95 protein-coding genes and 2 pseudogenes are annotated in these 105,321 nt (G+C 66.3%); 54 read left to right on the forward strand and 43 right to left on the reverse strand.

What is annotated here, in order from left to right:
* The 4 genes and pseudogenes from WAQ08_RS17690 to WAQ08_RS17705 all read right to left on the reverse strand — a co-directional run.
* A pseudogene (locus WAQ08_RS17690) lies at window positions 1-161 on the reverse strand (transposase); the annotation flags it as partial.
* 46 nt (window positions 162-207) lie between these two features.
* Window positions 208-1,395 carry a GNAT family N-acetyltransferase gene (locus WAQ08_RS17695; RefSeq protein WP_422193396.1) on the reverse strand — a complete coding sequence of 396 codons (1,188 nt, stop codon included), beginning with the start codon at window positions 1,393-1,395 and terminating at the stop codon, window positions 208-210.
* Window positions 1,396-1,413: 18 nt separating this feature from the next.
* Complete coding sequence (locus WAQ08_RS17700) at window positions 1,414-1,881, reverse strand: MaoC family dehydratase (protein WP_422193398.1); 468 nt, start codon at window positions 1,879-1,881, stop codon at window positions 1,414-1,416.
* A gap of 10 nt (window positions 1,882-1,891) precedes the next feature.
* Window positions 1,892-2,773 carry a ComF family protein gene (locus WAQ08_RS17705; protein WP_422193400.1) on the reverse strand — a complete coding sequence of 294 codons (882 nt, stop codon included), beginning with the start codon at window positions 2,771-2,773 and terminating at the stop codon, window positions 1,892-1,894.
* Between the two features lie 82 nt (window positions 2,774-2,855).
* Between WAQ08_RS17705 and WAQ08_RS17710 the strand changes: the two genes are divergently transcribed.
* The 8 genes from WAQ08_RS17710 to WAQ08_RS17745 all read left to right on the forward strand — a co-directional run bounded on the left by WAQ08_RS17710 (window position 2,856) and on the right by WAQ08_RS17745 (window position 9,586).
* Window positions 2,856-3,794: a biotin synthase gene (locus WAQ08_RS17710; RefSeq protein ID WP_422193402.1), complete on the forward strand. Its 939-nt coding sequence runs from the start codon at window positions 2,856-2,858 to the stop codon at window positions 3,792-3,794.
* Window positions 3,795-4,082: 288 nt separating this feature from the next.
* Window positions 4,083-4,688 (forward strand): DUF2244 domain-containing protein, encoded by a 606-nt coding sequence (locus WAQ08_RS17715; RefSeq protein ID WP_422193403.1) that lies wholly within the window; start codon window positions 4,083-4,085, stop codon window positions 4,686-4,688.
* A gap of 101 nt (window positions 4,689-4,789) precedes the next feature.
* On the forward strand, window positions 4,790-5,923 hold the full coding sequence (coxB, locus tag WAQ08_RS17720) for a cytochrome c oxidase subunit II (RefSeq protein WP_422193542.1): 1,134 nt from the start codon (window positions 4,790-4,792) through the stop codon (window positions 5,921-5,923).
* A gap of 59 nt (window positions 5,924-5,982) precedes the next feature.
* Window positions 5,983-7,623 carry a cytochrome c oxidase subunit I gene (ctaD, locus tag WAQ08_RS17725; protein ID WP_422193404.1) on the forward strand — a complete coding sequence of 547 codons (1,641 nt, stop codon included), beginning with the start codon at window positions 5,983-5,985 and terminating at the stop codon, window positions 7,621-7,623.
* Window positions 7,624-7,640: 17 nt separating this feature from the next.
* Complete coding sequence (locus tag WAQ08_RS17730; RefSeq protein ID WP_422193406.1) at window positions 7,641-7,796, forward strand: cytochrome oxidase small assembly protein; 156 nt, start codon at window positions 7,641-7,643, stop codon at window positions 7,794-7,796.
* Window positions 7,793-8,392 carry a cytochrome c oxidase assembly protein gene (locus tag WAQ08_RS17735; RefSeq protein WP_422193408.1) on the forward strand — a complete coding sequence of 200 codons (600 nt, stop codon included), beginning with the start codon at window positions 7,793-7,795 and terminating at the stop codon, window positions 8,390-8,392. The genes WAQ08_RS17730 and WAQ08_RS17735 overlap by 4 nt, the downstream gene beginning before the upstream one ends.
* On the forward strand, window positions 8,389-8,640 hold the full coding sequence (locus WAQ08_RS17740; protein WP_422193410.1) for a DUF2970 domain-containing protein: 252 nt from the start codon (window positions 8,389-8,391) through the stop codon (window positions 8,638-8,640). The genes WAQ08_RS17735 and WAQ08_RS17740 overlap by 4 nt, the downstream gene beginning before the upstream one ends.
* Window positions 8,641-8,701: 61 nt before the next feature.
* The gene (locus WAQ08_RS17745) at window positions 8,702-9,586 is read left to right on the forward strand and encodes a cytochrome c oxidase subunit 3 (RefSeq protein ID WP_422193411.1); all 885 of its coding nucleotides are present in this window, start codon (window positions 8,702-8,704) and stop codon (window positions 9,584-9,586) included.
* Between the two features lie 98 nt (window positions 9,587-9,684).
* Here WAQ08_RS17745 and WAQ08_RS17750 read toward each other — a convergent pair whose 3' ends face one another.
* Entirely contained in the window at window positions 9,685-9,906 is a 222-nt protein-coding gene (locus WAQ08_RS17750; protein ID WP_422193413.1) for a twin transmembrane helix small protein, read from the reverse strand.
* Between the two features lie 72 nt (window positions 9,907-9,978).
* On the opposite strand from WAQ08_RS17750, the gene WAQ08_RS17755 reads away from it, so the two are divergent.
* The 5 genes from WAQ08_RS17755 to WAQ08_RS17775 all read left to right on the forward strand — a co-directional run bounded on the left by WAQ08_RS17755 (window position 9,979) and on the right by WAQ08_RS17775 (window position 14,258).
* Window positions 9,979-10,737 carry an SURF1 family protein gene (locus WAQ08_RS17755; protein ID WP_422193415.1) on the forward strand — a complete coding sequence of 253 codons (759 nt, stop codon included), beginning with the start codon at window positions 9,979-9,981 and terminating at the stop codon, window positions 10,735-10,737.
* Window positions 10,738-10,747: 10 nt separating this feature from the next.
* The gene (locus WAQ08_RS17760) at window positions 10,748-11,464 is read left to right on the forward strand and encodes an SCO family protein (protein WP_422193416.1); all 717 of its coding nucleotides are present in this window, start codon (window positions 10,748-10,750) and stop codon (window positions 11,462-11,464) included.
* Window positions 11,461-12,678, forward strand: coding sequence for a COX15/CtaA family protein (locus WAQ08_RS17765; protein WP_422193417.1), 1,218 nt, complete (start codon window positions 11,461-11,463; stop codon window positions 12,676-12,678). Before WAQ08_RS17760 ends, WAQ08_RS17765 begins: the two co-directional genes overlap by 4 nt.
* Complete coding sequence (gene cyoE / locus WAQ08_RS17770) at window positions 12,654-13,556, forward strand: heme o synthase (protein WP_422193419.1); 903 nt, start codon at window positions 12,654-12,656, stop codon at window positions 13,554-13,556. The genes WAQ08_RS17765 and cyoE overlap by 25 nt, the downstream gene beginning before the upstream one ends.
* 75 nt (window positions 13,557-13,631) lie before the next feature.
* A complete protein-coding gene (locus WAQ08_RS17775; RefSeq protein ID WP_422193544.1) occupies window positions 13,632-14,258 on the forward strand; it encodes an SCO family protein in 627 nt (208 codons plus the stop codon).
* An 18-nt stretch (window positions 14,259-14,276) separates the two neighbouring features.
* On the opposite strand, the gene WAQ08_RS17780 is transcribed toward WAQ08_RS17775, so the two are convergent.
* Genes WAQ08_RS17780 through folE form a run of 4 tightly spaced genes read right to left on the reverse strand, consistent with a single transcriptional unit; the run spans window position 14,277 to window position 17,251 of the window.
* A complete protein-coding gene (locus WAQ08_RS17780) occupies window positions 14,277-15,140 on the reverse strand; it encodes a D-hexose-6-phosphate mutarotase (protein ID WP_422193420.1) in 864 nt (287 codons plus the stop codon).
* The gene (locus WAQ08_RS17785; RefSeq protein WP_422193422.1) at window positions 15,137-16,057 is read right to left on the reverse strand and encodes a DUF429 domain-containing protein; all 921 of its coding nucleotides are present in this window, start codon (window positions 16,055-16,057) and stop codon (window positions 15,137-15,139) included. Before WAQ08_RS17785 ends, WAQ08_RS17780 begins: the two co-directional genes overlap by 4 nt.
* On the reverse strand, window positions 16,047-16,475 hold the full coding sequence (locus WAQ08_RS17790) for a BLUF domain-containing protein (protein ID WP_422193424.1): 429 nt from the start codon (window positions 16,473-16,475) through the stop codon (window positions 16,047-16,049). Before WAQ08_RS17790 ends, WAQ08_RS17785 begins: the two co-directional genes overlap by 11 nt.
* A gap of 5 nt (window positions 16,476-16,480) precedes the next feature.
* The gene (folE, locus tag WAQ08_RS17795) at window positions 16,481-17,251 is read right to left on the reverse strand and encodes a GTP cyclohydrolase I (RefSeq protein ID WP_422193426.1); all 771 of its coding nucleotides are present in this window, start codon (window positions 17,249-17,251) and stop codon (window positions 16,481-16,483) included.
* Window positions 17,252-17,458: 207 nt separating this feature from the next.
* Between folE and WAQ08_RS17800 the strand changes: the two genes are divergently transcribed.
* Genes WAQ08_RS17800 through WAQ08_RS17815 form a run of 4 tightly spaced genes read left to right on the forward strand, consistent with a single transcriptional unit; the run spans window position 17,459 to window position 20,698 of the window.
* Window positions 17,459-18,148: an energy transducer TonB gene (locus WAQ08_RS17800; RefSeq protein ID WP_422193427.1), complete on the forward strand. Its 690-nt coding sequence runs from the start codon at window positions 17,459-17,461 to the stop codon at window positions 18,146-18,148.
* 9 nt (window positions 18,149-18,157) lie between these two features.
* Window positions 18,158-18,988: a MotA/TolQ/ExbB proton channel family protein gene (locus tag WAQ08_RS17805; protein ID WP_422193429.1), complete on the forward strand. Its 831-nt coding sequence runs from the start codon at window positions 18,158-18,160 to the stop codon at window positions 18,986-18,988.
* A gap of 18 nt (window positions 18,989-19,006) precedes the next feature.
* The gene (locus WAQ08_RS17810; protein WP_422193431.1) at window positions 19,007-19,432 is read left to right on the forward strand and encodes an ExbD/TolR family protein; all 426 of its coding nucleotides are present in this window, start codon (window positions 19,007-19,009) and stop codon (window positions 19,430-19,432) included.
* Between the two features lie 57 nt (window positions 19,433-19,489).
* On the forward strand, window positions 19,490-20,698 hold the full coding sequence (locus WAQ08_RS17815; RefSeq protein WP_422193433.1) for a CaiB/BaiF CoA transferase family protein: 1,209 nt from the start codon (window positions 19,490-19,492) through the stop codon (window positions 20,696-20,698).
* Here WAQ08_RS17815 and WAQ08_RS17820 read toward each other — a convergent pair.
* A pseudogene (locus tag WAQ08_RS17820) lies at window positions 20,682-21,481 on the reverse strand (helix-turn-helix domain-containing protein). The gene WAQ08_RS17815 and the pseudogene WAQ08_RS17820 overlap by 17 nt on opposite strands.
* 184 nt (window positions 21,482-21,665) lie before the next feature.
* Between WAQ08_RS17820 and WAQ08_RS17825 the strand changes: the two are divergent.
* The 5 genes from WAQ08_RS17825 to WAQ08_RS17845 all read left to right on the forward strand — a co-directional run bounded on the left by WAQ08_RS17825 (window position 21,666) and on the right by WAQ08_RS17845 (window position 25,986).
* Entirely contained in the window at window positions 21,666-21,875 is a 210-nt protein-coding gene (locus WAQ08_RS17825) for a YiaA/YiaB family inner membrane protein (RefSeq protein ID WP_422193435.1), read from the forward strand.
* Window positions 21,876-21,901: 26 nt separating this feature from the next.
* On the forward strand, window positions 21,902-22,348 hold the full coding sequence (locus tag WAQ08_RS17830; RefSeq protein ID WP_422193437.1) for a hypothetical protein: 447 nt from the start codon (window positions 21,902-21,904) through the stop codon (window positions 22,346-22,348).
* A 10-nt stretch (window positions 22,349-22,358) separates the two neighbouring features.
* Window positions 22,359-23,165, forward strand: a complete 807-nt coding sequence (locus WAQ08_RS17835; RefSeq protein ID WP_422193439.1) for a DUF2145 domain-containing protein — start codon at window positions 22,359-22,361, stop codon at window positions 23,163-23,165.
* A gap of 72 nt (window positions 23,166-23,237) precedes the next feature.
* Window positions 23,238-25,196, forward strand: a complete 1,959-nt coding sequence (locus WAQ08_RS17840) for an MFS transporter (protein WP_422193441.1) — start codon at window positions 23,238-23,240, stop codon at window positions 25,194-25,196.
* A 106-nt stretch (window positions 25,197-25,302) separates the two neighbouring features.
* The gene (locus WAQ08_RS17845; RefSeq protein ID WP_422193443.1) at window positions 25,303-25,986 is read left to right on the forward strand and encodes a CAAX prenyl protease-related protein; all 684 of its coding nucleotides are present in this window, start codon (window positions 25,303-25,305) and stop codon (window positions 25,984-25,986) included.
* 35 nt (window positions 25,987-26,021) lie between these two features.
* Here the strand turns inward: WAQ08_RS17845 and tgt are convergent, their stop codons facing one another.
* On the reverse strand, window positions 26,022-27,161 hold the full coding sequence (gene tgt, locus WAQ08_RS17850; RefSeq protein WP_422193445.1) for a tRNA guanosine(34) transglycosylase Tgt: 1,140 nt from the start codon (window positions 27,159-27,161) through the stop codon (window positions 26,022-26,024).
* Window positions 27,162-27,232: 71 nt separating this feature from the next.
* A complete protein-coding gene (gene queA, locus WAQ08_RS17855; RefSeq protein WP_422193447.1) occupies window positions 27,233-28,303 on the reverse strand; it encodes a tRNA preQ1(34) S-adenosylmethionine ribosyltransferase-isomerase QueA in 1,071 nt (356 codons plus the stop codon).
* A 262-nt stretch (window positions 28,304-28,565) separates the two neighbouring features.
* Between queA and recG the strand changes: the two genes are divergently transcribed.
* Both recG and WAQ08_RS17865 read left to right on the forward strand, forming a co-directional pair.
* A complete protein-coding gene (recG, locus tag WAQ08_RS17860; RefSeq protein ID WP_422193546.1) occupies window positions 28,566-30,617 on the forward strand; it encodes an ATP-dependent DNA helicase RecG in 2,052 nt (683 codons plus the stop codon).
* A 29-nt stretch (window positions 30,618-30,646) separates the two neighbouring features.
* Complete coding sequence (locus WAQ08_RS17865; protein ID WP_422193448.1) at window positions 30,647-31,570, forward strand: hydrogen peroxide-inducible genes activator; 924 nt, start codon at window positions 30,647-30,649, stop codon at window positions 31,568-31,570.
* A gap of 33 nt (window positions 31,571-31,603) precedes the next feature.
* Here WAQ08_RS17865 and WAQ08_RS17870 read toward each other — a convergent pair whose 3' ends face one another.
* Together WAQ08_RS17870 and WAQ08_RS17875 are read right to left on the reverse strand one after the other, a co-directional pair.
* A complete protein-coding gene (locus WAQ08_RS17870) occupies window positions 31,604-32,443 on the reverse strand; it encodes a BPSS1780 family membrane protein (protein WP_422193450.1) in 840 nt (279 codons plus the stop codon).
* The gene (locus WAQ08_RS17875; RefSeq protein WP_422193452.1) at window positions 32,440-33,414 is read right to left on the reverse strand and encodes a homoserine kinase; all 975 of its coding nucleotides are present in this window, start codon (window positions 33,412-33,414) and stop codon (window positions 32,440-32,442) included. Before WAQ08_RS17875 ends, WAQ08_RS17870 begins: the two co-directional genes overlap by 4 nt.
* A gap of 135 nt (window positions 33,415-33,549) precedes the next feature.
* On the opposite strand from WAQ08_RS17875, the gene WAQ08_RS17880 reads away from it, so the two are divergent.
* The 4 genes from WAQ08_RS17880 to WAQ08_RS17895 all read left to right on the forward strand — a co-directional run bounded on the left by WAQ08_RS17880 (window position 33,550) and on the right by WAQ08_RS17895 (window position 40,024).
* On the forward strand, window positions 33,550-34,218 hold the full coding sequence (locus tag WAQ08_RS17880; protein ID WP_422193454.1) for a hypothetical protein: 669 nt from the start codon (window positions 33,550-33,552) through the stop codon (window positions 34,216-34,218).
* Between the two features lie 92 nt (window positions 34,219-34,310).
* Window positions 34,311-37,193: a DNA polymerase I gene (gene polA / locus WAQ08_RS17885; protein WP_422193456.1), complete on the forward strand. Its 2,883-nt coding sequence runs from the start codon at window positions 34,311-34,313 to the stop codon at window positions 37,191-37,193.
* A 243-nt stretch (window positions 37,194-37,436) separates the two neighbouring features.
* On the forward strand, window positions 37,437-39,515 hold the full coding sequence (gene ppk1 / locus WAQ08_RS17890) for a polyphosphate kinase 1 (protein WP_422193548.1): 2,079 nt from the start codon (window positions 37,437-37,439) through the stop codon (window positions 39,513-39,515).
* 38 nt (window positions 39,516-39,553) lie between these two features.
* Complete coding sequence (locus tag WAQ08_RS17895; RefSeq protein ID WP_422193457.1) at window positions 39,554-40,024, forward strand: SixA phosphatase family protein; 471 nt, start codon at window positions 39,554-39,556, stop codon at window positions 40,022-40,024.
* Window positions 40,025-40,996: 972 nt separating this feature from the next.
* Here WAQ08_RS17895 and WAQ08_RS17900 read toward each other — a convergent pair.
* The 3 genes from WAQ08_RS17900 to WAQ08_RS17910 form a co-directional block, all read right to left on the reverse strand.
* Window positions 40,997-41,683, reverse strand: a complete 687-nt coding sequence (locus WAQ08_RS17900; RefSeq protein WP_422193459.1) for an HAD family hydrolase — start codon at window positions 41,681-41,683, stop codon at window positions 40,997-40,999.
* 11 nt (window positions 41,684-41,694) lie between these two features.
* Window positions 41,695-42,408 carry a bifunctional 2-polyprenyl-6-hydroxyphenol methylase/3-demethylubiquinol 3-O-methyltransferase UbiG gene (ubiG, locus tag WAQ08_RS17905; RefSeq protein WP_422193461.1) on the reverse strand — a complete coding sequence of 238 codons (714 nt, stop codon included), beginning with the start codon at window positions 42,406-42,408 and terminating at the stop codon, window positions 41,695-41,697.
* 73 nt (window positions 42,409-42,481) lie between these two features.
* Window positions 42,482-44,506, reverse strand: a complete 2,025-nt coding sequence (locus WAQ08_RS17910; RefSeq protein ID WP_422193463.1) for a sigma-54-dependent Fis family transcriptional regulator — start codon at window positions 44,504-44,506, stop codon at window positions 42,482-42,484.
* 281 nt (window positions 44,507-44,787) lie between these two features.
* Here WAQ08_RS17910 and adh point away from each other — a divergent pair, with 281 nt between their 5' ends.
* The 3 genes from adh (at window position 44,788) to WAQ08_RS17925 (ending at window position 47,244) form a co-directional block, all read left to right on the forward strand.
* Complete coding sequence (gene adh, locus WAQ08_RS17915; protein ID WP_422193465.1) at window positions 44,788-46,308, forward strand: aldehyde dehydrogenase; 1,521 nt, start codon at window positions 44,788-44,790, stop codon at window positions 46,306-46,308.
* Between the two features lie 14 nt (window positions 46,309-46,322).
* Entirely contained in the window at window positions 46,323-46,742 is a 420-nt protein-coding gene (locus tag WAQ08_RS17920) for a DUF779 domain-containing protein (protein ID WP_422193467.1), read from the forward strand.
* Between the two features lie 139 nt (window positions 46,743-46,881).
* Window positions 46,882-47,244: an ArsC family reductase gene (locus WAQ08_RS17925; RefSeq protein WP_422193469.1), complete on the forward strand. Its 363-nt coding sequence runs from the start codon at window positions 46,882-46,884 to the stop codon at window positions 47,242-47,244.
* An 11-nt stretch (window positions 47,245-47,255) separates the two neighbouring features.
* Here the strand turns inward: WAQ08_RS17925 and WAQ08_RS17930 are convergent, their stop codons facing one another.
* The 3 genes from WAQ08_RS17930 to WAQ08_RS17940 form a co-directional block, all read right to left on the reverse strand.
* Entirely contained in the window at window positions 47,256-47,876 is a 621-nt protein-coding gene (locus tag WAQ08_RS17930) for a hypothetical protein (RefSeq protein WP_422193471.1), read from the reverse strand.
* A gap of 9 nt (window positions 47,877-47,885) precedes the next feature.
* Window positions 47,886-51,698: a DUF748 domain-containing protein gene (locus WAQ08_RS17935; RefSeq protein WP_422193472.1), complete on the reverse strand. Its 3,813-nt coding sequence runs from the start codon at window positions 51,696-51,698 to the stop codon at window positions 47,886-47,888.
* A 124-nt stretch (window positions 51,699-51,822) separates the two neighbouring features.
* The gene (locus tag WAQ08_RS17940; protein WP_422193474.1) at window positions 51,823-54,813 is read right to left on the reverse strand and encodes an aconitate hydratase; all 2,991 of its coding nucleotides are present in this window, start codon (window positions 54,811-54,813) and stop codon (window positions 51,823-51,825) included.
* Between the two features lie 133 nt (window positions 54,814-54,946).
* Between WAQ08_RS17940 and WAQ08_RS17945 the strand changes: the two genes are divergently transcribed.
* The gene (locus WAQ08_RS17945; RefSeq protein ID WP_422193476.1) at window positions 54,947-55,627 is read left to right on the forward strand and encodes an RluA family pseudouridine synthase; all 681 of its coding nucleotides are present in this window, start codon (window positions 54,947-54,949) and stop codon (window positions 55,625-55,627) included.
* On the opposite strand, the gene WAQ08_RS17950 is transcribed toward WAQ08_RS17945, so the two are convergent.
* A complete protein-coding gene (locus WAQ08_RS17950) occupies window positions 55,599-59,084 on the reverse strand; it encodes a response regulator (protein ID WP_422193477.1) in 3,486 nt (1,161 codons plus the stop codon). The two genes, WAQ08_RS17945 and WAQ08_RS17950, sit on opposite strands and share 29 nt — an antisense overlap.
* Before the next feature lie 332 nt (window positions 59,085-59,416).
* Between WAQ08_RS17950 and WAQ08_RS17955 the strand changes: the two genes are divergently transcribed.
* The 4 genes from WAQ08_RS17955 (at window position 59,417) to WAQ08_RS17970 (ending at window position 61,906) form a co-directional block, all read left to right on the forward strand.
* The gene (locus WAQ08_RS17955) at window positions 59,417-59,695 is read left to right on the forward strand and encodes a BON domain-containing protein (RefSeq protein WP_422193478.1); all 279 of its coding nucleotides are present in this window, start codon (window positions 59,417-59,419) and stop codon (window positions 59,693-59,695) included.
* A gap of 56 nt (window positions 59,696-59,751) precedes the next feature.
* The gene (locus tag WAQ08_RS17960) at window positions 59,752-60,051 is read left to right on the forward strand and encodes a DUF883 family protein (protein ID WP_422193480.1); all 300 of its coding nucleotides are present in this window, start codon (window positions 59,752-59,754) and stop codon (window positions 60,049-60,051) included.
* A gap of 49 nt (window positions 60,052-60,100) precedes the next feature.
* Window positions 60,101-60,265 carry a DUF1328 domain-containing protein gene (locus tag WAQ08_RS17965; protein ID WP_125245009.1) on the forward strand — a complete coding sequence of 55 codons (165 nt, stop codon included), beginning with the start codon at window positions 60,101-60,103 and terminating at the stop codon, window positions 60,263-60,265.
* 189 nt (window positions 60,266-60,454) lie between these two features.
* A complete protein-coding gene (locus WAQ08_RS17970; RefSeq protein ID WP_422193482.1) occupies window positions 60,455-61,906 on the forward strand; it encodes a CHASE3 domain-containing protein in 1,452 nt (483 codons plus the stop codon).
* A 58-nt stretch (window positions 61,907-61,964) separates the two neighbouring features.
* On the opposite strand, the gene WAQ08_RS17975 is transcribed toward WAQ08_RS17970, so the two are convergent.
* Window positions 61,965-62,555, reverse strand: coding sequence for a response regulator (locus WAQ08_RS17975; RefSeq protein WP_422193483.1), 591 nt, complete (start codon window positions 62,553-62,555; stop codon window positions 61,965-61,967).
* A 10-nt stretch (window positions 62,556-62,565) separates the two neighbouring features.
* Window positions 62,566-63,198, reverse strand: a complete 633-nt coding sequence (locus tag WAQ08_RS17980) for a response regulator (RefSeq protein ID WP_422193550.1) — start codon at window positions 63,196-63,198, stop codon at window positions 62,566-62,568.
* A 326-nt stretch (window positions 63,199-63,524) separates the two neighbouring features.
* On the opposite strand from WAQ08_RS17980, the gene WAQ08_RS17985 reads away from it, so the two are divergent.
* The 3 genes from WAQ08_RS17985 (at window position 63,525) to WAQ08_RS17995 (ending at window position 66,017) form a co-directional block, all read left to right on the forward strand.
* Window positions 63,525-64,277 carry an OmpA family protein gene (locus WAQ08_RS17985; protein ID WP_422193485.1) on the forward strand — a complete coding sequence of 251 codons (753 nt, stop codon included), beginning with the start codon at window positions 63,525-63,527 and terminating at the stop codon, window positions 64,275-64,277.
* A gap of 39 nt (window positions 64,278-64,316) precedes the next feature.
* Window positions 64,317-64,529: a glycine zipper 2TM domain-containing protein gene (locus WAQ08_RS17990; RefSeq protein WP_422193487.1), complete on the forward strand. Its 213-nt coding sequence runs from the start codon at window positions 64,317-64,319 to the stop codon at window positions 64,527-64,529.
* A gap of 366 nt (window positions 64,530-64,895) precedes the next feature.
* Window positions 64,896-66,017, forward strand: a complete 1,122-nt coding sequence (locus tag WAQ08_RS17995) for a beta-ketoacyl-ACP synthase III (RefSeq protein ID WP_422193488.1) — start codon at window positions 64,896-64,898, stop codon at window positions 66,015-66,017.
* Window positions 66,018-66,054: 37 nt separating this feature from the next.
* On the opposite strand, the gene WAQ08_RS18000 is transcribed toward WAQ08_RS17995, so the two are convergent.
* Entirely contained in the window at window positions 66,055-67,128 is a 1,074-nt protein-coding gene (locus WAQ08_RS18000) for a LysR substrate-binding domain-containing protein (protein ID WP_422193490.1), read from the reverse strand.
* 122 nt (window positions 67,129-67,250) lie between these two features.
* Between WAQ08_RS18000 and WAQ08_RS18005 the strand changes: the two genes are divergently transcribed.
* Window positions 67,251-67,526, forward strand: a complete 276-nt coding sequence (locus WAQ08_RS18005) for a DUF4148 domain-containing protein (RefSeq protein ID WP_422193491.1) — start codon at window positions 67,251-67,253, stop codon at window positions 67,524-67,526.
* A 147-nt stretch (window positions 67,527-67,673) separates the two neighbouring features.
* Here WAQ08_RS18005 and WAQ08_RS18010 read toward each other — a convergent pair whose 3' ends face one another.
* Window positions 67,674-68,987, reverse strand: coding sequence for an acyltransferase (locus WAQ08_RS18010; protein ID WP_422193492.1), 1,314 nt, complete (start codon window positions 68,985-68,987; stop codon window positions 67,674-67,676).
* Window positions 68,988-69,147: 160 nt separating this feature from the next.
* Here WAQ08_RS18010 and sbcB point away from each other — a divergent pair, with 160 nt between their 5' ends.
* On the forward strand, window positions 69,148-70,593 hold the full coding sequence (sbcB, locus tag WAQ08_RS18015) for an exodeoxyribonuclease I (protein WP_422193493.1): 1,446 nt from the start codon (window positions 69,148-69,150) through the stop codon (window positions 70,591-70,593).
* A gap of 20 nt (window positions 70,594-70,613) precedes the next feature.
* On the forward strand, window positions 70,614-71,120 hold the full coding sequence (locus WAQ08_RS18020) for a YgjP-like metallopeptidase domain-containing protein (protein ID WP_422193494.1): 507 nt from the start codon (window positions 70,614-70,616) through the stop codon (window positions 71,118-71,120).
* Window positions 71,121-71,135: 15 nt separating this feature from the next.
* Here the strand turns inward: WAQ08_RS18020 and WAQ08_RS18025 are convergent, their stop codons facing one another.
* On the reverse strand, window positions 71,136-71,879 hold the full coding sequence (locus tag WAQ08_RS18025; RefSeq protein WP_422193495.1) for a TetR/AcrR family transcriptional regulator: 744 nt from the start codon (window positions 71,877-71,879) through the stop codon (window positions 71,136-71,138).
* Window positions 71,880-72,171: 292 nt separating this feature from the next.
* Here WAQ08_RS18025 and WAQ08_RS18030 point away from each other — a divergent pair, with 292 nt between their 5' ends.
* A complete protein-coding gene (locus WAQ08_RS18030) occupies window positions 72,172-73,974 on the forward strand; it encodes a lipase family protein (protein ID WP_422193496.1) in 1,803 nt (600 codons plus the stop codon).
* A gap of 199 nt (window positions 73,975-74,173) precedes the next feature.
* Window positions 74,174-74,836, forward strand: a complete 663-nt coding sequence (locus WAQ08_RS18035; RefSeq protein ID WP_422193497.1) for a hypothetical protein — start codon at window positions 74,174-74,176, stop codon at window positions 74,834-74,836.
* Between the two features lie 18 nt (window positions 74,837-74,854).
* On the opposite strand, the gene WAQ08_RS18040 is transcribed toward WAQ08_RS18035, so the two are convergent.
* From WAQ08_RS18040 to prpB, 14 genes are all read right to left on the reverse strand, one after another.
* Window positions 74,855-75,334 carry a DUF2269 family protein gene (locus WAQ08_RS18040; protein ID WP_422193499.1) on the reverse strand — a complete coding sequence of 160 codons (480 nt, stop codon included), beginning with the start codon at window positions 75,332-75,334 and terminating at the stop codon, window positions 74,855-74,857.
* On the reverse strand, window positions 75,331-75,699 hold the full coding sequence (locus WAQ08_RS18045; protein WP_422193552.1) for a DoxX-like family protein: 369 nt from the start codon (window positions 75,697-75,699) through the stop codon (window positions 75,331-75,333). Before WAQ08_RS18045 ends, WAQ08_RS18040 begins: the two co-directional genes overlap by 4 nt.
* On the reverse strand, window positions 75,696-76,577 hold the full coding sequence (locus tag WAQ08_RS18050; RefSeq protein ID WP_422193500.1) for an NAD-dependent epimerase/dehydratase family protein: 882 nt from the start codon (window positions 76,575-76,577) through the stop codon (window positions 75,696-75,698). The genes WAQ08_RS18045 and WAQ08_RS18050 overlap by 4 nt, the downstream gene beginning before the upstream one ends.
* Window positions 76,574-76,966, reverse strand: coding sequence for a hypothetical protein (locus WAQ08_RS18055; RefSeq protein ID WP_422193501.1), 393 nt, complete (start codon window positions 76,964-76,966; stop codon window positions 76,574-76,576). Before WAQ08_RS18055 ends, WAQ08_RS18050 begins: the two co-directional genes overlap by 4 nt.
* 17 nt (window positions 76,967-76,983) lie before the next feature.
* Entirely contained in the window at window positions 76,984-77,442 is a 459-nt protein-coding gene (locus WAQ08_RS18060) for a thiol-disulfide oxidoreductase DCC family protein (protein WP_422193502.1), read from the reverse strand.
* Window positions 77,443-77,503: 61 nt separating this feature from the next.
* The gene (locus WAQ08_RS18065; RefSeq protein WP_422193503.1) at window positions 77,504-78,025 is read right to left on the reverse strand and encodes a GbsR/MarR family transcriptional regulator; all 522 of its coding nucleotides are present in this window, start codon (window positions 78,023-78,025) and stop codon (window positions 77,504-77,506) included.
* Between the two features lie 93 nt (window positions 78,026-78,118).
* Window positions 78,119-78,622, reverse strand: a complete 504-nt coding sequence (locus tag WAQ08_RS18070; RefSeq protein WP_422193504.1) for a hypothetical protein — start codon at window positions 78,620-78,622, stop codon at window positions 78,119-78,121.
* Window positions 78,623-78,830: 208 nt separating this feature from the next.
* On the reverse strand, window positions 78,831-81,437 hold the full coding sequence (gene acnB / locus WAQ08_RS18075; RefSeq protein WP_422193506.1) for a bifunctional aconitate hydratase 2/2-methylisocitrate dehydratase: 2,607 nt from the start codon (window positions 81,435-81,437) through the stop codon (window positions 78,831-78,833).
* Window positions 81,438-81,814: 377 nt separating this feature from the next.
* Window positions 81,815-82,492, reverse strand: a complete 678-nt coding sequence (locus WAQ08_RS18080; protein WP_422193507.1) for a hypothetical protein — start codon at window positions 82,490-82,492, stop codon at window positions 81,815-81,817.
* Between the two features lie 203 nt (window positions 82,493-82,695).
* Window positions 82,696-83,883, reverse strand: coding sequence for a 2-methylaconitate cis-trans isomerase PrpF (gene prpF / locus WAQ08_RS18085; RefSeq protein ID WP_422193509.1), 1,188 nt, complete (start codon window positions 83,881-83,883; stop codon window positions 82,696-82,698).
* Window positions 83,880-84,689, reverse strand: coding sequence for a hypothetical protein (locus WAQ08_RS18090; RefSeq protein WP_422193511.1), 810 nt, complete (start codon window positions 84,687-84,689; stop codon window positions 83,880-83,882). The genes prpF and WAQ08_RS18090 overlap by 4 nt, the downstream gene beginning before the upstream one ends.
* Window positions 84,690-84,720: 31 nt before the next feature.
* On the reverse strand, window positions 84,721-87,354 hold the full coding sequence (acnD, locus tag WAQ08_RS18095) for a Fe/S-dependent 2-methylisocitrate dehydratase AcnD (RefSeq protein ID WP_422193513.1): 2,634 nt from the start codon (window positions 87,352-87,354) through the stop codon (window positions 84,721-84,723).
* Between the two features lie 164 nt (window positions 87,355-87,518).
* Window positions 87,519-88,691, reverse strand: a complete 1,173-nt coding sequence (prpC, locus tag WAQ08_RS18100; protein ID WP_422193515.1) for a bifunctional 2-methylcitrate synthase/citrate synthase — start codon at window positions 88,689-88,691, stop codon at window positions 87,519-87,521.
* A 41-nt stretch (window positions 88,692-88,732) separates the two neighbouring features.
* Window positions 88,733-89,617: a methylisocitrate lyase gene (gene prpB, locus WAQ08_RS18105; RefSeq protein WP_422193517.1), complete on the reverse strand. Its 885-nt coding sequence runs from the start codon at window positions 89,615-89,617 to the stop codon at window positions 88,733-88,735.
* Window positions 89,618-89,862: 245 nt separating this feature from the next.
* Between prpB and prpR the strand changes: the two genes are divergently transcribed.
* On the forward strand, window positions 89,863-91,875 hold the full coding sequence (gene prpR, locus WAQ08_RS18110; protein ID WP_422193519.1) for a propionate catabolism operon regulatory protein PrpR: 2,013 nt from the start codon (window positions 89,863-89,865) through the stop codon (window positions 91,873-91,875).
* A gap of 51 nt (window positions 91,876-91,926) precedes the next feature.
* On the opposite strand, the gene WAQ08_RS18115 is transcribed toward prpR, so the two are convergent.
* On the reverse strand, window positions 91,927-92,328 hold the full coding sequence (locus tag WAQ08_RS18115) for a hypothetical protein (RefSeq protein WP_422193521.1): 402 nt from the start codon (window positions 92,326-92,328) through the stop codon (window positions 91,927-91,929).
* An 82-nt stretch (window positions 92,329-92,410) separates the two neighbouring features.
* Between WAQ08_RS18115 and WAQ08_RS18120 the strand changes: the two genes are divergently transcribed.
* Window positions 92,411-94,051, forward strand: coding sequence for a GMC family oxidoreductase (locus tag WAQ08_RS18120; RefSeq protein WP_422193523.1), 1,641 nt, complete (start codon window positions 92,411-92,413; stop codon window positions 94,049-94,051).
* 59 nt (window positions 94,052-94,110) lie between these two features.
* Here WAQ08_RS18120 and WAQ08_RS18125 read toward each other — a convergent pair whose 3' ends face one another.
* Window positions 94,111-95,130: an HpcH/HpaI aldolase/citrate lyase family protein gene (locus tag WAQ08_RS18125; protein WP_422193525.1), complete on the reverse strand. Its 1,020-nt coding sequence runs from the start codon at window positions 95,128-95,130 to the stop codon at window positions 94,111-94,113.
* 245 nt (window positions 95,131-95,375) lie between these two features.
* On the opposite strand from WAQ08_RS18125, the gene WAQ08_RS18130 reads away from it, so the two are divergent.
* Entirely contained in the window at window positions 95,376-96,920 is a 1,545-nt protein-coding gene (locus WAQ08_RS18130) for a methyl-accepting chemotaxis protein (protein ID WP_422193527.1), read from the forward strand.
* A 116-nt stretch (window positions 96,921-97,036) separates the two neighbouring features.
* Here WAQ08_RS18130 and WAQ08_RS18135 read toward each other — a convergent pair whose 3' ends face one another.
* Window positions 97,037-98,023, reverse strand: a complete 987-nt coding sequence (locus tag WAQ08_RS18135; RefSeq protein WP_422193529.1) for a malate dehydrogenase — start codon at window positions 98,021-98,023, stop codon at window positions 97,037-97,039.
* A 270-nt stretch (window positions 98,024-98,293) separates the two neighbouring features.
* On the opposite strand from WAQ08_RS18135, the gene WAQ08_RS18140 reads away from it, so the two are divergent.
* The 7 genes from WAQ08_RS18140 (at window position 98,294) to gltA (ending at window position 104,353) form a co-directional block, all read left to right on the forward strand.
* A complete protein-coding gene (locus WAQ08_RS18140; RefSeq protein WP_422193530.1) occupies window positions 98,294-99,094 on the forward strand; it encodes a GntR family transcriptional regulator in 801 nt (266 codons plus the stop codon).
* Between the two features lie 148 nt (window positions 99,095-99,242).
* Window positions 99,243-99,677 (forward strand): succinate dehydrogenase, cytochrome b556 subunit, encoded by a 435-nt coding sequence (gene sdhC, locus WAQ08_RS18145; RefSeq protein WP_422193532.1) that lies wholly within the window; start codon window positions 99,243-99,245, stop codon window positions 99,675-99,677.
* A gap of 23 nt (window positions 99,678-99,700) precedes the next feature.
* Window positions 99,701-100,063, forward strand: coding sequence for a succinate dehydrogenase, hydrophobic membrane anchor protein (gene sdhD, locus WAQ08_RS18150; protein ID WP_422193534.1), 363 nt, complete (start codon window positions 99,701-99,703; stop codon window positions 100,061-100,063).
* 3 nt (window positions 100,064-100,066) lie between these two features.
* Window positions 100,067-101,845 (forward strand): succinate dehydrogenase flavoprotein subunit, encoded by a 1,779-nt coding sequence (gene sdhA / locus WAQ08_RS18155; protein ID WP_422193536.1) that lies wholly within the window; start codon window positions 100,067-100,069, stop codon window positions 101,843-101,845.
* Between the two features lie 31 nt (window positions 101,846-101,876).
* A complete protein-coding gene (locus WAQ08_RS18160; RefSeq protein WP_422193537.1) occupies window positions 101,877-102,578 on the forward strand; it encodes a succinate dehydrogenase iron-sulfur subunit in 702 nt (233 codons plus the stop codon).
* A gap of 36 nt (window positions 102,579-102,614) precedes the next feature.
* Window positions 102,615-102,905 carry a succinate dehydrogenase assembly factor 2 gene (locus WAQ08_RS18165; RefSeq protein WP_422193538.1) on the forward strand — a complete coding sequence of 97 codons (291 nt, stop codon included), beginning with the start codon at window positions 102,615-102,617 and terminating at the stop codon, window positions 102,903-102,905.
* A 137-nt stretch (window positions 102,906-103,042) separates the two neighbouring features.
* Entirely contained in the window at window positions 103,043-104,353 is a 1,311-nt protein-coding gene (gene gltA, locus WAQ08_RS18170; RefSeq protein ID WP_422193540.1) for a citrate synthase, read from the forward strand.
* Window positions 104,354-105,321 lie beyond the last annotated feature (968 nt).

Here is a 105,321-nt window from a genome sequence, read left to right on the forward strand (position 1 = left end):
ATACACAATTGCTTCAAACACCTGCCGCGCTGGCTTGGGTGGGCGGCCTGACGGATATATGCCTTGTCACTGGGTCGTTCACGCACGGGTATCAATGGCTCTACGCGCTGCCAGAAATCATCTGTGAGCACCCAGGAATCCACACGCTTTTTTGTCGCCACGGCTTCGCCCTTGGCCGCGTCTGCTGCGGCTCAGGGCGATAGTTTACTATTTGCGGATAAATTCTAAGGCGCTTCGCTTGAATGGCGCCCGGTCATTCAGTTCATCCACATAGGCATCAATGCCAGCGCTTTCCCGCGCCAGATAACGCTCCACCGCATCGGCAAAGCGGGCATCGCGCAGCCAGTGCGCTGACCACGTGGGCACGGGCATCAGGCCGCGCGCCATCTTGTGCTCGCCTTGCGCGCCGCCTTCGAAACGCTGCAGATCCTGCTCGATGCACCAGGCCAGGGGCGCGTAGTAGCACAACTCGAAGTGCAGGCAGGGGATGTGCTGCAACGCCCCCCAGTAGCGGCCATAGGCCACGCCCTGTGCGCGGTCCAGCCCGATCAGTGAGGTAGCCACGGGCTCGCCGTCGTGCACGGCGGTGAACATCAGCCAGTGCGCGCTCATCGTCTGCCCTACCTGCTGGAAGAAGGCGCGGCTCAGGTACGGCGGGTTGCCGTGGGCCAGGTAGGTGCGTTCGTAGCAGTTGTAAAAGAAGTCCCAGTCCGCCAGGGTGATCTGCGTGCCTTCGCGCACCTGCACGATCACGCCCGCATCGCGCACACGGCGGCGCTCCTGCTGGATCTTCTTGCGCTTGTCGCGGTGCAACGCGGCGGTGAAATCCTCGAAGCTGGCGTAGGGCAGGGCGCCTGGCTGATCCGCATGTTGGTTGGTCCAGTGGAATTGCACACCCTGGCGCATCAGCCAACCAGCAGCCCGTGCGGCGGCGGCATCTGGCTCGTTAGGAAACAGCATGTGGGCGGATGAACTGCCCGTTTCCTGCCCCCATTGCACGATGGCGGCCAGCAGGGCCTGGCGTGCCTCGTCGTTCAGGGCCAGCAGCCGGGCCCCGGGCACCGGCGTGAAGGGCGATGCGCACAGCAGCTTGGGGTAGTAGCGCAGGCCGGCGCGCTCATGGGCATCGGCCCAGGCCCAGTCGAACACGTACTCGCCGTACGAATGGGACTTGAGATACAGCGCGCACACGCCTTCCACACCCTGGCCACGGTCCACCGCCAGGAACAGCGGTGCCCAGCCGGTGTCGGGTGTGGCGCAGCCTTGTTCGTGCAGTGCGGCCAGCCACTCATGCCGCATGAAGGGGGTGGGCTGGGGGCTGGCGGCCAGCAGTGCGTTCCAGGTGGCGGCGTCGATCTCACGTGGATCGGTGTGCGCTCGCGCCTGCCAGGTCATTGCGTGGTGGGAGGGGGCTCAGAAGTACCAGCGTGACAGCAACTCGGCCACGCAGCCGGGCTTGTCGCCGCCTTCGATCTCGATGGTGGCGCCCCAGGTCATCTGCACGGCCTTGTCCGGCAAAGGCTCCACGGCCTTGAGCTCGACATGGCAGCGCACGCGGTCACCCGAGCGCACGGGCGCCGGAAAGCGCACCTTGTTGAGTCCGTAGTTCACGCCCATGCGCGTGCCCTTGCAGTCGATGCTGGATTGCAGGAACTCGGCCAGCAGCGACAGCGTGAGAAAGCCGTGGGCCACGGTGGTGCCGAAGGGCGATTCGGCCTTGGCGCGTACCGGGTCGGTGTGGATCCATTGCTGGTCGCCCGTGGCATCGGCGAACAGCTGGATGCGGGCCTGGTCCACCACCCACCAGTCGGTGGTGGTGATGTGCTGGCCGACGTGGCCTTGCAGGTCGTCCAGGGATTGGAAGATGACTTTGTGGCTCATGCAGGCCACTCTAGCCCAGATCGCAAGCCCCACGCTGGCGCTTGTCTTGCGTGTCTGAATTCACGGCGTCATCTTGCGGGGCTGGGGTGCGCGCAGCCACCCACACCGACACTTCCCGTGCACCGGCCTGCCACAGGGTGTGAGCCACCTCATTGAGCGTGGCGCCGGTGGTCAGCACATCGTCGACCACGGCCACATGCCGGCCTTGCAGCAAGGGCATGTGCCGGGCTGAAACGGCAAAGGCCTGGCGGATGTGCTCCAGACGCGCGTCTGCATCCAGGGTCATCAGCCGGGGCGTGTCCTTGCGGCGGATCAGTGCGTCGTGCCACACGGGCAGGTGCAGGTGCCGCCCCAGGTGCCCGGCCAGCAAGCCTGCCTGGTTGTAGCCACGCTCGCGCAGGCGGCTGGCCGAGAGCGGGACGGGCACGATGGCGGAGGGCGCGCCGCGTTTCCAGCGGGGTTTGTCGATGCGTGATGGGCTGCTGCGGCCGGGAGATCGCCGGCCTGTCTGCGCGGCGGCCAGCACGGGGGGCGGCAAGTGCCAGCGCCGTGCCAGGGCCGGCAGCATCAGCCGTGCCAGCACACCGGCCATGGCTGTGTCCTCGCGGAACTTGAGCGAGGCGATCAGGCCGGACCACGGCTCGCAGTAATCCAGTACCGCGGTGGCGTGGTCGAAGCCGGGCGGGGCGTCGCGGCAGGCTTGGCACAGGCCGTCGTCATCGTCGCCTGGGCGCACTTGCCCTGGCAGGCGCAAGGCGCAGCGCGTGCACCGGAGGGCACTCAGGCCTACGTTGTTCAGGCAACTGGCGCATAGCACGCCCCATTGCCAGCGGCGGCAGACCCGGCACGAGGTCGGCCACCACGCTGTCCCCATGGCCCCTGTTGAATTCATCGGCTCACTATACTCAGGCGCCCCGGCCCGCTCCATCGCCCTGATGGGGGCCTGCCGGGTTGCCTGGATGTCCCCTTTGCCCATGTCTCCCCAAGCCCCCCGCCCCGAGCCCGTGGCGCCTCAGCCCGCTGCGCTGGCGCGCCAGACCGCCCGACTCGCCCAGTTGCCGCAAGCAGCCTGGTTGCATGAAGAGGTGGCACGTCGCCTCTCCGACAAGCTGGAGGCGATCCGCCTGACGCCCACGGACTGGGTGGACTGGGGGGCCTTCCTGGGCACGGGTGCCGATCTGGTCGCGCAGCGCTACCCGCAGGCCCGCCGCTGGGTGCTTGAGCCCACCGAGGCGCTGGCAGAACGGTCACGCCAGGCCTGGGCGGCCCAGCAGACCCGTCCCTGGTGGAGCGCCTGGAGAAAGTCCACCCCGCTGGTGGTGCGGCAAGGCCAGCCATGGCCCGGCGGCTGGCCCGCGGATGGCGCTGGCCTGCTGTGGGCCAACATGGCGCTGCACGCTCAGGCCAATCTGGATGGCACGCTCAAGGCCTGGCACGGGGCTCTGGCGGTGGATGGCTTCCTGATGTGTTCCGGCCTTGGCCCGGACACGGCCCGCGAACTGCGCGGCCTGTACCAGCAGTTGGGCTGGCCCCTGCCCACCATCCAGTTCATCGACATGCACGATCTGGGCGACGCCCTGGTCAAAGCCGGTTTTTCGGACCCGGTGATGGACATGGAGCGCCTGACGCTGACCTGGCCCGACGCGCCCGCCATGCTGGCCGAACTGCGCACCTGGGGCGGCAATGTGGCCTGGGGGCGTTTCGCTGGGCTGCGCACCCCGCGCTGGCGCGATCGCCTGGTGCACGCCCTTGAGGATCATCTGCGCGGCCCCGACGGCCGTCTGCGCCTGACGGTGGAACTGGTCTATGGCCACGCCATCAAGCCGCTGCCCAAGGTGCCGCTCTCCAGCGAGACCAAGGTGTCCCTGGGCGATATGAAGCGCCTGATCAAATCCGGCGGAAAACCCACCTGAAACCCCATGAAATTTCTCGGGCATATCGGCCGGGATATTGGTTTTCCGGGCAATTTCCCTCGGTCGCGGGGCTGATGGGAATACGCATCACCCGAGGGTAAGCCATAGGCTTGCCTACAATATTGGGACTTGAGGCATCACAAGCCCGTGCCTAGAATGATTTGAGGAAGTGGTCGTGCGTGGCTATTTCGCCGCGCTGATCTCGTTTGATTGCAACACCCGGTGTTCCGTGGGTTGCGCCGGCAGGCGCGCCAGGACAGTCCCCCCGGGAGACGGAGTTTCGGCTTCATGCCTGCCGCCTTGTCCCAAGGGTCACTCTTGCCCTCTCAAACCCTGCGGTTGGGGGTCTGGAAATCGCCGCGCGATTCTGCTCTCCCGGCATTTGCCACCGGAGAGTGCGCCCGCGACGGCGCGCAAGCCGCTGCCGATGACTGGCAGGCCGAATGGCTGCTCAAGCGCAACTGTTCGCTGGCGCCTCGCCAACTGTTCCTCGCCTACCTGGCCATCTGCCTGCTTTCGCTGAGTGTGGCGAGTGGCTTCTGGCTGATCGGCGCCGCCTACGTGATGCCTTTTGCGTTCATCGAACTCACGGCCTTGGGCGCTGCGCTGCTGTTGTACGCGTGCCATGCCACGGACCGGGATTTCATCGGCCTGCGCGCCGACCTGGTGCGGGTGGAATGTCACAATGGCGGCCGCCTGCATTGCGTGGATTTCAACCCCCGGTGGGTGAGGGTGGAGCCCCAGCGCCACGACGGTTCCCTCATCCGCCTGTCCGGACATGGACGCACGGTCGACATCGGCCGCCACGTGCAGCCCGGATTGCGTCGTCAACTGGCCGAGGAAGTCCGCTGGGCACTGCGCCAGTTGGATGCCCGAGAGCCCCAGCCGTCCTGACGCACCACAGCCGCCCCGCCCGAACAACAGAGCAAAGACACGAAACCATGAATCACTTCCGTTCGCTGCCGCTTGCCCACCGTCTACGGCAACTGGGGGCCATGCTCTCGATGGCCGCCTTGTCGCTGGGCGTGCAGGCCGAACAGGTGGTGCGCGATCTGCCGGGCGGTCCGGCGGTGCGCCAGTTCGATCTGCACCCGCCCGCCACCAAGATCGCGACAGAGCAGCAAAATCTGCACGTGATGATGCTGTGGATCTGCGGCGTCATCTTCGTCGGCGTGTTCGGCGTGATGTTCTATTCGATCTTCGCGCACCGCAAATCCAAGGGGTTCAAGCCGGCCAGCTTCCATGAATCGACCACGGTCGAGATCGTCTGGACGATCATCCCCTTCCTGATCGTGATCGGCATGGCGCTGCCTGCCACCAAGGCGGTCGTGGCCCAGAAGGACACCACCAACGCCGACCTGACCATCAAGGCCACCGGCTACCAGTGGAAGTGGGGCTACGACTATCTCAAGGGTGAGGGCGAAGGCATCCAGATCATCTCCACGCTCGATGCCTCGCAGCGTGCGCTGTCTGACGCCGGCACGCCCCAGGGCGACAACTACCTGCTCAAGGTCGACGAGCCGCTGGTGGTGCCCGTGAACAAGAAGGTGCGCATCATCACCACCGCCAACGATGTGATCCACTCCTTCATGGTGCCGGCCTTCGGCATCAAGCAGGATGCCATCCCCGGCTTCGTGCGCGACACCTGGTTCCGCGCCGAGAAGACGGGCGACTTCTACGGCCAGTGCGCCGAACTGTGCGGCAAGGAGCACGCCTACATGCCCATCCACGTGAAGGTGGTGAGCGAGGACGAGTACGCCAAATGGGCCGAGGCCCGCCTCAAGGCCCAGGCCGCCAAGGCGGATGACCCGAGCAAGGTCTGGGTGCTGGAGGACCTGATCGCCCGTGGCCAGAAGGTCTATGCCGCCAACTGCGCGGTCTGCCACCACGACAACGGCAAGGGCGGCGGCGCCATCAAGCCGCTGGATGCGGCTGCCGTGGTGCTCGATGCCGACAAGAGCAAGCAGATCCATGTGGTGCTCAATGGCCAGAACGTGGCCATGCCCGCCTGGCGCCAGCTGTCCGACACGGAGATCGCCGCGGTGATCACCTTCACCAAGAACCACTGGTCCAACAAAACGGGCCAGATCGTGCAGCCGGCCGAAGTGCTGGCGCAACGCAACAAGTGATCCAGACCCGTGCGCAGCGACAAGGCGCCACGGCCCCAAGATTCTGAAAGGATTCCAAGATGAGTGCGGTGATGGATCACGGCGGTCACGCCCACGGACACGACGACCACGCGCATGACCACCCCCATGGGTGGCGCCGCTGGGTCTTCGCGACCAACCACAAGGACATCGGCACCCTGTACCTGCTGTTCTCGTTCACGATGCTGATGATCGGGGGCGCGCTGGCACTGGGCATTCGGGCCGAGTTGTTCAAGCCAGGCCTGCAGCTGGTCAACCCCGAGCTGTTCAACCAGCTCACCACCATGCACGGCATCATCATGGTGTTCGGCGCGATCATGCCGGCCTTCGTGGGCATGGCCAACTGGATGATCCCGCTGCAGATCGGCGCGTCCGACATGGCCTTCGCGCGCATGAACAACTTCAGCTTCTGGCTGATGATCCCGGCCGCGATCCTGCTGGTGGCCTCGTTCTTCATGCCCGGTGGCGCACCCGCTGCCGGCTGGACGCTCTATGCCCCGCTCACGCTGCAGATGGGCCCTTCGATGGACGCCGGCATCTTCGCGATGCACATCCTGGGCGCCAGCTCCATCATGGGTTCGATCAACATCATCGTGACCATCCTCAACATGCGCGCCCCCGGCATGGCGCTGATGAAGATGCCGATGTTCGTGTGGACCTGGCTGATCACGGCCTACCTGCTGATCGCGGTGATGCCCGTGCTGGCCGGTGCCATCACGATGACGCTGACCGACCGCCACTTCGGCACCAGCTTCTTCAACCCCGCTGGCGGCGGTGACCCGGTGATGTACCAGCACATCTTCTGGTTCTTCGGCCACCCCGAGGTCTACATCATGATCCTGCCGGCCTTCGGCATCGTGAGCCAGATCGTGCCGGCCTTCGCGCGCAAGCCGCTGTTCGGCTACACCTCGATGGTGTACGCCACGGCCTCCATCGCCATCCTGAGCTTCATCGTGTGGGCGCACCACATGTTCGCCACGGGCATGCCGGTCACGGGCCAGCTGTTCTTCATGTACGCGACCATGCTGATCTCGGTGCCCACGGGCGTGAAGGTCTTCAACTGGATTGCGACCATGTGGCGCGGCTCCATGACCTTCGAGACCCCGATGCTGTGGGCCGTGGGCTTCATCTTCGTGTTCACGATGGGCGGCTTCACGGGCCTGATCCTGTCGGTGGCGCCGATCGACATCCAGTTGCAGGACACCTACTACGTGGTGGCGCACTTCCACTACGTGCTGGTGGCCGGTTCGCTGTTTGCGCTGTACGGCGCCGTGTACTACTGGGGCCCCAAGTGGACGGGCGTAATCATCCCCGAGTGGAAGGGCAAGCTGCACTTCTGGCTGTCGATCATCAGCTTCAACGTCACTTTCTTCCCGATGCACTTCCTTGGGCTGGCGGGCATGCCACGCCGCTATGCCGACTACCCCATGCAGTTCGCCGATTTCAACGAGATCGCCTCCATTGGCGCCTTCGTGTTCGGCATCACGCAGTTCCTGTTCTTCTTCGTGGTGATGCTGCCGGCCATGCTGGGCAAGGGCGAGAAGGCCCCGCAACGCCCCTGGGAAGGCGCCGAAGGCCTGGAGTGGGAAGTGCCGTCGCCGGCCCCGTTCCACACCTTCGAGAACCCGCCCAAGCTGGACGCCACCGCCACCCGCATCATCCCTGACGGGCAGGTGCACTGATTGACCGGATGCCCACGATGAACCAGCCCGCCAAAGCCTCTGCCAACGGCGCTGCCCAGCGCGTCGAGGCGCTGCGCCGCAAGAACCTGCGGCTGGCGCTGGTGCTGGTGTCCATCGTGGCCACCTTCCTGGTGGGCTTTGTGGCCAAGATCGTTCTGCTGTCGCACCCATGAGCAACGCGATCAACCCCCAGGCCCGCAGTGACCACAAACAGATGGTCTTCAAGCTGGTGGTGATCGTGGCCGTGATGTTCGGTTTCGGCTATGCGATGGTGCCCATGTACCGGGCCATCTGTGCGGCCCTGGGCATCAATGTGCTCTCGCTGGCCGAGCGAGAAGTGCCGGGCACGGCCTCGCGCGCTAAGCCCAACACGCAGGTGGACCTGTCGCGCACCATCACGATCGAGTTCGATGCCAATGCGCGCGGCCCCTGGAGCTTCAAGCCCGAGATCCGCTCGCTGGAGGTGCACCCCGGCCAGCTCAACACGGTGATCTACGAGTTCCGCAATGACCAGCCGCGGGCCATGTCGGCCCAGGCCATCCCCAGCTACGCGCCCAAGCAGTCCACGGCACATTTCAACAAGCTGGAGTGCTTCTGCTTCAATGAGTACACCCTGCAGCCCGGTGAATCCAAGCGCTGGCCCGTGGTGTTCGTGATCGACCCCAAGCTGCCGCGTGACGTGAAGACGATCACTTTGTCCTACACCTTCTTCGAGGTGGGGGGCAAGGTGCCGGCGGCGCCGGCCGGGCAGCTCGGAGGGCGCACATGACACGCCAGGGCCCCGCCTCCGATGGCAGCCTGCGCGAGGCCACGGCCCGCAAGGGCTCCTTCGTGGGCACGCTCAAGGCGGTGGCGTGGTCGTTCTTCGGCGTGCGCAAGTCGAAGGACCATGCGGACGATCTGGCCCGTCTCAACCCCGTCCACCTGATCGTGGCCGGGTTGCTGGCGGGGGTGGCTTTCGTCGTCGCGCTGGTGTTTTTGGTGCGCTGGGTGGTCCACAGCGGGGTGGCGGCATGATCAGCCGGGGGTTGACGATCAGCGGTGCCACAAGGTGCCAGCGGGATAACAAGGAGAGCGTATGTCCGTAGCGATTCCCAAGGGGCAGACCCCTTACTACTTCGTGCCGGGGCCCTCGCGGCATCCCGTCATGGCCGCCTTCGCACTGTTCTTCGTAGTGCTGGGGGCCGGGCAGTGGGTCAATGGCGCCAGTTGGGCGCCCTGGTCCGTGGCTGCTGGCCTCTTTGGCTGGCTGGTCGTGCTCTTCCAGTGGTTCTCCGATGCGATTCACGAGAGCGAAACCGGCCTGTACGGTGAACGCATCGACGTGTCCTTCCGCTGGAGCATGGCCTGGTTCATCTTCTCGGAGGTGATGTTCTTCGGGGCCTTCTTCGGTGCGCTGTTCTGGTCGCGCTTCTACACCATCCCCGAACTGGGCAGCATCGACAACGCGCTGCTGTGGCCTGACTTCAAGGCGGTGTGGCCCTCGGTGGTCGCCGGTGCCACGGCCTCGCCGGCCGGCGTGGTCGAGCCCTTCCGCACGATGGGCCCCTGGCCGCTGCCGACGATCAACACGGCGCTGCTGCTCACCTCGGGCGTGACGCTCACCATCGCCCACCATGCGCTGCGCGAGAACCACCGCGGCAAGACCATCACCTTCATGTGGGCCACGGTGCTGCTGGGCATCGCCTTCCTGATCTGCCAGGGCTATGAGTACTACGAGGCCTACGCGCACCTCAACCTGAAGCTCAACTCCGGCATCTACGGCTCCACTTTCTTCATGCTGACGGGCTTCCACGGTTTCCATGTGTTCGTCGGCATGCTGATGCTGCTGTTCATCACGATCCGCCTGCACAGGGGGCACTTCACGGCCGAGAAGCACTTCGGCTTCGAAGGCGCCGCCTGGTACTGGCACTTCGTGGACGTGGTGTGGCTGGGGCTGTACGTGATCGTCTACTGGACCTGAGCCCCGGGTTCTGCCATCAAGGCCCCGGTGACCTGATCAGGCGCCGGGGCTTTTTGCTGGGCCGTCGTGCCGCGTGTGGCGGTGCGGGGGTTCAGTGCTCAGCGCCCCACGGCGATGCCAGTGGGCTGGATCCAGCCCAGGTTGTAGGCCAGCAGGATGAACAGGAACAAGGCCACTGACAGCCCCACCCGCCAGGCCAGGGCGCGCACCATGCGGTTGCTCTTAGGGGCGCCATTGCGGCCATCCTGCAGCATGGCGCGACCGGCCAGGCCCAGGGCAGCGACGACGGCGATCAGCGCGACAATGATGACGATCTTCATGTTTCCGGATTATCCGGCCCGCTCGGGCCGGCCGTCTTGCGTTCTTTCCCGCCCATGCCTGTGTCCCGGCCTTTGATCGTCCTTGTCGCCACCCTGGTGGGCGTGGGCGTGACCGCATCGCTGGGGCAGTGGCAATTGAACCGTGCGGCCACCAAGCAGGCGCTGCATGACACCATCGAGGCGCGTGATCGCCTGCCAGCCCTGGACAACGCCGCTTTGCCCTGCGCGCCCGAGGCCTGGTCCGCGCAGGAGCAGCGGCCCGTGGCCCTGCGCGGGCACTGGCTCAACGAGCGCACCGTGTGGCTGGACAACCGGGCCATGGGCGGCCGGGCCGGCCTGTTCATGCTCACCCCTTTGCGCCTGAGCCTGCCCACGGGGCAGGGTGCGGATTGCGCGGCCACCGTGCTGGTGCAGCGTGGCTGGGTGCCCCGTGATCCCTACGACCGCCTGCGCGTGGCTCCACCGACGAAGGCCGAGGGCGAGGTGCTGCTCCAGGGGCGGCTGGTGCCGGCCCCCTCCAAGTTGATGGAGCTGGGAACCCCCGAATCGGCACCGGTAGGCGCAGTGCGTCAGAATGTCGATATGGCCGCGCTGGCCCAGGCTTGGGGTGAACCTCTGCGGCCGGGCAGCATCCAGCAGGTTGGTGACGAACAGCCGCCGCCGTCTGGTGGCCCCAAGCTGCTGCGTGACTGGTGGCGGCCGGCCCTGGATGTGGGGCGTCACCAGGCCTATGCCACGCAATGGTTCGCCATGGCCGGGGTCATGGTGGTGTTGTATATGTGGTTCCAGTGGATCAGGCCTTGGCGGCGTCGCCAGGCTCCATCTGCCTGAAATGTCCTAGATGAGCTCAACCCTGTCGTCACGACCGCCCGAGCCCGAGGCGGCTCCCCCAGCCCCGCCGGAGAGCGAACTGGTGCAACTGAGCGTGCACAGCCTGCCCGATCCGGCGGCGCTGCAGCGCACGCGCCAAGGCCGTCTCAAGATGCTGCTGGTGCTGGCCGTGTGCGCCGCGCCGGTCATCGCGTCCTACATCACCTACTACGTGATCCGTCCGCAAGCCCGTACCAACCACGGCGAGCTGATCTCGCCTACGCGCCCCATGCCCGCGTCGGATGCCTTGCCGCTGACGGATCTGCAGAGCCATGCCGTGTCCACCTCGGCGCTCAAGGGCCAGTGGCTGCTGCTGACGGTGGCTGGCGGTGATTGCGACGCCCGCTGCGAAAAGCACCTGTACTGGCAGCGCCAGGTGCGCGAGGTGCTGGGCAAGGAAAAGGACAAGGTCGATCGTGTCTGGCTGATCAACGATGCCCAGCCCATGCGCCCGGCCCTGGCACCCGGGATGAAGGACGCCACCGTGCTGCGCGTCAAGCCCTTCGATCTGGCGCAATGGCTGTCGCCAGCCGCTGGCCATGCTTTGGAAGACCATTGGTACCTGGTCGATCCGCGCGGCGACTGGATGATGCGTTTCCCGGCGGATGCCGAGCCGCGCAAGGTGCAGAAGGATCTGGAGCGGCTGCTGAAGGCCGCCAGTTCCTGGGACCAGGAGGGGCGGCCATGAGCCTGGCGGCGTCTTCGGCCCTGGTCGACTGGGCCCCGGCCATCGAGGTCGGCCTGGTGGGCGCGGCGGTGGCCGTGCTGCCGGTGCTGTGGGTGGCCCTGCGCTTGCGCCGCCAGGGGCAGGTGGGGGCTTTGGCCTGGCAGCGGGCGCTCACGCTGGCCACCTTGTTCCTCACGATCGATCTGGTGGTGTTCGGGGCGTTCACACGGCTCACGGATTCTGGCCTGGGTTGCCCGGATTGGCCGGGTTGCTACGGCAGTGCAAGCCCCGTTGGCGCACATGCCGACATCGCCGAGGCCCAGGCCATCGCGCCCACAGGCCCGGTCACGCATGGCAAGGCCTGGATCGAGATGATCCATCGCTACCTGGCCACCGGCGTCGGTGCGCTGATCGTCCTGCTGATGGGGCTGGCATGGTGGCGCCATCTCAAGGCGAAGGACACGGCAACGCCGCCCGCGCACGCCAGCCCCCTCTCGCCCTGGTGGCCCACCTGGACCTTCATCTGGGTGTGCGCCCAGGGGGCTTTCGGCGCCTTTACCGTCACGCTCAAGCTGTACCCCATGGTCGTGACGGGGCACCTGCTCGGTGGCCTGATTGGCGTGGTCCTGCTCACCGCCCAGGCCCGGGCGATGGCGTTGCCCGCTGCGGGCCTCAGCGACGCCCAGGCCCTGCCCGCGGTGCTTCGTCGCGCAGCCTGGTGGGTACTGGGTGTGTGGTTCGTGCAGGCGGCGCTGGGTGCCTGGGTCAGCACCAATGGTGCTGTGCTGGCCTGCGCCAGCTTTCCGCTTTGTCAGGGACAATGGTGGCCCGCGATGGATTGGGCCCAGGGTTTCACATTGTGGCGTGGCCTGGGGCATGACGGGCAGGGTGGTTTCATCACCCTGCCGGCCCTGACCGCCATCCACATGGGCCACCGCCTGGGGGCTGTGGTCGCCACCGCCGCTGTGCTGTGGCTGGCTGCGCGCCTGTGGCCTGTGGCCAGGCGCGAGGCCTGGGGCCTGCTGGCCTTGCTGCTGCTGCAGATCCTGTCCGGGCTCAGCAATGTGGTGCTTGGCTGGCCCTTGCTGGCCGCGCTGGGCCACACCCTGGGCGCGGCCCTCATGGCCGGGTGGCTCACCCGCATGGCCGTGACCGCGCCTGTCGTTCTTTCCGTGTCTTCCGGTTCTGTTCAGTCCCCATGTCCTCCTCCATGGTCTCCTCTCAAGCGGACGTGAGCCTGCCCTCGCGGGCACGCCAGTTCTACGTGCTGACCAAGCCCCGCGTGGTGCAGCTCATTGTGTTCTGTGCCGTGATCGGCATGCTGCTGGCCGTGCCCGGCGTGCCCACCGCCGAAGAAAGCGTGCGGGCCGTGGCGGCCTGCGTGGGCATCTGGCTGGTGGCCGGTGCGGCTGCCGCCTTCAACTGCCTGATCGAGCAGGAGATCGATGCGCGCATGAAGCGCACCGCCTGGCGCCCCACGGCCAACGGCGAGCTTACGCGCACCCAGGCGCTGATCTTCAGCGTGGTGCTGTGCACGCTGGGAGGCATCATCCTGGCGGTGTTCGTCAATGCGCTCACCCTGTGGCTCACGCTGAGCACCTTCGTGGGTTACGCCATCATCTACACAGTGATCCTCAAGCCGCTCACGCCGCAGAACATCGTGATCGGCGGGGCCTCGGGCGCCATGCCACCGGTGCTGGGCTGGGCGGCGATGCGCGGTGCCGTCGAGCCCGAGGCGCTGATGCTGTGCCTGATCATCTTTCTGTGGACACCGCCGCACTTCTGGGCGCTGGCGCTGTACCGCGTGGAGGACTACGCCCGCGCTGGCCTGCCGATGCTGCCCGTCACCCACGGCAACGAGTTCACGCGGCTGCATGTGTTTCTCTACACCTGGGTGCTGCTGGCGGCCACCTTGCTGCCCTACATCTACGGCATGAGCCGGCACATCTACCTGGTCAGCGCCGTGGTGCTGGGCGTGTGGTTCATGGTCTATGCCTTCCGTCTGTGGCGCAACTACAGTGACGAGCTGGCCCGCAAGACCTTCCGCTTCTCCATCCTCCACCTGATGCTGCTGTTCGCGGCCCTGCTGGTGGATCACTACGTCTGGTATTAAGCCATGGCTGAACAACGCATCGATACAACCGTGTTACCCGTGTCCCATGCCCGTCGCCGGGGGCTGAAGGCCGCCATGGCAGCTACCTCAGGGCTGTTGGGCCTGCCGCTGCTGGTGGCGGGCCTGGCCGGCTGCGACGGCAAGAACTTGAACCCGCTCGCGCCTTCTGCGGCCAAGTTCAATGGCGTGGACATCACCGGTGCCGATTACGCCAAGGCCCTGTCCCTGACGGACCCCGAGGGCAAGCGGCGCAGCCTGGCCGAGTTCAAGGGCAAGGTGGTGGTGGTGTTCTTCGGCTTCACGCAATGCCCGGATGTGTGCCCGACCACCATGGCCGAACTGGCCGAAGTGCGCCGCCGCCTGGGGCCGGATGGCGATCGGGTGCAGGGCGTGTTCGTGACCGTGGACCCGGAGCGTGATTCGGCCGTCGTGCTGGGCGAGTACGTCAAGGCGCTGGATCCGAGCTTCGTGGGCCTTCGCGGCTCGGTGGACGAAGTGACGCAGGCCGCGCGCGACTTCAAGGTCTTCTTCCAGAAGGTGCCCAGCAAGGATGGGCAAAGCTACACGATGGACCACACCGCGGGCTCCTACGTGTTCGATCCGGACGGCAAGGTGCGCCTGTTCCTGCGCTATGGCCTGGGCGTGGACGCCTGGGTGGCCGACCTCAAGCAATTGCTGCAGGGGCCTGCGGCCAAGGCTTGATACGGGGCCCGACTGCTCTCAGTCGGGCAGCACCAGGCTCTGGCGGGCTGTCCAGCTCTCGCCCGGCTGCAGCGTGGGCGGGTTCAGGATCTGCGCGGCTTCGACGCACAGCATCTGGCGCCACTCATCCGCCGGCATGTCGCTCAAGGCGGCGCACTTGTCGGGGCCGGGGTTCCACAGCACCGCATCCTCGAAGGTCTCGGCCTCGATGGTCAGGCGGCGGGGGCCATCGCGCAGCAGCAGCGAGCGTGGCACTTTTTCGTAGATGCGGTCGATCTCGCCGGCGAAGCGCTTCTCGGGGTGGTCCTCGACGTACTCGCCGTTGGTGACGGCATCGATGAAGCGCCGTCCCTCCAGTCCCTGCAGGCGCAACTGGCCCAGGTCACTGGCGGCCAGGTAGGTGTGCAGCGCGGCCGAGAACGGCCAGGCCGTGTCGCCCGGGTTGTGCACGTGCAGTTCCAGGTCCAGCCGGTTCGGCCCCAGGCTCACGGTGTATTCCAGTTGGAAGGCGTGCGGCCACAGCGCACGGGTTTCGGGCGTATCGCTCAGGGTGAAGCTGGCCAGGGCGTGGTCGCGGCCGGCGCGGTGGGCGTCCAGCGTCCAGGCGCGCGTGCGCACCAGGCCATGGCGGGGCAGGCTGCGATCGGGGCCGCGCTGCTCGAACTGCGGGAAGATCACCGGGATGCCGCCGCGCACGGCCTTGCCTTCAGCCGCCACGGCCTTGGGCGACAGGTAGAGCTGCTCTCCCCAGCCTGCGGCCTGCCAGGACAGCACATGCGCGCCATGCAGCAGCATGACGGCGGCGGAACCGTCGGGCAAGGTCAGTTCGATGGCGGGCAGGCCCTGGTAGGTGGCTTCTCGGGTGGCGGCGGTCTTGGTCATGCCGAGAGTATCCACCCTTCGAGCTTGTCCATGTCCTGCGGCTGGCCGGCCAAGGCATCCCCTTCGGCCAGGCGCATGTGGGCCCAACTGGCCTGCAGCAGGCACAACACCGCGTCCAGGCGGTCGCCCTGCGGGTCGCTGGCCAGGTGGTCGCGCTGGGCCGGCGTGAGCTTCAGGCGCAGGCCCAGGCGCGTGCGGCCCTGCTCGAGCGCATCGATCAGGCTCAAGCGCTGCACCAGGCGGCGTGCGGCATCGGCGGGCTCGCGGGCATCCGTCTTGTAGCTCTGGCGGCCCAGGATCTCGTGGGCCAGCAGGCCTGGGTAGGCCTCGAAGGCCAGGCGGGGCGGCTGGGTACCTTGTTCAGACGGCTGATGCAGCTCGGGTAGAGCCACGCCGGCCTGAATCAGTCGCCACAAGCCTTCGAAGTACATCTTGCCCACGGGCACGTAGCGTGTCTGCAGCGGGCTGGTGCTGGACACCCCGTCCATGGCCGTGTCGCAACGGCGATGGGGCAGGGTGGCGGGCCGTGTGCCCGGGCCCCAGGCGGATCCCCATCCATCCACCAGGCGCTGAAAGCCTTGCCGATCAGTGCAGCGCGTGCGCAGGTGGCTGATCAGAGCCTGGGTGTCGGCCAAAGGCAGGCCGGTGTCGGCACGCAGCGCGTCCACAAAGACGCGAGGCAGGCCGAAGGGGAAATCAAAGCCCCCGACCCAGCCTTGCGCCGCGCGCGGATGCGTGGTCGAGAGCAAGGCCTCGAAACCATCCAGGGTAGTGATGGACTCCAGCGCCTCGAGCTTCACTACCGCGCCATACCGGCGCCCCCACGCCGCTACGATGGGCTTGCGTGCGGAGGGTGCACAGCTGAAATCCAGCCCCAGCAGCGCGGCTGGCGGCTCGCCGGGCGCCTCAGGCGCCACGGGTCACGATGCTGGCGGTGGCGATCAGCTCCTGCAGCAAGGCCATCGAGGCCTGGCCGGAGGCGGCATAGGGATCGAGCACGGGCTTCTCGGAGTATTTCAGCAGGATCGACGGGTTCACGCGCTGCAGGTTGACCTGGCCCATGGTCCAGCCGGCGAAGCGGCGCTCGGCGATCTCTTCGTAGTGCAGCAGGATCACGTCGCGGTGGCGCAGATCCTGGCAGATGCGGGTGTAGAGCTGGTTGACGGATTCGCGCCCGCCTTCCAGCACCTGCATGAAGGTATCCCCGCTGTGGCACAGCAGGCCGGTGATGCCCAGCGTCGGATTGCGCCGGCGCGAGGAGGCCAGGATGGCGTCGATGGTCTCAGGCGAGGGCGCCTCGACGGCGCGGCTGGCATACAGCAGGCGAACGAGCATGGCGCTTAACCCTTCCTGTGGTTGACCAGGGCCAGGAACTCGCGGCGCAAGCTGGCGTCCTTCAGGAAGGAGCCGCGCATCACGCTGTTGATCATCTTGGCGTCCATGTCCTTCACGCCACGCCAGTGCATGCAGAAGTGGTCGGCCTCCATCACCACGGCCAGGCCATCGGGCTGCATGCGTGACTGCAGCAGCTCGGCCACCTGCGTGACGGCTTCTTCCTGGATCTGCGGGCGGCTCATGATCCAGTCGATCAGGCGGGCGTACTTGGACAGGCCGATCAGGTTGGAGTGCTCGTTGGGCATGATGCCCACCCACACCTTGCCGATGATGGGACACAGGTGGTGGGAGCAGGCGCTGCGCACCGTGATGGGGCCCACGATCATCAGCTCGTTCAGCCGCTCGGCATTGGGGAATTCGGTGACCGACGGGGCAGCGTGGTAGCGGCCCTTGAAGATTTCGTTCAGGTACATCTTGGCCACGCGGCGGGCCGTGTCCTGCGTGTTGTGGTCGCTGTGGGTGTCGATCACCAGGCTGGACAGCACTTCGCTCATCTTGCCCTGCACCTCGTCGAGCAGCTTTTCCAGCTCGCCCGGCTCAATGAACTCAGCGATGTTGTCGTTCGCGTGGAAGCGCCGCTGGGCCTGCTTCAGACGCTCGCGGATCTTCACGGACACGGGCACGCCTTCATCCCCCCCCGCTTGCGGGGATGTCGAGGGAAGGGCATCGGCCTGCACGGCCGGCAGGTCGATGGCACGAAGGTTGTGACTGCTCATGGTGAATCCGTTCTTATAGAGTGGCGACAGGCGCGTGGTCGGCACTGGTCAGACAATCCACGATGCTACCTTGACTGCCGTCAAGGCGCAGGCGGGCATACCCATTACGCTCAATAATAAGATTGATTCTCAGTTACCGGCGCGGTACACTAGAAGGCTATGCAAGCGACCGTCTCCTGGCCTTCGGATCTGCCGAAGGCGTCTTTTTTGCCAGTCAGTCCCAGTGATCTGACGGTGTCGCAGCGTTGGGCCCTGGGCAGCGCCGCTGTGGCTGCCCATGTGGTCGTCGGTGCCATGATCCTGTTCAGCACCCCCATCGCCGACCTGCAAGCCGAATCCTCGCCCATCACCGTGAGCCTGATCGCGCCCATCCAGGCGCCGCCAGAGCCGCCCAAGCCCACGCCCGAGCCGCCCAAGCCGCAGGTTCGGCCGCCCGAGCCGATCAAGCCCAAGCCGCGGGTGGTTAGCAGTACTGCGCCCAGTGAGAACAAGATCCAGGCCGAGCCGGAGCCGCCCAAGCCCGCGCCGGTCGAGGCTCCGCCGCCCGCACCTGTGCAAGCCCCTCCTGCACCCGTGGCTGCTGCGCCGGCGCCCGCCACACCGCTGCAGACCAAGCAGGCGGCTGTTTCTGCCGTGGCCTACCTGATTCGGCCCGTTCCAAAGTATCCCGAAGCCTCGCGTCGCCTGGGTGAATCCGGCGCGGTGGGTCTGAAGGTGCTGATCGACGAGAGCGGCCGTCCTGTCGAGGTTCAGATCACCAAATCGTCGGGCTATGAACGCCTGGACAAGGCTGCCGTGGCCGCCATGAAGTTGGCCCGCATGAAACCGTACATGGAGGGAGGTGTGCCGCGCGCGGTATGGGCTCCCACCACCCTCTCTTTCGACCTCCAAGACTGATCGATCACCATGACTGACACCGTGACCTCCACCTCCGACGCAGCATTGGCCGCGGCACCCCAGGCCGTGGCGCAGACCACCGTGCCTTCGGCGCCCCCGCCCGGCTTCGGCCACTTCATCGCCCAGAGCGATTTCGTCGGCCAGTCCCTGTTCGCCATCCTGGTGATCATGTCGCTGATCTCCTGGGCCCTGATCGTGATCAAGGGCGTGGCCCTGTACCTGCGCCAGCGCCGCAGCAAGAGCTTCCTGGATTTCTTCTGGAACGCCACCTCGCTGGAAGCCGTGCAGCACGAGATCGCTACGCACGGCGTGCAGGAGCCCTTTGCGCACCTGACCTCGCACGCCATGCACGCCCAGACCCACCACGCCCGCTACGGCGCTGCCAAGCTGGAAGAAGCCGGCTCGGCCCAGGACTTCCTGACCCGCACCATCAAGAAAGTGCTGGATGAAGAAACCATGCGCCTGGAAAGCGGCCTGACCATGCTGGCCACCATCGGTGCCACGGCCCCCTTCGTGGGTCTGTTCGGCACGGTGTGGGGCGTCTACCATGCCCTGCTGGCCATTGGCGCCACCGGTGCAGGCACGCTGGACAAGGTCGCCGGCCCCGTGGGTGAAGCACTGATCATGACCGGCGTGGGCCTGGCCGTCGCCATTCCCGCCGTGATGGCCTACAACTGGCTGACCCGCAGCAACCGCGTGTGGTCTGCCCGCCTGGACGCCTTCGCGTTCGAGCTGTTCACCTTCCTGAGCACCGGCCAGACCCTCAAGACCACCACCACCGAAGCCCCCCGCAACGGCGGTGCCTCGGTGCGCCCCATCAACCCCCAGGCTTCGGCCTGAGCCTCAGTGAGGTGAGCCATGGCTTTCGCAAGCTTTGACAACAAGGGCGGCGGCGCGCCGCTGGCCGAGATCAACATGGTGCCGCTCATCGACGTGATGCTGGTGCTGCTGGTGATCTTCATCGTGACGGCGCCGCTGCTGAGCCATTCGATCAAGCTGGACCTGCCCAAGGCCAGCGCCGAGGTGATCTCGGCCAAGTCCGAGAAGATCGACCTGTCCATCGACGCCGATGGCGTGCGCTACTGGAACACCGAGGCGCTGAGCCGCGAAGAGGTCGCTGCTCGCTTCATGGAGCAGGGCAAGCTGCCCCAGCAGCCCGAGATCCATTTGCGCGCAGACCAGGCCACGGCCTACAAGGCTGTAGCCGAGACCCTGGCCGATGCCTCCAAGGCAGGCCTGAGCAAGATCGGTTTCGTGACCGATCCGGAGCCGGCTGCGCCCTGATGGACATGGGATCGCATTGACCGACAATGGCGGCTGATCTACTGATTCAGCCTGCCCATGTCGACTACCGCGGCACCACAGGCCGGCCCTTTGGCCGGCCTTAAAGTTTTAGAGCTTGGACAACTGATTGCCGGCCCCTTCGCCGGCAAGACCCTGGCCGATTTCGGCGCCGAGGTCATCAAGGTGGAGCCGCCCGCCGATGCCCAGGGGCAGGGCGGTGGCGACCCGCTGCGCCAGTGGCGCATGCTGCACAACGGCCTGAGCGTGTGGTGGCAGGTGCAGAGCCGCAACAAGAAGAGCGTGGTGCTCGATCTGCGCTCATCCGAAGGGCGCGACACCGCGCGCCAGCTCATCGACGAGGCTGACGTGCTGATCGAGAACTTCAAGCCCGGCACCATGGAGAAATGGGGGCTGGCGTATGACGAACTCAGCCGCACCAACCCGGGCCTGATCATGCTGCGTGTCAGCGGCTACGGCCAGACCGGCCCCTATCGGGACCGGCCGGGTTTCGCCGTCGTGGCCGAGGCCATGGGCGGCATGCGCTACCTCAACGCCGAGCCGGGCCGCACACCCGTGCGTGCTGGCGTCAGCCTGGGCGACACGCTGGCCGGCCTGCACGGCGTGATTGGCATCCTGATGGCCCTGCAGGCGCGGCACACCAGCGTGAGCCCCGAGGCGCCGCGCGGTCTGGGCCAGGTGATCGACGTGGCCCTGTACGAGGCCGTGTTCAACTGCATGGAAAGCCTGCTGCCCGAGTTCAGTGCCTTCGGGGCCGTGCGCCAGCCCGCGGGCTCCGCGCTGCCCGGCATCGCGCCCAGCAATGCCTATCCCTGTGCCGATGGCATGGTGGTGATCGGCGGCAATGGTGATTCGATCTTCAAGCGCCTGATGCAGGCCATCGGCCGTGATGACATGGCGCAGGATCCGGGCCTGGCCGCGAACCCAGGCCGTGTGGCTCGCGTGGCCGAGATCGACGAAGCCATCACGGCCTGGACCTCGGCGCACCCGGTGGCCGAGGTGGTGGACGTGCTCAATGCCGCCAGCGTGCCCGTGGGCCGCATCTATTCCGCCAAGGACATCGCCGAAGACCCGCACTACCGTGCCCGCGACATGGTGCTGCCCGTGACCACGCACGATGGCCTGACGGTGGAGGTGCCCGGCATCATCCCCAAGCTGTCGCGCACACCGGGCGGCATCACACGGCGTGGCCCGCTGCTGGGTGAGGACACGGACGAGGTGCTGGACCGGCTCAAGAAGGCGCCTTGATGCTTGTCTTGCTGCCTGCCTTGGCGCTGGGCACGGGTACGGTGGGGCCATCCCGCTCCCGCCACAGGTCCACAAAGGCCTGGAACCACCAGGATCGCAGCCCAACCACCAGGGTATAGGGCTTGCGCTGCTTCATCGGCAGGCGCTGGTCGGACAGGTGCTGCTGGGCGAAATCCTCCGTCACGCGCTGCAGGCGCTCGGCAAACGCGGTGCTCAGGCCAGGCCCCAGCGAGCCATGCACCAGCAGCAATTCGTCCTCGCCCTCAAAGCCACCGGCGAAGTACTCGTCGACCACGTGCTCGCGGAAGAACTGCATCACCGGACCGTGCGGGCGCCAGCGGAAGGTCTTGCTCACGTTGAGCCGGTAGCGGTTCAAGGGCCTCAGTTCGATGATGCCCAGCTTGTCCAGCTTGGCCAGGTAGCGGATGCACTCGGCCTCGCCCAGCTCGTAGGTGGACACGATCTGCTCGTGGGTCCACTGGCTCAGGCAGCAGATCGCCATCAGCAGCAGCTTGCGGTCGGCCACCACGGCCTTCTCCTGCGCCAGCGTGAGCTCGCGACGCAGCGGCTGGCTCTCGGCCACGCGGCGGGCCAGTTCGGCGAAATCCAGCTTGAGCCGCGGCATATCTCGTCGATGCGTGACAGCGGCATGTCGCCTTTGGCGAAGATGCGCTTGATGCTGGATTCGGCCATGCCCAGGCGCTCGGCCAGGTGGGCATAGGTGAGGCCGCTGCGCTTGAGTTCCGCCTTGAGCGCCGTGACGAGGTCCAGGCTGGTGGCCATGGCATCTCCTTGTTTGAATCCCATAAAAGTATCGAAAATTGATACTTCAATGTGCATGGATGTGGACTTCGTATTGTTTCGTTGACCCGGTTCAGGGTGCTTCACACAATGCGCCCATGTTCAACAGCCGAGGCACTCTCATGCCGCCCATATCACCCGTGACACCAAGGCCTGGAAGGCCCAGGTGTGGGCCGGCTTCGGCATGGCCGTGTCCTTGACCGGCTGGGGCCTGTGGCAGATGTCGGTGGCGCCGGCCCTCAAGGCCTACCTGATGGCGTGCTGGCTGTTTCTGATCTCGTCGGCCTTCACGCTGGCCAAGATGCTGCGCGATGCCCACGACGTACTCCGTGCCGAGCAGCACGTCGCCATCGCACGCATCGCCCAAGAGCAATGACATCACGAACCCAAGGAGAACTCACCATGACTCGCAACCTGTTCGAGCGCGGCCTGCACCGCCTGCAGCAACTGACGGCCGTGTCGGCCCTGGCGGCCACCGTGGCCCTGAGCCCGGCACGGGCGCAATCCGATGAGCTGTCCGGTGCCAGTGCGCTGTCGGCCATTCCGGTGGCCGTGTCGGTGGCGGCGCCTTCGATGGTGTTGTCGGCTGGGGTGGTGCTCACGGTGGCGGCCGTGCAGACCGTGGCCGAAAGCACGGTGTGGGTGCTGCAGCGTGCCAGCGACGGGGCCTGTGTTGTGATCAAGGTGGCCAGCCAGGTGGCTGGCGCGGCTTCGGTGGCTGCGGGCACGGCGGTGACGGTCAGCGCCGTGGGCGCAGGCGTGGTCTTGTCGGCGGCGGGGCAGGTGTTGGCTTTCGTGCCCAATGCACTGGGACGTGCGCTGCTGCACAACGAACGTGTGCTGGACTGAGGAGGCTCACATGGACACGATCCCATCATCTGTGCGCACCCGCGGTGCACGCATCGCCGTCAGCGTGGCATTGAGTGCCGCCCTGTGTCTTCCGGCCTGGGCCGGCCGCCCGTGCGAATCCACGCCACCCGCCGTGTCCTCCATCACCCAGGGCCTGAGCCTGGCCGAACGCACGGTGCAGCAGCTTGACGCTACTGGTGCCTCCGTGGTGGCCATTGCGCGCGTTGGCCAGGATCTGAGCCGCTACAACGTGCGCTACTCGCACATGGGCTGGGCCTACAAGGATGGCGACACCTGGTGCGTGCTGCACAAGCTCAACCAGTGCGGCACGGACCGTTCGGGCGTGTACCGCCAGGGCATCGGCGATTTCTTCCTGGATGCGCCGCACGAGTACGTGGCCGGCATCGTCGTGCCGCGTCCGGAGGTGCAGGCCCGCCTGCTGCCGCGCCTCAAGGATGCGGCCATCACGGCGCCGATGCACACGCGCCGCTACAGCATGCTGTCCTACGCCTGGGCGCACTGCTACCAGCAGAGCAACCAGTGGGCGGTGGAGGTGCTGGCATCGGCCATGGACGACAAGGCGGTTGACCGCGAGAGCGCACAGCGCTGGCTGAAGCAGGCCGGCTACCAGCCGACTGAGCTTCACCTGCCGGCCTTGCAGCGCCTGGGCGGGCGCATGACACGTGCCAACGTCAGCTTCGACGACCATCTGCCTGAACTCCGTTTCACGGGGCGCATCCGCACGGTCACCGTCGATTCCGTGTTCACGTGGCTGCAACGTTCAGGAACAGGTGGCGAAACCCTGACGATTCGATGAAGAGGGTGGGCCGGTTTTGGTGTTCAATGCTGGTCCATAAGCGGCAAAGCGGTCACCAGAGAGGATTCCCCCGTGAGCGAATCAGCAACGACGTCGCATCCAGAGCATCAGCAGGCCGGCCAGGGGGCCGCACCCGCAGCAAGCAACCAGTTCGCCCTGTTGAGGCAGAAGCGCTTCGGCCCCTTCTTCTGGACGCAGTTCCTGGGCGCGGGTAACGACAACCTGTTCAAGTTCGCCTTCACGGTGCTGGTGACCTACCAACTGCATGTGTCCTGGCTGGAGCCCAAGATGGCCGGGCTGGTGATCAGCGCGCTGTTCATCCTGCCGTTCCTGCTGTTTTCGGCCACGGCCGGGCAGTGGGCCGACAAGTACGACAAGGCCCGCATCATGCGCGCCATCAAGCTGATGGAAGTGGCCATCATGAGCCTGGCCGCCTGGGGCTTCATGACCCAGGGCGTGGTCGTGCTGCTGTGCTGCGTGGCGCTGATGGGGTTGCACTCCACCTTCTTCGGGCCGGTCAAGTACGCCTACCTGCCGCAGCACCTGAGCCCGCGTGAGATCACCGGCGGCAATGGCATGGTCGAGATGGGCACCTTCGTGTCCATCCTGCTGGGCAATGTGGGCGGTGGTCTGATCATGGGGCTGGGAGTGGCTGGCGCCAAATGGGCCGCACTGGCCTGCGTGACGGTGGCGGTGTTGGGCTGGCTGGTGTCGCTGCGCATCCCGGCGTCACCGTCTTCTGAGCCCGATCTGCGGCTGAACTGGAACCCCGTCACCGAAACCTGGCGCAACCTCAAGCTGGCGCGCGAGTACCCCAGCGTGTTCCGCTCGCTGCTGGGCATCTCGTGGATGTGGTTCTTCGGGGCGGTGTTCCTGTCGCAGTTCCCGTCTTTCGCGCGTGATGTGCTGGGGGGCGATGCGCATGTGGCCTCGCTGCTGCTGGTGGTCTTCTCGATCGGCATCGCTGTGGGCTCGCTGCTGTGCGAAACCCTGTCCCACCGCAGTGTGGAGATTGGCTTGGTGCCGGTGGGCGCGATCGGCATGAGCGTGTTCGCCTTCGATCTCTATTTGGCCAGCCAGGGCCTGACGCACCCGGTGGGGGCGCCGCTGTTCACCGTGCCAGAGTTCTTGCGCAACCACGCCCACTGGCGGGTGATGGCCGATCTGGCGCTGCTGGCCTTCAGCGCCGGTCTGTACAGCGTGCCCATGTATGCCCTGATCCAGTTGCGCGCCAAGCCCAGCCACCGCGCACGCATCATCGCGGCCAACAACATCCTCAACGCGCTGTTCATGATCGTGAGCGCCGTGGCGGCCGGCGCCATGCTGTATTTCGGCTTCACGATCCCGCAGGTGTTCGGCGCCACGGCCCTGCTCAACGTGATCGTGGTGGGTTACCTGTTCTGGCTGATGCCCGAGTACCTGATCCGCCTGGTGATGCTGGTGGTGACGCGCTTTGTCTATCGCCTGCGCGTGCGCGGCGAGGATCATCTGCCCACCGACGGCCCGGGCGTGCTGGTCTGCAACCACGTCAGCTTCGTCGACGCGGTGATCCTGGGCGTGATCAGCCCGCGCCCGATGGTGTTCCTGATGGACCACCGCATCTTCAAGACGGCGGCGCTGGGTTGGTTCTTCCGCCTGTGCAAGGCCATCCCCATCGCGCCGCAGAAGGAAGACCCACAGGCCTATGAGCGGGCCTTCGTCAAGGCGCGCGAGGTGCTGGCCAATGGCGATCTGCTGTGCATCTTCCCCGAAGGCGCCATCACCAAGGATGGCCAGCTGCAGACCTTCAAAGGCGGCATCATGAAGATCCTGGAGGGGCATGAGCAGGTTCCGGTGATCCCGTCGGCGCTGCACAACCTGTGGGGTTCCTTCTTCTCGCGCATCGACGGCACGGCCATGTCCAAGCCCTTCCGCCGTGGCATGTTCAACCACGTGGGGCTGGTGGTCGGGCCGGCCATCCCGGCGGCCGACGTGACCCCTGAGCGCCTGCAAGACGAGGTGCGCAAGCTGCTGGCCGAACCCGCACCTTGACCTTGTAGGGAAGGTGCCAGGGCGCTGGAAGCGCCTGGCGCCGATCCCTGAACCCGGGGGGCTGGGGCGCACAGGGTGTCATCGGGTGCATGGTAGAAAGCGGGCCATGGAACGCTTCATCACCCCTGCCGCGTTGGCGCGCTGTCTGCCTTTCGTCCTGTTCATGGCCCTGCTGATGCTGCGGGGTGCGCTGCCCATCGATGGCACATCACCCATTGATCCGCGCTGGGTCTATGGCATCACGGTGCTGGTGGTGGGGGCCTCGCTGGCCTTCTTCTGGCGCAAGTACACGGAACTGCACAAGGGCACCTGGCTGAGCCTGCCGGAGTTGGGGCTGTCCGTGGCTGTCGGGGTGGTGGTCTGGGCGCTGTGGGTCAACCTGGATCACCCCTGGTTGATGATGGGCGTCGAAGACAAGGTGAGCTTCACGCCGGTGGATGCCAATGGCGATCTGATCTGGCCATTGATTGTCGTGCGCCTGATCGGCGCGGCCCTGCTGGTGCCGGTGATGGAGGAGCTGTTCTGGCGCTCCTTCCTGATGCGCTGGGTCGATAAGCCGGAATTCGAGAGCGTCGATCCCAAGGCGGTCACGCTCAAGGCCATCGTGCTGTCCACCTTCGTGTTCATGCTGGTGCACACGCTGTGGTTCGCGGCCATCCTGGCCGGTCTGGCCTATGCCTGGCTGTACCGCCGCACGGGCAAGCTGTGGGCGCCCATCGTGGCCCATGCCGTGACCAATGGCGTGCTGGGCGTGTGGGTGGTGATCATGGGGGCCTGGGAGTTCTGGTGATCACGCCGGGGGCCTGATCACCCAGGCCCCGCGCCTCAGACGCCCCGGGCCCGGTCGGCGGCGAACTGCGTTTGGAACTCGGCGAAGCGGCCTTCGTCCAGCGACTGGCGCACGTCGGTCATCAGGTTCAGGTAGTAGTGCAGGTTGTGCACTGTGGTCAGCATGGGGCCGAGCATCTCGCCGCAGCGGTCCAGGTGGTGCAGGTAGGCGCGGCTGAAGTTGCCGCAGGTGTAGCAGCTGCAGGTCTCGTCGATGGGGCGCTCGTCCGACTTGTTGCGGGCGTTGCGCAGGCGCAGGTCACCGAAGCGGGTGAACAGATGACCATTGCGCGCGTTGCGGGTGGGCATCACGCAGTCGAACATGTCCACGCCTGCGGCCACGCCGGCCACCAGATCTTCCGGCGTGCCCACGCCCATCAGATAGCGTGGCTTGTTCGTCGGCAGCTTCGGCGAGATGAAGTCCATCACGCGCATCATCTCGTCCTTGGGCTCGCCCACGCTCACGCCACCGATGGCGTAGCCGGGCAAGTCCAGGTCGACCAGGCCGGCCAGGGACTCTTCACGCAGGTTTTCGAACATGCCGCCCTGTACGATGCCGAACAGCGCGTTGGGGTTTTGCAGCTTGGTGAACTCAGCGATGCAGCGCTTGGCCCAGCGCAGGCTCAGCTCCATCGAGGCGCGTGCTTCCTTCTCGGTGGTGATGTGGCCCAGCGACTTGTCGCCCTTCCAGTAGGGCGTGCACTCGTCGAACTGCATGACGATGTCCGAGTTCAGCACGGTCTGGATCTGCATGCTGATCTCGGGCGTGAGGAACAGCTTGTCGCCGTTGACCGGCGACGCGAAGCGCACGCCTTCCTCGCTGATCTTGCGCATCTCGCCCAGCGACCACACCTGGAAGCCGCCCGAATCCGTCAGGATGGGCTTGTGCCAGGCCTCGAACTTGTGCAGGCCGCCGAACTGCTGCATCACGTCCAGCCCCGGGCGCATCCACAGGTGGAAGGTGTTGCCCAGGATGATCTGCGCGCCCATCTCTTCCAGCGAGCGCGGCATCACGCCCTTGACGGTGCCGTAGGTGCCCACGGGCATGAAGATGGGGGTCTCGACCACGCCGTGGTTCAGCGTGAGGCGGCCTCGGCGGGCGTTGCCTTCGGTCTTGAGCAGTTCGAAATTGAGCATGGCGGGTCTCTCGGAGAAGTCTGGAGCGGTGCCTCGGGCGGCGGTCGGGCAGGGCGGTGGCGTGTGCTGGTTCAGCGGCGTGCGCTTTCGCGCTGGATCAGCATGGCATCGCCATAGCTGAAGAATCGGTAGCGCTGCTCGATGGCGTGGCGGTACAGGGCATGGATGTGCTCGTAGCCGGCCAGGGCGCTCACCAGCATCATCAGCGTGCTCTTGGGCAGGTGGAAGTTGGTGATCAGCACGTCCACCACCTTGAGGTCGAAGCCGGGGGTGATGAAGATGTCGGTGTCGCGGCTGCCGGCCTGCAGGATCTGGCCAGCGGGCGCGTTCAGCGCGGCAGACTCCAGGGCGCGCAAGGTGGTCGTGCCCACCGAGACGATGCGCCCGCCCGCGGCGCGTGTGCGCTCGATGGCCTGGGCCGTGGCCTCGGGCACTTCGAACCACTCGCTGTGCATTTTGTGCTCGGCCAGGTTCTCGGTGCGCACGGGCTGGAAGGTGCCGGCGCCCACGTGCAGGGTCACCTCGGCGCGCTGGATGCCCTTGTCGGCCAGTGCTTGCAGAAGCTGCTCGTCGAAGTGCAGGGCGGCGGTGGGCGCGGCCACGGCACCGGGCTTCTGCGCGAACACGGTCTGGTAGCGGCGCTCGTCTTCGGCCGTGTCTTCGTGCGTGATGTAGGGCGGCAGTGGCACGTGGCCGTGGGCGTCCAGCAGCGGCAGCGGGTCGGACGGGAAGCGCAGGTGGAACAGGCCGCCATCCGGGCCGCTACGGCCGATCACCTCGGCGTCGAAAGCATCGGCGAAGCGCACGGTGGCGCCGGGCTTGGGCGACTTGCTGGCGCGCAGATGGGCCAGCACCTCGTTGCCAGGCAGGATGCGCTCGACCAGCGCTTCGACCGCGCCGCCCGTGGCTTTGGCGCCGAACAGGCGGGCCTTGATCACACGGGTGTTGTTGAAGACCAGCAGGTCGCCCGCACGCAGCAGCGAGGGCAGGTCCTTGAAGATGCGGTCGGTCGGGGTGTTGCCCAGACCGTCGAGCAGACGCGAGGCGGTGCGCTCGGCGGCGGGTGTCTGGGCGATCAGCGCCTCGGGCAGGTCAAAATCGAAATCGCCGAGGGTGAAGGTGCGCGGGGCAGGAGAAGTCATGCGGATTGAGGGGCGGACGGGCCCCGTGCCAATGCCGATACCGATTGAGTAAGCGGCTGAAGAACGATGCGTGGGCGCCATCACAGGCGCATCAGCGCGAAACCGTTATTGTCGCTCATCGGGCACGCCCCGAGGGGTGTGCAGGCCCCGCATCGCGGAAAGCGCCCGGCCTGACGGGGCACAATGCCCGGATCACCTCGATTTCCGTGCCACCCGCGTGCCCGACAAGAGCCCCTCCACGCTGTCTGCCCCTGCCAAGGCCATGCTCAAGCTGGGCTTGGAGCGCGACATCGACCTGGCCCTGCACCTGCCGCTGCGCTACGAGGACGAAACCCGCCTGAGCCGCGTGATGGACCTGCGCGACGGCGACACGGCCCAGGTCGAGGGCATCGTGCGCGAATGCCGGGTGGACCTGCGCCAGCGCCGCCAGCTCATCGTGAAGTTGGATGACCACGGCACGGTGCTGATGCTGCGCTTCATCAACTTCTACGCCTCGCAGCAGAAGGCCTGGGCGCCCGGTGTGCGCCTGCGCGTGCGCGGAGAGGCGCGGCATGGTTTCTTCGGCCGCGAGATGGTGCACCCCACCGTGAAGGTGGTGCAGGAGGACACGCCCCTGGCCGGCTCGCTCACCCCGGTCTACCCAACTGCGGCGGGCCTGCCCCAGGCCTACCTGCGCAAGGCCGTGGCCGCCGGGCTGTCACGCGCGCCGCTGTTCGAGGTGCTGCCACCTGAGTTGATCCCGCCTGGCTGGCCCAGCCTGCGCGAGGCTCTGCGCTTTCTGCACCATCCCAGCCCCGAGGTGTCCACCGTCACGCTGGAAGACCACAGCCACCCCGCCTGGATGCGCCTGAAGTTCGAGGAACTGGTGGCGCAGCAGGTGTCGCAGCGCCAGGCCCGCATGGAGCGCGCGCACCTCAAGGCGCCCGCCCTGATCGGCCAGGCCGGCGGCCTGCACGAGCGCCTGCTGGCCGTGTTGCCCTTCAAGCTCACTGGGGCCCAGCAGCGCGTCACCGAAGAGATCGCCGCCGACATCGCCAGGCCCATGCCCATGCACCGCCTGTTGCAGGGCGATGTCGGATCGGGCAAAACCGTGGTCGCCGCGCTGGCCGCCGCCGTGGCCATCGATGCCGGCTGGCAGTGCGCGTTGATGGCGCCCACCGAGATCCTGGCTGAGCAGCACCTGCGCAAGCTGGTGGCCTGGCTGGAGCCGCTGGGCATCACCGTGGCCTGGTTGACGGGCAGCCTCAAGAGCAAGGCCAAGCGCGAGCAACTGGCCCTGGTGGCGAGCGGGCAGGCCCAGTTGGTGGTGGGTACGCACGCCGTGATCCAGGACCAGGTGGAGTTCGCCAAGCTGGGACTGGCCCTGATCGACGAGCAGCATCGCTTCGGCGTGGCCCAGCGCCTGCAGTTGCGCCGCAAGCTGGAAGACCAGGCCCTGGAGCCGCACCTTTTGATGATGAGCGCCACGCCCATCCCCCGCACCTTGGCCATGACCTACCTGGCCGATCTGGACGTGAGCACCATCGACGAGCTGCCGCCCGGTCGCACGCCCATCGTCACCCGTGTGTTCGGCGATGGCCGCCGTGAGGAAGTGATCGAGCGCATCCGCGAGGAGGTCGAGCGCGGCCGGCAGGTCTACTGGGTCTGCCCGCTGATCGACGAGACGGAAGAGTCCGATGAGGCCGCTGACACACGCGCTGGCCGCCAGACACAAAGCCGGCCTCCCTTGGATTTGAGCAACGTCACGCAAACGCACGAAGAGCTGAGCGCCGCCCTGGTCGGCCACGGCGTGGGCCTGCTGCACGGCCGCCTGCCTGCCGCTGAAAAAGCCGAGGTGATGGCGAAGTTCTCCGAAGGCGAGTTGAAGGTGCTGGTCGCCACCACCGTGATCGAAGTGGGCGTGGACGTGCCCAACGCCAGCCTGATGGTGATCGAGCACGCCGAACGCTTCGGCCTGAGCCAGTTGCACCAGTTGCGCGGCCGGGTGGGGCGTGGCTCCGTGGCCAGCGTGTGCGTGCTGCTCTACAGCGCGCCGCTGTCCGACCAGGGCAAGTCCCGCCTGAAGGCCATGGCCGAAACCACCGACGGCTTCGAGATCGCCCGGCGTGACCTGGAGATCCGCGGCCCTGGCGAGTTCATGGGCTCGCGCCAGTCGGGGGCGGCCTTCCTGCGCTTCGCCGATTTCGGTCAGGACGAAGAACTGGTGCACCAGGCCGGCGAGGCGGCCGAGGTGCTGCTCAAGCGCCATCCCAACGCCGCGCAAGAGCACGTGCGTCGCTGGCTGGGCGGCAAGGCCGAATACCTGAAAGCCTGACCCGGCTCCCGCCGTCGTAAGATCACGCCATGACCCTGACCGAACTCCGTTACATCGTGGCCGTCGCGCGTGAAAAGCACTTCGGCCGTGCCGCCGAAGCCTGCTTCGTCTCGCAGCCCACGTTGTCCGTGGCGGTCAAGAAGCTCGAAGACGAGCTGGACGTGAAGCTCTTCGAGCGCGGCAGCAACGAGATCACCGTCACGCCCCTGGGCGAAGAGATCGTGCGCCAGGCCCAGGCCGTGCTGGAGCAGGCCCACTCGATCAAGGAAATCGCCAAGCGCGGCAAGGATCCACTCGCCGGCCCGCTGCGCCTGGGCGTGATCTACACCATCGGCCCCTACCTGTTGCCTGAACTGGTGCGCAACGCCATCGACCAGGTGCCGCAGATGCCGCTGATGCTGCAGGAGAACTTCACCGCGCGCCTGCTGGAAATGCTGCGCGCGGGCGAGCTCGATTGCGCCATCTTGGCCGAGCCCTTCACCGACGCCGGCCTGGCCATGGCACCGCTGTACGAAGAGCCATTCGTGGTGGCGCTGCCGCGCACGCACCCGTTGGCCCAGCGCGAACAGATCAGTGCCGAAGAGCTCAAGCAGGAGACCATGCTGCTGCTGGGCACGGGCCACTGCTTCCGCGACCACGTGCTGGAGGTGTGCCCCGAGTACGCGCGCTTTTCCAGCAACGCCGAGGGCATTCGCAAAAGCTTCGAAGGCTCCTCGCTGGAGACCATCAAGCACATGGTGGCCTCGGGCATGGGCGTGACGGTGGTGCCGCAACTGAGCGTGCCTGCCGAGCCCAATCCGCACCTGGTCTACGTGCCCTTTGAGGAGCCCGTGCCCTCGCGCCGCGTGGTGCTGGCCTGGCGCCGCAGCTTCACGCGCTACGAGGCCATCGCGGCCTTGCGCAACGCCATCTACGCCTGCCAGTTGCAAGGCGTCAAGCGCCTGACGGAGTAAGCGGTCGCGGGCGCGCAGGCCTGCTCACGCGGCTCACTCCGGCAGGTCGTCCCGCGCAGCCGGCTCGTCAGCGGGCAGCGCGTCCTTGTCGTCTTCCTCGGTGGCGGTGCCGCGGCTCTCGAAGCAATCGACCACCGAGAAGTACAGCGAGGCATAGAACGCCGACAGCACCCACATGCTGGCCATCACGGCTGTCACCGTCATCAGCGTGGGCGAGGGGATCACCAGCGTGAGCACCTGGATCACCGCGCCCACGGCCACCTGCAAGGCCACCCAGCAGCCGCCATACACCGCGAAGGCCGACAGGTTGCGCCAGCTGGCGACAGCACTGAAGAACAAGGCCTTGCCCACCGGCACGCGCCCCCAGTACACCAGGGCCGGCGTGTGCCAGAACACCAGGGACACCGGCAGGGCCAGCGCGGCCCACACCAGCATGCTCTTGAGCACCACGGCGTTGTCCAGCGGGCTTTCGGTCGGCTTTGTTTTATTCAGCGCTTCGACGAAGGCCGAGGGCCCCGGGCCCAGGATCAGGCCCAGCGCCACCACCAGGAACAAGGCGCCCGCGTAGATGCTGCCCAGATTGAGCCAGCGCTTGCGGGCTTCAGAGGTCTTGAGCAGCTCTCCGATCAGCAAGGGCGTGATGCGCTTGTCGGAGAGCACCCGCCGCGAGGCCAGCATGAACGCCATCCAGATCATGGGCATGACGCCGACGATGAGCACCGCGCCGATCAGCGGCAGGGCCGACAGCAGGATCGTGCTGGTGACGACCAGGCCCAGCAGGCTCAGAAAACCCCAGGGCTGGCGGGCACACACGGCGATGCCGTTCTTGACCCATTGCAGGCCCTGGGATGCGGGTACGACACGGAGCTTCATGCGCGGGCCACCCCTTCGCGTTGGTAGTGCCAGGGGTGATCGCGGCGCTGTGTGAGCACGCGCTCGAAGTGCGTCGGGTCATGCGGCTTGAGCATGGCGGCATCGCGCGGCAGATGGAAGTCCCACAGCCGCGAGGTCCAGAAGCGCAGGGCGGCGCCGCGCAGCACATCGGGCAGCAGGCTCACCTCGTCGTCGCTCAAGGGGCGCTTCTGATCGTAGGCGGCCACGAAGGCCTGCGCACGGGCGTGGTCGAGCTGGCCCGTGGCCAGGTCGATGCACCAGTCGTTGAGGCACACGGCGATGTCGAACAGGAAGGTGTCCCAGCCCGCGAAGTAGAAGTCGAAGAAGCCCGTGAGCTGGGCGCCGTCGAACATGACGTTGTCGCGGAACAGGTCGGCATGGATGGCGCCCTTGGGCAGGGCCTGGAAACCCGGGCGTTGCGCCAGCGACTGCTGGAACGCCAGCTCGTCGGTGATCAGGGCCTGTTGGGCGGCACTCATGTAGGGCGTGACCACCGGCACGGTGTCGGTCCACCAGGGCAGGCCGCGCAGGTTGGGTTGCTGCGTGGCGTAGTCCTGCCCGGCCAGATGCATGCGGGCCAGCATCGCGCCCACTTGTTGGCAATCCCCGATCCCGGGGGCCAGTTGGTTGCGGCCCCGCAGACGCGTCACCACGGAGGCCGGTTTGCCGTTGAGGTGATGGAGGATCTCGCCCTGAGCATCGGGCTGCGGGTCCGGCACGGGAATGCCGCGCTCGGCCAGGTGCCGCATCAGGTTCAGATAGAAGGGCAACTGCTCGGCGCTCAGGCGCTCGAACAGCGTGAGCACGAAGTCACCTTGGTCCGTGGAGACAAAGTAGTTGGTGTTCTCGATGCCCGAGGTGGCACCCTGCAGTGATTGCAGCGTGCCCAGGTTCAGGCGGGTGAGCAGCCCTTGGGCTTGTTCGTGATTGACTTCAGTGAAAACGGCCATGATTTGAGCGTAAACCCTCAGCAGATGCGGGCGTCCGAGGATGTGATTGTAGGTTTCGCTGTGGCAGACTTCTCGGCTTGATGGCACATGTTCAATGTGTCAGCGTGTTTTGAATCCCGGCAGCCATCCAACACCATGAAATACCAGACGTCCAGCATCCTGTCTCGTGCCACGCGTGTGGCCTGTGTCGCTCTCGCCACCGTGGGGGCGGCGATGGTTGCCACCCATGCTCATGCCCAGAGTTCGGGCCCGTCGCGTGCTGTGAACGTCTACGGCGGGATTGCCTATGGTCTGCAGGTCCGTTCTGGTTGCGATGGCGCGACCAACTGCGAAGCAGGCCGGGATGCCGTGAAGCTGTTCGGCGGGTATCGGATGACGCCGAACCTGGCGACCGAAATTTCCTATTTCTATCTCGGCAAGCAAGACCGCACCTGGGCGCCGGGCAATCCCTCCACACCGACCTACCGGACCGTGGTGAGCAGCACCGAGGTGACTCGAGGCATCCGCAACCAGGAAGACAAGACTTATGCCCTGGGCCTGGGCGTGAACCTCGAGACGGAGCTGTTTTCCTTCATGACGAATCATCTGCGTGTGGGCCTGGCCTACTCGCAGACCAAGAGCGACATCCTGCTGGACAATGGCTCCAGGGTTGGCACCACGAGGGAGCGCATTTTCCCTTACGCTGGCGTTGGCGCGTCGGCACTCGTGTCGCCGTACATCAGGCTTGTGACGGCGGTCGATGTTCTCCTCAACCCTGATCGCACGCACTACGTGATCACTGCGGGGATTTCCGGCGAGTTCTGACCCCGGTACCTTGTCAGACGAGTCTGGGCAGCTTCGGCTGCCCTTTTGTCTTTTTTGCGATCCAACGAATCGAAAAGCGCACAATCCAGTCGATGAATACTTTCGCTTCCGATTCTCCTCGACCGATTCTGCTGCTGGTCGATGGCTCCAGCTACCTGTACCGCGCCTTCCACGCCATGCCCGACCTGCGTGGCCCGAACAATGTGCCCACGGGGGCCCTGCACGGCATGGTCAACATGCTGGGCTGGATCCGCGAGCACATCCCCGCCGCGCACGCGGTCTGCGTGTTCGACGCCAAGGGGCCGACCTTCCGTGACGAGTGGTACCCCGAGTACAAGGCGCACCGGCCGTCCATGCCGGACGATCTGCGCAGCCAGATCGGGCCCATCCACGAAGTCGTCAAGCTGCTGGGCTGGCCCGTGCTCGAGGTGCCGGGCATCGAAGCCGATGACGCCATCGGGACCTTGGCACGCGTGGCCGTCGAGTCGGGGCACCGCGTGGTCATTTCCACCGGCGACAAGGACATGGCCCAGTTGGTCAACCCCAGTGTCTCGCTGATCAACACCATGGCCAAGCCGCCCGAGGTGCTCGACGAGGCGGGTGTGCTGACCAAGTTCGGCGTGCCGCCCGAGCGCATCATCGATTACCTGACCTTGATCGGCGACACCGTGGACAACGTGCCTGGGGTCGAGAAGGTGGGGCCGAAGACCGCGGTGAAGTGGATCACCGAGCATGGCTCGCTCGACGGCGTGGTCGCCGCGGCGAACAGCATCAAGGGCGTGGCGGGCGAGAACCTGCGCAAGGCCCTGGACTGGTTGCCGCAGGGCCGCCGGCTCATCACCGTCAAGCTCGATTGCGATCTCAGCGGCCATGTGTCCGACTGGCCCGGGCTTGATGTGCTGGCCATGAAGGCGCCGGACTTGCCCGGCCTGCTCGATTTCTACACACGCTATGGTTTTCGCACCGCGAAGGTCGAGGTCGAACGCTTGCTGGGTGGTGGTGCACCGGCGGGGGCGGGTGACACGGGCGCTGCGCCGACGAAAGCCAGCAAGGCGGCCAAGCCGGCCCTTGACCAGTCGACGGGTGACATGTTCGGAGATGTGGAGGGCGGCCTGGATGGCGATGCCGCTGCCCCAGCCGATGCGGGCACCGTGGCCGCTGCCGCGATGGACACCCGCTACGACACCATCCTGACCTGGGCCGATTTCGACCGCTGGCTGGAGCGGATCAACACCGCCGAGATCACCTCGCTGGACACCGAGACCGATTCGCTGGACGGCATGGTGGCGCGCATCGTGGGCATCAGCCTGTCGACCGATGTGGGCAATGGCGCCTACATCCCGCTGCGCCACGATGGCCCGGACGTGCCCGAGCAATTGCCCATCGACGAGGTGCTCGCACGCCTCAAGCCATGGTTCGAGGATGCTGTCAAGCCCAAGCTGGGCCAGCACATCAAGTACGACACACACGTGCTGGCCAACCACGGCATCACCGTGCGCGGCTACGTGCACGACACCATGCTGCAGAGCTATGTGGTAGAAGCCCACAAGCCGCACGGCCTGGAAAGCCTGGCCCAGCGCCATCTGGGTCGCCATGGCTTGAGCTATGAAGACGTGGCCGGCAAGGGCGCCAAGCAGATCCCGTTCTCGCAGGTGGCGGTCGAGCGTGCCTCGCAATATGCGTGTGAAGACAGCGACCTGACCCTGCACGTGCACCGCGTGCTGTGGCCGCAGGTGCAGGCCGATGCGGGCCTGCTCGATGTCTACCAGCGCATGGAGATGCCGGTGGCGGGCGTGCTGCAGCGCATCGAGCGCAACGGCGTGCTGATCAACGCGGACTTGCTGCGCCAGCAGAGCCAGGAACTGGCCCAGCGCATCGTCGCGCTGGAACAGGAGACCTACGCGCTGGCGGGCCAGCCCTTCAACCTCGGCTCGCCCAAGCAGTTGGGCGAGATCCTGTTCGTGAAGCAAGGCCTGCCGGTGGTCAAGAAGACGGCCACGGGTGCGCCGTCGACCAACGAAGAGGTGCTGGAAAAGCTGGCCGAGGATTACCCGCTGCCCGCCCGCATCCTGGAGTACCGCAGCCTGGCCAAGCTCAAGTCCACCTACACGGACAAGCTGCCTTTGATGATCAACCCGAGCACGGGCCGCGTGCACACCAACTACGCACAGGCCGTGGCGGTGACGGGCCGCTTGTCGAGCAACGACCCCAACCTGCAGAACATCCCGGTGCGCACGGCTGAGGGGCGCCGCATCCGCGAAGCCTTCATCGCGCCGCCGGGCCACTGCATCGTGTCGGCCGACTACTCGCAGATCGAGCTGCGCATCATGGCCCACATCTCGCAGGACGAGAGCCTGCTGCGCGCTTTCGCCGAGGGCGTGGACGTGCACCGCGCCACCGCGAGTGAAGTGTTCGGCGTGCCGGTGGGCGAGGTCTCCAGCGAGCAGCGCCGCTATGCCAAGGTCATCAACTTCGGGCTGATCTACGGCATGAGCGCCCACGGTCTGGCCAAGAACCTGGGCATTGAGCGCGCGGCGGCGGCCAACTACATCGACCGCTACTTCCAGCGTTTCGCCGGCGTCAAGCGCTACATGGACGACACGCGCGCCCAGGCCAAGGCCCAGGGCTATGTCGAGACCGTGTTCGGCCGTCGCCTGTGGCTGCCCGAGATCAACAGCCCCAACGGCCCCAGCCGGGCGGGTGCCGAGCGCGCGGCCATCAACGCGCCGATGCAGGGCACGGCCGCCGACCTGATCAAGCTGGCCATGGTGGCCGTGGAACAGGCGCTGGTCGGACAGGGCAAGCGCAGCCGCATGATCATGCAGGTGCACGATGAACTGGTGCTGGAGGTGCCGGATGACGAGCTGGACTGGGTGAAGGTGGAACTGCCCCGTCTGATGGCCTCGGTGGCCGAGCTGCGCGTGCCCCTGCTGGCCGAGGTCGGAAGCGGTGCGAACTGGGAGGCTGCGCACTGATCCCCGCAAATGGCGCCAGATGTTGGCGGGATGCCCGGCTTTTCCGGGGCAGCTCGCCACGCCATGAGCCGTTCAGCGGGGTATGATGTCATCATGTTGTCATGGAAATGTCATGACCAGGTGTCAAACTCCTGAAGGCAGTTTGTCTGGTTGGGAAGTGGTGATTCGGTGAACAACGATCCGGTTGAAATTCAGGGCTCAGGTGACAGGGACGCAACGGTCGAGGGCGCCATCAGCGCGGCCGTGCCCACGGGGGGCGTCGTCCAGGCGCCTGTGCTGGTCGATCCGGCCCATGTGGCCCTGCTCAGCCGTGAGCGGGCCGTGCTCGAGTTCAACCGCCGGGTGCTGGCCCAGGCCCAGCGCGCCGACGTGCCGCTGCTCGAACGCCTGCGCTATGTGTGCATCGTCTCGTCCAACATGGACGAGTTCTTCGAGGTGCGCTATGCCGACCTGCTGGAAGCCTCCAAGCTGCGCGGCACCGGCGTCACCCCGCAGTATCTGGCCGACATCTCTGCCGAGGCCCACGAGCTGGTGCAGGAGCAGTACCAGGTCTTCAACAACAAGCTGCTGCCGCAACTGTGCGAGGCCGGCGTCGTCATCCTGAACCACGCCGACCGCGACGAGGCTCAGCGCGACTGGGTGGCACGGTTCTTCCGCAAGCAGGTGCAGCCGCTGCTCACGCCCATCGGGCTGGATCCGTCGCACCCCTTCCCGCAGGTGGCCAACAAGACGCTGAACTTCATCGTCAAGCTGGCCGGCAAGGATGCCTTCGGGCGTGACAACGCCATCGCCATCGTGCGCATCCCGCGCGTGCTGCCGCGCGTGATCAAGCTGCCTGCGAATGTTTCTGGCGGGCGGCAGGCCTTCGTGCTGTTGTCCAGCGTGGTGCGGGCGCACCTGACCGAGCTGTTCCCGGGCCGCGAGATCGAGGCCTTCTCACAGTTTCGCCTCACGCGCGATTCGGACATCGAAGTCGACGAGGACGACGTGACCGACCTGCGCAAGGCGCTGCGCTCGAAGATGAGCACGCGCCAGTTCGGCCAGGCCATCCGCATGGAGGTGGTCGATTCCTGCCCGATCGAACTGTCGAACTTCCTGCTGGAGCAGTTCAACCTGGCGCCGGATGCCTTGTACAAGGTGCACGGCCCGGTGAACCTGGGGCGCCTGACGCAGCTGATCGACCAGGCCGATTCCGAAGGGTTGCACTTCGCGCCCTATGTGCCTAGCTGGCCTGACGACCTGCCGCGCCTGGACATCCTGGACAGCCTGCAGGATGGCGACGTGATGCTGCACCATCCCTTCGAATCGTTCGATGCGGTGGTGGGCTTCCTGCGCGAGGCGGTCTATGACCCGGACGTGCTGGCCATCAAGCAGACGATCTACCGAACTGGCAGTGAGTCCGTGCTGATGGAGCTGCTGCTGGAGGCGGTGCGCCGTGGCAAGGAAGTGCTGGCCGTGGTGGAGCTCAAGGCCCGCTTCGACGAAGAGGCCAACATCAACTGGGCCGAGCGCCTGGAGGCGCTGGGCGCGCAGGTGGTGTACGGTGTGGTGGGTTTGAAGACCCACGCCAAGATGATGCTGGTGACGCGCCGCGAAGGCACGCGCCTGCGCCGTTATGCCCACCTGTCCACCGGCAACTACAACCCCAAGACGGCCAAGCTCTACACCGACCTGGGCTGGTTGACGGCCAGCCCGGAGATCACGGCCGACATCGACATGATCTTCCAGCACCTGGCCAGCCTGAACCAGCCCAAGGTGCCGCACCAGTTGCTGCTGGCGCCGTTCAACCTGCACCGGCGCATGCTGCGCGAGATCCAGCGCGTGACGGAGGCTGCCCTGGCCAAACAGCCGGCGCGCATCGTGGTGAAGGTGAACGCGCTGACGGACGAGCCCATGATCCGGGCCCTGATCGAAGCCGGCCAGGCCGGCGCCCGCATCGACCTGATCGTGCGTGGCGCCTGCATGCTGCCGCCGGGCCTGGCCGGCATCACCGACCGCATCCGCGTGCGCTCGGTGGTGGGGCGCATGCTGGAGCACACGCGCGTGATCTACACCCGCTGGGGCCGGGGCAAGGACGACGAATCGCTCTACCTGTCGAGCGCCGACTGGATGAACCGCAACATGACGCGGCGCATCGAGATCGCGTGGCCGGTGCACGATGCCAAGCTGCGCCAGCGCGTGATCGACGAGTGCCTGGTGCCTTACCTGATGGACGGGCGCGATGCCTGGCAACAGTTGAGCGATGGCCGTTATGAACGCCTGGGCCAGGATGGGCACAGCGCCCAGCAGGCCCTGATGGACCGCTACCGCGCCGATTCCTGAGCCGGGCCGGCGCCGCACGTGGGGAAGGGGGCTCGCACATGGACTTGATCATCTGGCGACATGCCCACGCGGGCGATCCTCTCGACGACCCGGAGGCGGATCTGTTGCGGCCCCTGAGCCCGAAGGGGGAGCGGCAGGCGGTGCGTGTGGCGGCCTGGCTGAACAAGCACCTGACGGATTCGACGCGGGTGCTGGCGAGCCCTGCGGTGCGGGCGCAGCAGACGGTGCATGCACTGGGGCGGGCGTTCAAGACGGTGGATACCTTGTCGCCATCGCATGGGGTGGACGATCTGCTGGCGGCGGCGCGGTTTCCTCGCAGCCGGGAGGCGGTGCTTGTCGTTGGGCACAATCCGACCTTGGGGTTGGCTTTGGCTCGGCTGCTGGAAGTCGCCGATACCACGCAGCCTGTGACGATCAAGAAGGGCGCGGTTTGGTGGCTGCGGACTCGGGATCGTGAAGGGGGCGAGCAGGTGACGCTGCATGCGGTGATTGGGCCGGACAACGCTTGAGGGCGGCTGGCCGGGCTTCTTTGTTGGCGGTCACGCCAAAAGCGTGACTCCCCTGCGCTGCTCGCGGCGAGGTGGGGCCGCATAACTCACTCCGCGGCCGAAGGCCGCTGCGTTCAAACAGATGCGGCCAGTCAGTTCACGAAGCATGCGCTCCGCGCATGCCCACCTCGCTACTGCGCTGCTCGGCGCCAACAAGGCGCCCCGCCAGCCATTCCCACATCCCTGTTTCGCCCCGCTGGTGGCAGGCGGAGACCCGCCTGCGGTATTCGGTGCGTGATGAGCCGCATGCGCAGCGCAAGGCAGGGATGCCGAGCTTTATTGCTCGGCGCGCAAAGCAAAAAGCCTTGCGCCCCAAGCGTCGAGTTCTGGTCGCAAGGTCAAAAGGTTCGTGCGCAACGTTCAGGTGCTTTGCGTGCAAGGCTCCGAACTCGGCGCGCAAGGCTTTTTCAGCGATCTCATGCACCAAAAAGGCTTGCACGCAAGGCTCGACGCTCGGCGATCCGAGCCCTGAGCTTTGCGCGCAAGGCCCTGCATGCTTGCGCGCCGAGCAAAACGGGCGAACGGCCGAGCTTTCTGCTCGGGTGCCCGAGCAAAAAGCCTTGCGAGCCTCCCCTGTGGGGCCGCAAGCGCGTCCAATGTGCGCATGCACCACTCGTCGCACGCCACGAGCGGCGCGGAAAAGGGCTGAGCTGGCCTCTGGCCGGGCGCCTTGAGGGTGCCGAGAAGCGCAGCGGCGAGGTGGGCGCGCGCAGCGCGCTTCGTGAACTGACTGGCCGCAGCTGTTTGAGCGCAGTGGCGAAGCCACGTAGCGAGTTCTGCGGCCCCACCTCGTCGCGAGCATCGCAGGGAAGTCCTGCCGAAGGCGGGACCACCCGAATGAAGCCCGGACGGAGGCTGGCTCAGTTCCCGCGCCGGGTTGCTACGCCAAAGCGCTCAACTCGACCCGCAACCCGCAACCCGCAACCCGCAACCTCAACCCCAGGCCGGCAAGAGCGCCAGCAGATCCAGCGGCTTCTGGCTGATCACATCAGCCCCCCAATCCTCGATCCCAACAGCCTCACCCAGATACCCCCAGGCCGCCGCCACGCTCGGCATCCCCGCAGCCTGCGCAGCCTGGATGTCCCGCAAATCATCCCCCACGTACATTGCCTCTTCAGGCGAGATCCCGATCCGCTCGCACGCCGTCAGCAAGGGCAGCGGATGCGGCTTCGGATGCTCGGTGGTATCGCCACTGATGATCACCGCCGCACGCTGCGTCAGCCCCAGCCCATCCATCACCGGGATCGTGAAGCGGTGGACCTTGTTGGTGATCACGCCCCACAGCAGCCCACGGCCTTCCAGTGCCGCCAGCAACTCCGGCATGCCATCGAACAGCCGCGTGGTATGGGCCAGCCCGGCCGCATACGCCTCCAGAAAGGCGATGCGCAGCGGCTCGTATTCCTCCGCGCCCGGATGGATGTCCAGGCCCGCGCCGATCAGACCACGGGCACCCGCGGAGGCATGCGGGCGCAGTTGCTCGACCGGCAGTGGTTCCAGACCACGCTGCACGCGCAGGGTGTTCAGCGCACCGGCCAGGTCGCCAGCGGTATCGGCCAGCGTGCCATCCAGATCGAACAGCACGGCGCGGGGCAGTTTCGCCCAGTTGATGGAAGCAGTCATGTCGTCGGGATTCAGGCCGGCTTGCGGCAGGCCACCAGGTAGTTCACGCTGGTGTCGCCCGACAGCCAGTAGCGCTGGGTGATCGGGTTGTACTCCATGCCCTTCATCTGCTGGGTCGACAGACCCGCTTCGCGGGCCCAGCGTGCCAGTTCGGCCGGCTGGATGAAGCGGGCGAATTCATGCGTGCCCTTGGGCAGCAGCTTGAGGATGTATTCCGCACCCACGATGGCGAACAGGAAGCTCTTGGGGTTGCGGTTGATGGTCGAGAAGAACACCCAGCCGCCGGGTTTCACCATCTGCGTGCAGGCCCGCACGATGGACGAGGGATCGGGCACGTGCTCCAGCATCTCCATGCAGGTGACCACGTCGAACTGGCCGGGCTGCTCGGCGGCCAGCGCCTCGGCGGCCACGGAACGGTAGGCCAGGTTGACCACGCCGCCTTCCATGGCGTGCAACTGGGCCACCTTCAGGGGCTTGTCGGCCAGGTCGATGCCCAGCACGTCGGCGCCCTTGCGGGCCATGGATTCGGCCAGGATGCCGCCGCCGCAGCCCACGTCCACCACGCGCTTGCCCTTGATGTTGGCGAGCTGGTCGATCCAGTCCAGGCGCAGGGGGTTGATCTGGTGCAGGGGGCGGAATTCGCTCTCGGGGTCCCACCAGCGATGGGCCAATTCGCTGAATTTGGCCAGTTCCTGGGGGTCGACGTTGGTGGCGGTGGTGCTCATGGGGTGCAATGCTACCGCGCCCCGGGCGGCCCACAGCCCCTTGGGGGCGGATACCGCCTCCCCCGTGGCGCGGTCAAGCCGCCTCGCCGCCCTTGATCTGCTTGAGGCGCCGGTACAGGGTGTTGCGGCTGATGCCCAGGCGGCGCGCCGCGTCCGACATGTTGCCGCCCGCGGCACGGATGGCCTGCTCGATGGCGCGGCTGGACAGGCGCTTGAGGTTGGTTTCCCCCTCCTGCGGGGCCGGATCGACCGGGGCGGCCTCGGCGCCGTAGCCGCTGAGCACGGTGACCAGCTCGGGCTCTTCGCGGTAGGCCTTGGAGAACACGTCGTCCCAGAGGTCTTCGCTGAAGTGCTCCCAGTCAAGCTCTTCGTCATGCGGGCCGAGCAGGGCGCAGGCGGTGCGCAGCGCGGCGTGCAACTGGCGCAGGTTGCCGGGCCAGGGGTGCTGGCTCAGGGCCTGCACCACCTCGTCGGCCATGCTGGGCGCCTGGGCGCGTTTCATGTCGTGGGCCAGGCCGTGCAGCATGTCGTCGATCAGCTCGACCAGGTCGCCGCGTTCGCGCAGCGGGGGCAGTTGCACGGTGAGGCCGTTGATGCGCCAGTAGAGGTCTTCGCGGAACTCGTGACGGGTCACGGATTCACGCAGTTGATGGTGCGTGGCGCAGACCAGCACAAAATCCACCGGCACGGGCGTGGTGCCGCCTACGGGCACCACCTCCCGGTCTTGCAGCACGCGCAGCAGGCGGGCCTGCAGGGCCAGGGGCATGTCGCCGATCTCGTCCAGGAACAGGGTGCCGCCATCGGCCTGCCGGATGCGGCCGGGCGAGCCTTCGCGGCGTGCGCCGGTGAAGGCCCCGCCCACGTAGCCGAACAGTTCGGCCTCGATCAGGGATTCGGGCAGGGCGGCGCAGTTCACGGCCACGAAGGGGCCGTTGGAGCGGTCGCCGTCGGCGTGCAGGGTGCGCGCGAACACTTCCTTGCCGGTGCCGGATTCGCCCTGCAGCAGCACGGCGATGCCCTGGGCCTGCACCTTCAGCGATCGCTGCATGGCCAGCAGGATGCGGGGGTCGTCATGCGTGCCACGGGGGCGGGGCGCGCGGGGGGCCAGAGGCGCTTGCACCGTGGCGGGCGCCGGGCGGGCCTTGGTCGGGTTGGCTGTGGCCCACACGCGGCGGCGGCGCTCGGGCTCGTCGCGCACGAACAGGCTCTGGCCCTGCATGGTCACCACGCGGGTGGGGATGCCGGTGGCAGGCAGGCTCTGCAGGCGCAGGGCGTGGGGGCCGAGCACGCGGTCCAGGGTGGTGGCGCCGATCTGCGAGGCGGTCAGGCCCAGCCACTGCTGGGCGATGGCGTTGGCGCCCATGATCCAGCCGTCCTCGCTCAGGGCCACCAGGCCTTCGCCGACGAAGCCCAGGCCTTCGGCGCGGGTGTGCAGGCGCAGCAGCAGATCCTGCGGATGGCGGGCGTGGAAGAGCCGGTCCTCGATCATGCGGGCGGCCGAGCGCACCAGGGCGAAGGTGTGCGGGTGGTGGTTGCGCTGGTCACCGGAGATGTCCAGCACGCCGCGCAGGCGGCCATCGGGGGCCAGCACGGGCGCGGCGGCGCAGGTCAGGAAGCTGTTGCGCTCCAGGTAGTGCTCGGCGCCCTGAACGACCACGGGCTTGCCTTCGGCCAGGGTGGTGCCGATGGCGTTGGTACCGCGCTGCTCTTCCAGCCACATGGCGCCGGGGCGCAGGGCGACGCGGTCGGCGCGCTCCAGGAAGTCGGCATCGCCCAGGCTGTGCAGCAGCAGGCCGCGCGCGTCGGCCAGCACGACCATGCTGCCCGAATCGCGCATCTGGTCGAACACGAACTCCATCACCGGACGGGCGTGCGCCAGGAAGTCGCTTTCCACGCTTTGCGCCTGGCGCAATTGGCTGGCGTTGCTGACGGGGGAGGCGGCCAGCGCGTCCGTGGGCGAGAGCCCCGCCTGGTGGCTGCGCAGCCAGGAGCGCGCCAGGTCGTCACGCAGCAGCCCGGGGGGAACCTCGCCGCTTTCCAGCAGGTGGCGGCGGGCTTCGATCAGGCGGTCAGCGGACGCTTGGGTCGTCAATTGCATGGAGGTGTCTCAGCAAATCGGACGCCAGTATGCGTCCGCCTCAGGGGTGTCACACGCGGGTTGCCCCTGTGTCAGAACGGTACAGCGTCATTATTTGACGCAGCCCAGGCACAGCAGCGTGAAAGACCCCGGTACCCGCTGTGTCCTCTGGGAGATTCCAGGAAATCAGGACGCAAGACGGGGCAAACCCCAGATGGCACGCGCAGTGCGCTAAGGGGTTGGCAGGCCCGGCATGTCGCCGGTGTCTCAACCCTCACGGTTCACCCAACAGGAGACCTCACATGCGCTACGCCAACCCCGGATCCGACGGTTCGTTGATCACGTTCAAGAAGCAGTACGACAACTTCATCAACGGCCAGTGGGTGAAGCCTGTCAAAGGGCAGTACTTCGACAACGTCACGCCGGTGACGGGCCAGGTCTTCTGCCAGGTGGCCCGCTCGACCGAGGAGGACATCAACCTGGCGCTGGACGCTGCCCACGCCGCCGCCGATGCCTGGGGCCGCACGCCCGTGGCCCAGCGCGCCGGCCTGCTCAACAAGATCGCCGACCGCCTGGAGGCCAACCTGGAAAAGCTGGCCGTGGCCGAGACCTGGGACAACGGCAAGCCCGTGCGCGAGACGCTGGCCGCCGACATCCCGCTGGCCATCGACCACTTCCGCTACTTCGCGGCCTGCGTGCGTTCGCAGGAGGGCTCGCTGGGCGAGATCGACGGCGACACCGTGGCCTACCACTTCCACGAGCCGCTGGGCGTGGTCGGCCAGATCATCCCGTGGAACTTCCCGATCCTGATGGCCGCCTGGAAGCTGGCCCCCGCGCTGGCCGCCGGCAACTGCGTGGTGCTCAAGCCCGCCGAGCAGACGCCCGTGGGCATCCTGGTGCTGGCCGAGCTGATCGCCGACATCCTGCCGCCGGGCGTGCTCAACATCGTCAACGGCTTCGGGCTGGAGGCGGGCAAGCCGCTGGCGTCCAGCAAGCGCATCGCCAAGATCGCCTTCACGGGCGAGACGACGACCGGCCGGCTGATCATGCAGTACGCCAGCCAGAACCTGATCCCGGTGACGCTGGAGCTGGGCGGCAAGAGCCCCAACATCTTCTTCGACGACGTGGCCGCGCAGGACGACGAGTTCTTCGACAAGGCACTGGAAGGCTTCGCACTGTTCGCGCTGAACCAGGGCGAGGTGTGCACCTGCCCGAGCCGCGCGCTGGTGCAGGAGTCCATCGCCGACAAGTTCATGGAGCGCGTGGTCAAGCGCGTGCAGGCCATCAAGCAGGGCCACCCGCTGGACACGGACACCATGATCGGCGCGCAGGCCTCCAGCGAGCAGGTCGAGAAGATCCTGTCCTACCTGGACATCGGCAAGCAGGAAGGCGCCATCTGCCTGACGGGCGGCGGCCGCGCCAGCCTGCCCGGCGAGCTGGGCGATGGCTACTACATCCAGGCGACCATCTTCCAGGGCCACAACCGCATGCGCATTTTCCAGGAAGAGATCTTCGGGCCGGTGGTGTCCATGACCACCTTCAAGGATGAGGCCGAGGCGCTGCACATGGCCAACGACACGCTGTACGGCTTGGGCGCCGGCGTGTGGAGCCGTGACGGCAACCGCGCCTTCCGCATGGGCCGGGGCATCAAGGCTGGCCGTGTGTGGACCAACTGCTACCACCTGTACCCGGCGCATGCGGCCTTCGGTGGCTACAAGCAGTCGGGCATCGGGCGCGAGACGCACAAGATGATGCTCGACCACTACCAGCAGACCAAGAACCTGCTGGTGAGCTACAGCCCCAAGGCGCTGGGCTTCTTCTGACGGAGGGCGTGGCCATGAACGTCGTGCCTCAGGTGATGCCTCGGGTCGAGCGGGTAGAGCGGGTGGTGGCCACGCCGGCCGCCCTGGCCCTGATCCAGCGCCTGCGCGAGCAGCATGGCCCGCTGATGTTCCACCAGTCGGGGGGCTGCTGCGATGGCAGCGCCCCGATGTGCTTCGCGCGCGGCGACATGATCGTGGGCGCGTCGGACGTGCGGCTGGGGGCCATCGGCGGCGAGCCGTTCTACATCAGCAAGCCGCAGTTCGAGTACTGGCAGCACACGCAACTGATCATCGATGTGGTGAGCGGGCGGGGCGGCATGTTCTCGCTGGAAGGGCCGCACGGGCTGCGCTTCCTGACGCGCTCGCGCCTGTTCGAGGACAGCGAGGGTGATCGCCTGATGCCCATCTCATCGGGGGATGGCTCGCCGGTCTGATCTGTGTAGGCTCGGTGGTGGCCGGGGCCAAGAGCCCGGGCCACTGCGCAAGGCGGCGCCGCCGGTTACCATCGGCCGCGCCGATTGTCGATTGTCTTTGTACGCCGGCTTCTGTACACCTGCTTGTGCCTGTATCCCCATGACCGCTTCCGACCTGATCCTCTACGGCATCCCTAACTGCGACACCGTCAAGAAGGCCCGCGCCTGGCTGGCGGGGCAGGGGGCCGACGTCACCTTCCACGACTACAAGAAGCAGGGCGTGCCGGCCGAGCGGCTGGACGACTGGATCAGGCAAGTGGGCTGGGAGAAGCTGGTGAACCGCCAGGGCACGACCTGGCGCAAGCTGGACGATGCAGTCAAGGCCGGTGTGGTGGATGCCGCCAGTGCCAAGGCCCTGATGCTGGAACAGGCCAGCGTGATCAAGCGCCCGGTGATCGAGCGGGGCGGCAAGGTGCTGCTGGTGGGCTTCAACGAGGCCGACGCGGCCAAGGCCTTGGGCTGATCGGTCCGGCCTCAGGCTGTCAGCTTGAAGCCGGCCTGCGCCACGATCTGCCCGTTGATGCGCAGGTCGATCTGGTGCTCGCCCGGGTGGTAGCGGCGGGTGGTCACCGGCCGCATCGAATGCAATTTGGCCAGTGACAGCGTCTCACCGGGTGCCAGGCTCATACGCCAGCCCTTGAAGGTCTTGGCTGATGCGCCGCCCTGGGCTCGGGCGTGGTGCACGGTGTAGTCGATCTCCAGCGCCTGCGTGCTGGCGCTGGTCGAGGCGAGTGCCAGGTTCAAGGCGACCGACTCACCGATGGCGATGCGCTTGGGCGAGACCTGCCAGCGGACATTTCCGTCGAACGCGGTGCCCAGGCCCCACAGCGTGAGCGTGCGGCCATGGCCCTGCTTGATCAAGGTGCGGCTGGCGTGGCGCTCCAGCCAGTCGGCCAGGCCGGTGTCGTCAGTGCGCAGCAGGCCCAGTTCCTTGTCCGGGTCTTCCACGTGTGTCACCGATTTGAAGCTGGCTTCCAGCACATCGGCGGCGTGGTGGAAGTCATCGGGCAGCGTGGCCTGCAGGGCCTGGCCCAGGTGCTGGCCGGCCTGGCGCACCACATCGGCATTGATCAGGTTCTTGAACGGCTCTGCCACGGTGGTTTTTCAGTGGATGGCGAACTGCACGCGCGCGCCGGAGGCCTTGTCATCCTCGGGCAGGCCGTTGCGGCCCAGCTTGGAGGCGGTCAGCAGCACGCGCTCGGGGGGCAGCTTGTCGGCCAGGTAGGCCTTGACGCGGTCGCCGCGCCGGTCGGCCAGCACCTTGAGCGCGGTGTCGTCGGCCGGGGCGCTGGCCTTGAGCAGGGCTTCCATCTCGTCGGGCGGCAGGGTCTTGGCCAGGCCGACCAGGTTGCGCGGCTTCTTGATGTCGGCGGCCTTGTAGGCGGCGGTGAGCCACTGCGTGCGCTCCTCATCGCCGATGCGCACCTCGGGCAGGGGCTGGCTGGTGGCCTTGGCCTTGGCGGCGCGCATCAGGCTGCGCACGTAGCGATCGCGCAGGCCGTCGGCGTCCACGGCGGGGTCGGCGCGGCCTGTGGCTTCGAGCTTGAGCGAGGGCTTGTCCTTGAGCTTGGTCGCCAGGGTGTCCAGGCCTTCGCGGGCCTTGTCGCCCAGCTCGGCGCTGCCGGGCTCGAAGGCCACGGTGCCCAGCTCGTTCGAATCGCCGCCCATCAGCAGCGAGAAGGGTGCGGTGATGGCCTTGGTCAGCAGGTTGACGATCACCTTCCAGATGATGCCGCCCACCGAGAACTGCGGGTCGTCCAGCGAGCCGGACACGGGCAGGCTGATGTCGATCTCGCCACGGCTGTTCTTGAGCAGCGAGATGGCCAACTGCACGGGCAGCTTGGTGGCATCGGGGCTGTCGACCTTGTCGCCGAAGGTGAGCTGGTCCAGGAAGATCTGGTTCTGCGCCTCCAGCTTGCCGTTGTCCACTTTGTAGTGCACGGTCAGCGACAGCGTGCCCTTCTCGATGGCGTAGCCGGCGTAGCGGCCCGCGTAGGGGCTCAGGCGCGTGAGTTCGATGCCCTTGGCGCTGCCCTGGATGTCGGTGTACAGGCGCGGGCCCAGCGGGTGCAACTGGCCGGTGATCTCCAGCGGGGCGCCGTCGTCCACCGCGCCGGAGATCTTGACCTGCGCGGGCTCGGGCTTGCTGGAGGCCACGGCGGAGATGTCGCCCTCGACCTTGGTCAGACGCGCCGAGTAGTTGGGCTTGACGAAGTTGTCGGTGAAGTCGACACGGCCCTGGTTCAGGGTGATGCGCTGCCAGCGCAGGTTGGGTGGCGGGCCGGCGGGGGCGGATGCGGACGATGCTGGCGCGGGTGCGGATGCCGTTGACTCCGCCTTGGGTGCGATGGGGGCCGTCGTGGTGCCGCTCAGCGGCTCGACGGTCTTGGGCGTGGCGCCGGAGGTGTCCTGCGGCGTGGTCAGGGACTTGGCCTCCTGGCCGGCGCTGCGGTCGGCGATGTCGGCCAGGTTCAGGCGGCCGTTGGGGTTGATGATGATGCGGCCGTAGAAATCCTGCAGGGCGATGCGGCCCAGGTCGGCGTTGAGCGCCTGGTTCTTCCAGCCGATGTCCAGGCCCTTGGCGGACAGCAGCTTCCAGCGCAGGAAGTCCGCGTCGTTGACGCTGTCCTGCACGCGCACATCGCCCAGGCTGGCCTGGCCCTGGTAGCGCGCGTCCAGCTTGTTCACATCGTTGTCCAGCGGCAGGTTGACGTTGAAGCTGCCGTCCACATTGGCGTAGGCGCCAGCCAGCGCGATGTTGACGTGGGGTTCGATGTAGGGCTGCACGGCGCGCAGGTCCAGCTGCGTGATGCCCAGCTTGCCGCGCAGCGACAGGGGTTGCGGGCGCACCTCGCCGCTCAGGCGGATCTGGCCCTTGCCCTGCGCGCGGGTGTTCAGCGCGAAGGTCATGAACTTGCCCAGGTCGGTGGAGGCCTGGCGCACGGTGAGGTCGGTCTGGCTGAGCGTGACCTGGGATGGCGGCTGCACGCCCTGGTCGGTCACGGCGATGGCGCACTGGGTGCAGCGCAGTTCGGCCACGGCCACCTGGGGCAGGGCGGTGGGGGGGCTGTTGGCTGCGGGTTTGGCCGTGGCGGTGGTGTCCTGGCCCGGGGGCAGCAGCAACCAGTAGCCCCGGGCGTCGCGGGTGGCCTTGGCGTCGAGCTTGTCCAGGGTCACGCTGGCCAGGGCCAGGGATTCGAGCCCGGCCGTTTGGTCTGCGGTCGGCAGGCGCAGGCGGGCTTGCAGGCCCTGGGCATCCAGCGAGGTCAGCGAGATGCCGTCCTTGATGCCCTTGGGTGCATTGGCTGCCTGCACCTTCAGGCCTTTCAGGCCCAACTGGCCCTGGCTCAGCACGACGGCCTGGGTGTCGGCTTCCAGCCGGGTTTTGGCAGACAGCTCTCCCTGCGTGAGCTGCACGGGCAGGGGCACCAGCTTGCCCAGGGCCTTGAGCCAGGGCGCGGGCTGCAGACCGTCGAGCTTGAGGTCCAGCGTGGCGCGGGGCGGCTGGGCCTGCACGCCGCCGTCGATGGCCAGGGCCATGCCGTGCGGATCGGCGGCGTCCAGGTGCAGCTTGGCCTGGGCGGCATCGGCGCGGGAGTTCAGGCCATTGAGCGCGAGGTGGACCGGGCCCAGCGTGGGCAAGGGCTCGGCGCCGGGCGGCTGGATGTCGATGGCCCGGGCGTTGACCTGGAGGTGGTCGAGCTGCCAGCGCCAGGCCGTGGGCGCGGCGGGGCCTTTGGCTGTGGTGGCGCCGGATGCGGCGGAGGCTGGTGTGGCGGCCTGGCCTGCCTTGGGCGGGTTGGTCTGCGCTTCAGCCTTGGCAACCGTGGGGGCCGCCTTGCCAGTGCGCGCAGCCGGGGCCGGCTGCACGCCCACGTGCAGGCCGTCCAGCGTGATGCTGCCCAGGCGGGCCTGGCGCTCCAGCGGCAGGCTGTCGATGCCGGCCACCTTCAGTGCCGTCCACTTGGTCTGAACGCCCACGGCGGGCACGGTCAGTTGCAGGTCGTTCACGTCCACGCCGCCGGTGATGGCCACGCGCGGCATGGCCGGGGCCTTGCGCTCCTCGAACACGATCTTGAGCGAGGCGGCCAGTCGGCCCGAGGCCACATCGGCCTGGGCTTCGGGTGGCAGCAGCGGGCGCACGGCGGCGGCCCACTTGGGCAGGTCCACGTCGCGCCACTGCACGTCGATCTCGGAGTGCAGGCCTTCCTTGAAGGGCAGGGTGCGGCCGTCCACGCGCAGGGGGCTGCCGTCCACGCGCGCTTCGAGCAGGGGGTGCACGTCCACGTCTTCATCGGCCGGCAGGCTGGAGATGAAGGGCACGCCGATGTTGATGGCTTCGATGCGGTGGGTCTGGTCCAGCACCTTGTCGCCGTAGCGCACCAGGCCGTCCGTCAGGCGGATGTTGTAGATGGCGAAGCGCGCGGGCTCTGCATCAGCCGGTTCAGGCTTGGCCTGTTTGGCCAGGTGCTCCAGGATGGGCGTGAAGTTGAAGCGCTCGGCCTGCTGGCGCTCCACCCACACCTCGGGCTTGGTGAGGGTGACGCGGCGCAGCACGGGCGCGAAGCGCCACACCGAGCCCAGCGACAGTTGAGCCTGGGCCTGCTGCAGCTTCAGGATCTCGCTGCCCTGGGTGCCGACGGCGATGTCATCGGCTGTCACGTTCAATGTCCAGGGTTGCACGGCCAATTGGCCGATGCGCACCGGCGTGCCCAGGGCCTCCGTGGCGGCGGCCTCCACCTTGGGTCGTACCCAGCCGGGCAGCCACCAGCCCAGCACGCCTGTCCACAGCAGGGCCAGCAGCACCACCCCGGCCAGCACCTTCAGCCAGGTGCGTCGGTGCGCCGGGGAGGATACCGACGTGTGAGCTTGGGAAATCGGATCGCCTTGGTCTTGGGCGTTGGCTGAATCTGGCATGGCATGCAGTGGTGTCGGTGCCTTTCGGACAGGCCGGCTTTTGCAGGCACCATGCAAAAGCCCCGCCGGGGCGGGGCTTCATTGTGCAATGGCCCGGGGGCCAAAGCGCCCGGCCTGAACGGATTCAGGCCGCCAGCAACTGCCGCAGCACGAAGGGCAGGATGCCGCCGTGCTGGTAGTAGTCCACTTCGATCGGCGTGTCGATGCGCAGCTTCACGATCACCGTGTCCACCTCGCCCGAGGCGCGCTGGATGATCAGTTTGGCATCGGCCTGCGGCACGATGGCGTTGCCCAGCTCGATGCTGATCACTTCGCTGCCCGTGAGGTGCAGCGACTGCCAGCTGTCGTCACCCTTGAACTGCAGTGGCAGCACGCCCATGCCCACCAGGTTGGAGCGGTGGATGCGCTCGAAGCTGCGCGCCACCACGGCCTTGATGCCCAGCAGCTGCGTGCCCTTGGCCGCCCAGTCGCGGCTGGAGCCGGTGCCGTACTCCTCGCCGCCGAAGATCACCGTGGGCACGCCCGCGTCGATGTACTTCATCGCGGCGTCGTAGATGAACTGCTTCTCGCCCTTGTGCTCGCCATCGAGCTGGAACAGCGTCAGGCCGCCTTCCTCGCGCGAGCCATCCTCGCGCGGCGGGATCATCAGGTTCTTGATGCGCACGTTGGCGAAGGTGCCGCGCATCATCACCTCGTGGTTGCCGCGCCGCGAGCCGTAGGAGTTGAAGTCGGCCTTGAGCACGCCGTGCTCCAGGAGGTACTTGCCGGCGGGCGAGGTTTCCTTGATCGAGCCGGCGGGCGAGATGTGGTCGGTGGTGATCGAATCGCCGAACAGCGCCATGATCTTGGCATTGCGCACGCCCAGCGCCGAGGCCTTGGGCTTGATCTCGAAGCCCTCGAAGAAAGGCGGGCGCGCGATGTAGGTGCTCTTGGGCCAGTCGTAGACCTGGCCCTTCACGCCCTTGATCTGTTCCCACAGCTTGCCCGGCTTCTTGGCGACCTTGTCGTAGTTCTCCTTGAACACCTTGGCGTCCATGGCGTACTTCATCAGCTTGTAGATCTCGTCCGAGGTCGGCCAGATGTCGCCCAGGTACACGGCCTTGCCCTTTTTGGGGCCCTTGGTCGAGTAGCCCACCGGCTCGGTCATCAGGTCACGCGTCACGTTGCCCGCGATGGCGTAGGCCACCACCAGCGGCGGCGAGGCCAAGAAGTTGGCCTTGATGTTCGGGTGGATGCGCGCCTCGAAGTTGCGGTTGCCCGACAGCACGGCGGCGCAGACCAGGTCTTGCCGGGTGATCACGTCGTTGATCTCGGGCGTCAGGTCACCGGCATTGCCGATGCAGGTGGTGCAGCCGTAGGCCGCCACGTTGAAGCCCAGCTTCTCAAGGTAGGGCAGCAGACCGGCTTTCTCCAGGTACTCGGTGACGATGCGAGAGCCGGGCGCCAGCGAGGTCTTGATGTGCGGCTGCACGCTCAGGCCCGCTTCCACCGCCTTCTTGGCCAGCAGGCCGGCGGCCAGCAGCACGCCGGGGTTGGAGGTGTTGGTGCACGACGTGATCGCTGCGATCAGCACATCGCCATTGCCGATGGTGACACCCGCTGCAGCCGTGGCCGACACCGTGGGCGGCGTGGCGGCGGAGTGGGCGGCTTCCAGCGTGGGTTTGTTGCCTTCCATCTCGGCCAGTTGGCGCGGGGCGCCGGCCGGTGTCGGCGGTGTATCGGGCGGGGCATCGCAACCGAACAGTGAGAAGCGTTGTGTCAGCTTCTCGGCCGGCTGGTTGAAGCCGTTCTCGGCCGCGGGCTTGCTGTACAGGCTGATGAACTGGTTCTTGACGTTGCCGATCTCGATGCGGTCCTGCGGGCGCTTGGGGCCTGACAGGCTGGGTGTCACGGTGCCCAGGTCCAGCTTGACGACCTGGCTGTAGTCGATCTCACCCGTCTTGGGCACGCCGAACAGCTTCTGGGCCTTGAAGTAGCCCTCGAAGGCGGCGATCTCGGCCTTGGTGCGGCCGGTGCCCTTGAAGTAGTCGATGGTCTTCTCGTCGACCGGGAAGAAGCCCATGGTGGCGCCGTACTCGGGTGCCATGTTGCCAATGGTGGCGCGGTCGGGCAGGGCCAGGCTGGCCGTGCCTTCGCCGAAGAACTCCACGAACTTGCCCACCACCTTGTGCTGGCGCAGGATCTCGGTGACGGTCAGCACCAGGTCGGTGGCGGTCACGCCCTCGCGCAGGCGGCCCGTGAGCTCGAAGCCCACCACGTCGGGCGTCAGGAAGTACACCGGCTGGCCCAGCATGCCGGCCTCGGCCTCGATGCCGCCCACGCCCCAGCCCACCACGCCGATGCCGTTGATCATCGTGGTGTGGCTGTCGGTGCCCACCAGGGTGTCCGGGTAGGCCACGCCGGCCTTGGTCTGGTGCACGCCGCGCGCCAGGTACTCCAGGTTCACCTGGTGCACGATGCCGAAGCCCGGGGGCACCACGCCGAAGGTGTCGAAGGCCTGCATGCCCCACTTCATGAACTGGTAGCGCTCGTTGTTGCGCTGGAACTCCAGCTTCATGTTCAGGTCGAGCGACTTGTTGGTGCCGTAGTGGTCGATCATCACCGAGTGGTCCACCACCAAGTCCACGGGCACCAGGGGCTCGATGGTCTTGGGATTCTTGCCCAGGGTGTCGGCCACGTTGCGCATGGCGGCCAGGTCGGCCAGCAGCGGCACGCCGGTGAAGTCCTGCAACACCACGCGGGCCACCACGAAGGGGATCTCTTCGGTGCGAACGGCCTTGGGCTGCCAATTGGCCAGTTGGGCCACGTGCTCGGGGGTCACCTTCTGCCCATCGCAGTTGCGCAGCACCGACTCCAGCACGATGCGGATGGACACCGGCAGGCGGTTGATGCTGGGGTAGGTCTTGGCCAGTTCGGGCAGCGAGTAGTACTTGAGCGATCCGCCTGAACCGGTCTTGAAGGATTTGAGCGTGCCGGCGAAGGCATGGCCTGGGGCCTTGGCGGGCTTGTCCGCTTTTGCGGAGGGCTTGGCGGATGGTTTGGCGGACGATTTCTTGGCGGGTGCCTTGGCTGCGGTCTTCTTCGGGCTCGGGGACGCTTTGGTGGCTGAGGCCATCGGGTTCACTCCATGGGATGGGGACGGTGCGATCAAGAGATCAGCGCCGGACACCGCGCCCGGCAGGGCTTAATCTTCTACCCTTGCAGGCCACTCGACAAGCACCCCTTTGGAAGACCCCAGCCTAGAACCAATGAATGCCGCCGAACCGCCCGCTCACCAGCTGGCCGAGTACCACCCGCCGCCTGATCTCGGCCTGAGCCTGCTGTACGCGGATGCGCATCTGCTGGCGGTGGACAAGCCGTCGGGCCTGCTCAGCGTGCCGGGGCGGGGCGAGCGCATGGCCGATTGCCTGATCAGCCGGGTTCAGCTGCGCCACCCTGAAGCACTGGTGGTGCACCGGCTGGACATGGACACCTCGGGCATCGTGCTGATGGGGCGTGGGCCGGATGCCCAGCGCAGTCTCAGCCAGCTGTTCATGGGCCGCCAGGTGGACAAGCGCTACGAGGCCCTGGTGCACGGTGTGTTGCGGGCCGACGACGGAGAGATCGATCTGCCGCTGATCACGGACTGGCCCAGGCGGCCCCGGCAGAAGGTCGATGCGGTGCAGGGCAAGCCATCGCTGACACGGTTCAGGGTGATGGAGCGCTTGGCACACACCACCCGTGTCTCGCTGGAGCCGGTGACCGGGCGCTCGCACCAGTTGCGGGTGCACCTGATGGCTCTGGGCCACCCCATCGTGGGCGATGACCTCTATGGCCCGGCCGGCGATCGGGCCGTGGCAGGCCGCCTGATGCTGCATGCCTGCCACATCAGCCTGCCGCACCCGGACACCGGGGCGGTGCTCAGTGTGTCCTGCCCGACACCCTTTTGAGGCTGTCCTCCCGGGTGAGGGCACGGGCAGCAGCCACCCATTTGCCGATGGCCTGGTACATCTGATCGATGTCCAACGGCTTGGTGATGTGGTCGTTCATGCCGCTGCTCAGGGCATGCTCGCGGTCGCTGTCCAGCGCACTGGCGGTCATCGCGATGATGGGCAGGTGCTGCCATTGCGGCTGCTGGCGGATCTTGCGGGTGGCGGTGTAGCCGTCCATCACGGGCATCTGGCAGTCCATCAGCACGCAGTCGAAAGGCTTGTTGCGCGCGAGGGCCGTGAGGGCCAGGGCTCCGTTCTCGGCGCACACCACGGTGGCGCCGGCCAGTTGCAGCAGTTCGCGGGCGATTTCCTGGTTGAGGGGCTGGTCCTCCACCAGCAGGATGTGGGTGTCGGCCAGGGGCTTGCTGTGCTGCGGTGAGCTGGTGGGCGCCGGCTCGGGGGCGGCTTCTGCCGGGCGCGCCAGAGAGCGCACGGTCACGGTCTTGCGCAGGCAGTCGGCCAACGAGGTCGGGGTGATGGGCTTGGTCAGAACCCCGGCGAGCGGCACCTGCTTTGAGGCATCCAGCGCGTCGTCGCGGTTGAAGGCGGTGACCAGCAGGATGCAGGGCTGGGTGCCCGGAAAGCGCTGCTGCAACTGCGACTGCGCTTCCTGCGCGCACTGGATGCCGTCCAGGCCCGGCATCTTCCAGTCCAGCATGATCCAGTCGTAGGGGCGGCTGCTGCGGGCCAGCAGGGCCAGGGCTTCGGTGCCGTTGGTGGCCGTGTCCACCAGCAGCCCCATGCCGGCCAGCATCTTGCCAAGCACCTCGCGGGCATCGGGGTTGTCGTCGGCCAGCAGCACGCGCTTGCCTTCCCAGTTGTCCTGCACCTGGATCGTGTGGGCCGGCCCCGAGGGCAGGCTGATCTTGAACGTGAAATGGAAGGTGCAGCCCTGGCCGAGCGCGCCTTCCACCCACAGGCGCCCGGCCATGCGTTCGAGCAGCTCGTGGCAGATGGTCAGGCCCAGGCCGGCGCCGCCCACGGGGGAGGGGGGCTCGTCCAGCGCCGGGTCGAACGATTGCATCAGCCGGGCCTGCTGCTCAGCCGTCATGCCTTCACCGGTGTCGCGCACCCAGCCATGAAGCTCCACCTCGTAGCCGTGGCGGTTGCGCACCTCCAGGCCCAGCGTGACACTGCCCTGCGTGGTGTGCTTGATGGCGTTGGCGCCCAGGTGCAGCAGGATCTGCCGCACCCTTGTCGGGTCACCCAGCAGGTGGGTGGGCAGGTCCATGGGGGCGGTGAACAGCAGCTCGATGCCTTTTTGCTCCGCCTGCAGCCCCAGCACATTGCTGAGCTGGTCGATCAGGCCCTGCACCGGGAACTCGATGCACTCCAGCTCCAGCTGTCCCGCCTCGATGCGGGACAGGTCCATGATGTCGTTGATGATCTGCAGCATGCTCTTGGCGGCCTGGTGCGCCTTGGCCACGTAGCTGCGGTGCTTCTCGGGCTGGGTGTCTTCCAGGGCCAGGTGGGTCATGCCCATGATGGTGTTCATGGGGGTGCGGATCTCGTGGCTCATGTTGGCCAGGAAGGCGGTCTTGGCCCGGTCGGTCGATTGCGCGGCTTCCTGCGCCTTGCGCAAGGCCTCCTCGGTCTGGCGCTGTGCAGTGATGTCCTGGTAGATGCCCATGACCAGGCCGGGCATCTCGTGGTCCAGCGACACGACCACCGCCGACACCTGGAAGCGTGAGCCGTCCAGCCGGGTGTGGTGCCATTCGGTGAGGAAGGGCTGAGGGCCTTGGTCGTGCACCTTGTCGAAGATGGCCTGGGCCTCGTTCTCGCTGTGCTTGTTGGCGCTTTGCTGCGGCGGGGTCAGCGGGGGTTTCCAGGGCAGGCGTCCGCGCAGTTGCTCGAAGGAGCTGGCGCCGAACACGCGCAGCATGGCCGCGTTGCAGCGCAGGATGCCCTGCTCACGGTGGCACAGCATCACGGGCAAAGGTGAGTGCTCGAACAGGGATTCAAAGCGCAGTTCCGTGGCACGCAGCGGTGTGCGGTCGATCCAGTAGCCTTCGTAGATCTGCTCACCCCGGGCGGCGGGGCGGGCCGTGCTGCCCAGGGTGATCCAGCGGCGATGGCCAGGCCCTGGCAGTACAAGCTCAACGGGCTGCGTGGGTGGCAGCGTCTGCCCGGTGGCCACGCGCGACCACAGCCATTGCGGATCCTGCAGCAGCGCTTCGGGCGTGATGCCCAGCGATTCCTTGACGCCCGGCCCCAGGTAGGAGAAGCGGCCCTGGCCATCGCGGTCGACCCGGTAGCGGAACACGGTGAGCGGCAGGCCTTCGGTGGATTCCAGCGCATCCTGGTGGGCCAGCTCGACGATGCCTTCGCGTTCCAGCCGGCGCCACATCATCCACAGCAGCAGGTAGCCAGCCAGCAGCGTGGCCAGGCCCCCCGCGATGCTGGAGCCGTGGAGTGAGCCCGTGCGGCTCAGGGGTGTGAGCACCCAGGCCATGTAGGGATACTGGTCCAGCGGCTGCGACAAGGCTGCCACGTTGTGGCCATTGATGTGCAGCAGCCGCCAGGGGCGTTCGTCGATGGTCACCGTGTCCATGGCCCAATCCAGCCGTTGCGGGATCTGCCGGTACAGCGCGGTGAACTCGGCTTCACGGCCATTCGGGTAGGGCTGCATCGGGACCTGATGCAGGTGGTGCTCGGTCACGTTGCCGGCCACAACCACGCCATTGCTGTCGGTCAGCATCACTTCACGGCCAGTGGCGTCCGCGAAGACACCTGCCAGCGCATTCGCATCCAGTTTCAGAACGAGCACGCCCAGTGGCGTGTCACCATCGGCCACGCGCGTGGCGAAATTGAACCCCGCTTGGTGGCTGACACTGCCCATCACGAACTGGAAGCCCCGCCCCTTGTCCAGGGCGTCCAGCAGGTACTGGCGCTCATGGAAGTTGGCGCCGATGGTGGTGCGTTCCTTGTTGGCGTGGCCGCTGTCGGCCAGCACATGGCCATGCTGATCGATCAGGAACGCCTGGCGCAGCCGGAAATCCTTGACCAGGGTGGCCAGGGACTCGCTCATGCGCTGCACATCCGGCCGGGACAGCAGGCGTTCACGCAGGCCATCCTGCGGGGCTTGGGACGTTTGGGACGCGGGCTGCTCCGCTTGTTGTGCGGGTGTCGGTGCAGGCAGGGCATTGGCCCGCAGAAAGTCGCGGAACGCCGACTGGTCGGCCAGCACCTGGCCCAGGGCGGCCGTCTGCTGGAAGCTGTTCTCGACGCCATCGTGGGCCATGCCGGCGCGCTGTTCGGCATCGCTGACGACCTGGGCAAGGTACTGGTCGATGCGTTGCCTGTCTACCAGCCAGGTGCTGCCCAGCACCACCAATGTCCAGCATGCGGCCAGCGTCAGCACCAGGCGTTGACGCCTGGACAGCGACGGGGCGATCGACTGCGTGTCTTTATGCATCGCATGGCACGTCCGCCCGGACGTGGGTTGTCGCATGGCATGCCGGCCATGCACGGCACTCAACCTGATTTGGGGAACTGTCGGCTGTCAGCATCGCCTGACACCGGGATCAGCAAGGTCTGTCCCTGGGCATCAAACCGGGCTGACAGTCTCCAGTCCTGAACATTCTTACATTGGAATCACCCAAAGGGGTTGTGCAGACAAACGCCAGGAATGGGCCTGACAACAAGCGCACAACCCGATCTTGACATCGACTGGAGCTCAGTATGAAGCGATCTAGCCTCTTGATTACCCCGCTGTTTGTGTCTCTGACGGCCCTGGCAGGTGGTTCCATGGTCCTGATGACGGGCTGTGCAAGCACTTCCAAGCAAGCCAGTTTCGGCGAAACGGTGGACGACAGCGTCATCACCACCAAGGTGAAGGCGGCGTTCGTCGAGGACAAGACCGTGAGCGCGCTGAACATCTCGGTTGAAACGTTCAAGGGCACCGTGCAGCTCAGCGGCTTTGCCAACACCGCTGACGAAGCTGCCAAGGCCGTGAACCTGGCCCGCAACGTCAAGGGCGTGAAGGCCGTCAAGAACGACATCCGGCTCAAGGCCAACAACAGCTGATCGGCCCTCAACGCCGATCCCGCCGGACCCCGCAACCTACGCACAGGAGAAGCACCATGAGCAAATCCCCTCAGATCGCCGCCAAGGAACTCGACAAGATCCTCGTGGAGGCCCGCACCCTGCTCAACTCGGCCGGTGACGATGCCGCCGACCACGCTGGCGCCGTGACCGCCCGCCTGCGTCACGCCCTGGGCCAGGCCCAGGATCGCCTCAACGCCTTCGGCACCGATGTGGGCGACCGCGCCCGCAAGACCGCCAAGGCCACGGACGAGTACGTGCACGCCAACCCCTGGCAAGCCATCGGTGTCGGCGCCGCCGTCGGTATCGTGATTGGCGCCCTGGCCGCCCGCCGCTGATCCGCGGTACCTGGCCAGCCCTTCAACCCCGGATGACAGGAGACCCATCATGCTGCACTACGCCGCTGTCTTCCTGGTGATCGCCCTGATCGCCGCGGTCTTCGGTTTCGGTGGCATTGCCGCCGGCGCCGCCTCGATCGCCAAGGTACTGTTCTTCATCTTCCTGATTGGATTCGTGGTGTCGCTGGTGCTGGGCTTGTTCCGACGAGCCTGATGCACCGCCAGACTACCCAACAGGGTTGTTCGGTGCCCTTGTCTCCCCCTGCGGGGGCACCTTTGGCCGATGGCATTCATTGCCGTCGGCCTTTTTGCATGCCGCGGCAAGTTGGGCACAATCGGGGCAGTAGCTTCCAGCGCCGGTCTCGGCCGGTGAAGGTCTCTGTCGCTTGCAAGGGAGCATTGTTTGTCTTCTTCTCCATCGAACGCCCCTGCCGGGGAGCACGCCGTGGCCTGGTACGAGGCCGTGCCGCCCCGCGTGCTGCTGGCATTGGTGCTCACGGCGGTGGTGTCTGTGCTGGTCTTTGCGGTCTCGGAGCTCGCGTATTCCGACATTTCCGACAACCGCATCGAAGGCCGGCGCGCGGTTCAGGCCCAGGCCTATGTATTGCGGGTACGCGAACAGGTGCTGGCGGCCGAGTCGAGCCAGCGCGGCTACCTGATTACCCAGGAAGACCGCTACCTGGCCCCTTATGACAAGGCGGTGAGTTCGGCCCGCTCGGCGCAGTCGAGCCTGTTGTCGACCCTGGGGGATCAGTCTCCGCTTCGCAAGGACGCGGTGCAGCTGGGTGCACTGCTCGAGCAGAAGCTCGATGAGCTCAATGTCACGTTGCACATGGCGCGTGACCGGCAGCCCGGCATGGCGCTGGCCACCCTGCACACGGATGTGGGGCTCAACCTGATGGAACAGATCGCGGTGACCAGCCGCAAGCTCGACGACGAACTGGGTCAGCAGTTCAAGGTCCGCTCCGAAACCTTGACCCGCCTATTCCAGCAGCAGCGCTGGGGAGTGGGCCTGGTGGTGTTCCTGAACATGGCCTTCCTGGCCATTTTGGGCACGATCATGGTCCGCAACTTCCATGAGCGTGAGCAGAGCCGCCGGCGCCTGAAGGAGCATGCCGAGCAACTTGAGACCGCGGTGGCTGAGCGCACCGAGGAGCTGTCGGCCCTGTCCACCTACCTGCAGAGCAATGCGGAGCGTGAGCGCAGTTCCCTGGCGCGTGATCTGCACGACGAGTTCGGTGCCATCCTGACGTCGGCCAAGCTGGATGTGGCCTGGCTGCAGGGCAATGCCTCGATGTCGCCGGAGCCGGTGCAGGAGCGGCTGGTGCAGTTGTCCGGCGCGCTGGACGAAGCCGTGAACCTCAAGCGCCGCGTGATCGAAAACCTGCGCCCCTCGCTGTTGGACCACCTGGGTCTGGCGGCCGCCATCCAGTGGCATGTGCAGGAGGCCTGTGACCGCGCCGACATCGCCTGTGACGTGGTGATCCCCGACGAGAGCCTGCAGGTACCGCCCCACATCGCCATCGACCTGTTCCGCCTGGTGCAGGAGGCCTTGAACAACACCGTGAAGTACGCGCAGGCGCGCATCTTCGAGGTGAGCCTTGAGCAGCGGGGGGGCGACTATGTGCTGCGCATGAAGGACGACGGCATCGGCATCGCCCAGTTCCAGCCGGATCACCTCACGCATGGCCTGGCGGGTATGCAGCACCGGGTGAGGGCGCTGCAGGGCCACTTCACGGTAGAGACCGCGCCCGGGCAGGGCACGTGCATCGAAGCGGTGATTCCGGTGGCTTCTCCCGTCACGCCGAGCGCTGACATGCCCTCGACGTCAGGTCAGGCGGCCACCGCCTTTTGATCCAGGGGAGGGCTGGCGGCAGGCACCATCTGGCCCGCCCCAGCAGGTCAGCCTTGACTCAAGGGAAGAAGGCCTGGTTGAGCAAGGCCGACAGGCGCGGCAGTTCGCGGCTCTTGTCCAGGAAGTGATCTGCGCCGGCCTTCAGGCAGGCGGCTTCCAGGACGGGCATGGTGTGGTTGGTCACCACAATGACCAGGGGGCCGACCGGCGAAGCGCCATACAGCTTGCGCACCGCATGGATCAGGCCCAGGCCCGAGCCCTGGCGCAGGTTGAGATCGACCACCAGGGCATCAGGCGGTTGGGCCTGGCTGCGCTGGAAGGCTTCCTGCTCGGTATCGTCGATGCCCGTGACCTCGAACCGGCCTGGCTGTTCGACCAACTGGCGCAGCAGTTGCTGCACGCGGGGCAGGTCTTCGACGATCTGAACCTGAACTGGCCGCCCGACCACCCGGCGAGCCTGGGTGCTGGCGCCAGATTGCATGCCGGCGGTGGACGTCTTGGCCGCAGCGGGGTAATCGACCGTGTGGGCCTGGCTGCCAAGATGCTCGGCGTGCAGATCCAGGGCCTGCTGCAGCGAAGGCATCAGACCACCCACCAGCGCGGAGCGCCGTGCCTGGCTTGTGTCGGATAAGGGAAGCGCGGGCTTCATGACAGCAGACTCAGGTGATCAGGTTGTTCTTGACGGCGTACTGGGTCAGGTCGGCGTTCGTCTTGAAGCCCATTTTCTCCAGCAGCCGGCTGCGGTAGGTGCTCACGGTCTTGGAGCTCAGGCACAGATCGTCGGCGATCTCCGTCACGCTGCGACCCACCACCAGCTTGGAGAAGATCTGGAACTCACGCTCGGAGAGGCGCAGGTGGGGTGGCTGCTCGATGTCCTGCGTCAGGCCCAGTGCCAGCATTTCGCTGAGGCGGGGGCTGATATAGCGGCGGCCGGCGGCCACGGTGCGCACGGCGGACACGAGCTGTTCGGCTGCCAGTTCCTTGCTCAGGAAGCCACTGGCGCCAGCCTTGAGCACGTTGAGGCCATACTGGTCTTCGGAGTAGGCGCTGAGGATCAGGATGGCCAGCTCCGGCTTGATGGCCTTGGCCTGCTTGAGCACGTCCATGCCCGACAGATCCGGCATGGACAGGTCGATCACGGCCACATGCAGGTCTTGCCCGCGCACCGCAGACAACGCTTCTCGGCCGGTCTTGCCCTCGGCCTTGATCTCGATGTCGCTGTGCTGGCTCAGGATGTAGCGGAAGCCGGCTCGCACGATGTCGTGATCGTCAAACAAGCCCAGATTAATCAGCACCAGATTCTCCTCAAAGGGGTGTCGTTCGCGCATTCATTGATTGCGCTGTAACGATACCTTAAGGGGTTGGACGATGACAGTCGGTCATCTTTCGACGGGAAGACTGTGGGGTCCTCCTGATCCCTTTGTAGGCATCTGCCTACACCCGCAATTTAATCCAAAAACGCCGCCAAAACCCCGGATCGGAAGGGCCTGACGGCGGCATCAGGGAATGCCTACAAAACGAGCCGGGGCGCGCCGACATGCAGGCTGTACGGCTATTTTCACAATCCAGTCCATATCAACAAGCGATCGACCAAAGCGATCCACAGAAAGGACTTTGCATGAAGCCCCATCATCTTTCCTGGCTGTCCGCCGCTGCGGCCCTGTGTGTGAGCGCATCCGTCCATGCGCAGGCCACGCCGCCCGCCCAGCCGCTGAAGGTGGACCGCGCCGGTTCCGGCCCGGTGCCCTATGTGCTGGACTCCCAGGATGAGATCACGCGCAACAACTTCGGGCAATGCTGGCGTACCGGCTACTGGACGGTCGAACTGGCCGCCCAGACCAAGGTCGTCGGCAGCGAGTTTCCCGCAGGTTGCGCCTGTGATGGTGATTTGATGCCTGCGGGCACCTGCACGCCCAAGGCCGCGCCCGTGGTGCAGCCGCCGGCCCCCGTGCCGCCGCCACCGCCCCCGGTGCCCACCTCCGAAAAGGTGAGCATCCCCACCGACACGCTGTTCGCGTTCGACAAGTCGCAGCTGACGGCCGAAGGCCGCGACAAGCTCAAGACCTACGCCGACCAGCTCAAGGCGCTGAACCTGGAAGCCGTGGTGGCCGTGGGTCACACCGACCGCATCGGCACCGAGGCCTACAACAAGACGCTGTCTGAAAAGCGCGCTGCTTCGGTCAAGTCCTACCTGATCGAACAAGGTGTGCCGGCCGAGCGCATCTTCACTGAAGGCCGCGGCGAGAGCCAGCCCACCACCGGCACTCAATGTGATGCCAAGGGCAAGGAAGGACCGCGCAACAAGGGCCTGATCGAGTGCCTGGCACCCGATCGCCGTGTGGACATCGAGGCCGTGGGTACCCGCCGCTAAGTTGTCTTGTTTCATCCCACTACCCCCGAGGAGATCACCATGAACGCAATCCATGCTCTGAAGATCGCCGGTGTGGTCGCGCTGATCGCCAGCACGGCCGCCTGTTCCAACATGTCTGCCCGTGACCGCAACACGGCTGCCGGCGCCGCCATCGGCGGTGCGGCCGGTGCCGTGCTGACCGGCGGCAGTGCCGCAGGCACCGTCGGCGGCGCTGCTGTGGGCGGCGTGATCGGCAACCAGATCAAGAAGTAAAGCGAAACGAGGGAAATCCAAGAAAAGGGAGTGGGGGCCGCCACGGCGGCCCCTTCACGAGGTATAACCAGAATCAGAAAATTACCCGGCGCGATGCGCCTTTCCAGGCCGGCTGAGGACGCAGTCGGCCTTTTTTTATTTTCAGAGCGCAAATTGACGATTTCGGACATTGAGGGGTTGGTTCAGGCGAAGCGCGGCCGGAGGATTTAACATATCGCCCTGCATTCAGACGCGCCTGCCGCCCTGGCGGGTGCGTGCTGCTTCCCCATCAACCGATCAAACCGGCAGGCGTCCGGGATGTCCGGCAGGCGTTGCGCTGATCTTCGGCCAGACCCTGCGGGGCGTGAGCGCCAGCCAGGAATTGCCATGATCCCAGTCGTCATCAGCGGCACCGGCCTGTTCCGGCCAGAGCACACCATCACCAACGCCGAACTCGTGGCGTCGTTCAACACCTACGTCGAGCAGTACAACGCGCAACACGCTGCGCAGATCGCCGCCGGTGAGGTGCAGGCCCTGGCACCGTCCAGCGAAGAGTTCATCGAAAAGGCCTCGGGCATCAAGCAGCGCTATGTGCTCGAGAAGGAAGGCATCCTCGATCCCTCGCGCATGTACCCGCGCCTGCAGGAACGCCCGGACGACCAGCTCTCGCTGATGGCGGAAATCGCCGCCGATGCAGGCCGCAAGGCCCTGGCCGCTGCTGGCAAGCAGCCCTCTGATGTGGACGCCGTGATCTGCTCGTCGGCCAACATGCAGCGCGCCTACCCGGCCATGGCCATCGAGATCCAGCAGGCGCTGGGTGCCGGCGGCTTCGGCTTCGACATGAACGTGGCGTGCTCGTCGGCCACCTTCGGCATCGAGCAGGCCGTGAACGCGGTGCGCTCGGGCACCGCCCGCTGCGTGTTGATGGTCAACCCCGAGATCACATCCGCCCACCAGGAATGGCGTGACCGTGACTGCCACTTCATCTTCGGTGACGTGTGCACGGCGGTGGTGATCGAACGCGCGGACACCGCGACGTCGGACGACCAGTGGGAAGTGCTGGGCACCAAGCTGGCCACGCAGTTCTCCAACAACATCCGCAACAACTTCGGTTTCATGAACCGCAGCGAGGACAGCGACCCGGACGCCCGCGACAAGACCTTCCGCCAGGAAGGCCGCAAGGTGTTCAAGGAAGTGGTGCCCATCGCCGCGGCCCACATCGAGGATCACCTCAAGACGCTGGGCCTGGAGAGCACGCAGGTCAGCCGCTACTGGCTGCACCAGGCCAACCAGGGCATGAACCAGTTCGTGATCAAGAAGCTGGTGGGTGCGGATGCGGGCGCTGACATCGCCCCGCTGATCCTGAACGAATACGCCAACACGGCTTCTGCCGGTTCGGTGATCGCCTTCCACGAGTACCACGGCGACCTGAAGTCGGGTGACTACGGCGTGATCTGCTCCTTCGGTGCTGGCTACTCCGTGGGCAGCGTGGTGGTGCGCAAGCGCTGATTCACGGCGCGTTGTGAACGCCGCCCCGGCCTTCTTCTCAGCGAGGCGGGGGGCGCTTGCGGGGTGGGGCTGCTGCAGGCTCCACTACCGCGCATGCCAGGGTGTCGGCGGGCTTGCCGGTTTTGGCCATCGATTTGGTAGCTGGTTTGGTTACCGGCTTGGCTGATGACGCTGGCAACTTGGCCAGCGCGTCCAGCCAGGGATCGCGGTCCAGCTTGCCGCCAAAGCACGACACCAGGAAATCCAGAAACACGCGCGTGCGGGCCGGGAGGTACTGCCGCGACGGGTAAGCCGCGTGGATCACGTAGTTGCGCTGCACCGGGATGTCGGCCAACAGCCGCACCAGGGTGCCGGCGCGCAGCGCATCACCCAGCATGTAGCTGGGCAGGGCCACCACGCCCATGCCGGCCAGGGCCGCGGCCTTGAGCGTTTCCACATGGTTGGAGGTGAGCGCCACGCGCATGGGCAGGGGCGTGCTTTCGCCGCTGGCCGCATTGCGCACGAACCATTCGCGCGGCGAGATGGGCGACACGGCCACCAGGCAATCGTGCTGCGACAGTTCGGCCGCGTTGCCCGGCTGGCCATGCTGGGCGATGTAGGCGGGCGAGGCACAGATGACCACGTCCGTGCGGGCCAGCGGCCGGGCCACGAAGCCGCCTTCGAGCTGTTCTGTGTGCATCGTCATCAGCACGGACACGTCGCAGCCTTCATCCAGCCCGCCGGCCGATGCCGGTGAGATCCAGTCCAGCGTGATGCCAGGATAGGCCTTGCGGAAGGCGCCTAGCTGCCCGGCCAGCCAGACCGAGATGCTGGGCGGAATGTAGACACGCAGGTGCCCGGCAGGCTCTGCGGCCTGCGAGGCCGCGAGCGATTCGGCCTCGTCGACCTCGGTGAGGATGGTGCGCACGCGCTGCAGGTAGGCCTGGCCGATCTCGGTGAGGGCCAGGCGGCGCGTGGTGCGGTTGAGCAGCCGGGCGCCCAGGTGCGATTCCAGCTCGGCCACCAAGCGTGTGACCACGGCGGGGGCCAGATCCAGCGCCCGGGCGGCAGCGGCGAAGCTGCCTTCATCGATGACGCGGGCGAAGACGCGCATGCTGCGGAGCTGGTCCATGGTGGATTATTTAAGAATCAGCAATGAATCATTCTATGCGCGGTGATTTATTTGTGGGTGCCGCATCAATACAGTGAAGTCATCGATCACCTGAAGACCGACACACCTGAAAGGAACCCGCCATGAACACCCGTCTGACCCTCTCCGTTCTGCTTGCTTCTTCCCTGCTGGCTGGTGGCGCTTTCGCCGCCGACACCGGCAAGGCCCTGACCCGCGCTGAAGTGCAGGCCGAACTGGCCCAGGCCCGCGCCCAGGGCCCACTGCCCAACGATCTGCCGGCCGGCTTCCAGCCCGCTGACGTGCAGCCTGCCAAGGCCGCCCAGTCGGTGAAGACCGCTGCGCCGGCGGCCAAGGACACGACTGTGAGCGCTGCCGCCAACGTGCGTCGCGCCCAGTAAGCGCCCCCTAAGCGCTCAGCAAGCTGTCACCCCCAGCGACACCGTTCGATGGTGCCGCTTCCGGCAAGGCCACCCGGCCTGAGCCGTCCGGCCCGGTTGATCCCGCCCACAAGGTTGGTTCACCGGGCCGGTTTCTTTGGTGCGGGCTCAGCTCGGTTGTGCGCGGCGCATGGCTTCCAGCTCGGGCTTGAGCGCGGTGAGGTGGATGTCCACCCCGCCGTCCATCTCCGGCGTCGGGATGATCATCAGCATGCGGAACACCACGCGCGTGGCGTCGTGCCAGCTGGGACGGCCCGTGCCGAAGTCGATTTCGTACATCGGGTAGTGGCTGCAGTTGTTGAGCACCAGCCCGCCATCGAGCGTGCGGCCCACCGAGCGCATCATCAGGCTGAGGATGCCCTTGGTCTGGCGGGCACGCTCCATCAGGCCCAGGTAGCCCAGCAGATCCTCGTTGGTGAGGCTCTCGGCGGGCATGCGGCTTTTGAGCGCGATGGCGGCCAGCGATTGACCGTCCAGTTCGTCGGCGGAGTACATCACCTCGCCATGGCCCAGCGCATTGCCGAAGAAGTGGCGTGGCACGCGCAGGCGGCGCTTGTAGCGCAGGTCGATCACATGGCCCAGGCAGCGGTCGCGGCGGTGCTGCCACAGCGGGTTCAGCGTCTTCAGGCAGTGGGCCGTCACCAGCTCGGCGGTGGTCACGCCATCGGCATCCGGGAACTCGGCGCGTGCCTGCTGCTTCCATTGCTCGATGGTCGCGGCCGGGATGCGGAACACGTCCTTGTCGATGCTGACCAGGTGCTGCCAGCCCAGGCCGGCGTACATGCGGATGCGGTCGCGCCAGCCCATCTCGTAGACGTAGCCGCGCGTGTAGGGCGCTTCCAGGTTGGCCTGGCCCAGTTCGATCAGTTGCTCGCGCTCCATCGAGCGGGTGGGCACCTCTTCGCCACGGGCGCAGGCGGCCCAGTCGACCATGAAGTTCCAGTAGGCCGTGCCGTCCATCACCGAGTGGGCGGCGGTGTTGCTGAGGATGGCGCCGCCATCGGCGAACTGGTAGACATCGACCTCGAACAGCGGCTGGCTGTCCTTGAAGATGTTCCACGGGTAGATCGGTGTGTGAAAGCCCTTGAGCAGCGGGTGCAGGTGGTTGCTGGGCCCGTAGGCGGGCAGGGGGCCGTCGCACTGGTGCACTTTGAAGCGCACGCCGGCGTCGTTGCCCTCGATGCAGGGCAGGCCCTGGGCGTCCTTGCGCATGCGGCCGCCCAGCAGCGGGTACTTGCCCAGCATGGTGGTGAGCGAGCGCTGCAGGTTGGCGACATCCAGCCCCTTCGGGTAGACCTGCACGATGGGGATGCCCATGTGCGAGGTGAAGATGTCGATGCCCGAGACGCGCTGGGTGGCGCAGCGCACACCGCCCTTGAGCGTGGTGGTCGAGACGGTGCGAGAAGAGATCTTGGTGCTCATTGAAACAGCTGCGGCGGCGGGCCTGACCCAGGTCGAGCGGCCAATGTAGCGGCCTGGCAGCCGATTGCGCCCCCGTGTTTGCCCAATGAATCCGCGCGTTTCCTGCAAACAGGGGGCCTGGCGGCCGATGGCGTGTCCGGTCTCGGGTATCGTGCGGGGCATGAGCGATTTCACCTTTTTCTGGCACGACTACGAGACCTTCGGCATCGTGCCCCGCCGCGACCGCCCCTCGCAGTTCGCAGGCATCCGCACCGACGCCGATCTGAACGAGATCGGCGAGCCGGTGATGGAGTACTGCCGCCCGGCGCCCGATTACCTGCCTGAGCCCGAATCCTGCCTGCTGACCGGCATCCTGCCGCAGACCTGCCTGGAAAAAGGCCTGCCCGAGCACAGCTTCGCCGACCTGATCGAGCGCGAACTGGCGCGCGACAACACCGTCGGCCTGGGCTACAACACCATCCGCTTCGACGACGAGGTCACGCGCCACCTGTTCTGGCGCAACCTGATGGACCCGTACGCGCGCGAGTGGCAGAACGGCTGCGGCCGCTGGGATTTGCTCGACGTGGTGCGCTGTACCTGGGCGCTGCGCCCCGAGGGCATCGAGTGGCCGCGCCATGAAGACGGTCGCCCATCGTTCAAGCTGGAGCATCTGACCAAGGCCAACGGCCTGGTGCACGAGGCGGCGCACGATGCGCTCTCCGACGTGCGCGCCACCATCGCGCTGGCCCGCCTGATCAAGCTCAAGCAGCCGCGCCTGTGGGACTTCTGCCTGCGCCTGCGCAAGAAGGATGCGGTCGTGGCCGAGATGGGCGTGGGCAAGCCCTTCCTGCACATCTCCGGCATGTACGGCGTGGACAAGGGCTGCATCGGCGTGGTGTGGCCGCTGGCGCCGCACCCCACCAACAAGAACGAGGTGATCGTGTGGGACCTGTCCCAGGACCCGACCGAGCTGTTCTCGCTGGACGCGGCCACCATCCGCCAGCGCATGTACACCAAGGCCGAGGACCTGCCCGAGGGCGTGACCCGCCTGCCGATCAAGAGCGTGCACATCAACAAGTCGCCCATCGTGATTGGCAACCTGAAGATGCTGAGCCCCGAGGTGGCCCAGCGCTGGTCGATCGACCTGGACCAGGCCCTGCGCCACGCCGAGATCGCCGCGCTCAAGGGCGCCTCGATGGCCGGCATCTGGCCCGAGGTGTTCCAGCGCCCGAAGTCCGAGCAACCGCCCGATGTCGATGAAGACCTGTATGGCGGCTTCATCGGGCAGGACGATCGCCGCCTGCTGCAGCGCATCCGCGGCATGACGCCGGAGCAACTGGCCGAGCGCCTGCAAGACCGCCAGCCCGCCTTCGCCGACGAGCGGCTGGAAGAACTGCTGTTCCGCTGGCGCGCGCGCAACTTCCCGCACACGCTGAGCGAGCTTGAGCAGCAGCGCTGGGCGCAGCATTGCCAGGCCCGCCTGATCGAAGGGCAGGGCGGTGCGCTCACGCTGGCTGGCTTCTTCGAGCGCATCGACAAGCTCAGCGAACAACTCTCGGACGAAGACGAACGCGGCCAGGACATCCTGGGCGCCCTGTACGACTACGCCGAGCAGATCGCGCCCTGAGCAGTACCCTGAGCCACGCCATGAGCAACGCCACCCCGCTGAAGTACCTGGCGGGCTACCCCGAGCACCTGCTGCTGCAGGTGCGCCAGTTGATCGACCAGGGCAAGCTGGCCGAGACCATCGCACGCCGCTACCCCGAGCCGCACGAGGTGCGCACCGACAAGGCCTTGTACGACTACGTGATCGAGCTGAAGGACCGCCACCTGCGCAAGGCCGATCCGCTCAGCAAGGTAGCCTACGACAGCAAGCTCAAGGTGATCCAGCATGCGCTGGGCACGCACACGGCCGTGTCGCGCGTGCAGGGCGGCAAGCTCAAGGCCAAGCGCGAGATCCGCGTGGCCAGCCTGTTCCGCGAGGCGCCGGCTGATTTCCTCAAGATGATCGTGGTGCACGAACTGGCGCACCTGAAGGCGCGTGAGCACGACAAGGCCTTCTACGCCCTGTGCACGCACATGCAGCCCGATTACCACCAGGTGGAGTTCGACCTGCGGCTCTACCTGACCGTCAAGGATTTGCCCCAGGGGTGACCCTGGCCTGGTGGCTCAGCCCTCGCCGATGGCCTCTTCGTCATCCTGGGCGGCTGGCCTGACACCTTCACGTTGGCGCCGCGCCTGGGCCGCATCCATGGCATCGCGGGCCATGCGGTTCACCCAGGTCTCCAGCCCCTGCCAAGCGTAGAGGTTGTACTCCAGCACCTCCTCGACGGGCTCCTTGAAGCCGTTGCGCACCCACACGGTGCCCACCTGCACGGCCATGCCCAGCAGCCCCCACATCAGCATCTCCAGGTTGAAGCCACGCTTGAGGCGCGGGTAGAGCGAGCGGGCGATGCCGGCGATCAGGGTGGCGTACTGCTCCAGGCTGCGCTGCACCTTCTCGGCGCTCTGGCGGTTTGCGCTGAAGGCGTCGATCAGCAGCACCTGGGCGCGGCGCGGGTCTTCCTTGATGAAGCTATAGAAGGCGTGCAGCCCGGCGCGGGCGATGGATTCCACGCCGCGTGGCGAATCCTTCATGGCTTGCGCCACCCGCTGCAGCAGCAGTTCGCGCTGCCAGCGGTGCACGGCGTCGAAGGCGTCCTCGGTGTTGCGGAAGGATTCGTAGAAGTAGCGGTCGGTCAGGCGGGCCTGCGCGCAGATGTCGCGCATGGTGGTGCGTGCGATGCCGAGGGCGGCGAAGGCCTCGAAGGCGCCTTCCAGCAGCTTTTCATGCCGTTGCTGGCGCCGGGCCTCGGCGGATTCGCCCCGGTAGGCACGGGATGGGGGAGCGTCTGAACCGGGCGTTGACTTCATGAAGTGTGGGGTGTGGCCGTCTGGACGCTGGGCAGGCGGCCTGAATGGATTTCATTTGATCATAAATGGACAACAAATGTTGTCTGCTCTGGGCCGGGTTTCCCTGGGAGCAGGGGGATAAGCCGGATCCCCCGCATTCGTGGGTTTCGGATCGTGGTATCTGGCCGTGAGGCGGAAAACCCTTTGCGAAAGTGACGTGTCAGTTCGTCAGAATTCGAATGACGATTTATCGATCGTCGGTAATCGGCAATCGTTATTGATTGCCGTACCTCACTCAGCCTGGAGAGACAACATGATTGCATCCTACGCACGCAGGGCCCTTCGGACCTTGCCCATGGCCGGCCTGGCCATGGCGGTCAGCCTGGCCTACGCCGCACCGACTCAGGGGCCCACGGGCATCGCCTTCTACAACGCACCGGCCGCCATCCCTGCCGGCAGCAATGGCGACCTGATTTCCTACCGCTCGACCACGGTCAACCTGGGCGACAACGCACCCGGCGTCAAGGCGTGGAAGGTGATGTACCGCTCCACCGACTCGCTCGGCGCGGCCAACATCGTCACCGGCACGGTGCTGGTGCCCACCAAGATGTGGAGCAACATCTTCCAAGCCCGCCCCATCGTGTCCTACGCGGTTGGCACGCATGGCCTGGCCCAGGGTTGTGCACCCTCGCAGCAACTGGAAGCGGGCACCGACTACGAAACCTCCAACATCAACGCCGCGCTCACCGCCGGCTACGCCGTGCTGGTGTCCGACTACCAGGGCTACACCAACGGTGCCACGCCCACCTACCTGGCCGGTGCTTCGCAGGGCAATGCCGTGCTGGACATCGTGCGCGCGGCCAGCCAGATCCCGTCCGGCGGCGTGAGCGCCAATGCCAAGACGGCCATCTGGGGTTACTCGCAAGGTGGCCAGAGCGCCGCCTGGGCCGCGCAGCGCCATGCCGCCTACGCTCCTAGCGTGAACCTGGTCGGCGTGGCCGCCGGCGGCGTGCCCGGTGACTTCCTGACCACCGCCAGCTACCTGGATGGCGGCAACGGTTCCAGCTTCCTGTTCGGCGGCATCATTGGTCTGTCGACGCAGTACCCCACCGCGATCCCCCTGAACGACCTGACCAACGCCGCCGGCAAGGCCGCCATCACCCGGGGCAAACAGCAGTGCGTGTTCGAGTCGCTGTTCGACCTGATGAACAAGAACGTCGCTGAGTTCACGGTGGGCAACCAGTCGCTCAACCAGATCCTCGACACGCTGCCGGCTGCCAAGCAGGCCGTGCTGGCGCAGGACCTGGGCGCCGACAAGGTGTCCGTGCCGCTGTACCAGTACCACGGTCAGGCCGACGAGTTCATCCCGCTGGGCCAGGCCGTCTCGCTCAAGAAGAAGTACTGCGCCAAGTTCAGCAACGTGACCTTCGACGTGTACCCCAGCGAGCACATCGTCACGCAGTTCCAGGCCGCGCCGCAGGTGCTGAGCTGGCTGGGTGAGCGCATCGCAGGCAAGAGCACGACGGGCAGTTGTTCGTACGCCGGGGCCGATCCGCAATCCACGGCCAACCCCGTGAACGGCAACTTTGTTGTGTCGCTCAAGGAATGGCTGCTGAACGCCACGGTGGGCCTCAAGACCCTGGGCCAGACGGTGAAAATGCCGGCCGATTCGAGCTTCACGGCCGATGCCGACATCACCGCCAAGCGCCTGACGGGCAACTTGAACGTGCCTGACTTCAAGCAGACGCTCAGCATCATCGGTCTGCCCATCTCCGTGGGTCTGTCGGTCAAGCCCAATGGCCAGACCACGGGCACCGTCGCGCTGGACAACAACGGCCGCCTCAAGATCACCGGCACGGCCTATGCCGACATCACGGTGACCTCGGTGCTGGGCATCCCCTTCGGCGAGTGCAAGACGAGCAAGCCGGTGGAGTTCCCCATCAACTTCGAGGGCCCTGTCTCGTCGCTGGGCAATGGCAACCTGACCTTCTCGGGCACCACCAGCTTCCCGGCGATCAAGGGCTGCTTCATCTCGGCGATCCTGTCGACGCTGATGTCGGGCAATGGCCAGACCTACAGCTTCACGGTCACGCCCAAGGGCCCGGTGGGTTATTGAACGCCTCCAGGGCAGGGCGGCGCCCAGCCCGTCCCCTGCGGGGGGCAAGGAAACTTGGGGCGGCCCGGCGTTTCCTTGAGAGCACCTGAAGTACCCCCGGGGCAACGATGTCCCGGGTCTGTCACAGGGCCATGCCGGCCCGACGCGCGCGACACTGCCCACAAGGCCGGTCGCGCGCCCAGAGGACAAGGATGACGAAATGGCACAAGTTCTGATGAGCCTACCGGCGGGCCGCAAGTGGATCGTGGCGCTGGGCGCCGTGGCGGTCGCGGCGATGGCGGCGGCGTGGTGGACACATTCATCGCCGCCTGAGACCACCTGGCAGGAGAAGCCGGACACGGCAGCCGGGCAGGCAGCATCCACACAGGCTGTGGCCGCGCAGCCCCAAGGCCTTCAACTGACGGAAGTGATGGCTGGGCAATCCGAGGCTGCCAAGGCGCTGGCCACCCAACCCGCTGTCAAACCCATTGATGGACCAGTCACGGAGCGCCCCGCCTTCGTGTCGCCGATGGAGTGGATGGTGCTCAAGGGCACGGTCTCGCAGCACCCGCACCCGGAGCGCGAACTCACGCGCATGGTCAACTTCTTGCGCTTCACCAAGCAGATGGAACTGCTGGAGACGCTGCCTCGCACCGCGGATGTGCAACCCCGGCGGCAGGCCCTGGCCAACGAACTGCTGGCCGATTTGCCCCAGCGCCTGCTCAACGACGAGATGCCGATGAAGGATCTGCGCGAGACCCAGGCCATGTTGCTGCAGGATGCGGAACCTGATCCAGAGCGGCGCCAGGCCCGTGCACAGATCGAGGCACGTCGCCTGGAGCAGGCCTTGTCCACCCAGCAGGCCAAGGGCCCTCGGCCTTGAGCGTCACTGTTTCGATGCTCAGGCGCTCCACAGCGCAGGCTTGTTGACCATCAGGTAGTACACCGCCAACATGGCCAGGAAGGCCGGATAGCCCAGTGCCTCCCACCAGCGTGCGTGCTGCCAGTACGCTGCAGGCAGGGGCTGATCTGCCTCATGCGCCTGCCATGCCATGGCGGCCATGCTGTACTGCAGCCACACCACCGGCAGCCAGCAGGCGCCGGCCAGCGCATACAGTGCGATCGACACGAGCAGCCACGGCGAGCCCATCGGCCAGCCCGCCATGTGGGCCAGGGCGATGCCGGTGAGCGGCTGCAGGATCACCGTGGGTGTGGTGAACCACCAGTCCGCCCGCACCACCAGCCGGCTCACTACGGCCTGCGCCGCGACCGACCCGCTGCGGTTCACGAAGAACATGAAGAAGGCCGAGCCGAAGCCGGTGCCGACCATCAACACGCTCGACAGGATGTGCAGCCACTTGAGGATCAGGTAAGTGTTCATGAGGGATCGTCCTGGATCAGCACCCACAGCACGGTGGCAATGGGCAGGTTCTTGAGCAGGGGGCCGAGCGGGTGCAGCCACAGGGCCGGTGCGAGCACGGTGGCCACCAGTGTCATGGCGCCCATGGCCAGCAGGGCCGCGATCCAGGTGGCGCGCCGAGGCCGCCAGCACATGGCCAGGCCCAGCACCGTGTCGAGCGCGATGCCGCCCCAGATGCCCAGAGCCTGCCAAGCAGGATGGTGCACGCCAGCATCCCGCATCAGTTGCAGAGACTGGCCGCGCGCCTCCACCGCGCTGACCGCCGCGGTGCCCAACCAGACCATGATCAGGCTGGCCTGGAGCACCTGCCGTTGCGCGGCATTCATTGCCATGAGGCCTCCACCATCCGTTGATGGGGCAGGGCCGGGCGCCCCAGCAGGCCAGCCAGCACGTCGGCGGGGCCCACGTTGTCCTGGGCCAGCAGGGCCAGGGTTTCGCTGCACCACGGTGCGAAGGGCAGGGCATCGCCCATGCGGGCGCTCAGCCGTGTCACCAGGCTGGGCAGAGGGCCGACACGGGCAGGCCCGTGACCCAACTGGGCCCGCAGGCTGGCGATGAAGGCGCCCAGCCGCAGAGGCGCCGGCCCCACGCAGGGCAGGACGCCCGTGCGTGCCAGCCCATCGCCTTGCAGCAAGGCGGCCACCGCCATGGCCAGGTCATCCACGGCCACGGGCTGCACCTGTGCATCGATCACCGGCCGTGGCAGCAGCAGCCAGGGGCTGCGCGCCAGCCCCATGAACAGGCGGCTGCTGTCGCCCTCCTGGCCGAAGACGATGCTCGGGCGCAGCACCACCCCATCGATACGGCCTGCGTCGATCAGGGCCAGTAGGTGCGCGTCGGCCGCGAGCTTGGTGCGGGCGTAGCGGGTGCCATTGCCCTCGATGCCCAGGGCCGAAATCTGCACCACGCGGCGCACCCCGGCCAGCGCGCAGGCATCGAACAGGGCCTTGGGCGCGTCCTCGTGCACGGCCTGCAGGGGGCGGGCCTGGCTGTCGCGCAGCACGCCCACCGCATTGACCACGGCATCGAAGCCGCGCACCCGTGGCAGCCACCGGGCCACGTCCGTGTCGTGGCTGAAATCCACCGGCATCAGCCCGGGTTGTCGGCTTGAGGCAGCGCCCGTCACCTCATGGCCCGCCGCCTGCAGCGCCCGCTGCACATGCCGGCCGATGAAGCCTCGCGCACCACACAGCAACACTCTCATGATTGCACCTCCCGGTCACCGGGCCAGGCGGGCGCGGTCTGTGCGGTTTGTGCTGCTGCCTGCGCCGCCTGGATGATCTGCACCTGGCCCCACACGCGGGTGGCGATGAATGCCGCGGTCACGAACACCCCGGCGATGACGATCAACAGGGCGCGGCGCAGGGTGTCGACGGTGCTGGCCTCGGGGTCGAACCGCCCGAAGACCAGGCACAGGAACACGGTGCCGCTCACGGCCAGCAGGTAGGCGCTGCGCACCCAGAACTCCGCGCCGCCATCAGCGTCGCAGAAGGAGCGCAGCACCTTGAGCAGGATGGGGCGCAGGTAGGACAGGGCGATGATGGGCCCGGCCACAGCGATCAGCAGAGAGGCCGAGAAGAGCATGGCATTCATGGTGGGCTCCTGGTGGTTCAACGTTGAGGGGTTGAGCAAGCGCCTTGGTCGCAGCGCGCCCGCTGTGCCGCGCGCTCGGCGGCCCAGCGGGCGGGGCCTTCGAACAGCGCAGCGACCACCCAGCGGGGCACACGGTGCCGGTTGCGCACCAGGCAGGGATAGGCCCTGTCCGCCCATTGCCGAAGCACGGGCCAGGCAGTGGGCGCGGTGAGCCAGCCCATGCCGACGGCACCGTAGGCCTGGCGAAAGACTTCGACGCCGCGGATCACCTCGCCATCGGCGCGCACGGCGTGGATCATCGACAGCAGATCAGCCTGGGTGGTGTCGGCGATGGGCGAGACGAAGCCCGCGGCCGAGGCATCCACGAACACCAGCCGACCAGCGGTGTTGCGCAGCATCAGGTTGCGCATCTCGCCGTCGCACAGCCGGCACGAGGCGTCGTAGTAGACGGTGAGGGGATAGCTTGCGGTGTCCATGATCCATTCTTTATGAAATTTCAGCATAAACAGAAATTAATGGTCAAAAAAGGGGGCTTGCTCAACCCCGCACAAATTTCTGGATGCTCGCCCCCATGCGCAGCACTTTCTCCAGCGTGGAGGGCGACAGGCGCAGCATCTCGTCGGACCAGGAGCCCAGCGACTGCATCAGCTTGAGGGTTTCGCGGACTCGGTCTTGTGCATCGGGGGCTTCCTTGTCGAAATCAGCCTGCTTGACCAGTTCATTGAGCATCTGGATGGTCGGGTCGAACTCACGGTCCTTGCGTTCGCGGATGACGGTGCGGAACAGTTCCCAGACATCCTGCGAGGTCTCGAAATAATCGCGGCGGTCACCCAGCACTTGTGTGGTGCGCACCAGCTTCCAGTTGAGCAGTTCCTTGAGGCTGTTGCTGACGTTGGAGCGGGCCACGCCCAGGGTCTCGGCGATCTCTTCGGCGTGCAGCGGGCGACCGTGGAAGAAGAGCAGGGCGTGGATCTGCGAGACGGTGCGGTTCACGCCCCAGGCGGAGCCCATCTCACCCCAGTGAACCACGAACTTGCGAGCGACATCAGAGAGTTCCATGGCGCCAGTTTAGTCGGACGGTAATTTCTGTCAATACTGAAATTTTTAGGAGCAAAGAGACACCGATCCGTTCGAAGATTGGCGCCCGTCTGTTCAGACGTAGGTGTCGACGTTGGAGCCGACCAGCGAACCATCCGCGCGGGCACGGGCCACGGCGGCGGCATCTCGCTGGGCACTGGCCGCATCCTGGCCGGTATCGACCAGGCTGGCTTGCCCGGACGGGGGCTCTGGCGCCCTGGCGGCCTGGGCCGATCGCAGGGGCTGCGAAGGCTCCTGGGGGGGCTGTGCACTCACCGTGTCGTTGTCCGGCGAGGGCTGAGCATTCTCGTCGTCCGCTGGTTCCACCGCTGCCCTTTGCTGAGCTGCAGCACTGGCGACAGCCTGCTGCAACTGACCGATCTGGGTCTGAAGCAGGCCCACCTGTGCGGTCAGTGCCTGCATTCGGAACGAGGCGGTTTCATCGCTGCTGGACGCGGCACTCGCGCGCTGCTTGTCCAACGCCTCGAGGCGGCGTTGCAGCACAGCGATCTGGGTGTCGCTGGAAACAGGGCGGGTGGCACGGCTGATGCCGGCAATGGCTGATGCGTTGACGTCCATGGGAACTCCCTTCCCATCAATGGATTAACGTGGTTTTCGGTCAGCTTATTGGAAGACTGTAGCCCTGATTGATGCTTGATGACAAAAAATAAACGGAGGATGAAAATTGAGAAAACAAGAAAAACGGCCCGCCGGATCACTCCGGGCGGGCCGTTTTGCACTGATTGCCAGAGGCGCAGGGCCTCTGTGCTTCAGCGCGAGGCTGGCATCAGGCAGCCTTCACGGTCTTGGCGGTCTCCACGTACTCTTCGATCTTGTCGAAGCTCATGTACTGGTAGATCTTGTCCGCGTTGGCGGTGACCACACCGGTCTCGGCCAGGTACTCGGCCGGCGTCGGCAACTTGCCCAGCTTGGCGGCCACGGCGGCCAGCTCGGCGGAGCCCAGGAACACGTTGGTGTTCTTGCCCAGGCGGTTCGGGAAGTTGCGCGTCGACGTGGAGATACAGGTCGAGCCTTCCTTGATCTGGGCCTGGTTGCCCATGCACAGCGAGCAGCCGGGCATTTCGGTGCGGGCGCCAGCGGTGCCGAAGGTGTTGTAGAAGCCTTCCTTGGTCAGCTCGGCTGCGTCCATCTTGGTGGGCGGGGCCACCCACAGGCGCACCGGGATGTCCTTCTTGCCTTCCAGCACTTTGCCGGCGGCGCGGAAGTGGCCGATGTTGGTCATGCACGAACCGATGAAGGCTTCGTCGATCTTGGTGCCGGCCACTTCGGACAGGAACTTGGCATCGTCCGGGTCGTTCGGGCAGCAGACGATGGGCTCCTTGATGTCGGCCAGATCGATCTCGATCACGGCAGCGTACTCGGCGTCCTTGTCGGCTTCCAGCAGCTCGGGGTTGGCCAGCCAGGCTTCCTGGGCCTTGATGCGGCGCTCCAGGGTGCGGACATCGGCGTAACCGTCGGCGATCATGTTCTTCATCAGAACGATGTTCGACGTCAGGTACTCGGCGATGGGCTCCTTGTTGAGCTTGATCGTGCAACCGGCGGCGGAGCGCTCGGCCGAGGCATCGGACAGCTCGAACGCTTGCTCGACCTTCAGGTCAGGCAGGCCTTCGATTTCCAGCACGCGGCCCGAGAAGATGTTCTTCTTGCCGGCCTTGGCCACGGTCAGCAGACCGGCCTTGATGGCGTACAGGGGGATGGCATGCACCAGGTCACGCAGGGTGACGCCGGGCTGCATCGTGCCCTTGAAGCGCACCAGCACGGATTCGGGCATGTCCAGCGGCATCACGCCGGTGGCGGCGCCGAAGGCGACCAGGCCCGAACCGGCCGGGAAGGAGATGCCGATCGGGAAGCGGGTGTGCGAGTCGCCACCGGTGCCGACGGTGTCGGGCAGCAGCAGGCGGTTCAGCCACGAGTGGATCACGCCGTCGCCAGGACGCAGGGCCACGCCGCCGCGGTTGCTGATGAAGGCAGGCAGCTCGCGGTGCATCTTCACGTCCACGGGCTTGGGGTAGGCAGCCGTGTGGCAGAACGATTGCATGACCAGGTCAGCCGAGAAGCCCAGGCAGGCCAGGTCCTTCAGCTCGTCGCGGGTCATCGGGCCGGTGGTGTCTTGCGAACCGACCGTGGTCATCTTGGGCTCGCAGTAGGTGCCGGGACGCACGCCTTGCTGGTTGCCGCCCACGACGGGCAGACCAACCGCGCGGCCAACCATCTTCTGGGCCAGGGTGAAGCCCTTACCGGTGTCCTTCGGAGCCTGGGGCAGGCGGAACTCGGTGGAGGCGGGCAGACCCAGGAACTCACGGGCCTTGCCGGTCAGCGAGCGGCCGATGATCAGGTTGATGCGGCCGCCGGCTTGCACTTCGTCCAGCAGCACTTGCGACTTCAGCTCGAAGTTGGCGGCGACGGCGCCGTTCTTCTCGATCTTGCCTTCGTACGGGTAGATGTCGAGCACGTTACCCATTTCGAACGCGGTCACGTCCACTTCGATGGGCAGCGAGCCGGAGTCTTCCTGCGTGTTGAAGAAGATGGGGGCGATCTTGCCGCCCAGGGTGACGCCGCCGAAGCGCTTGTTGGGCACGAAGGGGATGTCTTCGCCGGTGGCCCAGATCACGCTGTTGGTGGCGGACTTGCGCGAAGAGCCGGTGCCGACCACGTCGCCGACGTAGGCGACCAGGTTGCCCTTTTGCTTCAGGTCTTCGATGAACTGCATCGGACCGCGCTTGCCGTCTTCTTCGGGCTTGAAGGCCGCGTCGGGACGGGTGTTCTTGAGCATCGCCAGATAGTGCATCGGGATGTCGGGGCGGCTCCAGGCGTCCGGAGCGGGCGACAGGTCGTCGGTGTTGGTCTCGCCAGGCACCTTGAACACGGTCACGGTGATCTTCTGGGCGACCTTGGGGCGGGTGGTGAACCACTCGGCGTCGGCCCACGACTGCATCACGGCCTTGGCGTTGGCGTTGCCGACCTTGACCAGTTCGGACACGTCATGGAACGAGTCGAACATCAGCAGGGTTTTCTTGAGCGCATCGGCGGCCACGGCGCCCACTTCGGCGTCGGACAGCAGATCGATCAGGGGCTTGACGTTGTAGCCGCCCACCATGGTGCCCAGCAGTTCAGTGGCCTTGGCCTTGCTGATCAGGCCGACGGTGAGGTCGCCATGGGCCACGGCGGCCAGGAAGGAAGCCTTCACCTTGGCGGCGTCGTCCACGCCCGGGGGCACGCGGTGCGTCAGCAGGTCCAGCAGGAACGCATCTTCGCCAGCGGGCGGGTTCTTGATGAGTTCGATCAGCTCAGCAACTTGGGCTGCGGACAGGGCCAGAGGGGGAATGCCCAGCGCGGCGCGCTCGGCAACGTGTTGGCGATAGGCTTGCAACATGGTGTTCACCTGGGGTAGGGAAGGGCAAAGATCAAGCGGAAGCTTCGGAGCGAGTTTTCCGCATCGTGGGCGGAGGGCGCGCGCCAAAAGCCACAGGAAAGGCACAGGAACGCTCACGAGGATGCAATTTCTGTGCAGACCGCTATTCTCGCTTACCAGAGGGGGGATTGCCACCTCTATGGCGACAAAACACTCAATTGGGTTGCCTTATTGGGCGCGGGTGGCGCGCGCATGCATCAGGGGGGCGCAGCGGCGTCCACCAGAGGGCGTGGCTCGGCCAAAACGACGATGAATGCGGCGATGGAAACGACAACGGCGCCCGCGGTGGGGCGCCGTGATGGCGGTGCCTGGCTGCCGGCGTGGCGCCGGCGCCCGGATCAGGGGGCGGTGGGGGCCGCGGCCTTGTTGCCGTCGAGGTTGAACACCGAGGGCTTGGGATTGCGGCTCATTTCCTCCATGGCCACGCGCTGCACTTCGTGCATGCAGCCATCGACCATGCGCTGGCCCGTCTTCACGTTCATCAGCATGGACTTGGTGGCGATCTGGAGCATCAGGGCTTCGCCGCGGGTGTCTTCCAGGCGGATGGTGCCGGTGGAGGACACGACGGGCTTCATCACCCACACCTGGCGGCCTTCGGTCAGGTTGACGTAGCCGGGGTTGGCGTCGTTGCGGTCGACCAGGACGGATTTCTTGAACTCGCACTCGTACTTGCCGATCAGCACGTGCTGGGCGGCGGCGATCTGCTCGTGGGAGGCTTCGGGCAGCGGGGCCAGCTTGGTTTCGATGGCTGCGGCTGCGGCGCCGCCCACGATGACGGCCTTCTTGGCGGTCTTGGCGCGGCGTTCCTTGCGCTCCTTCACGGAGGGGCCGACGGGCTTGGCCGGGGCCTTGATGCCCGTGGGCTCGGTGGCCGCGGCGGCGTGGGCCTGCGGCAGGTAGGCGGTGGCGCCGATGCCGATCAGGGCGCCCAGCGACAGCGAGATCAGGCGCACACGACGAGCCTGGGCGGTGATGGCGGAAAGCGAGAGGGTGGTGTGGCGGGTCATCGGGGTCACGGCAGAAGTCCTTCGGCGCGGCGCAATCGTCGCGAGGGCTATTGTGAGGGTTGAATCGTGCCCGCTGGACGTGAAAAAACCCGGAGGACGGGGTCTTCCGGGTTTTGACTGAACGGCCTGAACCGCGTTCGTAACCGTGTGTTTCTGGTTTGGGCCTTGCCCAGGGCCTATCGGCCGGCTGGGCAGAGCATTGGCGCGTGGCCTCAGAACGTGTCGCCGGGGATGCGCACCGCGCCTTCCATCAGGATGCGGGCGCTGCGGCTCATGATGGCCTTGGTGACCGTCCACTGGCCATCGACCAGCTTGGCCTGGGCACCCACGCGCAAGGTGCCGGAGGGGTGGCCGAAGCGCACGGCTTCGCGCTCGCTACCGCCTGCGGCCTGGTTGACCAGCGTGCCGGGAATGGCGGCGGCGGTACCGATGGCGACTGCCGCCGTGCCCATCATCGCGTGGTGCAGCTTGCCCATGGACAGTGCGCGTACCAGGAGGTCCACATCACCGGCGTCGATGGTTTTGCCGCTGGAGGCCGTGTAGGTGGTGGGCGGTGCCACGAAGGCGATCTTGGGTGTGTGCTGGCGCGTGGCGGCTTCCTCGGGCGTCTTGATCAGGCCCATGCGCAGGGCGCCGGCGACGCGGATGGCCTCGAAGCGCTTGAGTGCGGCGGGATCACTGTTGATCTGCTCGCGCAATTCGGTGCCGGTGTAGCCGATGTCCTTGGCGTTGACGAACACGGTGGGGATGCCGGCGGTGATCATCGTGGCCTTGAAGGTGCCCACGCCGGGCACTTCGAGGTCATCGACCAGGTTGCCGGTGGGGAACATCGAGCCGCCTTCGTCGCCATCGTCGGACGGGTCTATGAACTCGAGCACGATTTCGGCGGCGGGGAAAGTCACGCCATCCAGCTCGAAATCACCGGTTTCCTGCACCTGGCCGTTGGTCACGGGCACGTGGGCGATGATGGTTTTCTTGATGTTGGCCTGCCAGATGCGGACCACGGCCACGCCGTTGTCAGGGATGCGCGAGGGATCGACCAGGCCGGCGTGGATGGCGAACGAACCCGCGGCGGTGGACAGGTTGCCGCAGTTGCCGGACCAGTCCACGAAGGGCTTGTCGATCGAGACCTGGCCGTAGAGGTAGTCCACATCGTGGTCGGGCACGCTGGCCTTGGACAGGATCACGCACTTGGAGGTGGACGAGGTAGCGCCGCCCATGCCGTCGATGTGGGCCGAGTAGGGATCGGGGCTGCCGATCACGCGCATGAAGAGCTTGTCGCGCGCTTCGCCGGGCACCTGGCAGGCGGCGGGCAGATCCTGCAGGCGGAAGAACACGCCCTTGCTGGTGCCGCCACGGATGTAGGTGGCGGGGACTTTGATCTGTGCGGGGTGGCTCATTTCGATGGACTCCAGAGTGCGGGGCCAGGCAGGCCGTGTTGCAGCGCCAGGCGAGAGATGATTTGAATGGACAGGGCGATGAGCAGGGCTGTCGCGAAGGACGAGGCCAGCGGCCATGAGGGCAGCGTGATCGCCAGCACGATGCAGAACGCGCTGAAGGCGTAGTAGCCCAGCACCATGCCCTTGAGCAGCCGGATGGTGGCAATGGCGCCTTCATGCCGATGGGTGAAGACGGCCAGCACGGAGCCCATCACGGGGAACATGGCGAGCATGCCGCTGAGCGTGGGGCCGATGTGGAATGCCAGATGCGTGACCGTGGCGGTGAGCAGGGCACCTGCGAGCATGCGCAGCCACAGATCACCTTTGGTACGCAGCGGTGATGAAGCGTGCGAGGCGACCGGTGGCTTGGGATACAGGAGCGGCGCAGTCCCCAACGCGATCAACACCACGATGGCCATGTACGCCATAGGCGGCCGTGCGTTGATGCTCAAGGCTGCCACGACCAGTGCGTAAGCCGCCCAACCCGCGACCAGACTGATCGGCCAGGCATGTCGCCGCGAAGCAGCCTGCGCATAGGCGATGCCAAAGGCCAAATTGGCCAGCACGGCGGTCAAGGTGCCGGCAGCGGCCGTGGCCGTGAAGGTCGGGCCTTGCTCCAGGCCCATGAAGAGCAGGATCGGGCCGGCGACCACCGGAAAGGCCGAGAGCCAGCCGGCTACGGCCGGCCCCCAGCGGCGGCCTGCCAGGGGCACAGCCGCGATCAGCGCGGGCACCAGCGTCAGCTTGAGGAGGATGAGTCCGTTCATGGCGCTGACGATGGTTGTCCGCTGTGCCGCATCAGGCAGCGGCCTTGTTCTCGGCCAGGAAGTCCTGCGCGAAGCGCTGCAGCACGCCGCCGGCTTCGTACACGGACACCTCTTCAGCCGTGTCCAGGCGGCAAGTCATGGGCACCTTGACCACTTCACCGTTCTTGCGGTTGATCACCAGCGTGAGGTCGGCGCGCGGGGTCAATGCACCTTCCACGTCATAGGTTTCCGTGCCGTCCAGCTGCAAGGTCAGGCGGTTGGTGCCCGGCTTGAACTCCAGCGGCATCACGCCCATGCCGATCAGGTTGGTGCGGTGGATGCGCTCGAAGCCTTCGGCCGCGATGGCTTCCACGCCGGCCAGGCGCACGCCCTTGGCGGCCCAGTCACGCGAGGAGCCCTGGCCGTAGTCGGCGCCGGCCACGATGATCAGCGGCTGCTTGCGGTCGTAGTAGGTTTCCATGGCCTCCCACATGCGCACGACCTTGCCTTCGGGCTCGATCCGGGCCAGCGAACCGGCCTTGATGCTGCCGTCTTCCTTACGCACCATCTCGTTCTTGAGCGTGGGGTTGGCGAAGGTGGCGCGCATGGCGGTGAGGTGGTCGCCGCGGTGCGTGGCGTAGGAATTGAAGTCTTCCTCCGGCACGCCCATCTTGTGCAGGTACTCACCGGCGGCCGAGTTCATCATGATCGCGTTGGAGGGCGACAGGTGGTCGGTGGTGATGTTGTCCGGCAGGATGGCCAGCGGGCGCATGCCCTTGAGCGTGCGCGGGTTGGCGGCCAGGGCGCCGACGCCTTCGGTGTCCCAGTAGGGCGGGCGGCGGATGTAGGTGCTCTGCGGGCGCCAGTCGTACAGCGGGCTGACCTTCTCGCCGCTTTCGGCCGTGATGGCGAACATCGGCTCGTAGACCTTGTGGAACATCTCGGGCTTGACGCTGGCCTTGACGATGGCGTCGATCTCTTCGTCGCTCGGCCAGATGTCCTTCAGGCGGATTTCCTTGCTGATGCCATTTTCTTGGACCACGCCCAGCACATCGCGTTCGATGTCGAAGCGGATGGTGCCGGCGATCGCGTAGGCCACCACCAGCGGCGGCGAGGCCAGGAAGGCCTGCTTGGCATACGGGTGGATGCGGCCGTCGAAGTTGCGGTTGCCCGAGAGCACGGCGGTGGCGTACAGGTCGCGGTCGACGATTTCCTTCTGGATGACCGGATCCAGCGCGCCCGACATGCCGTTGCAGGTGGTGCAGGCAAAGGCCACGATGCCGAAGCCGAGCTTTTCCAGATCGCCCATCAGGCCGGCTTCGTTCAGGTACAGCTCGACCGTCTTGGAGCCAGGGGCCAGCGAAGACTTCACCCAGGGCTTGCGCGTGAGGCCCAGCTTGTTGGCATTGCGGGCCAGCAGGGCGGCCGCGATCACGTTGCGCGGGTTGGAGGTGTTGGTGCAGCTGGTGATGGCGGCGATGATCACGGCGCCGTCGGGCATCGTGCCTTCACCTTCGGCCGGCATGCTCCAGGGGCCATTGATGCCCTTGGCGGCCATGTCGGCTGTGGCCACGCGGGCATGCGGGTTCGACGGGCCGGCCATGTTGCGCACCACGGTCGACAGGTCGAAGCTCAGCGTGCGCTCGTAGACGGCGCCCTTCAAGGTGTCGGACCACAGGCCGCCTTGCTTGGCGTAGGTTTCGACCAGCTTGACCTGTTCTTCGCTGCGACCGGTGAGGCGCAGGTACTCCAGGGTCTGCTCGTCGATGCTGAACATGGCGGCGGTGGCGCCGTATTCAGGGGCCATGTTCGAGATGGTGGCGCGGTCGCCCAATGTCAGGCTCGAAGCGCCTTCACCGTAGAACTCCAAATAGGCGCCGACCACTTTGCTCTTGCGCAGGAACTCGGTCAGGGCCAGCACCACGTCGGTGGCGGTGATGCCGGGCTGGCGCTTGCCGCTCAGCTCCACGCCGACGATCTCGGGCAGGCGCATCCACGAGGCGCGGCCCAGCATCACGTTCTCGGCTTCCAGGCCGCCCACGCCGATGGCGATCACGCCCAGCGCATCCACGTGCGGTGTGTGCGAGTCGGTGCCGACGCAGGTGTCGGGGTAGGCCAGGCCCTTCTCGTTGTGGATCACCGGAGACATCTTCTCCAGGTTGATCTGGTGCATGATCCCGTTGCCCGCGGGGATCACGTCGACGTTGTTGAAGGCTTCCTTCGTCCAGTTGATGAAGTGGAAGCGGTCTTCGTTGCGGCGCTCTTCGATGTCGCGGTTCTTCTGGAAAGCGTCGGGGTCGGAGCCACCGCACTCCACGGCCAGCGAGTGGTCCACGATCAGCTGCACGGGCACCACGGGGTTCACCTTGGCCGGGTCGCCGCCTTCCTTGGCGATGGCGTCACGCAGGCCGGCCAGGTCCACCAGTGCGGTCTGGCCCAGGATGTCGTGGCAGGCCACGCGCGCGGGGAACCACGGGAAGTCGTGGTCGCGCTTGCGCTCGATCAGCTGCGTCAGCGATTGCGTGAGGATGCCGGGATCGGCCTTGCGCACCAGGTTCTCGGCGTGCACGCGCGAGGTGTAGGGCAGGGTGGCCCAGGCGCCGGGCTTGATCGCGTCAACGGCCTCTTGGGCATCGAAGTAGTCGAGCGTTGTGCCGGGCAGGGGCTTGCGGTACTGGGTGTTCATGGCTGGGGCGGTGGGGCTGAATCGGTTCGGCGGAAGCGGGGCTGGAACCAAAGAGCGTGGGGACGGCTGAGGTCTTGTCAGCGCGGCCCGTGCATCAGCCAACAGGCGTTTGGCACGGGCCTGAAATGCAAGGTGGCGCCCGTTGGCGCCACCGTGGGGTCAGATCACTTGCGATCCTTGATCGGCACGAACTTCTGATCTTCCGGGCCGGTGTAGTTGGCCGACGGACGGATGATCTTGCCGTCGATGCGCTGCTCGATCACGTGGGCGGACCAGCCGCTGGTGCGGGCGATCACGAACAGCGGGGTGAACATCGCGGTGGGCACGCCCATCATGTGATAGCTCACGGCACTGAACCAGTCCAGGTTCGGGAACATCTTCTTGATTTCCCACATCACCGACTCGAGGCGCTCGGCGATGTTGTACATCTTCAGGTTGTTCTGTTCCTTGGACAGGTCTTCCGCCACCTTCTTGATGACCACGTTGCGCGGGTCGCTCACGGTGTAGACGGGGTGACCGAAGCCGATCACGACTTCCTTCTTCTCGACGCGGGCGCGGATGTCGGCCTCGGCCTCATCGGGGTTGTCGTAGCGCTTCTGGATCTCGAAGGCCACTTCGTTGGCGCCACCGTGCTTCGGGCCACGCAGGGCGCCGATGCCGCCGGTGATGGCGGAGTACATGTCCGAGCCCGTGCCGGCCACCACGCGCGAGGTGAAGGTCGAGGCGTTGAACTCGTGCTCGGCGTACAGGATCAGCGAGGTGTGCATGGCGCTCACCCAGCTGGCGCGGGGCTTCTCGCCGTGCAGCAGGTGCAGGAAGTGGCCGCCGATCGAATCATCATCAGTCTCGACGTCGATGCGCTTGCCGTTGTGGCTGTAGTGGTACCAGTACAGCAGCATCGAGCCCAGCGAGGCCATCAGCTTGTCGGCGATGTCGCGGGCGCCGGGGTGGTTGTGGTCGTCCTTCTCGGGCGACAGGCAGCCCAGCACGGACACGCCGGTGCGCATCACGTCCATCGGGTGGCTCGACGGGGGCAGTTGCTCCAGCGCGGTCTTCAGGCCGGCGGGGATGCCGCGCAGCGCCTTCAGCTTGGCCTTGTATGTGGCCAGTTCGGCCACGGTGGGCAGCTTGCCGTGCACCAGCAGGTGGGCGATCTCTTCGAACTCGGTGGTGGTGGCCAGGTCCAGGATGTCGTAGCCGCGGTAGGCCAGGTCATTGCCGGTGCGGCCGACGGTGCACAGCGCGGTGTTGCCGGCGGCGGTGCCGGACAGGGCGACGGACTTCTTGGGCTTGAAGCCCGGTGTCGTGCCTTCGGTGGTCGGGGGGGTAGCGCTCATGGACTGTGTCTCCGGATGAGGTTGAGGCAAGCGTTGTGGGATTACTTCTTGGCGGCGAACAGCGCGTCGAGTTTGCCCTCGAAGGCGTGGTAGCCGATGCGGTCGTAGAGCTCTTCGCGCGTCTGCATCAGGTCGACCACGTTCTTCTGGTGGCCGTCACGGCGGATCGCAGTGTAGACGGCCTCGGCGGCCTTGTTCATGGCGCGGAAAGCGCTGAGCGGGTAGAGCACCATGCCCACGCCGGTGGGGCGCAGGTCTTCCACGCTGAACAGCGGCGTCTGGCCGAATTCGGTGATGTTGGCCAGCACGGGCACCTTCACGGCCTTCACGAACTTCTCGTAGGTGGGCAGGTCGTAGGCGGCCTCGGCGAAGATGCCGTCGGCGCCGGCTTCGACGCACTTGATGGCGCGCTCGATGGCGGCGTCCACGCCGTGCACCTGGATGGCGTCGGTGCGGGCGATGATGAAGAAGTCCTTGTCGGTCTTGGCATCGACGGCGGCCTTCACGCGGTCGACCATCTCATCGGTCGACACGATTTCCTTGCCCGGGCGGTGGCCGCAGCGCTTGGCACCGACCTGGTCTTCCAGATGGCAGGCGGCGGCGCCGGCCTTGATCAGGCTCTTGACGGTGCGGGCCATGTTGAAAGCGCTGGGGCCGAAGCCGGTGTCGATGTCGACCAGCAGGGGCACGTCGCACACATCGGTGATGCGGCGCACGTCGATCAGCACGTCTTCCAGGCCGCTGATGCCCAGGTCGGGCAGGCCCAGCGAGCCCGCGGCCACGCCGCCGCCCGACAGGTAGATGGCCTTGTAGCCGGCGCGCTTGGCGAGCAGGGCGTGGTTGGCGTTGATGGCGCCGATCACCTGCAGGGGCGATTCTTCCTTGAGGGCTTGGCGAAAGCGGGCGCCGGGGGACAGGGTGGCCATGGGGTGGTGTCTCCAGAAGGGAAGGGGCTGTCAGCGGGGCTGGCGGAATTGGGACTACACAACGCAACGGGTGTGCCAGGGTGCCGGGGCGATGGTGCGCCTGGCTGTTGTGCTTGGCAAGGGCTTGATTCACAAGGGTATTTCATGCGCTTGTCGCAAAGGCCTTGCCAGTGTTTCAGGTGTTGTGTTTCAATATTGAAACATCATGAGACGTTGACTTTGAAACGTCTGAAACGATCACGCCCATGAGTGCGCCTTTGCTGTCGCCTGCCACCTCTCTGCCTGCCGCCCCGCGCATCGTCGCGGTGGGCTACCGGCGCCTCAACAAGATGCTTCAGGAGCTGGCGCCTGACTTCCACACCATGGCCACGGTCGAGGTGCTGGACATGGGCTTCGAGCAGGCCGTCAACCGTGTGCATGAGCTGCAGGCCAGCCGCCCGGTGGACGTGGTGGTCTCGGCCGGCTCCAATGGCGCCTACCTGCGCCAGCACCTGGAGATGCCGGTGGTGTTGGTCAAGGTGGGCGGCTTCGATCTGATGCAGGCGCTGGCGCGGGCCAAGCGCCTGTCGTCGCATGTGGGCCTGGTGACCTACGAGGGTATGCTGCCGGACCTGTCGCCCTACGGCGAGCTGTTCGAGCTGGGCGTGACGCAGCGCACCTACCGCACGGAGGACGAGGCTCGGGCCACCGTGCGCGAACTGCATGGCGCCGGCGCGCAGGTGTTCGTGGGTTCCGGCCTGGTGGCCGATCTGGCCGACCAGATGGGCCTGACGGGCATGTTCCTCTATTCGGCCGATGCCGTGCGCGAGGCGCTGGACGATGCGGTCGAAGTGGCCCGCGCTGCCCGCATCGAGCAGGCCAAGCGCGAGCGCCTCAACGCCATCCTCACGCAGCTCAGCGATGGCGTGATCGCCGTGGACCGTGAGGAGCGCATCCAGACCCTGAACCCGGCCATGGCGCAACTGCTGGGCGTGCAGCCCGGCGCCTGGCTGGGCCGCCGCCTGAGCGAGGTCTGCCCCGAGCTGGGCCTGCAGAACACTTTGCGCCTGGCCGCGCCCGAGCTGGAGCGCATCGAGCGTGTGAAAGGCAAGGCGCTGATCGTCAACCGCATGCCCATCGTGGAGCAGGGCGTGCTGACGGGCGCGGTGCTCAGTTGCCAGGATCCGATCTCCATCCAGCGGGTGGACCGCCATATCCGCGCGCGCATCAAGCCCCAGGCCGAGACGCCCCGCTACGAGTTGGACCAGGTGCTGGGCCAGAGCTCCGCGATGGCCCATGTGCGCTTACTGGCGCGGCGCTGCGCCGCCAGCCCCGCCACCGTGCTGATCATCGGCGAGAGCGGCACTGGCAAGGAACTGATCGCCCAGGGCATCCACCGCGCCAGCGAGCGGCGCGACATGCCCTTCGTGGCGGTGAACTGCGCCGCCGTGTCCGAGAGCCTGCTCGAAAGCGAGCTGTTCGGCTACGAAGAGGGTGCCTTCACCGGTGCACGGCGCGGCGGCAAGATCGGCCTGTTCGAGGCCGCGCACAACGGCACCATCTTCCTCGATGAGGTGGGCGAGATGCCTGTGACCCTGCAGACCCGGCTGCTGCGCGTGCTGCAGGAGCGCGAGGTGCTGCGTGTGGGCGCCACCGAGCCCACGCCGGTCAATGTGCGCGTGATCGCCGCCACCCACCGTGACCTGATGGCCCAGGTGGACCAGGGTTTGTTCCGGCTCGATCTGTACTACCGCCTCAACATCCTGCGCATCGACATGCCCTCGCTGCGAGAGCGGATCGAGGACGTGCCCTCTATCGCGAACGCGCTGCAACTGCGGGCTTGCGCGCGCCTGGGCTTGCCGGTGGTGCGCGCCCAGCCTCTGATCGATGCGCTCACGGCGCAGGCCGTGCAGTACCACTGGCCGGGCAATGTGCGCGAGTTGGACAACCTGATCGAGCGCCTGCTGGCCTATGCGGGGCCGCTCGCGCAGCCGGGGGCAGAGGCCCTGTCATCGCAACAGTCCGAAGTGTTCTTGAGGTCCGTGGCACCGGAGCTGTTTGGCGTTTCGGGTGTGGGGCAGCCGGTACCGGCGGTCAGCCGCGTTGCCGACAAGCCTGCACTGCCCGCGCCTGCCTTGCGCCAGCGCCATGCCCAAGCCGAGCGAGATGAGATCCTGGCCGTGCTGGCCGATTGCGGCGGTGACCGCGCCAAGGCCAGCGAGCGGCTGGGCATCAGCCGCACCACGCTTTGGCGCAAGCTCAAGGCGCTGGATACCTAGGGCCTCACACAGGCATCAACGGACGCTGGCCGACAGCCGGTGCTGCGTGTTTCAGCAGGCCAGGGATTCTTGAAACACCGCCCCGGGCCCTGGGGCGCAACTGGCCGATTCAGCCTTGATCCGCAGCACGGTGCCATTGCGAAACACCAGTTCGGCGCTGACGCCGCCTTGCAGGCGCAAAGGCAGCAACGGCTGACGCCAGGGCTTGCCTCGGTGCTGCAGTTCCGCCTCAGCCAGCGTGCCCAGCGCGGCAGGCAGATCGCCCTCGACTTGGGCGCCATGAAACACAAGCTCCAGCGGGCGCAGGTAACCCTCCTCGGCAGGGCGAAGCGCCCCTGGCGCGACCCGCTGCACGCAGGCGGCCGAGAAGCGCACATGCACCACGCCTGCCGAGCCGGCATCCAGCTCGACGCCTTTCACTTCGCTGCCGGCGCAGACCAAGAGGGTGTCCATACCGCCAGCCTACCGCGAATCGGACAAGCTGGGGCGGCCAGGTGCCGAACCCACCGCGGCATCGCGTAGGATGGGCCGCACCATGAGCAGTCACGACAACACTTTCGACCACGTGATCATCGGTGCCGGCACGGCCGGTTGCCTGCTGGCCAACCGCCTGTCGGCCGACCCGACCAAGCGGGTGCTGCTGATCGAGGCCGGCGGCCAGGACGATTACCACTGGATCCACATCCCGGTGGGCTACCTGTACTGCATCGGCAACCCGCGCACCGACTGGCTCTACCAGACCGAGGCCGAACCGGGGCTCAACGGTCGCAAGCTGCGCTACCCACGTGGCAAGACGCTGGGCGGCAGCTCCAGCATCAACGGCATGATCTACATGCGCGGCCAGGCTCGCGATTACGACCGCTGGGCCGAGGCCACGGGCGACGACAGCTGGCGCTGGGACCAGGTGCTGCCCTTCTTCAAGCGCCATGAGGATTACCACAAGGGCGCCGACGACCTGCATGGCGCGGGCGGCGAGTGGCGTGTCGAGAAGCAGCGCCTGCGCTGGGACCTGCTCGATGCGGTCTCGCAGGCCATGCAGCAGGCCGGCATCCCGGCCTCCAGCGATTTCAACCGGGGCGACAACGAGGGCGTGGGCTACTTCGATGTCAACCAGCGCAAGGGCCTGCGCTGGAACGCGGCCAAGGCTTTCCTACGGCCCACCTGCTATGCCCGGCCCAATTTCGAGCAATGGACGGGTGCCCAGGCCAGCCGCCTGCTGTTCGAGGCCGTGCCTGATGGCACTCTGCGATGCACCGGCGCGCAGGTGTGGACGGGCACCGAGCTGGTCACCGTCCACGCGGAGCAAGGTGTGCTGCTGTGCGCGGGCGCGATCGGTTCGCCCCAGTTGCTGCAGCTCTCGGGCATCGGCCCTGGCGAGCTGCTGCGAAGCCTGGGCCTGCCGGTGCTGAAAGACGCGCCTGGTGTTGGCGCCAACCTGCAAGATCATCTGCAGATCCGCACCGTCTTCAAGGTGCAGGGCGTGCCCACGCTCAACATGCTGGCCGGCACCACCTGGGGCAAGGCCCGCATCGGGCTGGAGTACCTGCTCAAGCGCAGCGGCCCCATGAGCATGGCCCCCAGCCAGTTGGGCGCCTTCACCCGCAGCGATCCTTCTCGCGCGCACGCCAACCTGGAGTACCACGTGCAGCCGCTGAGCCTGGAGGCCTTCGGCGAGCCGCTGCACACCTTCCCCGCCTTCACCGCCAGCGTGTGCAACCTCAACCCCACCAGCAGGGGCTCGGTGCGCATCACCAGCCCACGCTTCGAGGATGCGCCCGCCATCGCGCCCAACTACCTCGCCACGCCCGAGGACCGCCAGGTGGCGGCCGATTCACTGCGCGTCACGCGGCGCATCGCCGCCCAGCCAGCCCTGGCGCCTTACCACCCTGAGGAGTGGAAGCCCGGTGTGCAGTTCCAGACGGACGAGGAACTCGCCCGCTTGGCCGGCGACATCGCCACCACCATCTTCCACCCCGTGGGCACCACCCGCATGGGCCGCGAGGGCGATCCGATGGCCGTGCTCGACAGCCAGTTGCGTGTGCAGGGCGTGGCCGGCCTGCACGTGGTGGACGGCGGGGCCATGCCCACCATCACCAGCGGCAACACCAACTCGCCGATCCTGATGATGGCCGAGAAGGTGGCGACACAGATCCGACAGAATCAAGTGCGGGGCTGAGCCTGGCTGGGGCGCCTGTTCAGGCTCCGGGCGTATCAGGTGGACGAGCAGGCAGGCGTTCAGGCCGTCGGAAAGAACGCCGCCTCGATCTCCGCTGGCAGCGGCTGGCCCGTCAGCCAGGCCCGTTCCAGCACGTACCAGTAGTGCCGGTAGCTGGCCCGGTCGTGCAGCACGCCCCGGTGCGAGGTGGGCGCCCAGTGGGCGGCCTGCGCGGCGCTCAGGATCTCCACCGCATCGTCCACCTCGGCCACCACGGGCGCGAAGGCATCGACGATCACCGGGATCTGGTCCGGGTGGATGCTCCACATGCGCGTGTAGCCCAGTTCGCGGCAGGCTTTCTCGGCGGCCTTGGCCAGCGCGTGGGCGTCCTTGAACTCGGTGACCACGCAGTGAGAAGGCGTGATCCGTGCGGCATGGCAGGCGGCGGCGATCTCCAGCTTGGCGCGCAGCACCAGCGGGTGGCTGAACTGGCCGTGCACGCCCATGGCGGCCGCGCTGATGGCGCCCCGGTGCTCCGAGACGAAGTCCATCAGCCCGAAAGACAGCGACTCCAGCCCGGGCAGGGCGGCGATCTCGCCCACCTGCTGCAGGGCCTTGTGTGTCTCGATCAGGCCATGCACGGGCACCACGCGCCCCACGCCATGCCGCAGCCGGGCCGCCTTGATGGTGTCGATGGCTCGGGCGGCCTCCTGCGCATCGCCCAGCTTGGGCACCATCACATAGGCCAGCCGTTGCCCGGCCAGCTTGATCAGCGTGTCGACCTCGTCCTCGAAGCGCTCATGGCGCGGGTCATGCACGCGCACACCGACCCGGTCGAAGGCATTGGCCTTGCTATTGACCAGCTCGGCCACCAGCAGGGCCTGCTCATGCTCGCCGCCCACGGGGGCGCCATCCTCCAGGTCCAGCGTCACGTCGAACACGGCGTGGCCCGCCTTGCCTCCCAGGTCGGCCTGCAGGGCCAGGCTCTTGCGCATGCGCGCCTCCACCCCGGCGTAGTGGTCGCACACGGGCAGCACGGCGGCAGGCGCTTCGGCCCCGAACAGGGCCTGGCGAGGGTGGATGGCGGTGAGGGTGGACATCGGGCGCGGCGTCTGCAAAAGGCGGGTGTTGATGTGTTCTGGGGGCAGTATGCCAGTGCGGCTCTTCGTCGGCTCACCATGTCCCGGCCGCTGACGCAGATCAGTGCCTGGCCCCTGCGGCGCCGGAAACCCTACGGTTTTCGGTAAAAGTGCCGATAGTGTGATGAGTCAGGAAGGCGGGCGCCCTGGCATCGTTGCAGACAGGTCGGCCCGCGAACAACAACATTACCGAGGTGACCTTGTCCATGAAACTCAATCAGCTCAAGCTGGGCGCCCGACTCGGGGTGGGCTTCAGTGCGGTGCTTGTGCTGGCGGCCCTGATCGCCGCGATCGGTTGGGAACGCCTGGGGCACACGCTGGGCAACATCCAGGCCAACGGGCATGCCCAGGAGCGTGCTCGCGAGGCCTTGCGTTGGGAAGGCCTCACGCAGCTGAACGTCAACCGCACGCTGGCCATCGCCGAATCCGGTGGCAACGATGACGTCGAGAAGCATTTCTCACCCCTCATGAAGGCGACCTCCGCCGAGATCACCACCATCCAGAAGGGGCTGGAGTCCACGGCGGAGCCCGGTGACGAGAAAGCCAAGTTCGAGGAGATCGCCGCGCGGCGCAAGACCTACATCACCTCGCGCGACGCCATCTTCCAGCTGCTGGAGCTGGATGACCCTGGCGCCAAGGAAGCGCTGAGCAGCCAGCTGATGCCGGCGGCCACGCGCTACATCGCCGCCATCCACGACTACCAGGTGCACCAGCGCGAACTGGCCGACCGCCATACCGCCGACACCCAGACCACCGTGGGCCATGCGCAGATGCTGCTCGTGTTCCTGGCAGTGCTGTGCCTGCTGGCCGGTGGCCTGTGCGCCTGGCTGATCTCCCGCTCGGTGACCGTGCCGCTGCGCCGCGCTGCCGCTGCTACCCAGGCCATCGCGGCGGGTGATCTGTCGCGCAACCTCAATGCCGATGGTCGCGATGAAGTGGCCGACGTGCTCCACGGCCTGGACAGCATGCAGCGCTCCCTGCGCAACATCGTGACCGACGTGCGTGCCGCCACCGATTCGATCAAGACGGCCAGCAGCGAAGTGGCCGCCGGCAGCCAGGATCTGTCCGGCCGCACCGAGCAGGCAGCCTCCAGCCTGGAGCAGACAGCCTCATCGATGGAGCAGATCTCCGGCGCGATCCAGCACACGGCCGATGCTGCGCGCACCGCCAATCAACTGGCCGCAGGCGCTGCATCCGCCGCCACCCAGGGGGGCACCGTGGTCACCCAGGTCATGAGCACCATGGACGAGATCAGCGAAAGCTCGCGCAAGGTGGTCGACATCATCGGCGTCATCGACAGCATCGCCTTCCAGACCAATATCCTGGCGCTCAATGCGGCCGTGGAAGCCGCCCGTGCCGGTGAGCAGGGCAGGGGGTTCGCGGTGGTGGCGGCCGAGGTGCGCGCCCTGGCGCAGCGCGTGGCCGAGGCCGCCCGTGAGATCAAGACGCTCATCGGCGCGTCGGTGGACAAGGTCGACACCGGTTCCACCCTGGTCAAGGATGCCGGCGCCTCCATGCAGACCATCGTCGACTCCGTGCAGCGCGTGGCCGGCATCATCGGCGAGATCACCACGGCGTCGTCCGAGCAGTCCAGCGGCATCGGGCAGGTCAACTCCGCCGTGAGCAAGCTCGACGACATGACGCAGCAGAACGCCGCGCTGGTGGAGCAATCGGCCGCCGCCGCCGAGAGCCTGAAAGACCAGGCCGATACCCTGGCCCGTGTGGTCTCGGTGTTCAAGCTGCCGGCCTGAACACGCACGCCTGCACGATGCGGGCATGAAAAAACCGGCGCCACGTTGCCGTGGGGCCGGTTTTTCTTGCGCCATCCGAGGCGTGGACCTTGATCCACGCCCGTCAGCTCAATGCATCACAGCAGGTGCTTGACGCCGTCTTGCTCGCCTTGCAGCTCGGCCAGGGTCTTGTTGATGGCTTCTTGCGAGAAGGCATCGATCTCCAGGCCTTCGACGATCTTGTACTCGCCGTTCTGCGTGGTGACGGGGAAGCCGAACACGATGTCCTTGGGGATGCCGTATTCGCCGTTCGAGGGCACGCCCATGGTGACCCATTCGCCGTTGGAGCCCAGGGCCCAGTCACGGATGTGGTCGATGGCGGCGTTGGCGGCCGAGGCAGCCGACGACAGGCCACGTGCGGCGATGATGGCGGCGCCACGCTTGCCCACGGTCGGCAGGAAGGTGTCGGCGTTCCAGACCTGGTCGTTGATCAGGTCCTTGATCGACTTGCCGTTCGTGGTGGCGAAGCGGTAGTCGGCGTACATCGTGGGCGAGTGGTTGCCCCACACGGTCAGCTTGCGGATGTCGCCAACCTTGGTGCCGGTCTTGGCGGCCAGCTGCGAGGCAGCGCGGTTGTGGTCCAGGCGCAGCATGGCGGTGAAGTTCTTGGCCGGCAGGTCCGGGGCCGACTTCATGGCGATGTAGGCGTTGGTGTTGGCGGGGTTGCCGACGACCAGCACCTTCACGTTGCGCGAAGCCACGGCGTTCAGGGCCTTGCCTTGAGCCGTGAAGATCTGGGCGTTGGCGGCCAGCAGGTCGGCGCGCTCCATGCCGGGGCCACGGGGACGGGCGCCGACCAGCAGGGCGTAGTCGGTGTCCTTGAAGGCTTGCAGGGGATCAGAGTGGGCTTCGATGCCGGCCAGCAGCGGGAAAGCGCAGTCTTCCAGCTCCATGATCACGCCCTTGAGCGCGTTCTGGGCCTTCTCGTCGGGGATCTCCAGCAGTTGCAGGATGACGGGCTGGTCCTTGCCCAGCATTTCGCCCGAGGCGATGCGGAACAGGAGGGCGTAGCCGATTTGGCCAGCGGCGCCGGTGACGGCGACGCGAACGGGTGCTTTGCTCATGGGCAACTCCGGAGATTGGTGAGGTGAAGGGTTAGCGACAACCCTTGAGTGTAGCGCGCCACGGGGCTAGGTGACAGCCCGATGGGGTATTCTTCTTATGTCTTATATAAGACATCTTTTGGATTTCGTCTGGACTGCGGCAGGGGTTTTGTGGTGCAATGCAGCCCGCACCTACCCGGTGCGCCTGCGGGTCTGCCACAAGCCAGCCCCAACGCCTACGGATACATCGCGTATCGCCGCCGTTATACCCCGACCCCGGACAGCCCGCCAGTGTCTTCAACCCCTCAAGCCTCCTCCGTTGTGGAAGCATCGCCGCCCCCTGCTGGCGAAGGGGATCAGATCACCATCGCCGGCCCCTCCTTCAGCCCCCTGTACCAGCAGATCAAGTCCTTGATCGTGCGCAGCCTGCAGGCCGGCGAATGGCGCCCCGGTGAGGCCATACCCAGCGAGATGGAACTGGCCGCCCGCTTCAAGGTCAGCCAGGGCACGGTGCGCAAGGCCATTGACGAGCTGGCGCAGGAGAACCTGCTGGTTCGCCGCCAGGGCAAGGGCACCTTCGTGGCCACGCACGCCGAAGAGAAGGTGCAATGGCGCTTCCTGCGCCTCACGCCCGACAAACCCGATCCCAATGGCGCCGTCAAGCGCGAACTGCTTGATTGCCGCCGCCTGCGCGCGCCCGCCGACATCGCCCGTCCCCTGGGGCTCAAGGCCGGCGACATGGTCTTCGAGGTGCGCCGCGTGCTTCATTTCTCCGGTCAGCCCGTCGTGCTCGACGACATCTGGCTGCCCGGACACCTGTACAAAGGCCTCACGGCCGAACGCATGAGCGAATACAAGGGCCCGATGTATGGGTTCTTCGAGACGGAATTCGGCGTCCGCATGATCCGGGCCGAAGAGAAGTTGCGGGCAGTGGCGGCCGACCCGGCTGTTGCCAGCCTGCTGCGCGTCGAGGTGGGGCACCCCCTGCTGAGCGTCGAGCGCCTGGCGCGCACCTACGACGACCAGCCGGTGGAACTGCGCCGCGGCCTGTACCGAACGGAGGCGCACCACTACCGCAACGAGCTGAACTGAAAACCCACTCGTTCCTTGCCTTTCCCCGCGCCAACAGGGCACGTGTCACGCGATGACGCAAACCTGACCAGGTGCCTTGCGCAAGGGATTGCCCTAAAATTCAAGATTCTGTAACCGTTCCACCCGACGCTCGTAGAGCCCATCAAAAATGGCTGACAACGCGAAATCTCCCCGCCCCGTCTACCGGAACATCCACGTCACTGACATCGTCAGTTACCGCCTGCCCCCGGCCGGGATCGTCTCGATCCTGCACCGTGTCAGCGGCGTCGTGATGTTCGTCCTCCTGCCCTTCGTCATCTGGATGTTCGACACCAGCGTGACCTCCGAGATCAGCTACGACGCCTTCACGTCGCTGTTCGTGGCGGGCTGCGGCTTCGTTCCGGGCTGGTTCTTCAAGCTGGTCGCCCTCGGCCTGATCTGGGCCTACCTGCACCACTTCTGCGCTGGTGTCCGCCACTTGGCCATGGACTTCAACCACGACGCCGTGACCAAGGAATCGGGCCGCACCACTGCCGTGGCCGTGCTGGTCATCAGCGTGGCGCTCACGCTGGTCCTGGGCGCCAAGCTGTTCGGCCTGTTCTGATCCCCACCGCAGGAAACGTCCCCATGTCTCAAAACTACGGTACCAAGCGCATCGTCACCGGTGCGCACTATGGCCTGCGTGACTGGATCGCCCAGCGCGCCACCGCCATCATCATGGCCCTGTTCACGATCGTGCTGCTGCTGCAGGTCGTGATCGGCGAGCCGGTCAGCTACTACAAGTGGGCTGCCATCTTCTCCCAGCAATGGATGAAGTTCCTGACCTTCGTGGTCATCATTGCCATCCTCTACCACGTGTGGGTGGGCGTCCGTGACATCTTCATGGACTACATCAAGCCGGTCGGCATCCGCCTGGGCCTGCAAGTGTTCAGCATCGTGTGGCTCGTGGGCTGCGCCGGCTGGTCCATCCAAGTGCTCTGGAGGCTGTAAAAAATGTCCGCTATCGTGACCTCTCTCCCCACCCGCAAGTTCGACGTCGTGATCGTCGGCGCTGGCGGCTCCGGCATGCGCGCGTCGCTGCAACTGTCCCTGGCCGGCCTGAACGTGGCCGTGCTGTCCAAGGTCTTCCCGACCCGCTCGCACACCGTGGCGGCGCAGGGCGGCATCGGTGCCTCGCTGGGCAACATGTCCGAAGACAACTGGCACTACCACTTCTACGACACCATCAAGGGCTCCGACTGGCTGGGTGACCAGGACGCCATCGAGTTCATGTGCCGTGAAGCGCCCAAGGTCGTGTACGAGCTCGAACACTTCGGCATGCCCTTCGACCGCAATGCCGACGGCACCATCTACCAGCGTCCGTTCGGCGGCCACACCGCCAACTACGGCGAGAAGCCCGTGCAGCGCGCCTGCGCCGCCGCCGACCGTACCGGCCACGCTCTGCTGCACACCCTGTATCAGCAGAACGTCAAGGCCCGCACGCAGTTCTTCGTCGAGTGGATGGCGCTGGACATCATCCGCGACGCCGATGGCGATGCCGTGGGCGTGACCGCCCTGGAAATGGAAACCGGCGACGTGCACGTGCTGCACGCCAAGACCGTGCTGTTCGCCACGGGCGGCGCCGGCCGGATCTTCCAGGCCTCCACCAACGCCTTCATCAACACCGGCGACGGCCTGGGCATGGCGGCACGCGCCGGCATCCCGCTGGAAGACATGGAGTTCTGGCAGTTCCACCCCACCGGCGTGGCCGGCGCGGGCGTGCTGCTGACCGAAGGCTGCCGTGGCGAAGGCGCGATCCTGCGCAACAGCAACGGTGAGCGCTTCATGGAGCGCTATGCGCCCACCCTGAAGGACCTGGCCCCGCGTGACTTCGTGTCCCGCTCGATGGACCAGGAAATCAAGGAAGGCCGTGGCTGTGGTCCCAACAAGGACTACGTGGTGCTCGACATGACCCACTTGGGCGCCGAGACCATCATGAAGCGTCTGCCCTCGGTGTTCGAGATCGGCCACAACTTCGCCAACGTCGACATCACCAAGGAGCCGATCCCGGTCGTGCCCACCATCCACTACCAGATGGGCGGCATCCCGACCAATGTGTATGGCCAGGTGGTGGTTCCCGCCAACGGCAAGCACAACGAGATCATCAACGGCCTGTACGCGGTGGGCGAGTGCTCCTGCGTGTCGGTGCACGGCGCCAACCGCCTGGGCACCAACTCGCTGCTCGACCTCGTGGTGTTCGGCCGTGCGGCCGGCAACCACATTGTCGAGACCAACCTCAAGACGAAGCACCACAAGCCCCTGCCCAAGGACGCCGCCGACTACACCCTGTCGCGCCTGGCCCGCCTGGACAACGCCAAGAACGGCGAGTACTCGCAAGACGTCGCCAACGAGATCCGTTCGACCATGCAGAACCACGCTGGCGTGTTCCGCACGCAAAAGAGCATGGACGAAGGCGTCAAGAAGATCGCCCAGGTGCGTGAGCGCGTGAAGGGCATCGGCCTGAAGGACAACTCCAAGGTTTTCAACACTGCCCGCATCGAAGCGCTGGAAGTCGACAACCTGATCGAAGCCGCTCAGGCCACGATGGTGGCCGCTGCGGCCCGTCCGGAAAGCCGTGGCGCCCACGCCCACGACGACTTCCCCAATCGCGACGACGAGAACTGGATGAAGCACTCGCTGTGGTACTCCGAAGGCAGCCGCCTGGATTACAAGCCCGTGAACCTGCAGCCATTGACGGTGGAATCCGTTCCCCCGAAGGTCCGCACGTTCTGATCGCCAGCGACACAGGAATTTAGGAATCATCATGAAGCGCACATTCCAGATCTACCGCTACGACCCGGACAAGGACGCCAAGCCCTACATGCAGACCCTCGAGGTTGAACTCGACGGTCACGAGCGCATGCTGCTGGACGCCCTGGTCAAGCTCAAGGCGGTCGATCCCACCCTGTCGTTCCGCCGCTCCTGCCGCGAAGGCGTCTGCGGTTCGGACGCCATGAACATCAACGGCAAGAACGGTCTGGCCTGCCTGACCAACATGCGCACGCTGCCCGGCGTGATCGTGCTCAAGCCGCTGCCTGGCCTGCCCGTTGTCCGCGACCTGATCGTGGACATGACGCAGTTCTTCAAGCAGTACAACTCCATCAAGCCCTACCTGCTCAACGACACGCCGCCGCCCGAGAAGGAGCGTCTGCAGTCGCCTGAGGAGCGTGAAGAGCTCGACGGCCTGTACGAGTGCATCCTGTGCGCCAGCTGCTCGACCAGTTGCCCCAGCTTCTGGTGGAACCCCGACAAGTTCGTGGGCCCCGCCGGTCTGCTGCAGGCTTACCGCTTCATCGCGGACAGCCGCGACGAAGGCACGGCCGAGCGCCTGGACAACCTGGAAGACCCGTACCGCCTGTTCCGCTGCCACACGATCATGAACTGCGTGGACGTGTGTCCGAAGGGCCTGAACCCGACCAAGGCCATCGGCAAGATCAAGGAACTGATGGTGCGCCGCGCCGTCTGATCTTTCATGCTTGTAATGACCGAACAGCGCCAGACCATGCCCGCCGCCGATGCCAGCACCCCGGACGCGCCCGACGCGGACCTGCTGCGCCGGTTGCGCTGGCGCTGCCGCCGTGGCCTGCTCGAGAACGACATTTTCATCGACAAGTTCTTCGAGCGTCACGGAGACCACCTGACCATGCCCTTAGTCCAGGGCTTGCTTCAATTGATGGACCTGTCTGACAATGACCTGCTCGATCTGCTTCTGGTTCGCAAAGAACCCGAAGGCGATCTGGCCAGTGCCGAAGTCGTTCAGGTGTTGTCGCTGATGCGGGTTCCCAAGGCGTAGTCAGGTGTTTGGAGTGTTTTGTACCCCCCGAGTCGAAGGACTGGCAGGGTGTGTGCAAGACTCATAATGCCGACCAAGGTTAATCCCTAGTCACCGATAATCGTCTTCCAAAAGACCGACCCCTAGTAGGAGTGCTCATGACCCCGTCCGACGTGAAAGCTACCCTGTCGTTCTCCGACGGCAGCCCCAACATGGAACTGCCCATTTACAAGGGCTCCATCGGCCCGGATGTGATTGACATCCGCAAGCTGTACGGTCAGACCGGCAAGTTCACCTACGATCCTGGCTTCCTGTCCACCGCCTCCTGCAACTCGACCATCACCTACATTGATGGCGACAAGGGTGAGCTGCTGTACCGCGGCTACCCCATCGAGCAGTTGGCCACCAACTGCGACTTCCTGGAAACCTGCTATCTGCTGCTGAACGGCGAACTGCCCAACGGCGCCGAGAAGGAAGACTTCGTCAAGAGCGTGACCAACCACACGATGGTCAACGAGCAGATGCAGTTCTTCCTGCGTGGCTTCCGTCGTGACGCTCACCCGATGGCCGTGATGACCGGCCTGGTCGGTGCTCTGTCGGCCTTCTACCACGACAGCACGGACATCAATAACCCCGAGCACCGCAAGATCGCCGCGATCCGCCTGATCGCCAAGATGCCGACGCTCGTGGCCATGGCCTACAAGTACACCATCGGCCAGCCCTACATCTACCCGAAGAACGATCTCTCGTACACCGAGAACTTCATGCGGATGATGTTCGCCACGCCGTGCGAAGAGTACAAGCCCAATGACGTGCTGGTGCGTGCCATGGACCGCATCTTCATCCTGCACGCCGACCACGAGCAGAACGCCTCCACCTCTACGGTGCGTCTGTGCGGTTCGTCCGGCACCAACCCCTTCGCTGCCATCGCCGCTGGCGTGGCCTGCCTGTGGGGCCCGGCTCACGGTGGCGCCAACGAGGCCGCCCTGAACATGCTGACCGACATCCAGAAGAACGGTGGCGTGGAAAAGATCGGCGAGTTCATCGCCCAGGTCAAGGACAAGAACTCCGGTGTGAAGCTGATGGGCTTCGGTCACCGCGTGTACAAGAACTACGACCCGCGTGCCAAGCTGATGCGCGAGACCTGCCACGAAGTGCTGAACGAACTGGGCCTGCAGAACGACCCGATGTTCAAGCTGGCCATGGCCCTGGAAAAGATCGCCCTGGAGGACGAATACTTCGTGTCGCGCAAGCTGTACCCGAACGTGGACTTCTACTCCGGCATCGTGCAGCGCGCCATCGGCATCCCCGTGCCCCTGTTCACGGCCATCTTCGCGCTGGCCCGTACCGTGGGCTGGATCGCCCAGCTGAACGAAATGATCGGCGATCCCGAGTACAAGATCGGCCGTCCGCGTCAGCTGTTCGTTGGTGCTGAGAAGCGCGACGTCAAGCCCATCGGTCAGCGTTGATCGGTTGCTTCGAGGCTGCTGCTTCGGCGGTGGCTTCGGGCTGAATGCAGAACCCCGGCTTTCAGGCCGGGGTTCTTCTTTGTGCGCATCGTATTTGCTGATGCTGCAGGGCAGGGGGGGTGTTCTGGCTTGCGATGGTTTTGGCGCTTTGTCGGGGCGGCGGGGCACGGGATGTGATGGCAGCCGTCCGGGCTTCATTGTTGGTCACGCCTTCGGCGTGACTGCCCTGTGCTGCTCGCGGCGAGGTGGGGCCGCAGAACTCACTACGCTGCGTTCAAACAGCTGCGGCCAGTCAGTTCACGAAGCATGTGCTGCGCACATGCCCACCTCACCGCTGCGCTGCTCGGCGCCAACAAGGCGCCCGGCCGTCTGCCCCCACATCCCTTTTGTGCCCCGCTGGTGGCGTGCCCAGAAGGCCGTGGCGGTGCGCGGTCAGCGCAGGTTCAACTGGCAACTTCCCTAGACGCCAGGCCGAGCGAGGCAAAAGATCACAACCTCCGCATGCGGCGAGCGGGGCAAAAAGGGGTTGAGCGGTCCTCCGGCCGGGCGCCTTGAGGGGGCTGAGGAGCGGAGCGGCGAGGTGGGCATGTGCGCAGCACATGCTTCGTGAACTGACTGGCCGCGTCTGTTTGAGGTTCTATAGTTCAAGTCAAGTTGTTTTGACCTGTACATGACTTGGATCGAAGGGCTTGCCGCTCTTCCAAACCGCAAAGGCTACTCGCAACAGTTTGCGTGCCAAGATGACCAGTGCCTGCGTTGGTGCAATGAAGCGCCCCGGGTTTGGCGGAGGCTCCAACACTGGAGAATGGAGCGATGAAGAAGTCCCCCGAAGTTTTCGCCCGAGGTTCGTGAGCGTGCCGTGCGCATGGTGCAGGAGCACCAGGCCGATTACCCGTCGCAGTGGGCGGCGATCGAGTCAATCGCCGGCAAGATTGGCTGCGTGCCGCAGACGCTGCACACGTGGGTGC

It is taken from the genome of Aquabacterium sp. (assembly GCF_049274795.1).
Classification (GTDB): Bacteria; Pseudomonadota; Gammaproteobacteria; order Burkholderiales; family Burkholderiaceae_C; genus Aquabacterium.

Bases quoted from the DNA above. Each gene is read 5' to 3' on its own strand.
- WAQ08_RS17730 (WP_422193406.1), top strand. From the start codon at position 7,641: ATGAACCAGCCCGCCAAAGCCTCTGCCAACGGCGCTGCCCAGCGCGTC.
- acnD (WP_422193513.1), bottom strand. From the start codon at position 87,354: ATGAACACCCAGTACCGCAAGCCCCTGCCCGGCACAACGCTCGACTAC.
- WAQ08_RS17865 (WP_422193448.1), top strand. From the start codon at position 30,647: ATGACCCTGACCGAACTCCGTTACATCGTGGCCGTCGCGCGTGAAAAG.
- ctaD (WP_422193404.1), top strand. From the start codon at position 5,983: ATGAGTGCGGTGATGGATCACGGCGGTCACGCCCACGGACACGACGAC.
- WAQ08_RS17705 (WP_422193400.1), bottom strand. From the start codon at position 2,773: ATGAATTCAACAGGGGCCATGGGGACAGCGTGGTGGCCGACCTCGTGC.
- adh (WP_422193465.1), top strand. From the start codon at position 44,788: ATGCGCTACGCCAACCCCGGATCCGACGGTTCGTTGATCACGTTCAAG.
- WAQ08_RS17815 (WP_422193433.1), top strand. From the start codon at position 19,490: ATGTCGACTACCGCGGCACCACAGGCCGGCCCTTTGGCCGGCCTTAAA.
- WAQ08_RS17735 (WP_422193408.1), top strand. From the start codon at position 7,793: ATGAGCAACGCGATCAACCCCCAGGCCCGCAGTGACCACAAACAGATG.
- WAQ08_RS17975 (WP_422193483.1), bottom strand. From the start codon at position 62,555: ATGAAGCCCGCGCTTCCCTTATCCGACACAAGCCAGGCACGGCGCTCC.
- recG (WP_422193546.1), top strand. From the start codon at position 28,566: ATGCTCAAGCTGGGCTTGGAGCGCGACATCGACCTGGCCCTGCACCTG.
- acnB (WP_422193506.1), bottom strand. From the start codon at position 81,437: ATGTTGCAAGCCTATCGCCAACACGTTGCCGAGCGCGCCGCGCTGGGC.
- sdhC (WP_422193532.1), top strand. From the start codon at position 99,243: ATGGCTGACAACGCGAAATCTCCCCGCCCCGTCTACCGGAACATCCAC.
- polA (WP_422193456.1), top strand. From the start codon at position 34,311: ATGAATACTTTCGCTTCCGATTCTCCTCGACCGATTCTGCTGCTGGTC.
- WAQ08_RS17760 (WP_422193416.1), top strand. From the start codon at position 10,748: ATGAGCTCAACCCTGTCGTCACGACCGCCCGAGCCCGAGGCGGCTCCC.
- WAQ08_RS17920 (WP_422193467.1), top strand. From the start codon at position 46,323: ATGAACGTCGTGCCTCAGGTGATGCCTCGGGTCGAGCGGGTAGAGCGG.
- tgt (WP_422193445.1), bottom strand. From the start codon at position 27,161: ATGCTCAATTTCGAACTGCTCAAGACCGAAGGCAACGCCCGCCGAGGC.
- WAQ08_RS17780 (WP_422193420.1), bottom strand. From the start codon at position 15,140: ATGACCAAGACCGCCGCCACCCGAGAAGCCACCTACCAGGGCCTGCCC.
- sbcB (WP_422193493.1), top strand. From the start codon at position 69,148: ATGAGCGATTTCACCTTTTTCTGGCACGACTACGAGACCTTCGGCATC.
- WAQ08_RS17710 (WP_422193402.1), top strand. From the start codon at position 2,856: ATGTCTCCCCAAGCCCCCCGCCCCGAGCCCGTGGCGCCTCAGCCCGCT.
- WAQ08_RS17940 (WP_422193474.1), bottom strand. From the start codon at position 54,813: ATGGCCTCAGCCACCAAAGCGTCCCCGAGCCCGAAGAAGACCGCAGCC.
- WAQ08_RS18005 (WP_422193491.1), top strand. From the start codon at position 67,251: ATGAACACCCGTCTGACCCTCTCCGTTCTGCTTGCTTCTTCCCTGCTG.
- prpC (WP_422193515.1), bottom strand. From the start codon at position 88,691: ATGAGCGCTACCCCCCCGACCACCGAAGGCACGACACCGGGCTTCAAG.
- WAQ08_RS17945 (WP_422193476.1), top strand. From the start codon at position 54,947: ATGAATGCCGCCGAACCGCCCGCTCACCAGCTGGCCGAGTACCACCCG.
- prpR (WP_422193519.1), top strand. From the start codon at position 89,863: ATGAGTGCGCCTTTGCTGTCGCCTGCCACCTCTCTGCCTGCCGCCCCG.
- WAQ08_RS17775 (WP_422193544.1), top strand. From the start codon at position 13,632: ATGGCAGCTACCTCAGGGCTGTTGGGCCTGCCGCTGCTGGTGGCGGGC.
- WAQ08_RS17835 (WP_422193439.1), top strand. From the start codon at position 22,359: ATGGACACGATCCCATCATCTGTGCGCACCCGCGGTGCACGCATCGCC.
- sdhA (WP_422193536.1), top strand. From the start codon at position 100,067: ATGTCCGCTATCGTGACCTCTCTCCCCACCCGCAAGTTCGACGTCGTG.
- prpF (WP_422193509.1), bottom strand. From the start codon at position 83,883: ATGAGCCACCCCGCACAGATCAAAGTCCCCGCCACCTACATCCGTGGC.
- WAQ08_RS17870 (WP_422193450.1), bottom strand. From the start codon at position 32,443: ATGAAGCTCCGTGTCGTACCCGCATCCCAGGGCCTGCAATGGGTCAAG.
- WAQ08_RS17830 (WP_422193437.1), top strand. From the start codon at position 21,902: ATGACTCGCAACCTGTTCGAGCGCGGCCTGCACCGCCTGCAGCAACTG.
- WAQ08_RS17910 (WP_422193463.1), bottom strand. From the start codon at position 44,506: ATGCAATTGACGACCCAAGCGTCCGCTGACCGCCTGATCGAAGCCCGC.
- WAQ08_RS18130 (WP_422193527.1), top strand. From the start codon at position 95,376: ATGAAACTCAATCAGCTCAAGCTGGGCGCCCGACTCGGGGTGGGCTTC.
- WAQ08_RS18090 (WP_422193511.1), bottom strand. From the start codon at position 84,689: ATGAACGGACTCATCCTCCTCAAGCTGACGCTGGTGCCCGCGCTGATC.
- WAQ08_RS17895 (WP_422193457.1), top strand. From the start codon at position 39,554: ATGGACTTGATCATCTGGCGACATGCCCACGCGGGCGATCCTCTCGAC.
- WAQ08_RS17765 (WP_422193417.1), top strand. From the start codon at position 11,461: ATGAGCCTGGCGGCGTCTTCGGCCCTGGTCGACTGGGCCCCGGCCATC.
- WAQ08_RS18055 (WP_422193501.1), bottom strand. From the start codon at position 76,966: ATGAATGCCATGCTCTTCTCGGCCTCTCTGCTGATCGCTGTGGCCGGG.
- WAQ08_RS18050 (WP_422193500.1), bottom strand. From the start codon at position 76,577: ATGAGAGTGTTGCTGTGTGGTGCGCGAGGCTTCATCGGCCGGCATGTG.
- WAQ08_RS18000 (WP_422193490.1), bottom strand. From the start codon at position 67,128: ATGGACCAGCTCCGCAGCATGCGCGTCTTCGCCCGCGTCATCGATGAA.
- WAQ08_RS17715 (WP_422193403.1), top strand. From the start codon at position 4,083: ATGCCTGCCGCCTTGTCCCAAGGGTCACTCTTGCCCTCTCAAACCCTG.
- WAQ08_RS18165 (WP_422193538.1), top strand. From the start codon at position 102,615: ATGCCCGCCGCCGATGCCAGCACCCCGGACGCGCCCGACGCGGACCTG.
- coxB (WP_422193542.1), top strand. From the start codon at position 4,790: ATGCTCTCGATGGCCGCCTTGTCGCTGGGCGTGCAGGCCGAACAGGTG.
- WAQ08_RS17790 (WP_422193424.1), bottom strand. From the start codon at position 16,475: ATGCTCGTTCGCCTGCTGTATGCCAGCCGCGCCGTCGAGGCGCCCTCG.
- gltA (WP_422193540.1), top strand. From the start codon at position 103,043: ATGACCCCGTCCGACGTGAAAGCTACCCTGTCGTTCTCCGACGGCAGC.
- WAQ08_RS17965 (WP_125245009.1), top strand. From the start codon at position 60,101: ATGCTGCACTACGCCGCTGTCTTCCTGGTGATCGCCCTGATCGCCGCG.
- WAQ08_RS17700 (WP_422193398.1), bottom strand. From the start codon at position 1,881: ATGAGCCACAAAGTCATCTTCCAATCCCTGGACGACCTGCAAGGCCAC.
- WAQ08_RS17925 (WP_422193469.1), top strand. From the start codon at position 46,882: ATGACCGCTTCCGACCTGATCCTCTACGGCATCCCTAACTGCGACACC.
- WAQ08_RS17805 (WP_422193429.1), top strand. From the start codon at position 18,158: ATGACTGACACCGTGACCTCCACCTCCGACGCAGCATTGGCCGCGGCA.
- WAQ08_RS17875 (WP_422193452.1), bottom strand. From the start codon at position 33,414: ATGGCCGTTTTCACTGAAGTCAATCACGAACAAGCCCAAGGGCTGCTC.
- WAQ08_RS18065 (WP_422193503.1), bottom strand. From the start codon at position 78,025: ATGGAACTCTCTGATGTCGCTCGCAAGTTCGTGGTTCACTGGGGTGAG.
- WAQ08_RS17880 (WP_422193454.1), top strand. From the start codon at position 33,550: ATGAAATACCAGACGTCCAGCATCCTGTCTCGTGCCACGCGTGTGGCC.
- WAQ08_RS18070 (WP_422193504.1), bottom strand. From the start codon at position 78,622: ATGGACGTCAACGCATCAGCCATTGCCGGCATCAGCCGTGCCACCCGC.
- cyoE (WP_422193419.1), top strand. From the start codon at position 12,654: ATGGTCTCCTCTCAAGCGGACGTGAGCCTGCCCTCGCGGGCACGCCAG.
- WAQ08_RS17745 (WP_422193411.1), top strand. From the start codon at position 8,702: ATGTCCGTAGCGATTCCCAAGGGGCAGACCCCTTACTACTTCGTGCCG.
- WAQ08_RS18115 (WP_422193521.1), bottom strand. From the start codon at position 92,328: ATGGACACCCTCTTGGTCTGCGCCGGCAGCGAAGTGAAAGGCGTCGAG.
- ubiG (WP_422193461.1), bottom strand. From the start codon at position 42,408: ATGAGCACCACCGCCACCAACGTCGACCCCCAGGAACTGGCCAAATTC.
- WAQ08_RS17810 (WP_422193431.1), top strand. From the start codon at position 19,007: ATGGCTTTCGCAAGCTTTGACAACAAGGGCGGCGGCGCGCCGCTGGCC.
- folE (WP_422193426.1), bottom strand. From the start codon at position 17,251: ATGAGCAGTCACAACCTTCGTGCCATCGACCTGCCGGCCGTGCAGGCC.
- WAQ08_RS17955 (WP_422193478.1), top strand. From the start codon at position 59,417: ATGGTCCTGATGACGGGCTGTGCAAGCACTTCCAAGCAAGCCAGTTTC.
- WAQ08_RS18060 (WP_422193502.1), bottom strand. From the start codon at position 77,442: ATGGACACCGCAAGCTATCCCCTCACCGTCTACTACGACGCCTCGTGC.
- WAQ08_RS18020 (WP_422193494.1), top strand. From the start codon at position 70,614: ATGAGCAACGCCACCCCGCTGAAGTACCTGGCGGGCTACCCCGAGCAC.
- WAQ08_RS17990 (WP_422193487.1), top strand. From the start codon at position 64,317: ATGAACGCAATCCATGCTCTGAAGATCGCCGGTGTGGTCGCGCTGATC.
- WAQ08_RS18010 (WP_422193492.1), bottom strand. From the start codon at position 68,987: ATGAGCACCAAGATCTCTTCTCGCACCGTCTCGACCACCACGCTCAAG.
- WAQ08_RS17960 (WP_422193480.1), top strand. From the start codon at position 59,752: ATGAGCAAATCCCCTCAGATCGCCGCCAAGGAACTCGACAAGATCCTC.
- WAQ08_RS18135 (WP_422193529.1), bottom strand. From the start codon at position 98,023: ATGAGCAAAGCACCCGTTCGCGTCGCCGTCACCGGCGCCGCTGGCCAA.
- WAQ08_RS17935 (WP_422193472.1), bottom strand. From the start codon at position 51,698: ATGCCAGATTCAGCCAACGCCCAAGACCAAGGCGATCCGATTTCCCAA.
- sdhD (WP_422193534.1), top strand. From the start codon at position 99,701: ATGTCTCAAAACTACGGTACCAAGCGCATCGTCACCGGTGCGCACTAT.
- WAQ08_RS18030 (WP_422193496.1), top strand. From the start codon at position 72,172: ATGATTGCATCCTACGCACGCAGGGCCCTTCGGACCTTGCCCATGGCC.
- WAQ08_RS18120 (WP_422193523.1), top strand. From the start codon at position 92,411: ATGAGCAGTCACGACAACACTTTCGACCACGTGATCATCGGTGCCGGC.
- queA (WP_422193447.1), bottom strand. From the start codon at position 28,303: ATGACTTCTCCTGCCCCGCGCACCTTCACCCTCGGCGATTTCGATTTT.
- WAQ08_RS17900 (WP_422193459.1), bottom strand. From the start codon at position 41,683: ATGACTGCTTCCATCAACTGGGCGAAACTGCCCCGCGCCGTGCTGTTC.
- WAQ08_RS17695 (WP_422193396.1), bottom strand. From the start codon at position 1,395: ATGACCTGGCAGGCGCGAGCGCACACCGATCCACGTGAGATCGACGCC.
- WAQ08_RS18045 (WP_422193552.1), bottom strand. From the start codon at position 75,699: ATGAATGCCGCGCAACGGCAGGTGCTCCAGGCCAGCCTGATCATGGTC.
- WAQ08_RS18035 (WP_422193497.1), top strand. From the start codon at position 74,174: ATGGCACAAGTTCTGATGAGCCTACCGGCGGGCCGCAAGTGGATCGTG.
- WAQ08_RS17995 (WP_422193488.1), top strand. From the start codon at position 64,896: ATGATCCCAGTCGTCATCAGCGGCACCGGCCTGTTCCGGCCAGAGCAC.
- WAQ08_RS18025 (WP_422193495.1), bottom strand. From the start codon at position 71,879: ATGAAGTCAACGCCCGGTTCAGACGCTCCCCCATCCCGTGCCTACCGG.
- prpB (WP_422193517.1), bottom strand. From the start codon at position 89,617: ATGGCCACCCTGTCCCCCGGCGCCCGCTTTCGCCAAGCCCTCAAGGAA.
- WAQ08_RS17950 (WP_422193477.1), bottom strand. From the start codon at position 59,084: ATGCATAAAGACACGCAGTCGATCGCCCCGTCGCTGTCCAGGCGTCAA.
- WAQ08_RS18040 (WP_422193499.1), bottom strand. From the start codon at position 75,334: ATGAACACTTACCTGATCCTCAAGTGGCTGCACATCCTGTCGAGCGTG.
- WAQ08_RS18125 (WP_422193525.1), bottom strand. From the start codon at position 95,130: ATGTCCACCCTCACCGCCATCCACCCTCGCCAGGCCCTGTTCGGGGCC.
- WAQ08_RS17845 (WP_422193443.1), top strand. From the start codon at position 25,303: ATGGAACGCTTCATCACCCCTGCCGCGTTGGCGCGCTGTCTGCCTTTC.
- WAQ08_RS18160 (WP_422193537.1), top strand. From the start codon at position 101,877: ATGAAGCGCACATTCCAGATCTACCGCTACGACCCGGACAAGGACGCC.
- WAQ08_RS17985 (WP_422193485.1), top strand. From the start codon at position 63,525: ATGAAGCCCCATCATCTTTCCTGGCTGTCCGCCGCTGCGGCCCTGTGT.
- WAQ08_RS17740 (WP_422193410.1), top strand. From the start codon at position 8,389: ATGACACGCCAGGGCCCCGCCTCCGATGGCAGCCTGCGCGAGGCCACG.
- WAQ08_RS17750 (WP_422193413.1), bottom strand. From the start codon at position 9,906: ATGAAGATCGTCATCATTGTCGCGCTGATCGCCGTCGTCGCTGCCCTG.